Origin of the sequence: Brenneria tiliae, assembly GCF_023347575.1 — a bacterium.
GTDB classification, from domain to species: domain Bacteria; phylum Pseudomonadota; class Gammaproteobacteria; order Enterobacterales; family Enterobacteriaceae; genus Brenneria; species Brenneria corticis.
Genome location: NZ_JAKPCB010000093.1, coordinates 57,672 through 173,014, shown reverse-complemented (window position 1 = coordinate 173,014; position 115,343 = coordinate 57,672). Strand labels below are relative to the sequence as shown.

Annotated in this window: 100 protein-coding genes and 7 pseudogenes (2 of these 107 cut by a window edge); 59 read left to right on the top strand and 48 right to left on the bottom strand. The window is 55.2% G+C overall.

The window, feature by feature from the left end:
• The 8 genes from MFP24_RS07805 to MFP24_RS07770 all read left to right on the top strand — a co-directional run.
• On the top strand, nucleotides 1–1,184 hold the 3' portion of the coding sequence (locus tag MFP24_RS07805) for an acyl-CoA dehydrogenase family protein (protein WP_249232870.1). It extends 31 nt beyond the left edge of the window; 1,184 of the gene's 1,215 nt are visible here — the last part of the coding sequence; the start codon falls outside the window, past its left edge; the stop codon is at nucleotides 1,182–1,184.
• Nucleotides 1,184–2,572: an NtaA/DmoA family FMN-dependent monooxygenase gene (locus MFP24_RS07800; RefSeq protein ID WP_249232869.1), complete on the top strand. Its 1,389-nt coding sequence runs from the start codon at nucleotides 1,184–1,186 to the stop codon at nucleotides 2,570–2,572. The genes MFP24_RS07805 and MFP24_RS07800 overlap by 1 nt, the downstream gene beginning before the upstream one ends.
• A gap of 27 nt (nucleotides 2,573–2,599) precedes the next feature.
• Entirely contained in the window at nucleotides 2,600–3,907 is a 1,308-nt protein-coding gene (locus MFP24_RS07795; RefSeq protein ID WP_249232868.1) for an ABC transporter substrate-binding protein, read from the top strand.
• Nucleotides 3,904–4,815 (top strand): carbohydrate ABC transporter permease, encoded by a 912-nt coding sequence (locus MFP24_RS07790; protein WP_249232867.1) that lies wholly within the window; start codon nucleotides 3,904–3,906, stop codon nucleotides 4,813–4,815. Before MFP24_RS07795 ends, MFP24_RS07790 begins: the two co-directional genes overlap by 4 nt.
• Nucleotides 4,770–5,660: a carbohydrate ABC transporter permease gene (locus MFP24_RS07785; protein ID WP_249232866.1), complete on the top strand. Its 891-nt coding sequence runs from the start codon at nucleotides 4,770–4,772 to the stop codon at nucleotides 5,658–5,660. The genes MFP24_RS07790 and MFP24_RS07785 overlap by 46 nt, the downstream gene beginning before the upstream one ends.
• A gap of 26 nt (nucleotides 5,661–5,686) precedes the next feature.
• Nucleotides 5,687–6,769: an aldo/keto reductase gene (locus MFP24_RS07780; RefSeq protein ID WP_249232865.1), complete on the top strand. Its 1,083-nt coding sequence runs from the start codon at nucleotides 5,687–5,689 to the stop codon at nucleotides 6,767–6,769.
• Between the two features lie 24 nt (nucleotides 6,770–6,793).
• Nucleotides 6,794–7,960 carry an N-methyl-L-tryptophan oxidase gene (gene solA / locus MFP24_RS07775; RefSeq protein ID WP_249232864.1) on the top strand — a complete coding sequence of 389 codons (1,167 nt, stop codon included), beginning with the start codon at nucleotides 6,794–6,796 and terminating at the stop codon, nucleotides 7,958–7,960.
• 108 nt (nucleotides 7,961–8,068) lie between these two features.
• Nucleotides 8,069–9,175, top strand: coding sequence for an ABC transporter ATP-binding protein (locus MFP24_RS07770; RefSeq protein ID WP_249232863.1), 1,107 nt, complete (start codon nucleotides 8,069–8,071; stop codon nucleotides 9,173–9,175).
• Nucleotides 9,176–9,199: 24 nt separating this feature from the next.
• Here MFP24_RS07770 and MFP24_RS07765 read toward each other — a convergent pair whose 3' ends face one another.
• From MFP24_RS07765 to MFP24_RS07745, 5 genes are all read right to left on the bottom strand, one after another.
• On the bottom strand, nucleotides 9,200–9,925 hold the full coding sequence (locus MFP24_RS07765) for an SDR family oxidoreductase (RefSeq protein WP_249232862.1): 726 nt from the start codon (nucleotides 9,923–9,925) through the stop codon (nucleotides 9,200–9,202).
• Between the two features lie 63 nt (nucleotides 9,926–9,988).
• Complete coding sequence (locus tag MFP24_RS07760; protein ID WP_249232861.1) at nucleotides 9,989–10,327, bottom strand: DoxX family protein; 339 nt, start codon at nucleotides 10,325–10,327, stop codon at nucleotides 9,989–9,991.
• Nucleotides 10,320–10,982, bottom strand: coding sequence for a TetR/AcrR family transcriptional regulator (locus MFP24_RS07755; RefSeq protein ID WP_249232860.1), 663 nt, complete (start codon nucleotides 10,980–10,982; stop codon nucleotides 10,320–10,322). The genes MFP24_RS07760 and MFP24_RS07755 overlap by 8 nt, the downstream gene beginning before the upstream one ends.
• Nucleotides 10,983–11,483: 501 nt before the next feature.
• Nucleotides 11,484–11,906 carry a type II toxin-antitoxin system VapC family toxin gene (locus MFP24_RS07750; protein ID WP_249232859.1) on the bottom strand — a complete coding sequence of 141 codons (423 nt, stop codon included), beginning with the start codon at nucleotides 11,904–11,906 and terminating at the stop codon, nucleotides 11,484–11,486.
• Nucleotides 11,903–12,157 (bottom strand): FitA-like ribbon-helix-helix domain-containing protein, encoded by a 255-nt coding sequence (locus MFP24_RS07745; protein WP_249232858.1) that lies wholly within the window; start codon nucleotides 12,155–12,157, stop codon nucleotides 11,903–11,905. The genes MFP24_RS07750 and MFP24_RS07745 overlap by 4 nt, the downstream gene beginning before the upstream one ends.
• 190 nt (nucleotides 12,158–12,347) lie before the next feature.
• Here MFP24_RS07745 and MFP24_RS07740 point away from each other — a divergent pair, with 190 nt between their 5' ends.
• Entirely contained in the window at nucleotides 12,348–12,830 is a 483-nt protein-coding gene (locus MFP24_RS07740; RefSeq protein ID WP_249232857.1) for a YjjA family protein, read from the top strand.
• 331 nt (nucleotides 12,831–13,161) lie between these two features.
• On the opposite strand, the gene MFP24_RS07735 is transcribed toward MFP24_RS07740, so the two are convergent.
• Nucleotides 13,162–14,061 (bottom strand): AEC family transporter, encoded by a 900-nt coding sequence (locus MFP24_RS07735; RefSeq protein ID WP_249232856.1) that lies wholly within the window; start codon nucleotides 14,059–14,061, stop codon nucleotides 13,162–13,164.
• A gap of 175 nt (nucleotides 14,062–14,236) precedes the next feature.
• Between MFP24_RS07735 and MFP24_RS07730 the strand changes: the two genes are divergently transcribed.
• The 9 genes from MFP24_RS07730 (at nucleotide 14,237) to MFP24_RS07690 (ending at nucleotide 23,843) form a co-directional block, all read left to right on the top strand.
• Nucleotides 14,237–15,157 (top strand): LysR substrate-binding domain-containing protein, encoded by a 921-nt coding sequence (locus MFP24_RS07730; protein ID WP_249232855.1) that lies wholly within the window; start codon nucleotides 14,237–14,239, stop codon nucleotides 15,155–15,157.
• Nucleotides 15,158–15,278: 121 nt separating this feature from the next.
• Complete coding sequence (locus MFP24_RS07725) at nucleotides 15,279–16,202, top strand: N-carbamoyl-D-amino-acid hydrolase (RefSeq protein WP_249232854.1); 924 nt, start codon at nucleotides 15,279–15,281, stop codon at nucleotides 16,200–16,202.
• Between the two features lie 171 nt (nucleotides 16,203–16,373).
• Nucleotides 16,374–17,969, top strand: a complete 1,596-nt coding sequence (locus MFP24_RS07720; protein WP_249232853.1) for an ABC transporter substrate-binding protein — start codon at nucleotides 16,374–16,376, stop codon at nucleotides 17,967–17,969.
• A gap of 32 nt (nucleotides 17,970–18,001) precedes the next feature.
• Nucleotides 18,002–18,943: an ABC transporter permease gene (locus tag MFP24_RS07715; RefSeq protein ID WP_009113479.1), complete on the top strand. Its 942-nt coding sequence runs from the start codon at nucleotides 18,002–18,004 to the stop codon at nucleotides 18,941–18,943.
• A gap of 9 nt (nucleotides 18,944–18,952) precedes the next feature.
• Nucleotides 18,953–19,828, top strand: coding sequence for an ABC transporter permease (locus MFP24_RS07710; protein WP_249232852.1), 876 nt, complete (start codon nucleotides 18,953–18,955; stop codon nucleotides 19,826–19,828).
• The gene (locus tag MFP24_RS07705; protein ID WP_249232851.1) at nucleotides 19,825–21,465 is read left to right on the top strand and encodes an ABC transporter ATP-binding protein; all 1,641 of its coding nucleotides are present in this window, start codon (nucleotides 19,825–19,827) and stop codon (nucleotides 21,463–21,465) included. The genes MFP24_RS07710 and MFP24_RS07705 overlap by 4 nt, the downstream gene beginning before the upstream one ends.
• 2 nt (nucleotides 21,466–21,467) lie before the next feature.
• The gene (locus MFP24_RS07700; protein WP_249232850.1) at nucleotides 21,468–22,916 is read left to right on the top strand and encodes an N-acyl-D-amino-acid deacylase family protein; all 1,449 of its coding nucleotides are present in this window, start codon (nucleotides 21,468–21,470) and stop codon (nucleotides 22,914–22,916) included.
• A 373-nt stretch (nucleotides 22,917–23,289) separates the two neighbouring features.
• Nucleotides 23,290–23,526 (top strand): type II toxin-antitoxin system CcdA family antitoxin, encoded by a 237-nt coding sequence (locus tag MFP24_RS07695; RefSeq protein WP_249232849.1) that lies wholly within the window; start codon nucleotides 23,290–23,292, stop codon nucleotides 23,524–23,526.
• Between the two features lie 2 nt (nucleotides 23,527–23,528).
• A complete protein-coding gene (locus MFP24_RS07690; RefSeq protein WP_249232848.1) occupies nucleotides 23,529–23,843 on the top strand; it encodes a CcdB family protein in 315 nt (104 codons plus the stop codon).
• Between the two features lie 18 nt (nucleotides 23,844–23,861).
• Here MFP24_RS07690 and MFP24_RS07685 read toward each other — a convergent pair.
• A pseudogene (locus MFP24_RS07685) lies at nucleotides 23,862–24,182 on the bottom strand (tyrosine-type recombinase/integrase); the annotation flags it as partial.
• Between the two features lie 200 nt (nucleotides 24,183–24,382).
• A complete protein-coding gene (locus MFP24_RS07680) occupies nucleotides 24,383–25,303 on the bottom strand; it encodes a LysR family transcriptional regulator (protein ID WP_249232847.1) in 921 nt (306 codons plus the stop codon).
• A 141-nt stretch (nucleotides 25,304–25,444) separates the two neighbouring features.
• Here MFP24_RS07680 and MFP24_RS07675 point away from each other — a divergent pair, with 141 nt between their 5' ends.
• A complete protein-coding gene (locus MFP24_RS07675; RefSeq protein ID WP_249232846.1) occupies nucleotides 25,445–25,834 on the top strand; it encodes a RidA family protein in 390 nt (129 codons plus the stop codon).
• Nucleotides 25,835–25,905: 71 nt separating this feature from the next.
• A complete protein-coding gene (locus MFP24_RS07670; protein ID WP_249232845.1) occupies nucleotides 25,906–26,865 on the top strand; it encodes a quinone oxidoreductase family protein in 960 nt (319 codons plus the stop codon).
• A 175-nt stretch (nucleotides 26,866–27,040) separates the two neighbouring features.
• Here the strand turns inward: MFP24_RS07670 and MFP24_RS07665 are convergent, their stop codons facing one another.
• Entirely contained in the window at nucleotides 27,041–27,754 is a 714-nt protein-coding gene (locus tag MFP24_RS07665; protein WP_249232844.1) for a 4'-phosphopantetheinyl transferase family protein, read from the bottom strand.
• 407 nt (nucleotides 27,755–28,161) lie between these two features.
• Between MFP24_RS07665 and MFP24_RS07660 the strand changes: the two genes are divergently transcribed.
• From MFP24_RS07660 to MFP24_RS07570, 19 genes and pseudogenes are all read left to right on the top strand, one after another.
• A complete protein-coding gene (locus MFP24_RS07660) occupies nucleotides 28,162–37,740 on the top strand; it encodes a non-ribosomal peptide synthetase (protein WP_249232843.1) in 9,579 nt (3,192 codons plus the stop codon).
• Nucleotides 37,737–43,154: a non-ribosomal peptide synthetase gene (locus tag MFP24_RS24080; protein WP_249232842.1), complete on the top strand. Its 5,418-nt coding sequence runs from the start codon at nucleotides 37,737–37,739 to the stop codon at nucleotides 43,152–43,154. The genes MFP24_RS07660 and MFP24_RS24080 overlap by 4 nt, the downstream gene beginning before the upstream one ends.
• Nucleotides 43,154–44,281 (top strand): saccharopine dehydrogenase NADP-binding domain-containing protein, encoded by a 1,128-nt coding sequence (locus MFP24_RS07650; RefSeq protein ID WP_249232841.1) that lies wholly within the window; start codon nucleotides 43,154–43,156, stop codon nucleotides 44,279–44,281. The genes MFP24_RS24080 and MFP24_RS07650 overlap by 1 nt, the downstream gene beginning before the upstream one ends.
• Complete coding sequence (locus MFP24_RS07645; RefSeq protein ID WP_249232840.1) at nucleotides 44,278–45,369, top strand: Gfo/Idh/MocA family oxidoreductase; 1,092 nt, start codon at nucleotides 44,278–44,280, stop codon at nucleotides 45,367–45,369. The genes MFP24_RS07650 and MFP24_RS07645 overlap by 4 nt, the downstream gene beginning before the upstream one ends.
• On the top strand, nucleotides 45,366–46,130 hold the full coding sequence (locus MFP24_RS07640; protein ID WP_249232839.1) for a thioesterase II family protein: 765 nt from the start codon (nucleotides 45,366–45,368) through the stop codon (nucleotides 46,128–46,130). Before MFP24_RS07645 ends, MFP24_RS07640 begins: the two co-directional genes overlap by 4 nt.
• A gap of 3 nt (nucleotides 46,131–46,133) precedes the next feature.
• Nucleotides 46,134–46,838, top strand: coding sequence for a class I SAM-dependent methyltransferase (locus MFP24_RS07635; protein WP_249232838.1), 705 nt, complete (start codon nucleotides 46,134–46,136; stop codon nucleotides 46,836–46,838).
• Nucleotides 46,831–48,435: a (2,3-dihydroxybenzoyl)adenylate synthase gene (locus MFP24_RS07630; RefSeq protein ID WP_249232837.1), complete on the top strand. Its 1,605-nt coding sequence runs from the start codon at nucleotides 46,831–46,833 to the stop codon at nucleotides 48,433–48,435. Before MFP24_RS07635 ends, MFP24_RS07630 begins: the two co-directional genes overlap by 8 nt.
• A gap of 15 nt (nucleotides 48,436–48,450) precedes the next feature.
• Nucleotides 48,451–49,604, top strand: a pseudogene (locus MFP24_RS07625) (salicylate synthase).
• Nucleotides 49,605–49,882: 278 nt separating this feature from the next.
• Complete coding sequence (locus tag MFP24_RS07620) at nucleotides 49,883–50,836, top strand: helix-turn-helix transcriptional regulator (RefSeq protein WP_095101259.1); 954 nt, start codon at nucleotides 49,883–49,885, stop codon at nucleotides 50,834–50,836.
• Nucleotides 50,837–50,969: 133 nt separating this feature from the next.
• A complete protein-coding gene (locus MFP24_RS07615; protein ID WP_249232836.1) occupies nucleotides 50,970–53,168 on the top strand; it encodes a TonB-dependent receptor in 2,199 nt (732 codons plus the stop codon).
• Nucleotides 53,169–53,227: 59 nt separating this feature from the next.
• Nucleotides 53,228–54,715: an ABC transporter substrate-binding protein gene (locus MFP24_RS07610; RefSeq protein WP_249232835.1), complete on the top strand. Its 1,488-nt coding sequence runs from the start codon at nucleotides 53,228–53,230 to the stop codon at nucleotides 54,713–54,715.
• Nucleotides 54,712–55,659 carry an ABC transporter permease gene (locus MFP24_RS07605; protein WP_249232834.1) on the top strand — a complete coding sequence of 316 codons (948 nt, stop codon included), beginning with the start codon at nucleotides 54,712–54,714 and terminating at the stop codon, nucleotides 55,657–55,659. The genes MFP24_RS07610 and MFP24_RS07605 overlap by 4 nt, the downstream gene beginning before the upstream one ends.
• A complete protein-coding gene (locus MFP24_RS07600) occupies nucleotides 55,656–56,408 on the top strand; it encodes an ABC transporter permease (protein ID WP_249232833.1) in 753 nt (250 codons plus the stop codon). The genes MFP24_RS07605 and MFP24_RS07600 overlap by 4 nt, the downstream gene beginning before the upstream one ends.
• Nucleotides 56,408–57,883: an ABC transporter ATP-binding protein gene (locus MFP24_RS07595; RefSeq protein WP_249232832.1), complete on the top strand. Its 1,476-nt coding sequence runs from the start codon at nucleotides 56,408–56,410 to the stop codon at nucleotides 57,881–57,883. The genes MFP24_RS07600 and MFP24_RS07595 overlap by 1 nt, the downstream gene beginning before the upstream one ends.
• Nucleotides 57,861–59,624 (top strand): ABC transporter ATP-binding protein, encoded by a 1,764-nt coding sequence (locus MFP24_RS07590; protein ID WP_249232831.1) that lies wholly within the window; start codon nucleotides 57,861–57,863, stop codon nucleotides 59,622–59,624. The genes MFP24_RS07595 and MFP24_RS07590 overlap by 23 nt, the downstream gene beginning before the upstream one ends.
• Nucleotides 59,615–61,351 carry an ABC transporter ATP-binding protein gene (locus MFP24_RS07585; RefSeq protein ID WP_249232830.1) on the top strand — a complete coding sequence of 579 codons (1,737 nt, stop codon included), beginning with the start codon at nucleotides 59,615–59,617 and terminating at the stop codon, nucleotides 61,349–61,351. Before MFP24_RS07590 ends, MFP24_RS07585 begins: the two co-directional genes overlap by 10 nt.
• A 15-nt stretch (nucleotides 61,352–61,366) precedes the next feature.
• Nucleotides 61,367–62,647 (top strand): cytochrome P450, encoded by a 1,281-nt coding sequence (locus MFP24_RS07580; protein WP_249232829.1) that lies wholly within the window; start codon nucleotides 61,367–61,369, stop codon nucleotides 62,645–62,647.
• A 116-nt stretch (nucleotides 62,648–62,763) separates the two neighbouring features.
• Nucleotides 62,764–63,021 (top strand): annotated as a pseudogene (locus tag MFP24_RS07575) (transposase); the annotation flags it as partial.
• Nucleotides 63,009–63,608: pseudogene (locus tag MFP24_RS07570) on the top strand (IS630 family transposase); the annotation flags it as partial. The pseudogenes MFP24_RS07575 and MFP24_RS07570, both read left to right, overlap by 13 nt.
• 14 nt (nucleotides 63,609–63,622) lie before the next feature.
• On the opposite strand, the pseudogene MFP24_RS07565 reads toward MFP24_RS07570, so the two are convergent.
• Nucleotides 63,623–64,432: pseudogene (locus MFP24_RS07565) on the bottom strand (tyrosine-type recombinase/integrase); the annotation flags it as partial.
• Nucleotides 64,433–65,219: 787 nt separating this feature from the next.
• On the opposite strand from MFP24_RS07565, the gene MFP24_RS07560 reads away from it, so the two are divergent.
• The 7 genes and pseudogenes from MFP24_RS07560 to MFP24_RS07530 form a co-directional block, all read left to right on the top strand.
• The gene (locus tag MFP24_RS07560; protein ID WP_249232828.1) at nucleotides 65,220–65,996 is read left to right on the top strand and encodes an RNA polymerase sigma factor; all 777 of its coding nucleotides are present in this window, start codon (nucleotides 65,220–65,222) and stop codon (nucleotides 65,994–65,996) included.
• Complete coding sequence (locus MFP24_RS07555) at nucleotides 65,993–66,574, top strand: hypothetical protein (RefSeq protein WP_249232827.1); 582 nt, start codon at nucleotides 65,993–65,995, stop codon at nucleotides 66,572–66,574. Before MFP24_RS07560 ends, MFP24_RS07555 begins: the two co-directional genes overlap by 4 nt.
• A 10-nt stretch (nucleotides 66,575–66,584) precedes the next feature.
• Nucleotides 66,585–69,968: a UvrD-helicase domain-containing protein gene (locus MFP24_RS07550; protein ID WP_249232826.1), complete on the top strand. Its 3,384-nt coding sequence runs from the start codon at nucleotides 66,585–66,587 to the stop codon at nucleotides 69,966–69,968.
• An 83-nt stretch (nucleotides 69,969–70,051) separates the two neighbouring features.
• A complete protein-coding gene (locus MFP24_RS07545) occupies nucleotides 70,052–70,807 on the top strand; it encodes a multiubiquitin domain-containing protein (RefSeq protein ID WP_049264799.1) in 756 nt (251 codons plus the stop codon).
• Nucleotides 70,782–71,957 (top strand): ThiF family adenylyltransferase, encoded by a 1,176-nt coding sequence (locus tag MFP24_RS07540; protein WP_249232825.1) that lies wholly within the window; start codon nucleotides 70,782–70,784, stop codon nucleotides 71,955–71,957. The genes MFP24_RS07545 and MFP24_RS07540 overlap by 26 nt, the downstream gene beginning before the upstream one ends.
• Nucleotides 71,954–72,412, top strand: a complete 459-nt coding sequence (locus MFP24_RS07535; RefSeq protein ID WP_075206659.1) for a ubiquitination-like system serine protease family protein — start codon at nucleotides 71,954–71,956, stop codon at nucleotides 72,410–72,412. Before MFP24_RS07540 ends, MFP24_RS07535 begins: the two co-directional genes overlap by 4 nt.
• A 141-nt stretch (nucleotides 72,413–72,553) precedes the next feature.
• A pseudogene (locus tag MFP24_RS07530) lies at nucleotides 72,554–72,894 on the top strand (zincin-like metallopeptidase domain-containing protein); the annotation flags it as partial.
• 590 nt (nucleotides 72,895–73,484) lie between these two features.
• Here the strand turns inward: MFP24_RS07530 and MFP24_RS07525 are convergent.
• The 6 genes from MFP24_RS07525 to MFP24_RS07500 all read right to left on the bottom strand — a co-directional run bounded on the left by MFP24_RS07525 (nucleotide 73,485) and on the right by MFP24_RS07500 (nucleotide 78,013).
• Nucleotides 73,485–73,814, bottom strand: a complete 330-nt coding sequence (locus tag MFP24_RS07525) for a hypothetical protein (RefSeq protein ID WP_249232824.1) — start codon at nucleotides 73,812–73,814, stop codon at nucleotides 73,485–73,487.
• Nucleotides 73,807–75,642: a MobH family relaxase gene (gene mobH, locus MFP24_RS07520; protein ID WP_249232823.1), complete on the bottom strand. Its 1,836-nt coding sequence runs from the start codon at nucleotides 75,640–75,642 to the stop codon at nucleotides 73,807–73,809. The genes MFP24_RS07525 and mobH overlap by 8 nt, the downstream gene beginning before the upstream one ends.
• A 20-nt stretch (nucleotides 75,643–75,662) precedes the next feature.
• Entirely contained in the window at nucleotides 75,663–75,878 is a 216-nt protein-coding gene (locus tag MFP24_RS07515; RefSeq protein ID WP_121590240.1) for a hypothetical protein, read from the bottom strand.
• A gap of 80 nt (nucleotides 75,879–75,958) precedes the next feature.
• Nucleotides 75,959–76,591, bottom strand: a complete 633-nt coding sequence (locus MFP24_RS07510) for a ParA family protein (protein ID WP_249232822.1) — start codon at nucleotides 76,589–76,591, stop codon at nucleotides 75,959–75,961.
• A gap of 323 nt (nucleotides 76,592–76,914) precedes the next feature.
• Nucleotides 76,915–77,400, bottom strand: a complete 486-nt coding sequence (locus MFP24_RS07505; protein ID WP_249232821.1) for a JAB domain-containing protein — start codon at nucleotides 77,398–77,400, stop codon at nucleotides 76,915–76,917.
• Between the two features lie 412 nt (nucleotides 77,401–77,812).
• Nucleotides 77,813–78,013 carry a hypothetical protein gene (locus tag MFP24_RS07500; RefSeq protein WP_249232820.1) on the bottom strand — a complete coding sequence of 67 codons (201 nt, stop codon included), beginning with the start codon at nucleotides 78,011–78,013 and terminating at the stop codon, nucleotides 77,813–77,815.
• 293 nt (nucleotides 78,014–78,306) lie between these two features.
• Between MFP24_RS07500 and MFP24_RS07495 the strand changes: the two genes are divergently transcribed.
• Both MFP24_RS07495 and MFP24_RS07490 read left to right on the top strand, forming a co-directional pair.
• Complete coding sequence (locus MFP24_RS07495; RefSeq protein ID WP_150437838.1) at nucleotides 78,307–78,498, top strand: YlcI/YnfO family protein; 192 nt, start codon at nucleotides 78,307–78,309, stop codon at nucleotides 78,496–78,498.
• Between the two features lie 75 nt (nucleotides 78,499–78,573).
• On the top strand, nucleotides 78,574–78,858 hold the full coding sequence (locus MFP24_RS07490; RefSeq protein ID WP_249232819.1) for a hypothetical protein: 285 nt from the start codon (nucleotides 78,574–78,576) through the stop codon (nucleotides 78,856–78,858).
• 1 nt (nucleotide 78,859) lies between these two features.
• Here the strand turns inward: MFP24_RS07490 and MFP24_RS07485 are convergent, their stop codons facing one another.
• The 10 genes from MFP24_RS07485 to MFP24_RS07440 form a co-directional block, all read right to left on the bottom strand.
• On the bottom strand, nucleotides 78,860–80,374 hold the full coding sequence (locus tag MFP24_RS07485; RefSeq protein ID WP_249232818.1) for a conjugal transfer protein TraG N-terminal domain-containing protein: 1,515 nt from the start codon (nucleotides 80,372–80,374) through the stop codon (nucleotides 78,860–78,862).
• Complete coding sequence (locus tag MFP24_RS07480; RefSeq protein WP_249232817.1) at nucleotides 80,371–80,697, bottom strand: hypothetical protein; 327 nt, start codon at nucleotides 80,695–80,697, stop codon at nucleotides 80,371–80,373. Before MFP24_RS07480 ends, MFP24_RS07485 begins: the two co-directional genes overlap by 4 nt.
• Entirely contained in the window at nucleotides 80,697–82,088 is a 1,392-nt protein-coding gene (locus MFP24_RS07475; RefSeq protein WP_249232816.1) for an integrating conjugative element protein, read from the bottom strand. The genes MFP24_RS07480 and MFP24_RS07475 overlap by 1 nt, the downstream gene beginning before the upstream one ends.
• Nucleotides 82,030–83,019 (bottom strand): TIGR03756 family integrating conjugative element protein, encoded by a 990-nt coding sequence (locus MFP24_RS07470; RefSeq protein WP_249232815.1) that lies wholly within the window; start codon nucleotides 83,017–83,019, stop codon nucleotides 82,030–82,032. The genes MFP24_RS07475 and MFP24_RS07470 overlap by 59 nt, the downstream gene beginning before the upstream one ends.
• Nucleotides 83,016–83,423, bottom strand: a complete 408-nt coding sequence (locus tag MFP24_RS07465) for a TIGR03757 family integrating conjugative element protein (RefSeq protein WP_249232814.1) — start codon at nucleotides 83,421–83,423, stop codon at nucleotides 83,016–83,018. The genes MFP24_RS07470 and MFP24_RS07465 overlap by 4 nt, the downstream gene beginning before the upstream one ends.
• Before the next feature lie 283 nt (nucleotides 83,424–83,706).
• Nucleotides 83,707–84,441, bottom strand: a complete 735-nt coding sequence (locus MFP24_RS07460) for an SDR family NAD(P)-dependent oxidoreductase (RefSeq protein WP_249232813.1) — start codon at nucleotides 84,439–84,441, stop codon at nucleotides 83,707–83,709.
• Between the two features lies 1 nt (nucleotide 84,442).
• A complete protein-coding gene (locus MFP24_RS07455; protein ID WP_249232812.1) occupies nucleotides 84,443–85,171 on the bottom strand; it encodes a 2OG-Fe dioxygenase family protein in 729 nt (242 codons plus the stop codon).
• 9 nt (nucleotides 85,172–85,180) lie between these two features.
• On the bottom strand, nucleotides 85,181–86,068 hold the full coding sequence (locus MFP24_RS07450; protein ID WP_249232811.1) for a 2OG-Fe(II)-dependent halogenase WelO5 family protein: 888 nt from the start codon (nucleotides 86,066–86,068) through the stop codon (nucleotides 85,181–85,183).
• 34 nt (nucleotides 86,069–86,102) lie between these two features.
• Nucleotides 86,103–86,948 carry a DMT family transporter gene (locus MFP24_RS07445; RefSeq protein WP_249232909.1) on the bottom strand — a complete coding sequence of 282 codons (846 nt, stop codon included), beginning with the start codon at nucleotides 86,946–86,948 and terminating at the stop codon, nucleotides 86,103–86,105.
• A gap of 75 nt (nucleotides 86,949–87,023) precedes the next feature.
• Nucleotides 87,024–87,989, bottom strand: coding sequence for a transporter substrate-binding domain-containing protein (locus MFP24_RS07440; RefSeq protein ID WP_249232810.1), 966 nt, complete (start codon nucleotides 87,987–87,989; stop codon nucleotides 87,024–87,026).
• Nucleotides 87,990–88,111: 122 nt separating this feature from the next.
• On the opposite strand from MFP24_RS07440, the gene MFP24_RS07435 reads away from it, so the two are divergent.
• Nucleotides 88,112–89,032 carry a LysR family transcriptional regulator gene (locus MFP24_RS07435; RefSeq protein ID WP_249232809.1) on the top strand — a complete coding sequence of 307 codons (921 nt, stop codon included), beginning with the start codon at nucleotides 88,112–88,114 and terminating at the stop codon, nucleotides 89,030–89,032.
• A 222-nt stretch (nucleotides 89,033–89,254) separates the two neighbouring features.
• Here MFP24_RS07435 and MFP24_RS07430 read toward each other — a convergent pair whose 3' ends face one another.
• Entirely contained in the window at nucleotides 89,255–89,605 is a 351-nt protein-coding gene (locus MFP24_RS07430; protein ID WP_249232807.1) for a hypothetical protein, read from the bottom strand.
• 129 nt (nucleotides 89,606–89,734) lie between these two features.
• Here MFP24_RS07430 and MFP24_RS07425 point away from each other — a divergent pair, with 129 nt between their 5' ends.
• Complete coding sequence (locus tag MFP24_RS07425) at nucleotides 89,735–89,920, top strand: toxin-antitoxin system HicB family antitoxin (RefSeq protein WP_249232805.1); 186 nt, start codon at nucleotides 89,735–89,737, stop codon at nucleotides 89,918–89,920.
• A gap of 100 nt (nucleotides 89,921–90,020) precedes the next feature.
• On the opposite strand, the gene MFP24_RS07420 is transcribed toward MFP24_RS07425, so the two are convergent.
• From MFP24_RS07420 to MFP24_RS07380, 9 genes are read right to left on the bottom strand one after another with little or no spacing between them, the layout of a single operon-like run.
• Nucleotides 90,021–92,717 (bottom strand): conjugative transfer ATPase, encoded by a 2,697-nt coding sequence (locus MFP24_RS07420; protein WP_249232804.1) that lies wholly within the window; start codon nucleotides 92,715–92,717, stop codon nucleotides 90,021–90,023.
• The gene (locus tag MFP24_RS07415) at nucleotides 92,717–93,112 is read right to left on the bottom strand and encodes a TIGR03751 family conjugal transfer lipoprotein (RefSeq protein ID WP_249232802.1); all 396 of its coding nucleotides are present in this window, start codon (nucleotides 93,110–93,112) and stop codon (nucleotides 92,717–92,719) included. Before MFP24_RS07415 ends, MFP24_RS07420 begins: the two co-directional genes overlap by 1 nt.
• The gene (locus MFP24_RS07410; RefSeq protein WP_249232800.1) at nucleotides 93,112–94,521 is read right to left on the bottom strand and encodes a TIGR03752 family integrating conjugative element protein; all 1,410 of its coding nucleotides are present in this window, start codon (nucleotides 94,519–94,521) and stop codon (nucleotides 93,112–93,114) included. Before MFP24_RS07410 ends, MFP24_RS07415 begins: the two co-directional genes overlap by 1 nt.
• Entirely contained in the window at nucleotides 94,518–95,345 is an 828-nt protein-coding gene (locus MFP24_RS07405) for a TIGR03749 family integrating conjugative element protein (protein ID WP_249232799.1), read from the bottom strand. The genes MFP24_RS07410 and MFP24_RS07405 overlap by 4 nt, the downstream gene beginning before the upstream one ends.
• On the bottom strand, nucleotides 95,342–95,980 hold the full coding sequence (locus tag MFP24_RS07400; RefSeq protein WP_249232798.1) for a PFL_4703 family integrating conjugative element protein: 639 nt from the start codon (nucleotides 95,978–95,980) through the stop codon (nucleotides 95,342–95,344). Before MFP24_RS07400 ends, MFP24_RS07405 begins: the two co-directional genes overlap by 4 nt.
• Complete coding sequence (locus tag MFP24_RS07395; RefSeq protein ID WP_150437847.1) at nucleotides 95,977–96,336, bottom strand: TIGR03750 family conjugal transfer protein; 360 nt, start codon at nucleotides 96,334–96,336, stop codon at nucleotides 95,977–95,979. The genes MFP24_RS07400 and MFP24_RS07395 overlap by 4 nt, the downstream gene beginning before the upstream one ends.
• Nucleotides 96,336–96,680: a TIGR03745 family integrating conjugative element membrane protein gene (locus MFP24_RS07390; RefSeq protein ID WP_249232797.1), complete on the bottom strand. Its 345-nt coding sequence runs from the start codon at nucleotides 96,678–96,680 to the stop codon at nucleotides 96,336–96,338. Before MFP24_RS07390 ends, MFP24_RS07395 begins: the two co-directional genes overlap by 1 nt.
• A gap of 39 nt (nucleotides 96,681–96,719) precedes the next feature.
• Nucleotides 96,720–96,953 (bottom strand): TIGR03758 family integrating conjugative element protein, encoded by a 234-nt coding sequence (locus MFP24_RS07385; protein ID WP_249232796.1) that lies wholly within the window; start codon nucleotides 96,951–96,953, stop codon nucleotides 96,720–96,722.
• On the bottom strand, nucleotides 96,950–97,264 hold the full coding sequence (locus tag MFP24_RS07380) for an integrative conjugative element protein, RAQPRD family (protein ID WP_249232795.1): 315 nt from the start codon (nucleotides 97,262–97,264) through the stop codon (nucleotides 96,950–96,952). Before MFP24_RS07380 ends, MFP24_RS07385 begins: the two co-directional genes overlap by 4 nt.
• Nucleotides 97,265–97,468: 204 nt before the next feature.
• Here MFP24_RS07380 and MFP24_RS07375 point away from each other — a divergent pair, with 204 nt between their 5' ends.
• Together MFP24_RS07375 and MFP24_RS07370 are read left to right on the top strand one after the other, a co-directional pair.
• A complete protein-coding gene (locus MFP24_RS07375) occupies nucleotides 97,469–97,870 on the top strand; it encodes an H-NS family histone-like protein (protein ID WP_249232794.1) in 402 nt (133 codons plus the stop codon).
• Between the two features lie 126 nt (nucleotides 97,871–97,996).
• Nucleotides 97,997–98,314: a helix-turn-helix domain-containing protein gene (locus MFP24_RS07370; RefSeq protein WP_249232793.1), complete on the top strand. Its 318-nt coding sequence runs from the start codon at nucleotides 97,997–97,999 to the stop codon at nucleotides 98,312–98,314.
• 19 nt (nucleotides 98,315–98,333) lie between these two features.
• Here MFP24_RS07370 and MFP24_RS07365 read toward each other — a convergent pair whose 3' ends face one another.
• On the bottom strand, nucleotides 98,334–98,594 hold the full coding sequence (locus tag MFP24_RS07365) for a helix-turn-helix domain-containing protein (RefSeq protein WP_249232792.1): 261 nt from the start codon (nucleotides 98,592–98,594) through the stop codon (nucleotides 98,334–98,336).
• Between the two features lie 100 nt (nucleotides 98,595–98,694).
• On the opposite strand from MFP24_RS07365, the gene MFP24_RS07360 reads away from it, so the two are divergent.
• From MFP24_RS07360 to MFP24_RS07350, 3 genes are all read left to right on the top strand, one after another.
• Nucleotides 98,695–99,027 carry a helix-turn-helix domain-containing protein gene (locus MFP24_RS07360; protein ID WP_249232791.1) on the top strand — a complete coding sequence of 111 codons (333 nt, stop codon included), beginning with the start codon at nucleotides 98,695–98,697 and terminating at the stop codon, nucleotides 99,025–99,027.
• Nucleotides 99,028–99,334: 307 nt separating this feature from the next.
• Nucleotides 99,335–100,912 (top strand): LA2681 family HEPN domain-containing protein, encoded by a 1,578-nt coding sequence (locus MFP24_RS07355; RefSeq protein ID WP_249232790.1) that lies wholly within the window; start codon nucleotides 99,335–99,337, stop codon nucleotides 100,910–100,912.
• Nucleotides 100,913–101,140: 228 nt separating this feature from the next.
• Nucleotides 101,141–102,157 (top strand): pPIWI-associating nuclease domain-containing protein, encoded by a 1,017-nt coding sequence (locus MFP24_RS07350; protein WP_249232789.1) that lies wholly within the window; start codon nucleotides 101,141–101,143, stop codon nucleotides 102,155–102,157.
• A 148-nt stretch (nucleotides 102,158–102,305) separates the two neighbouring features.
• Here the strand turns inward: MFP24_RS07350 and MFP24_RS07345 are convergent, their stop codons facing one another.
• From MFP24_RS07345 to MFP24_RS24385, 3 genes and pseudogenes are all read right to left on the bottom strand, one after another.
• Nucleotides 102,306–102,908: a hypothetical protein gene (locus tag MFP24_RS07345; protein ID WP_249232788.1), complete on the bottom strand. Its 603-nt coding sequence runs from the start codon at nucleotides 102,906–102,908 to the stop codon at nucleotides 102,306–102,308.
• Between the two features lie 25 nt (nucleotides 102,909–102,933).
• Nucleotides 102,934–103,272, bottom strand: coding sequence for a contact-dependent growth inhibition system immunity protein (locus MFP24_RS07340; RefSeq protein WP_249232787.1), 339 nt, complete (start codon nucleotides 103,270–103,272; stop codon nucleotides 102,934–102,936).
• Between the two features lies 1 nt (nucleotide 103,273).
• Nucleotides 103,274–103,369 (bottom strand): annotated as a pseudogene (locus MFP24_RS24385) (RNase A-like domain-containing protein); the annotation flags it as partial.
• A 622-nt stretch (nucleotides 103,370–103,991) separates the two neighbouring features.
• Between MFP24_RS24385 and MFP24_RS07335 the strand changes: the two are divergent.
• Together MFP24_RS07335 and MFP24_RS07330 are read left to right on the top strand one after the other, a co-directional pair.
• Nucleotides 103,992–106,559, top strand: a complete 2,568-nt coding sequence (locus MFP24_RS07335; protein ID WP_249232786.1) for a toll/interleukin-1 receptor domain-containing protein — start codon at nucleotides 103,992–103,994, stop codon at nucleotides 106,557–106,559.
• Nucleotides 106,560–106,916: 357 nt separating this feature from the next.
• Nucleotides 106,917–107,957, top strand: coding sequence for a hypothetical protein (locus MFP24_RS07330; protein ID WP_249232785.1), 1,041 nt, complete (start codon nucleotides 106,917–106,919; stop codon nucleotides 107,955–107,957).
• 296 nt (nucleotides 107,958–108,253) lie between these two features.
• Here the strand turns inward: MFP24_RS07330 and MFP24_RS07325 are convergent, their stop codons facing one another.
• The 6 genes from MFP24_RS07325 to pilL2 are packed head-to-tail and all read right to left on the bottom strand — an operon-like array spanning nucleotide 108,254 to nucleotide 113,271.
• The gene (locus tag MFP24_RS07325; protein ID WP_249232784.1) at nucleotides 108,254–108,952 is read right to left on the bottom strand and encodes a TIGR03747 family integrating conjugative element membrane protein; all 699 of its coding nucleotides are present in this window, start codon (nucleotides 108,950–108,952) and stop codon (nucleotides 108,254–108,256) included.
• Nucleotides 108,945–111,056 carry a type IV conjugative transfer system coupling protein TraD gene (gene traD / locus MFP24_RS07320; protein WP_249232783.1) on the bottom strand — a complete coding sequence of 704 codons (2,112 nt, stop codon included), beginning with the start codon at nucleotides 111,054–111,056 and terminating at the stop codon, nucleotides 108,945–108,947. The genes MFP24_RS07325 and traD overlap by 8 nt, the downstream gene beginning before the upstream one ends.
• Entirely contained in the window at nucleotides 111,053–111,550 is a 498-nt protein-coding gene (locus MFP24_RS07315) for an integrating conjugative element protein (protein WP_249232782.1), read from the bottom strand. Before MFP24_RS07315 ends, traD begins: the two co-directional genes overlap by 4 nt.
• Nucleotides 111,551–111,590: 40 nt before the next feature.
• A complete protein-coding gene (locus MFP24_RS07310; protein ID WP_249232781.1) occupies nucleotides 111,591–112,106 on the bottom strand; it encodes a lysozyme family protein in 516 nt (171 codons plus the stop codon).
• Nucleotides 112,082–112,768 carry a TIGR03759 family integrating conjugative element protein gene (locus MFP24_RS07305; protein WP_249232780.1) on the bottom strand — a complete coding sequence of 229 codons (687 nt, stop codon included), beginning with the start codon at nucleotides 112,766–112,768 and terminating at the stop codon, nucleotides 112,082–112,084. Before MFP24_RS07305 ends, MFP24_RS07310 begins: the two co-directional genes overlap by 25 nt.
• A gap of 11 nt (nucleotides 112,769–112,779) precedes the next feature.
• Entirely contained in the window at nucleotides 112,780–113,271 is a 492-nt protein-coding gene (gene pilL2 / locus MFP24_RS07300) for a PFGI-1 class ICE element type IV pilus protein PilL2 (RefSeq protein ID WP_249232779.1), read from the bottom strand.
• Nucleotides 113,272–113,417: 146 nt separating this feature from the next.
• On the opposite strand from pilL2, the gene MFP24_RS07295 reads away from it, so the two are divergent.
• Nucleotides 113,418–113,663: a type II toxin-antitoxin system Phd/YefM family antitoxin gene (locus MFP24_RS07295; RefSeq protein WP_136168085.1), complete on the top strand. Its 246-nt coding sequence runs from the start codon at nucleotides 113,418–113,420 to the stop codon at nucleotides 113,661–113,663.
• A complete protein-coding gene (locus MFP24_RS07290) occupies nucleotides 113,660–114,046 on the top strand; it encodes a type II toxin-antitoxin system VapC family toxin (RefSeq protein ID WP_112092846.1) in 387 nt (128 codons plus the stop codon). The genes MFP24_RS07295 and MFP24_RS07290 overlap by 4 nt, the downstream gene beginning before the upstream one ends.
• A gap of 111 nt (nucleotides 114,047–114,157) precedes the next feature.
• Here the strand turns inward: MFP24_RS07290 and MFP24_RS07285 are convergent, their stop codons facing one another.
• Both MFP24_RS07285 and MFP24_RS07280 read right to left on the bottom strand, forming a co-directional pair.
• A complete protein-coding gene (locus tag MFP24_RS07285) occupies nucleotides 114,158–114,442 on the bottom strand; it encodes a hypothetical protein (protein ID WP_249232778.1) in 285 nt (94 codons plus the stop codon).
• A 484-nt stretch (nucleotides 114,443–114,926) separates the two neighbouring features.
• A protein-coding gene (locus tag MFP24_RS07280; protein ID WP_249232777.1) for a DNA topoisomerase III crosses the window boundary here: on the bottom strand, nucleotides 114,927–115,343 show its 3' end. Its footprint extends 1,398 nt past the window's final position; 417 of the gene's 1,815 nt are visible here — the last part of the coding sequence; the start codon falls outside the window, past its right edge; its stop codon occupies nucleotides 114,927–114,929.

Below are 115,343 nucleotides of genomic sequence, written 5' to 3'. Positions count from 1 at the left end.
CTATCGCCAGTTTTCAATCGGTTCCATCTTCAGATATTACCGCCAAGGCTCATGCGCTGAGGCGGGAATTGGCCGCGCTGGCGACGGCGTCCGATCTTAAGAGCGAATATCGTCAGGCGCGCGAAAAGTTGCGCCGGTCCGGTCTGCTGTCCCTGCGCGTGCCGCGGGAAGAGGGCGGCGAGAGCGCCAGCCAGACTCAGGTGATTGAAGTATGCCGTATTCTGGCGCATGCCGATCCCGGCATCGCGCAACTGCTCCAGCCGCATTACGGTTTTACCGACGCCATCCGGCTGTTGCTTTCGGCGCAGGCTCGCCGGGTGCTGTACCGGGATGTGCTTAACGGCGAGCGTATCGCCAATGCCGCCAGTGAACGCGGAGGCAGGCACTCAGCCGATTTCGCCACCACCATTATCCGTCAGGGCGACCACTACCGCCTGGACGGGCGCAAGTACTACGCCACCGGGTCGATAGGCGCTCGATGGATCACGGTGATTGGCCGGGGCGAAGATGGCGAAGCGGCGCTGGCCTGGATCCGTACCGACACTCCCGGATTAACGCTGCTGGACGACTGGAACGGCATCGGCCAGCGGGGCAGTTCCAGCGGCACCCTGATTCTGGCCGGGGCGGCGGTTCACGCCGATTATGTTATCCCGCAGTGGGACGAGGCGCATCGCGGCATTGCCTGGCATGAGAGCGGCCGGTTAATCCATGCGGCCATCGATCTGGGCATCGCCGAAGGCGCGCTGGAGTGGGGGACGCATAGCGTCGCGACGGACAATCGCATCCCGTTCGAGTCCCCGTATCTCTCGCTGGCGGAAGATCCGCTGCTGCAATATCAGATTGGTGTGCTAAGCGCGCGCGTCAAGGCGGTGGCGGCGCTGCTGGCGGACACCGCACGTCTGCTGGATGAGGTGCAGCAGCGCGACGGGGAACAACTGCCTGCCCTGCAGTCGGCGCTGGCGGCTGCCAAAGCGCTGGCGGCGGAAATCAGTCTGACCGTCAGCAGCGAGGTGTTCTCCTGGAGCGGCGCGCGGGCGGCGGATCGCGCATTGCGCATCGACCGCTACTGGCGCAACGCGCGTACCCATACCCTGCACGACCCGGTCAGGCTGCGCTATCAGGAGCTTGGCCGCAGCCAGTTGGCACTGTTCGCCCGTACCTCTTCCAATCAGGAGCCCCACTGATGAGCGCGCCGCGTCCGCTGATTTTCAATGCGTTTGAAATGAACGGCATTGGTTATTACGCCCAGGGAAGCTGGACCCACCCGGATTCACAGCGCCATCGCTATAAAGATCTGGACTATTGGGTGGAGCGCGCCCGTTTTTTGGATGAAGCAGGCTTCACCGCGCTGTTTTTTGCCGATGTGCTGGGGGTTTACGATGTTTACCGCCAGTCGCCGGCTCCGGCGATCGCCGGGGCGGTGGATTTTCCGCTGAATGATCCCTTTATGGTTATTCCCGCCATGCTGGCGGCGACGCGCAATCTGTCGTTTGCGGTGACCGCGTCGACCACCTATGAGCATCCGTTCACCTTCGCCCGGCGCTTCGGCACGCTGGATCATCTGTCCAAAGGGCGCATCGCCTGGAATGTGGTGACCTCGTATCTGCCGAACGCCGCGCGCAACTACGGGCTGGCCGACCAGTTGCCCCACGAGGCGCGTTACGCCCGGGCGGAGGAGTTTCTCACGGTGTTCTACAAGCTGCTGGAGGGCAGTTGGGAAGAAGACGCTGTGCTGTACGACAAGGCGGGCAAGCGCTTCGCCGACCCCGATAAGGTGCACCGCATCGATCATCAGGGGGAATATTTCTCCGTGCAGGGGCCGGCGCTGACCGAACCCAGCGTGCAGCGCACGCCGGTGATCTTTCAGGCCGGCGCGTCCAGCCGCGGTCTGGCCTTCGCCGCGCGCCATGCGGAGGTGGTGTTCGTCAACGGCATGAATCCCGCCGCCCTGCGCGATAACGTGGACAAGCTGCGCACCGCGGCCGTTGCCGCCGGACGGGCGCCGGACGCCGTCAAAGTGGTGACGGATCTTTCAGCGGTGATTGGCCGTACCCGGGAAGAAGCGGAACGCAAAGCGAATGAAATTCGCGCCGCCCAGTCACCGGAAGCTCAGTACGCCGCCTTCGGCGGGGCCAGCGGCTTCGACCTTTCCCGCTATCGCGACGACGATAGGCTGTCGTCGGACCCACACAACTTCTCTCGTTCCGAATCGGCGCGTTTTACCAGCGAAAAAGCCCGCCCGGACAGCGTGGGCGCGATCAAGCAGCGGCTGGTGGATTTAAGCCCTTACGCCCGCACGCTGGTGGGTACGCCGGAAAGCATCGCCGATGATATCGATGAGATCGCGCGCATCACCGGCGTGGACGGTTTCAACCTGCATGAGTTCGTCAGCCCGCGCGATTTCAGCGAATTTGCCGAACAGGTGCTGCCGGTGCTGTCGCGGCGCGGTCTGTTCCAGCCGGCCAAACCTGACTCATCGTTGCGCAACCGCCTGTTTGGCGCCGGCGATCGGCTGGCCGCGCCGCATCCGGCGGCGGACTATCGCGCAGCATTTGCGTTTAAAAAACAATAACAATCTTCATCTTTAAGGGGTAATGACATGACTGCAACCACAAAGGTCGCCAGCACGCTGGCAGGGGTGATTTTATCTCTCGGCGCGGCATTCGCTGTTGCCGCCGCCATTCCGGCGGTGGAAACGTTAAAAGCGCCGGAAAAAACCATTACTCTGAATTATTACGGCGGGGCGATACCGGCGGAGCGGGCGAATAAAATTATCGCCGAATTTGAAAAGCGCTATCCGACGATAAAAATCAGCTATCACGCGGTGCCGTTTAACAGCTACAACGAAACCTTGGGGGCGCGCTTCGCGCAGGGGGACGTGGATATTTTCGATATCGACCAGCCGCAAACCGCCAGCTATGCCGTGCGCGGCTGGGAAGCGGATCTGACCGAAGCGTTCGCCGCCAAACGCGGGTTGATCGACCCTCCGGCGCTGCAGGAGTCTACCATTGACGGCAAACTGTTGAACCTGCCGTATCAGATCGGCACTACCTTCCTCTACTACAACAAGAAGGTGCTCAAGCAGGTCGGCGTTGAATTCCCGTCCAACAAGGCCGGAGAAGCGTCCACCTGGGAGTGGGTGGAAGCCACGGCGCGTAAAGCCGTCGAGGCCAAAGCCTCCGCCTACGGCATCACCTTCTCAACGCCGGACATGTATTACTACCTCCAGCCGCTGGCGGAATCGCTGGGCGGCGGCAGCGGCGTGACCGGAGAGAAACAGCTGACGCCGGATATCAACAATGAAGGCTGGGTGAAAGCCCTGAGTTGGTACGGCAAGCTGTACGCCGACGGCCTGGCGCCGCGCGGCGTGCGCGAAACCGCGCTGGCCTTCGCCAACGGCGACAGCGCCTTTTTCTATGGCGGCATCTGGAACTCGCCGACCATTACCAAAAACGCGGATCTGGATTTCGGCATCGCCGCCGCGCCGCGCTTTAGCGACGGTAAAGACGCCACCACCAGCGGCGGCTGGGCGTTAGGCATCAGCGCGCTGGCGAGCGAAGAGAAACAGCAAGCGGCGGCCCTGTTCCTTGACTGGTATCTGTTTGGCGATAACGGCGGCTTTATTTCCGCCGACCCTGAAACCGAAAACGTGCCGACCACCGACGCCACCCGCGCCGTATTCTGGAAAAACCCCACCTACGCCGATCCGCGCCTGGCGGGATTGCAGGAGATTCTGACCTGGCAGGCGCAGCACTCCGCGCGTATTCGTCCGCAGACCGTGGGCGGCGCGGAGTTCACCCAACTGGTCGGTGCCGCTATCGGCGACATCATCAACGGCGCCGACGCGAAAAAGACGCTGGACGCCACTAACGCCAGGCTGAAAGCGGCGTGGAGAAAGTATCAGTGATAACGCGCCCGTTCGGCGGGCTGCGCGCCGGCCGGGCCGCGCGCCATGAAGCGTGCACGGCCTGGCTGTTACTGACGCCGGCGTTGCTGCTGCTGTTGCTGCTGCGCATCATTCCGGCCGGCGTCGCCATCGTGCAGTCGTTTTATACCTCGGTGCCGGGCAGCGTGATCCCGCCGAAATGGGTGGGCTGGCAGAACTATCTCGACCTGTTTGAAGATCCCGATTTCTGGGCGTCGGTGTGGCGCACGCTGTTGTTCGCCGTGCTGGTGAACCCGCTGACCATGCTGTGCGCGCTGTTTCTCGCCTGGCTATTGACGCGCAACCTGGCGCTGACCGGCCTGTGGCGCACGCTGGCCTTTCTGCCTACCGCGCTGCCGCTGATGGGCACCACGGTGGTGTTCGGCGTATTGATGCGCCCGGAAGGGGTGATTAACAACCTGCTGTCGCTGGCGCATCTGCCCACCAGCGGCTGGTTTACCGACGTCGACGGCGCGCTGGCGGCGTTGGTGATCCTCTCCACCTGGACGGCGGTGGGCTACTGGATGATCTTCCTGATCGCCGCCATCCGCGACGTGCCGCGTGATTATTACGATGCGGCGATGCTAGACGGCGCCGGCGAAGTACGGCAGTTTTTCACCGTGACCCTGCCGCTGATCCAGCGCCAGTTGCTGTTCGTGCTGACGGCCAGCACGGTGTGGAATTTCATTATGTACGCGCCGATCAGCGCCCTGACCAAAGGCGGACCGCAGGGTTCCACCAACTTTTTGATGTACGACATCATCACCCGCTATTACGCCCTGAGTTCACCCGGCTCGGCGCTGGCGGAGATGACGGTGCTGTTTGTGCTAATGGGAGCGACGGTATGGCTGCAATTCAGGCTGTTGAACCGAATGAGAAGCGCGCCGTGACCGCGCGGCGCGTAGCGCTGCGTCGTCGCCGGCTGCGTCGTGGCGCGGCGACAACGGCGGCGCTGCTGATTTCGCTGCTGTTCGCCATCCCATTCGTCTGGCTGGCGGCGTCGGCGTTTCGTCCGGTGGCGCAAACCTTCCAGGCCAGCGTCGACCTGTGGACCTTTATTCCGCGCACCTGGACGCTGGAAAATTTTGCGGCGGCATTCAGCCGCGGCTTTGCCGTCAATCTGTTCAATTCGCTGTGGGTGACCGGCGTTTCCGCTCTGGCGGGCACCGTGCTGGCGGTGCTGGCGGCGTTTCCGCTGGCGGTGATGCGTTTCCCCGGCCGCGACTGGCTGTTCGTGGTGGTGGTGTTCGCCTTTATGATCCCATTTGAAGTGGTGGCGCTGCCGCTGACTACCGTCTTCACCCAACTGGGGCTGGCCAACACCCTGACGGCGCTGATTGTGCCCGGCCTGGTGCACGGGCTGGCGATTTTCAATCTGCGCCAGTTCTTCCTCAGCATTCCACGGGAACAGCTGGAAGCGGCGCTGCTGGACGGGGCCGACTGGTGGCGCATCCTGTTCCAGATCTATCTGCCGCTGGTGCGACCGGCGGTGATCGGCTCGGCGATGATTCTGGCGATGGCGCAATGGAACGCCTGGCTGTGGCCGTCGCTGATCATCACCAACAACAGCAAGCAGACCGGCGCGGTGGCGATTGGTTTGCAGGACTCCGCCTACACCCAACACTACGGCCTGGCGTTTGCCGAGGTGTTTATTCTGGCGCTGATCCCGGCGCTGCTGATTTTCTTCGGTCAGCGCACCTTTACCCAGTCGCTGAGCCACACCGGCGGTAAATAGTTTCATTAATTAAGCAGGAGAGAGTTATGAGCCAACATTCCCATCGCGTCGAATTTCTGGACGAACGCCCCGACGCCAATGCCGTCTGGTCGGCGCCGGAAGACCGCTTCAAACGGTTTGCCTACCACCGGGTGGGCAATAGCGGTCTGGTGGTATCGCCCATAGGATTGGGCTTCTGGTATCACTTCGGCGATACCACGCCGTTCCAGCAGCAGCGGGACATTATCCGCTTCGCGTTCGAGAACGGCATCAACCACTTCGACCTCGCCAACCAGTACGGCCCGCCGCTGGGCGCCGCGGAGGAGAACTTCGGCAGGGTGTTGCGCAAGGACTTCAGCCCTTACCGCAACGAACTAGTGGTGACCACCAAGGCGGGATGGCCGCAGTGGCTGGGGCCGAACGGCCGTCTGGGCGGCAAAAAGCACCTGCTGGCCAGCATCGACGAATCCCTGACGCGGCTGGGGCTCGACCACGTGGATATCTTCTATTCCCACCGCTACGATCCGGACACCCCGCTGAGCGAGACCATCGAAGCGCTGGACGCCATTGTCCGTCAGGGCAAGGCGCTGTACGTCGGCATATCGTCCTACTCGGCGGCGCGCACGCGCGAGGCGTTCGCCATCGCGCAGGAACTGGGAACGCCGCTGCTGGTCAGCCAGTCGTCCTACTCGCTGATAAACCGCTGGATAGAAGACGAACTGCTGGACGATCTCGGCCACTTCGGCGGCGCGGCGGTGGCCTTTACCCCGCTGGCGCAGGGGCTGCTGGCCGACCGCTACCTGCAAGGGTTCGACGGCGTGTCGCGCGCCGAGCCGCGAGCGTACCTCACCAAAGAAGCGCAATCCGCGGATAACCTGCGGCGCCTGCGCGGGCTGGCGGAGATTGCCGCCGAGCGCGGGCAGACGCTGTCGCAGCTGGCGGTCGCCTGGACGCTGCGCGATCCGCGCGTCGCCTCGACGCTGGTCGGCGTTTCCAGCACCGAGCAGTTGGCGGAAAACCTGCGCGCGCTGGATAACCTCAGCTTCTCCCAGGAAGAGCTGGCCCGCATCGATCGGTTCGCGGTACACGACGGCGGGGTCAATCCGTGGAAAATTTCATCCGAGCTGTAATGGGCTGGCGGAAGGAACAGGCGCATGACTTCTGATGCGGTGCTGCCGGCCGATGGCTCGGCGCAGTACGACGTGGCGGTGATCGGCCTGGGGGCGTTGGGGGCGGCGGCGCTCTGGCGTCTGGCGGAGCAGGGCGCCAGAGCGATCGGCATCGAGCAGTTTACGCCGCCGCACGCGCTGGGAGCGACGCATGGCAGAACCCGGCTATTCCGCACCTTTTGTCTTGAGCATCCGGCGCTGGGGGAATACGCCCGTTTATCCCGCACGCTGTTCAAAACGCTGGAGCAGGAGGGCGACGCGCCGCTGCTGTCGGTGACCGGCGGCACCATTATCGGTCGTCCGGACTCGCTGGCGGTGAGCGGTACGCTGCGGGCCGCCGAACGGCTGGGGGCGAAGCTGTCGGTGTGGGACGCCGCCGAGCTTGCCGCCCGCCAGCCGCAGCATCTGGGGCTGCGGCCCGATGAGGTGGCGGTGCTGGATCCGGAGGCGGGAATCGCCAACCCGGAGGGATTTATTCACGCCGCCCTGCGGCGGGTCCGGCAGCTGTCGGGGGATATTCTGAGCGATGTCCGGGTGGAATCGCTGCATGACGTCGGGCAGACGGTTCGCATCCTCACCACGGCGGGCGAGGTGAGGGCGTCTCAGGTGGTGGTGGCGGGGGGCGCCTGGCTGAAGCGCTTTGCGCCCCGGCTGCCGCTGGACCCGATTCGCACGGTGATGACCTGGTTTGACGCCGCGGCGCATTATCAGCTGGCCTCCTTTCCGGTATTCGTTCGCGAGATCGGGCCGGAACTGACCCTGTGGGGGCATGGCGCCCTACCGGGCGGCGTGGTGAAGCTCGGCCTAGGCGACATCGGCATGCCGCGCGCCGCGCTCGATCCCGACAATATCGACCGGCGCATCGCCCGCGCCGATACCCGGGAGATTACCCAGGCGGTCGGCCGCTGGCTGGGCGGCATCAATCCCGAGCCGCTGAGCGCTCATCCGTGCATGATCACCCGTACGCCGGACGGGCAGTTCGTCGTCGGCCGCTATCAGGGACGGATACTGGTGGCCGGCGGCGACAGCGGCCACGCCTTTAAGCATGCGCCGGCCATTGGCGAAGCGATCGCCAGACAGGCGTCGGGCGGGAATATCGCGCTGGATACCGCGTTTATCGATCCGCGCCGTTTTTTAGGCCCGCGGCGTTAAAAATTTTTGCAAGGCGTTCAGCCTTTCACCCTGACGGGCCAACGCTGCGCGTTGTTGAAAAACGCTCCTGGCGTTTTTCTCTCCCGGCAATTTTTATAAGAGAGTGATATGGGACGTTTAGTGTTGCAGGGCGTGGGGAAGTCTTTTCACGGTCAGCCGGTAGTACAGGATATCGATCTTGCCGTCAAAGACGGCGAATTCGTGGTGATTGTCGGCCCGTCCGGCAGCGGTAAATCCACGCTATTACGCATGATCGCCGGTCTGGAGGATATTACTACCGGAGAGATGTACCTTGACGGCAGGCTGATAAACGACACACTGCCGCAGGAGCGCAGCATCGGCATGGTGTTCCAGTCTTACGCGCTGTATCCGCACATGACGGTGGCGGAGAATATGTCGTACGGGCTGACGCTGGCGAAGCGTCCGAAAGAGGAGGTCGCGCGCCGGGTGAGCGAGGCGGCGCAGATGTTGCAACTGACGCCGCTGCTGTCGCGTAAGCCGGCGGCGCTGTCCGGCGGGCAGCGGCAGCGGGTGGCCATCGGGCGGGCGCTGATTAAAGAGCCGGCGCTGTTTCTGTTCGATGAGCCGTTGTCCAATCTGGACGCCGCGCTGCGGGTGGAGATGCGCGTGCAGATCGCGCATCTCCATCAGAAACTGCGCGCCACGATGATTTATGTCACGCACGATCAGGTGGAGGCGATGACGCTGGCGGATCGCATCGTGATGATGTCGTCCGGCAATATCGCTCAGGTGGGAACGCCGCTGGAGTTGTATCATTTCCCCGGCACGCTGGAGGTGGCGACGTTTATCGGCTCGCCGCGCATGAATATCCTGTCGGTGGTGATTGAAGAGGGGCTGCCGTCCGCCACGCGGGTGCGTCTGCCGGGCGGCGCGCTATTGACGGTGGCGGTTGACGGCAGCCGCGCGCAGCCCGGCGAAACGGCGCTGCTTGGCGTGCGCCCGGAGGATTTTCAGCTCGCCGAGGACGCGGACGCCCGTCTGCCCGCCACGCTGGTGCTGCGTGAAAATCTGGGACATGAAACCCTGGCCTATTATCAGGTTGCAGGCGTTGCGCAATCGCTCACGCAGCGCCTGCCGGGGACGATAGAGCTGACGCCCGGCAGCTCGGCTGAACTGGGGCTCAGCGGCCTTCGCTGCAATCTGTTTTCCGCCAGCGGACTGGCATATCCGCGTTTAGCCGTTAATAATCGCTAAAGCGCCGGTTTCACGGCGACTTAATTACCATTCAAGCGCGCCTTCGTCATTGGCGAAGGAACCCGTCGGGCCGCTATCGTCCAGCAACGCAAACCTGATCGCGACTTGCGCCGCTTCCTCAGGGGTTCTCTCGCCGTAGTGATTGGTTGCGTCGGTCGCGGTCAAACCGGGGCAGATAGCGTTGACCTTGATATTGCGATCGGCCAGTTGCCTGGCGTAGCTGAGGGTCAGGGAATTGAGCGCCGCTTTCGATGCCTGATAGGTCGGCATATAAACGTCGGCATAAATCCAGTCGGGCTGACTGCGTTTGGTGAAAGAGGCCAGAATCGAAGAGACGTTGACAATCCGCGCCTGCTCAGACTTTTCCAGCAGCGGGATCATCGCGTCCGTCAATGCGGCGGTGCCCACCACGTTGGTTTCGAAGGTGCGCGACAGTTTTTCCCGAATGGGTGGTTCAGGGGAGAAATCCATACTGATGCCGGCGTTGTTGATCAGAATATCCAGACGACCGTATTTCTGCTGAATCAGCGCGGCCAGATTATCGATGGTTGCCTGATTGGTGGTGTCCAGTTCAACCGCCTCTACGGAAACATTCTGCGTACCGATGCTCTCGGCAACCTCACGTCCCGCCTGTAAGTTTCGTGCGCCCAACAGGACTTTTACTCCCCGTTGAGCGAGTCCCTGCGCTATCGCTTTACCAATTCCTCTGGTCGCGCCGCTAACGAGCGCAATCGGCTGAGTATTACTCATGATATCTCCATCTGATTTTTTATGTGGCAAACAGTCAGTACATGTTGATGATCCGCAGGTCCGTCACTTCCTGTGAAGATAAACGGACAGAATCAATAGGGTGAGGACGATCGCTGGGGCAATCGCATGCGTATATTCACCGTGGTAAATAACGGTGGCGGCGGCTGAAAACATGATGCCGATGGCGATAATGCTTCCAACCAGCCGGCTGGCTTTTCTCGCGATAAGGATCGCCGCGACCAACTCGAAAAAACCCGTCACCAGGTGAAACCAATGGGGATAGCCCCACCTGGCGAAATCATCGGCAATAGGCTGGGGCGCGATGATGTTGCCGATTCCGCCGACCACGAAAAAGGCGACTAATGCATAAGCAAGCCACTGCTTTGCGCTAATCTTACTCATTGTCTATATCCTTGATTGTTGCGGCCAGAAAAAGCGTGACGCTTATGGCGACCGTGCTCCGGTCCTGTTCCTCGGTGGTTTCCAATCCGCCGGTTAGCATCTGCATCTGCGTTTCCGCGGTAACCATATGGATGAATGCATATGACAGGGCCGAGGCATCAAGGCTTTGCCGCAATGCGCCCTGAGCCTGTTGGCGCAGAATCCAGGTCTCAAGTATCGACTTGGCATTCTGATGGCCGGCGAGCCAGATGGCGCGCGACAGATGCGGAAAACGTTTACCTTCGGCAATCATAAGGCGGTGTAATTCGAGCGTTCGGGGTTGTTTGATAATGCGCAGAAGTTCCTGGCCGAATTTCTCCAATGTTTGCCTGATACAGGTATCAGACAGCACCAGTGACTCAAGAGGGGCGGCCAGTTTCTTGCACTCTTCAGCGATGACCGCGGTAAAAAGTCCCTCTTTACCACCAAAACGCTCATAAATATTACGCCGCGATCCGCCTACCTGCTGGATGAGCCTATCCATGGAAGCCGCTTCATAACCATGTTCAAGAAAGAGCTCGGTTGCTGAGTTGGTGAGCTTTTTAAGCCGTTCCACTCCTTTGGCCCGCAGCGCTTTTCCTGGCGAACCAGGGCGTGTTGTTTCAATATCCATCATAATTAAACATAACCCTTACATCTATTACGGTACGGCAACGTACCATACCATAATTTTTTTCAAGGTGTTCACTCAGGGCAAGAAAATAACGGGCAATTTTGTTACGGCCTGAGTCTGCTCGGCCTCGACAGTGCGGCGCCGTGCGTTCAGAGAACTGCCGGCCGGCTGGGGGCATACAACGAGGTGCGGCGCAGCAGGTTTTTCGACGCCGTTGATAGAGAAGAACGCGATCCGCGCACTTGCCTGGGCAAGCTAATCATATGTTGGCGCGGACATATCGATACTGGACACGTCTCTCTGATGGCGGCGATCCAGACAGGGTTTGCAGACCGGAGCAACCAAAACCGGCGAGGATAAATCCTCCCCTGTCGGACCGCCATAGACGGGCGTACCAGCCAATTAAGCTGATGGACAATATCTATGGGGCTGCAAATCTCCACCCGATGGCTTTTGCCAAGGGGGAATATCATGCGGCAAGTCTCTGCCCCTACTGGCTGGCCCTTATACATCCTTCCAAGGGTTGATAACGGTCAGGCCGGCGGTCTGGAAAGGGCCGGTGTCACGAGTGGCAACGCTAAATCCGTTGGCGACGGCGACGGCCGCAATGCATGCGTCGGCAGTGTCAATCCCCCGGCCAGCAGCGCGAACCTTGGCCAGCAACTCGGCATAGGCATTGGTGCAGGCCATATCGAACGGCAGCACGCGCCCGACGAACATGGGCAACACTCTTTTTTCCAGGTTCTCATGCAGGATGGAACGGCGCTTGCCAGCCGGCAGCAGCGCCACGCCGGCGCGCAGCTCGGCCACGGTGATTGCGGACAGGTAGAGCGTTTCCAGGGGGGGCTCGTCGATCCAGTCGATGACGCGGACTTCGGGCGCGGGGCGAAGCGGCTCCGACACCAGGTTGGTATTGAGCAGTATCATTCAAAGCTCGCTGCACGGGCCGGTGTTTTGTCGCGTACGCTCTCGAAGATGGCGAACTCTTCATCGGTCAGTTTGACCTTGCGGCCAATCTCGGCCAGCAGCGAACCCAGCTTGATCCGGCCTTGCGGCTTCACCGCAGACTCCAGGATGTCGCGCATTTCGGCCTCGATGCTGCGGCCGTGTTGAGCGGCACGCACGCGGATGGCGCGATGTACCTCATCGGGCACATTTCGAACGGTAATGGATGGCATCTTTCAAAACCTCGAATTGATATATATTCTTGCCATTTAGCAAAATGCAAGCATTGCTGCAATTGTCATCTTCCGTCATCGGCTGCGCCTTTTCTTCCTTTATATGCAAAATGCAGAGCTTTCTGCTTTTTAAGTAACATACTACGCTGTATTTTTCCCGTATATCGGTCAAATAGAGAGTAAGAGAGTGATGAAATCAATCAGAGGCGTAGCGAGTTCCGTTGGTTTGGCGATTTTTATGATGGCAGGCTACGTTCAGGCAGCAAGTTTGCAGGATTCGCTTTCCAGTGCGATTGGTCAATTAGGTCAGAATAGTTCTTCATCGGGAAGCCAGAGCGGATTGGCGGGGCTGCTCAACGGCGGCAATCAGACGCTGAGTGCCGGCAATATGAACAACGCTGCCGGGATTCTGCAATACTGTGTGGAGCAAAAACTGGTTTCAGCAACCAATACCGAAAACGTTAAAACCCAATTGTTGGATAAGCTTGGTCTTGCTTCCCAGCAGGAGAAACAACAACAGACCGACTATACGCAAGGGTTGGCCGGTCTTCTGAATACCAGCGACGGAAAACAGTTGAATCTGAATAGCATCGGGAATACTCCACTGGCCGAAAAGGTTAAAACCAAGGCCTGTGATGTGGTATTAAAGCAAGGCGCAAATTTTATTTCCTGATAAAGATCTTATTTTTAAGGGCCTATTGATTGGCCCTTATTGCGAAGATTAGATCTCAAAACCTTTCAGCGTCCGATCACTTGCATGGGCGGTTGTTATGGTTTTAGGTGTACGGTCCTACCAGTCCAGGTTTTCTCATCGCCATTTTTTTCATGATTATCGATCATTTCTTTATAGTTATCGGACCTACCGTAGCCAGGAAGGTTGATCACCCATGCCTCACGTCCATTTTTACTTACATCTTGAGCCAAAAAGACCGCACGTAAATGAGCTGAGGCAGTAGATTGCCCATGTCCCGAGGCACAGGGGCTGGCGTGGGTATCGCGGTAGATCAAAGCAGGCTATTGATCCATATCCATAGTGGAAGCGTTGCCATCGACAACAACGTCGTCAGACAAATAGCCGAGCTGGTTATCTGGCTGTCTTGCTGCGAGCGCGAAAATCCCAGCACGTTGACGCCGGAGGGATTGGCGGCCATCAGCACCAATACCCCGCGTGGCATGCCGCTAATGTCCAGCAGTATACATACCAGCAGAACCAGCAGCGGCATGGCGGCCAGTTTGGCGACGGTGATGCCGACCACATAGGCGTCAGGGCGAAGTCGATAGCCGGAGAGATTGGCCCCAAGTACGATCAGCGCACAGGGCAACGCCGCTTGCGCCAGCCAGGTTGCCAGTTTCATATTCCAGTCCGGCAGTATCAGTCCCGACAGATTAACTGCCGTTCCCAACAGCAGTCCGACGATCATCGGGTTGGCGAGGCTGGCTACCAGAACACAGGGTTTAAAGGGTACGCTACCGGCGAGGCAGCTATACAGGCTCTGAAAGCTGAACAGCAGCAGGCTGTGCACGGCGAGTACGGTAAATAGCAACACCAGACCGGTGTTGCCGTACAGCCCGCCCACCATTGCCAGGCCGATGAGGGCATTGTTGGAAAAGGAGGCGGTCAGGCCGAAAGGGGTCGGATGTCCCACGCTGCGATGGGCGAACAGGTTGACCACGGCGAAAATAAATAGCGCCGGAACGAAATAGGCCGCCAAGATCCTGATGTTCAGACCATCGTGCAGCGGCGCGTTAACCATCCCCGTAAACAGCACCATCGGCATAAACAGCTTGAAGGCCAGACCGCCCAGCACCTTGTTGGCATGGGGATCGAGCGTCCCCCGGAGGGCCAGAATATAACCCAGGATGATCAACAGAAAGACGGGCAGGATGGTTTGTGAAACGGTCACAGTAAAGGCTCCGATAAAACACGGGTGAATTATATTATTGCTGGACCATTTCCCCGCTGTCAGCGCAATTTTCGCCGCGCTGATGTCCTTGGCATACTAATTGCTATCACCCTATAACCTGGTGTTAAGCATGTGTGGTTATGTGCACGCCGTTCATTCCTTGGAGGTAAATCGAATGCAACTGCTTAATCTGCGTCAGATTGAAGTATTTCGGGCGGTCATGATCACCGGTTCGATCAACGGCGCCGCGCAACTTCTGTATGTGTCTCAGCCAGCGGTCAGTCGGATGCTCTCCCACACCGAGGCGCGTATTGGCTTCCAGTTGTTCGAACGGGTCAAGGGGCGACTATATCCTTCGCCGGAGGCGCGCTGTCTGTTCAATGACGTTGAGTCGGTGTACCGAGATATCCAGCGGGTAAACACTACGCTTCACAACCTGGTGCAGCAGCGCCACGGTGTGCTGCGCATTGCCAGCAGCCCCAGTCTGGGGCATCAATTGGTGCCAGACGCCATCGGTGCTTTCCGGCAGTGCAACGAAGATATCCTCGTCAGCCTGGAGTGTTTACGTCATATGCTGTTACGGGAGCGGTTGCTTGACCAGCAGGCGGATCTTGGCATTTCTCTGTTTCCTATTGATCATCCCAACTTACGCGCCGTTCCGCTGAGCTATATCCGGGGGATGGTGGTGTGTCCGGCGGATCATCCTTTGACCCGGATACCGGCAAACGAATTACCAGATGCGCTGGCGGAGATGCCGTTTATCGGTTATTCCGCCGATACCCCATTCCACAGTTTTATGAAGCAGGCTTTCGAACGGGTGGGATTGCCGTATCGGCCGAGTATTGATGTCGATTCCCCGCACCATGCCTGCGCGCTGGTGAAAAATGGCACCGGTTTTTCGGTGGTTGATGAAATTTCCTTCCGTGCATCGGGCGCAGAGCGTATGGCGGTACTGCCGATACTTAACGAAGAACGCCTGACCATCAGCCTGGTGCATTTGCGGCATGAACCTCTGGCGCAATTTGCGCTGATGTTTGTCGAGCATCTGCGCAGCACGTTGGCTGCGGGCGGCTTTCACCTGTTCAATATGGATTAACTTCAGGTTAAGCAAGGACCACATATTGGTATACGACATAGCGCTCTGAACCTCCCACAATGACCCTAAGCAATGCAAAAAGGGTTGCCGGCATCGGGTCGGCCTGATGGAGGAATAGTGCATGCGCGAAATCGTAATTGGCGGGGCCCAGTTGGGAGCGATCCAAAAAAACGACTCAAGAGAGGGTGTGGTCCAACGGATGCTGGCATTACTGGAACAGGCACGGCAGCAGGGGTGTGAACTGGTCGTGTTCCCTGAGCTGGCCCTGACGACGTTTTTTCCACGTTGGTATATGGAAGATCAGCGCGAAGTCGATAGCTGGTTCGAGCGCGAAATGCCGAGTGGCGTGACGCGTCCATTATTCGATTTTTCCCGCGAGCACAGCATTGCCATAACCTTTGGTTACGCCGAACTGACCCCCGATGGGCATCACTACAACACCTCAATCGTTACCGATCGTCAGGGCAACATCGTTGGCAAATACCGCAAGGTACATCTGCCGGGGCACGTTGAGTTCGACCCGCATCGTGATTTTCAGCATCTGGAAAAACGCTATTTCGAACCTGGCGATCTTGGTTTTCCGACCTGGGAAAACCAGGGGGCGGTGATGGGCATGTGCATCTGTAACGATCGCCGCTGGCCGGAAACCTATCGCGTTATGGGGTTACAGGGCGTAGAGCTGATCACTCTGGGCTACAACACGCCTTCAGTCAATTCACAGCAACGTGAGGAAGGCGAAACGCAACGGTTGTTCCATTCCGAACTCTGCATGCAGGCCGGCGCTTACCAGAACGCTACCTGGGTGGTAGGGGTGGCGAAGGCCGGGGTAGAGGATGGATTCCCACTGATGGGCGGTAGCGTGATCGTTGATCCCAACGGTTTTGTGGTGGCCAGAGCCAGCGGGCGGGGCGATGAGCTGATTTCCCACCGTTGCGACATGGATCTGTGCCGGTTTGGCAAGAGCACCATCTTCAACTTCGCCCGTCACCGACGCATCGAACACTACGGCATTATTACCCGTCAGACCGGCGTTGAACGCCCCTGACCCGGAGATATCGAGCCATGCGCACGTATAGCCGGGTGGTGAATTTATCGCTGAAAATGAGGTGAAAATTACGATCTTCGACTGCGGTTTCGGGCGTCCGGCATTGTCACATTGCATTGCACACACCGCAATTCCCGACACCAGGGTTTGCCATTTACTGGAGTGTTAACAATGAAACCATATCCGTCCTGTTTTTTGATCGCCTGTCTGCTTTCGATCGGCCTGAGCGCCGCCATCACCTCCCCGTCCGCTATGGCGGCGGAGAAAACGTTGCGTGCGGTGATGTCATCTTCATTGCGCGTGCTGGACCCGATCGCGACGACGGCGCAGATCACCCGTAATCACGGCTATATGATTTACGACACCCTGATTGGCATGGACGAAGAGCTGGCGCCTAAGCCGCAAATGGCCGAATGGACCGTTTCGCCGGATGATCTGACTTACACCTTTACCCTGCGTGACGGTCTGCTATGGCATGACGGCAAACCGGTGACCGCTACCGATTGTGTCGCCTCTCTCAAACGCTGGGCGCGCTACGATGTCGGCGGCCAACTGATGATGAAGTACACCGACAGCATTACTGCCACCAATGATAAAACTATCACCCTGAAGCTGGCTAAACCCTTCGGATATGTGCTGCAACTGCTGGCGAAGCCTTCGTCGGTTGCGGCATTTATGATGCCGGAGCGGGTGGCCAACACGCCGGACGGCAAAATGATCGCTGACTACACCGGTTCCGGTCCGTATAAGTTTGTCGCCAGTGAATTTGATCCCGGTAATCGCGTGGTTTACGAAAAATTCCAGCAATACGTGCCGCGCAAAGAGCCTGCCAGCGGCACCGTGGGCGGCAAGGTGGTGAAGGTGGATCGTGTCGAATGGATCAACATGCCGGACCGGATGATGGCAATCAATGCGTTATCATCCGGCGACATCGACTTTATCGAACAGTTGCCGATCGATCTGCTGCCGATGGTGCAGGCCGATCCGAATCTCAAGTTCGGCACCTTGAGCAAACTGGGTTCGATGACCGGTGGACGGATGAACTTTCTTTATCCGCCATTTGACAACCCTGACATCCGCCGCGCCGCTTTGTTGGCGATGAGCCAGAAAGATGTGCTCGATGCGCTGGTGGGCAACCCGCAGTACTTCAAGCTATGCGCGTCGGTATTCGGCTGCGGCACGGCTCTGGAAAGCCAGGCTGGCGGAGAGTCGCTGCTTAGCGGCGGTGATCTTGAAGCGGCCAAAGCACTGCTGAAGAAAACCGGTTACGACGGTACGCCGGTGGTGATCATGCAGCCGACCGACGTGCCGAGCCAGGCGTCGCAACCTGTGGTCGCGGCTCAGGCGCTGCGCAAGGCCGGTTTTAAAGTGGATTTGCAGCCGATGGACTGGCAGACCCTGGTGTCGCGTCGGGCCAATCCGAACCCGCCGTCACAGGGCGGCTGGAACCTGTTCTTCACCTACTGGAATGCTGAAACCATCTGGAACCCGGTGGTCAATCCGATGCTCGATGGCGGTGGGCGCAAGGGTGCATGGTTTGGCTGGCCGACCGACCCACAGATGAATCAACTAAAAGTGGATTTCGCCACCGCGACCGATCCGGCAAGGCAGAAAGAGATTGCCGTCGAGATCCAGAAGCGAGCGATGGATCAGGTCAGCTACATTCCCCTGGGGCAATTCTATGATGTGGCGGTGTGGAGCAGACATATCAGCCACTTACTGACCGGCCCTTCTACGGTGTTCTGGAACGTCGAGAAAAGCGACTAACTGTCGGACAAAGACTACTGCCGGAGGTTCCTGTGTCTGGTTACTTCATTCGCCGCGTGCTGGCGGCCATCCCGGTGATGCTGGTGGTGGCGCTGTTTGTCTTCCTGTTGCTGCGGTTGTCGCCGGGGGATCCGGCGGCGATCATTGCTGGCGACATGGCGACCCCACAGCAGTTGGAAGCGATTCGTGAAAGTCTGGGATTGAACCAGCCGCTGTATCAGCAATTTTTTGTCTGGATCTCGCAGTTGTTGCATGGCGACTTCGGCACTTCCCTTATGGCCCAGACGCCGGTGCTGACCATGATTGGCCAGCGCCTGGAACCGACCCTGAGCCTGGCGCTGGTGGCGATTTCCTTCACTATCCTGATCTCGGTGCCGCTCGGTGTGCTGGCGGCGTGGAAACACGGCAGTTGGATCGACAATCTGGTGATGTCTTCGTCGGTGCTGGGGTTTTCAGTACCGGTGTTTGTGATTGGCTACCTGCTGATTACCCTGTTTGCCATCGAATTGAAATGGTTGCCGGTACAGGGGTTTAGCAGCATCACCAATGGGATCTGGCCGTTCGTTCAGCGCATTATCTTACCGGCATTGACGTTGTCTTCGGTCTATATCGCCCTGGTGGCGCGGATGACCCGCGCCAGCGTGCTGGAAGTGTTAGGCGAAGACTATATTCGCACCGCCCGGGCTAAAGGATTGCCGGAGATCCATGTGCTGTTCCGCCATGCGCTGCGAAATTCGATGATCCCGATCCTGACGGTGATCGGCACCGGTTTCGCGCTGATGATCTCCGGCGTGGTGGTGACCGAAAGCGTATTTAATATCCCGGGGTTGGGGCGGTTGATTGTCGATGCGGTGCTGGCTCGTGACTACCCGGTGATCCAGGGCATGATCCTGCTGACCAGCGGGGTATATGTCATCATCAATCTGCTGATCGATCTGTCGTACGCGCTGAGCGATCCGCGGATTCGTTATTAAGGGTATGGCATGAGCAAACCTGTTTCTGCGATCTTGCCGACACCTCGGCGTCGTTTGGTAAAACCGCCACGCATTCCGCTGATGTCGGCCATTGCGTTGGTCATCCTGACGCTGATCGTTGGCATGGCAATATTTGCGCCCTGGCTCGCCAGCCACGATCCGCTGGCGCTGTCGCCGGCATTTCGCCTCAGGCCTCCTGGTGAGGAGTTTTGGTTAGGTACCGACGCCTATGGTCGCGATCTGTTTTCGCGCATTGTCCATGGCGCGCGTATCTCACTGATTGTCGGCCTGGGAGTCACGGCGATGAGCGTGCTGATTGGCCTGCCGTTGGGGTTGCTGGCGGGATACTTTCGCGGGCTGGATGCCGTGTTGATGCGGGTGATGGATGGCCTGATGGCGATCCCCGGCATCTTACTGGCAATTGCCATCGTCTCGTTGAGCAGCTCGGGCATCTGGACGGTGATGGTGGCGATTATGGTGCCGGAGATACCGCAGGTCGTTCGTTTGGTGCGCTCCCGGGTGCTGTCGGCGCGTGAAGAGCCTTACGTAGAGGCCGCAGTGTTAACGGGGACCTCTACCTTTAAGGTTCTCACCCGACACCTGATGCCTAATACACTGGCGCCATTGATTGTACAGAGTACCTATATCTGTGCATCGGCGATCCTGACCGAAGCGATTCTGTCATTTCTCGGCGCGGGCATCGGTACTGAAATTCCGACCTGGGGAAACATTATTTCCGAAGGCCGCGTCTACTTCCAGCTTAAGCCCTCGCTGGTGCTGTGGCCGGGTCTGGTTCTTTCTCTGTGTATTTTGTCGATTAACCTGTTGGGCGATGTGGTCAGCGATGCCCTCGATCCGCGGCTGAAGAAAAGGGGCGGCGAATGAGCGAACAACAAAACGATATCCTGCGTGTGGATTGCCTGTCTGTGAACACCGCGCAAGGTGCGCCGATTTTGCAGGATATCTCCTTCAGCATTCGCGCCGGGGAGACGCTGTGCCTGGTCGGTGAAAGCGGTTCGGGTAAGTCGGTGACATCGCTGGCGATGCTTGGTCTGCTGCCGAAAGGCGCGCTCAGGGTCGCGAGTGGACGCATTCTGCTGGATGGCGAAGACGTTTTGCGGGTCAGTAATGGACGACTCAAGGCACTGCGTGGCAGTCGCATGGCGATGATTTTCCAGGAACCGATGACCGCCCTTAACCCGGTGCTGACTGTGGGACGACAGATCGATGAAGTGCTGCAAACGCACACTGGTCTCAGCGCAGCGGAACGCTATGCTCGGGTGATGGATGCTCTGGCGCAGACGCATCTGCCGGATATTAACCGCGTCTATGGTGCGTATCCGCATCAGCTTAGCGGCGGCCAGCGCCAGCGTATTATGATCGCGATGGCGCTGGTGCTCGAACCTCGCCTGTTGATTGCCGATGAGCCGACCACTGCGCTTGACGTAACCACGCAGCAACAGATCCTCAAATTGATCCGCGAACTACAGCAAAAGCACGGCACCGCGGTGTTGTTTATCACCCACGATATGGGCGTGGTGGTGGATATCGCCGATCGCGTCTGCGTGATGCGCCAGGGAAATATCGTCGAATGCGGCGCCTTGCAGCAGGTACTGTCGCAACCGCGTGAGGATTATACCAAAGCCCTTCTGGCTGCGGTGCCTAGCTTGGCGCCAAGGCCCGCACGCCAGGCGACCAGCGCGCAGGTCGTCCTTGATGTTGTTGAACTGGGCAAAATCTACCCTCCCAAAGGTGGCGCACTGAGCTGGTTCGGCAAGCGGCGCGAGGGCACGCGTGCGTTGCATGACGTGACATTCAGCCTTAAGCGCGGCCGCACGTTGGGCATTGTCGGCGAAAGCGGTTCCGGCAAGTCGACGATGGCGCGTTGTGTGATGCGCCTGCTGACCCCTGACGAAGGGGCGATACGCATCACCGGTAACGATATTTCCGAACTCTCTACCGCTGGGCTCAAACCTCATCGCAAACGCATCCAGATGGTCTTCCAGGACCCTAACCGTTCGCTCAATCCGCGCATCAGCATTGGCAAGAGCCTAGTGGAAGGCCCGATGAACCATGGCGTCTCTTTTGCTCAGGCCTGGGCACGTGGTCAGCAACTGCTGGAGCTAGTCGGACTGCCGACTGACGCCATTGATCGTTTCCCGCATCAATTTTCCGGTGGACAGCGGCAACGTATCGCCATTGCCCGTGCGCTGGCGATGGAGCCGGACGTGATCGTCGCCGATGAGGCGGTGTCGGCGCTCGACGTCTCGGTGCAGGCTCAAGTGCTGCAATTGCTCGACGACATCCAGCGGCGACTGGGCGTCGCCATTTTATTTATCACCCACGATCTGCGGGTGGCGGCACAGCTGTGTGACGACGTGCTGGTGATGCAGCACGGCGAGGTGATCGAGTACGGAGCGGCAGCCGATGTGCTGGTGTCGCCGCAGCATCCCTATACCCAACAATTGATGGAGGCGGTTCCCGGCAAAGGCTGGGATTTCGCCTCAGGCCGGAGGATCTGACTATGGCGTTTGATTTGCTGTTCCGCGCAGTCACGGTGGTTGATGGCAGCGGCGCCGAGCCGTATGTCTCTGACGTCGCGATTGGTGGCGATCGGATTGCCGCCATCGGCAATCTCGAGGGTCAGGCTGCTCAGCGAGCGATCAACGGCAACGGGCGCTGCCTGATGCCGGGTTTTATCGACGTCCACACCCACGACGACACCAATGTCATTCATCACCCGGAGATGCTCGCCAAAATTTCGCAGGGAGTTACCACGGTGATCGTCGGCAATTGCGGCATCAGCGCTTCACCGGTAAGTTTGCCGGGCACGCCGCCGGATCCGATGAACTTGCTGGGAGCGCAGGAGGCATTTGTCTATCCGACCTTTCAGCATTATGCCTATGCGGTTGAGCTCGCATGCCCGAGTGTCAACGTGGCGGCGTTGATCGGCCATACCGCGCTGCGAGCTAACGTTATGGCACAATTCGATCGCCCGGCGACGAGCGGAGAACTGGAGCAAATGTGCTCGGCGCTGCAAGACGCCCTTGAGTCTGGCGCTATCGGTCTCAGCTCCGGACTGGCTTATACCAACGCTAAACGGGCGCCGCCGTCGGAGATACAGCCTCTGGTGGATATCGTCGGTGAGTACGGAGCGCTGTACACCACCCATATGCGTAATGAGCACGACGGTCTACTGGACTCGTTAGAGGAGTCGTTCACTACCGCGCGCAATGCCGGAGCGGCTCTGGTGATCTCACATCTTAAGTGCGCCGGTGCGGGCAACTGGGGCCGTGCTCCGTTGGCGCTGGCCGCGCTGGAAAAAGCCGCCAGTAAGCAGTCATGCAACTGCGATTGCTATCCGTACTCGGCCAGTTCCACCACGCTTGACGCCTGGCGCGTCGACGGAAAAATGGAGATCTACATCACCTGGTCGGAGCCGCATCCGGAGATGGCCAGACAGACACTGCGGGAGATTGCCGCGCAATGGGGCATAGACCAGTGGCAAGCGACTGAGCGCCTGCGCCCGGCCGGGGCGATTTACCATATGATGAGTGAAGAGGATGTACGCAAGATCCTTGCCCATCCACTTTCGATGATTGGTTCTGACGGTTTGCCTGGCGATCCTAATCCTCACCCGCGGCTATGGGGCACTTTCCCTCGCGTGCTGGCGCACTACTGCCGCGATCTGCAATTGTTCAAGCTCGCCGAAGCGGTGCGCAAGATGACCGGCATGCCGGCTACCCGCTTTCGTTTGCAAGATCGCGGCGTTGTGCGCGAAGGGGCGTTTGCCGATTTAACCTTGGTGGATATGGCGCGGATTGAGGACGTTGCAACCTACAGCGATCCCTGCCGACAAGCTCCGGGCATCGATCTGGTGGTGGTTAACGGTGTGGTGAGTTACGAAGATGGACAGGTACAAGGACGACAGGGGCGATTGCTAAAACGACGGCCGGTGGGGTTGAATGGATAGGTATCTGTGGAAAGCCAGCATTGTACTGCATCTGTACCGCACTCTCTGCGGTATGGATTTCTTTCTCGTTTACCGGCGTTAGCGGTTTTGTTGTGACCTTTTTTTCGTTATTCGTGGCATTTTACGTGTTCGTTTTTTTCCAGAAAAGATCGGGCGGTGATATACATGAGCTGGTTCACTGGAACTGCGCAAAAAGCCCGCCCATCCCGTAAATGGAATGACTTCTATCAGTTATCGCTGTGGACTGCAGAACAGGTATGACGGCTGGTGGTTAAAATTTAAGAGATTGCAAAGGTTTCAGAGCCTGCTTTAGTGTTAATATCGGTGCATAGTGTCGTGTTATTTACACGTATATCATTGCCGGAGATGAACGATGACAGCTAAAGAACGAAACACGCAGAGCGTGACAATGGCGGTGGAGCGTACCTTACTGGCCCGGGCTCGTGAAGCTGGCATTAACTTGAGTGCTACCCTAACTGCCGCCCTGGATTCTGAGCTTCGCCATCATGAAGCGAAAAAATGGCAGGAAGAGAACATGGAAGCGATCGAAGCATTAAATCGTTTTAATGATGAGCAGGGTTGTTTCAGCGATGAATACAGGACGTTTTAGCCATGCAATTCACTGTATATGGTAATACCGGGAAAAGCGTCGTTTACCCTCTGTTGCTCGATGTAACGAGCGATATTATTGGACAGTTAAACCGCCGGATAGTGATCCCATTGTTGCCTGCTGAAAAGTTTCCGGGAGGGCGCCGCCCGGATCGCCTTGTTCCTTTAATCAGACTGACGGACGGAAACGAGTATGCTGTTATGACCCATGAACTGGCAAGTATACCTGTCCGGGCCCTGGGGGCTGTGTTCTGTGATGCTTCGCAGTACCGTACTCAGGTAAAGGCCGCAATAGATTTTCTCATTGACGGAATTTAACATTTCTTTTTGGCTTGATTGGATAGCCTTATTGACCGTATTTTCACACATCGTCTTGTGCGGGTTATGGTCGCCGGGGAACACCAGCTCCTGAAGGCCAAAAATTTCCCTTATCTGTTTAAGGATATAGATAGCCTGTCAGGACAATGGCACAATATACGGCGTACGTATTTTTACTCCACGTCAGGAATAGCGTATATCGCTGATGGCTTCACAGTTGGCGGAAAGGGACCAGGTTTTATTTCTGAAATCAATTTCCGGCTATCGGGCAAAACGCAGTTCGCTGGAGCGGATAAACGGGTGGAGGGTGAGCGATGCCGCCAAACGGGTTAATTTCCGCTCCTACTGATAGCCATCAAATAGAAAGCAAAAAGCCCGCTCAGGTTTCCCTGAGCGGGCTTTTCAAAATCTGGCTCCCCTGACTGGGATCGCCTTTGCCAGTAACTGGCTAACAAATAAGCTAAACCTGCATTCTTATCCTGTCAAGACCACCATAATGACCACCAATCGACGCTGATGAGAGAATGGCTGGGATGTAGTTACTTATTGTTGGAATTCGGGGCATGCTGCGGCATCAATTCAATGATCCAATCAATAAAAACTCGCAGTTTGGCGTTGACATGGCGGTTCGGCGGAAACGCCAGGTGCAGAGGCATTGGACTGATACGCCATTGTGTAAATAACGGAATTAAAGCGCCAACAGCCTGATGTGCTGCCGCCATATAGATTGGCAGCGCAATCACGCCTAACCCGGCTAACCCGGCTTCGAGGTAAGCATTGCCATCATCCACGGCAAGTACATAGCTGCCCGTGATTTCAATATGTTCACTCTCACAGTGCAGCGCCAGAGGCGCAATCTTACCGGTGCGTGAGGACAAGAATCCCACTATGCGATGGTCGGTGTTTTCCAGCTCTCGCGGATGCACAGGGGCGCCAAGGCGTTCCACATAACTCGGCGCGACGTACACGCCGATTTGCAAATCGCCGACATGGCGTGCGATCAGGGACTGGTCGTTGATTTCGCCACCGCGCAGGACGCAATCCACGTTGTCGCCGATCAGATCCACCACCCGGTCGCTCACGCCCATGTCGAACTGGATATCAGGGTAGCGTGCGTGGAAAGCCGGTAGCGCCGGCACCAGGACGAGGCGGGCCAGCGGACTGGGCACATCCACCCGTAGCCGCCCCCTGGGCGTAATCGCCGCGCTGGACAGGCTGTTTTCAGCATCCTCCATGTCCGCCAGCAGGCGGATGACGCGTTGGTAGTAAACCGCGCCATCGGGAGTGACGCCGAGCCTGCGGGTGGTGCGATGGAGCAACCTGACGCGCAGGCGCGCTTCCAACTGCTGAATGAGCTGCGTCACCGTGGTTTTACTCATATGCAGCGTTTGGGCAGCCTTTGTGAAGCTACCGGCCTCCACCACGCGAGCAAAGGCGCGCATCGCATCGAAACGATCCATTCCTTATCCTCTCTTTTCAGCGATTGTTTGGATTTTACAAACAATGGTGGACAAAGTCGCCTGTTTATCCGCCCGATCTGGCTCCTGTAAAGTGTCTTTATGTTCACCGGGTGGATTTCGCCCCATTGCAAAGGTACAAATATGACGGCACGCGAAGCAGTTTTTCCCGTCGGTCGGCAGGCGCTCTATGAGCGCAATCGCTATTCGCCGGCCATCAAATCCAACGGTTTCCTGTTCGTTTCGGGGCAGGTAGGTAGCCGCGAGGATGGTTCGCCTGAGCCCGATCTAAAAGCGCAGATCGGGCTGGCATTTGATAATCTTAATGCCGTTCTCACGGCGGCGGGCTGCACGTTTGATGACGTGGTTGACGTCACCCTCTTCGTCGTCGATCCTGAGTCGAACCTCGACGCTATCTGGAGCGTTCTGCCAGAATATTGGGGGGAGGCGCCTTACCCCACGTTGACCGGGATAGGCGTGACGTGGCTTTACGGATTCCAGTTTGAGATTAAAGTGATTGCCAGGCTGCCGTAAGCGCTACGGAGCCGTGCGGCAGCGAGCGGCGGTTGTGACCGCCGAGCGGTCAGAGAGACGGAGGAATACTTATGAAAGCAGCGGTTTATGACGTACAGGGCGCGCCCGGCGTCCTGAAATATGTCGATATCCCCGATCCGGTTGCAGGACCTGACGACGTCCTGATTTCTGTCGAGGCTATCTCGATTGAAGGGGGGGATCTGATCAACCGCCGTTCAACGCCGCCGCCTCATCCTTCATGGGTCGTCGGCTACGCGGCCGCGGGCACGATTGTCGCTGTCGGATCGAACGTCCGCAGCCGTACGGTTGGGGAGCGGGTCGCTGCTTTTAACATGCAGGGGTCGCATGCGGCGCTGTGGGCTGTGCCCGCGGAACGAACGTGGCTGATACCCGATGGCGTGGGGGCGGCAGAAGCGGCGGTGCTACCGATCTCTTTCGGCACCGCGCATCACTGTCTTTTCACGCGGGGCATGCTTCGCCACGGAGAAACCGTCCTTATTCAGGCGGCAGCCGGCGGCGTGGGTCTCGCCGCCGTGCAGCTTGCCTCACAGGCGGGCGCGACGGTCATCGCCGTGGCAAGCGGAACGCAACGCAGGAGCTGTCTGCTTGAACTGGGTGCCGACCATGTCGTGGATCGCGCCGTGGATAACGTGGTGGACAGCGTCCGACGGTTCACCCACGGCGCCGGTGTTGACCTCGTCATCGATCCCGTGGGGACGACGCTGCCTGCTTCACTTTCTGCACTTGCTGCGGAAGGTCGTCTGGTCTTCGTCGGTAATGCGGATGGCGGCAGCCTGACTGTCGACCTGTGGCCGCCAATGCAGTCTAACCAGACGCTCATGGGGGTATTTATGGGACCTCTTTTTGCAAGGCCCGCAGTTCGCTCAAGCGTGGACGACATGCTGCAGGCCGTAGCGGCAGGGCGCATCAGGGTTGTCATCGACCGCGTATTCCCCCTGGCCAACGCTGCCGAGGCTCACGAATTCGCCGAGACCGCGAAACCGCTGGGCCGCATCGTGATGAAGCCATGAGGCGGGTTTGAGCTGCCTGACGTCAGGCAGGGAGACTGTTAGCATCCCGCTAAAACGAACCATTCACTTTTAGCGATCTTTTGTCATGGTCCTCAGTTTTATTGCTGAAATAAGAATTTTATTATCAACATCTCTCATCGGTATTAAATCGGTTAAGACGATAATAATGACATGGTTAGTAAATAACGGTAATGACTTTGTCTGTATCGAGGTGATAATAACCGGTGCGCTGGAATCCAGCTGGAAGCGCGGGCGTCAGGGCGTGCGTCAGCTGGATACTGAAGGTTTGATTGCGCGTGTTTATATCGGTAATTATAGCGCTTTCAAAACCGAAAACTTTTCTCACCTGGGGATATAGCGCCTTATAGAGACTCTCTTTTGCCGAAAACGCGATGTGTAATGCAGTGTTATAATCTATTTCACTTTTCGCCAGGCGTTTTCGCTCACTTTCTTGAGCGATCGTTTCGGCTATTTCGTCCAGCGCTTCGGGGTTAAAATTCTCAATATCAATACCGAGCAAGTATCCTTTATTTTGCGGGGCGATAACCGCGATTGCACAGCATTCTGTATGAGAAATAGAACCAAGCCATCCCTCTGGCCATATGGGCGCCCCTTCCGCTGATTTGGCGACCTGCGCATAAATTTGCCTTTCGTTTAATAGCGTTTGCGTGGCAAGACGCCCGCACAGATATTCGCAGCGACGCTTTACTACCGCGGCGAAGAGCTTTTCTGGAAACGGTATCGAATGCTCCGTGAATCGCTCATCGCGATAGCTGCTTGTTTGAAACGCTATCTCACAAACACCTATTGAGGGTTGGTGAATAAGATGGCCGGTTTTATGTGAGCGAATGAATTTGCCATCAGGTAGCTTTTTTGTAAACACAAACATGATTAAAGTCAGACCATGGTTGAAGCTGGGGACATATTCTATTTAGGCTATACGGAGCAGCGTGTTTTAGCAATTTTATTGTGGTTTAAGATGTAAGGCGTCGGCTGGGGAAAATCAGCCTGTTTGCCAGACCGGGCATTTGTCGGGGATGCGGCGAACACTTATCCACGTCATTAAAATGGATATCCGGCGCCTGCAGCGCTGAGCGGGACGGTTTTGAATTTCACAACCTTTCTGAGTGAAGAGCACATATTCGGTGCTGTTATTTAGCCCTTCGCATATTCAAATGTCTTAAGGCATAACTTATAACGCATGACGGCAGACAGTGATTAAAACCAACATATCTCCTCATTGGCAAGGAAATAGCCAAAACCTGTTTTCGGCTATTGACAGGAGATATCACCACCATGAGTTCGCCAGAAGCGCTGTTAAAAAGTCTGTTAACCCGGCTGTTAGATGTGCCCTCAGAGCAGTTGCATGACGAAAGTGACTTGATCTGCCACGGCCTGGATTCGATGCGCACCATGCGTGCGGCCAGTGAACTGCGCCGCGCAGGTATCTCCGTCAGGTTTACTGAGCTGATTGGAAAAAGAACGCTGGCGGAATGGATTGCCATTGTGCGGGCGGCCAGTAGCATCACCGTGCCTCCAGCCATGCACGTCAACGCAGGCGAAGCCCCTTTTGAACTGGCGGCGATGCAACATGCCTTCTGGATCGGTCGCCAGGAGCAGCAGCAACTTGGCGGCGTCTCTGCCCATTTTTATGCTGAGCTTGATGGGGCGGAGCTGGAACCTGAGCGTCTTAATCAGGCATTTAAGCAGCTTATCGCCCGCCATCCGATGCTACGGATGCGCATCAATAGCGAAGGGTTACAGCACACCGTCGCGGTTTCAGATTGTCAGTTACAGGTGAATGACTTAATCGATCTCTGCGCAACGGAAGTGACGCTACAGCTGGAAAAATATCGTCAACGCTACACCCACCAGCGGCTGGATATCGAACAGGGCCAGACGATGATGCTGGCACTGACGCGGCTGCCCGGACAGCGCAGCCGGCTGCATCTGGATCTGGATATGATCGCGGGTGACGCCGCCAGTCTGCGCATCCTGCTGCGCGAACTGGCCTCACTCTATGCCCGGCCCGACGCGTCCCTTCCCGAGCTAAATTTCAGCTACCAGAGCTATCTCCGGCAAAAACGTGAAAATCAGCAATCGCAGTGGCAGGAAGATCGCCGCTGGTGGCAGCGGCAATTAGCCGATTTGGCCGGTCCGCCTGCCTTACCGCTGCGCACGTCGAGCGCTGTTCCCCGTACTGAACGCAAACACTTCTGTCTTAATGAAGCTCAAAGTCAGACGCTGTCACAGCTGAGTCAACAGGCCGGGCTGACCGTTCCGGTCGTGTTGGCGACGTTGTTTTCCGAGACAATTGGTTTGTGGAGCGGGGCCGCTCCCTTCGTACTTAACCTGCCCGTATTTTCCCGCCACTCCGACCATCCTCAGGTCGATCTCCTGGTCGGTGATTTCTCCAGCTCGGTGCTGGTGACGATTGAACCTGCCAGCCAGCCTGACTTTATCGCCCAGGCGAGGGGATTCCAGGGGCAACTGCATCAGGCAATGGCGCATTCGGCCTACGGCGGTGTTGAGGTGCTGCGCGATCTGGCCCGGCAGCAAAGTGGGGAACAGGTGCTGGCTCCGGTGGTTTTCACCAGCGCGCTGGCGCTGGGTGAATTGTATGAACCCCAGGTCAAACAGACGCTGGGCGACCCGGTTTGGTCAATCTCGCAGGGGCCGCAGGTGTGGCTGGATGCCCAGGCCACAGAGTATCAGGGGGGGATCCTGCTGAACTGGGATTTCCGCGCCGACCTGTTCTTACCCCAGGTTATTGATGCGATGTTTGACTGGTTCCGTCAGCGTACGCTTCAGCTGCTGCAAGATCCCGTCAGCTGGCGGAAACCGCTTGCCACGCCGGTTCCGCTGGCGTCATTCCCTCAGCCCGAAGCGCCTGTAGCATCGGGTATCCCGCTCCATCAGCGCTTTTTCCACCAGGCTCAACAACGGCCCCAGGCGATTGCGCTGATGTGGGGGGATAAGCAGCAACTGACCTATGGCGAGCTGGCGCATCAGGCGTTATGCGTTGCCGGATATCTGCAGCAGCAGGGCGTGAAGGCAGGCGACTACGTTGCTGTCAGCATGGGGAAAGGCATCGGGCAGGTCATCGCCGCGCTGGGTATTTTGGCCGCCGGCGCAGCCTATGTCCCCTGCGGGATTGATGTGCCGTTACAACGCCGCCAGCAGGTGTATCAGACGGCTGACGTGCGGTGGGTCCTGAGCGACGATCGGCCCGGTTGCCAGCCGTCATGGCCAGAAGGGGTGGCCGTGGTGCCGCTCAGCGCGGCGTTAGCCAGCCCGCCATTGCAATTTTGCCTGCCGGTTTCGCCTCAGCAGGCCATGTACGCGATCTTCACATCCGGATCGACGGGGACGCCAAAAGGCGTGGCCGTTTCACATGGCGCGGTAGCCAATACCATTGATGCCGTCGACGGCTTGTTCCGGTTCACGCCGGCGGATCGCACCATCTCGCTTTCTGAGCTGGATTTTGACCTGTCGGCTTACGATATCTTCGCCAGCCTGAGCCGTGGGGCGGGTCTGGTGGTGGTCGATGAATTCCAGCGCCGGGATGCCCACGCGTGGGTGGCGTTATTACAGCGCTGGCAGGTCACGATCATCAGCTGCGTTCCGGCGCTATTGGATATGATCCTCACCGCCGCGGCCGACAAACCCCTGCCATCGCTGCGTCTGGTGATGATGGGGGGCGATCGCATCCCGGCGGAGATGGCCTCGCGCTGGTGGTCGCTGACCGGGCAGGCTGCATTTGTCGGGCTGGGCGGGATGACGGAAGCGGCTATCCACTCAACGGTTTTTGTCCTGCAACCGGATGATACGCGATGGTCAGCGGTGCCTTTCGGGCAGCCGCTGGCAAATATGCATTGCCGTATCGTCGATGATCGCGGTCGCGATTGCCCGGCCTGGGTCGGCGGCGAGCTGTGGGTTAGCGGACCCGGCCTGGCTTTGGGTTATCTGAAAGATCCTGTCCGTACCGCGGAAAAGTTTGTTGAGGATGCTGGCCGCCGCTGGTATCGCAGCGGTGACCGGGTACGCTACTGGCCTGAAGGCATCATTGAGTACATTGGGCGTACCGACCAGCAGATTAAAATACGCGGCCACCGTATTGAATTGGGTGAGATTGAAACCGCGTTACTCAGCCATCCCCAGGTGCTTCAGGCAAGCGTTGGCATCGTATCGCCGGCTGCCAGACAGCTGTGCGCCAGCCTGGTGACGTTGCAACCCCTGAGTCATGCAACGCTGCGCAGCTGGCTACAGGCGCAGCTGCCAGCCTATGCCGTGCCGGAACACTATCAGTTCCTCGCAGAAATGCCGCTGACGGCGAACGGTAAACTGGATCGTCGCGCGTTGCAGCAGCAGGCAGAGCGGCAGCTGGCGAGCGCTGAACGACAATTTCAGCCTCCCGAAGGGGAGATTGAGCAACGGGTCGCCGCCCTATGGCAGCAGCTGCTGCAGGTCGCGCAGGTGGGACGCGAGGACAATTTCTTCGTGCTGGGGGGCGACAGCCTGATCGCCACGCGCCTAATCGCCAGGATGCATGAACAGAGCCTTACCGCCCCCCTGGCCGAACTCTTCGCCACGCCAACGCTGGCGGCATTTTGCGCCCACGTGCGACGCCAGCATCAGGTACCTGACCAGCCGCTTAGCGCCGATGAAGCCAATCGTTATCAACCGTTCCCGCTCAGCGATATCCAGCGTGCTTTCTGGATAGGTCGCTCCGGGGAAATGACGCTGGGGGCGGTAGGGTCGCACTTCTACATTGAGTTCGACGGCCAGGGGCTGGATGTCGTGCGGCTGGAACAGGCCTGGCGTCAGCTGATGCTGCGTCATGACATGTTGCGCGTTCGCGTAACGGAGGAGGGGCAGCAGCAGGTCGCGGAGCAGCTTCCCGCGTGGGAAATTGAGCAGCACTGGTTGAACGAAGATGCACAGGCTGAACTGGCAACCCTGCGCGAAACATTGTCGCATCAGGTTTACGAACCGTGTCAGTGGCCGTTGTTCGCCATCCATGTCGCCCATTATGCGCAGCGCCAGCGTTTATTCGTCAGCCTGGACAGTATGATGCTGGATGGCCGCAGCATCATGGTGCTGTTTACTGAATGGGATCGGCTGTATCGCGATCCCTGCTCCAGCCTGCCGGAACTGTCCATCCGCTACCGCGACTATGTCTTGCAAAATCGGCCCGCTGCGGAGCGCGAGCGGCAGGCGCAGGCATGGTGGCAGCAGCATCTCTCAACGTTGCCGGAACGTCCCGCGCTGCCGCTGGCGGTCGCGCCTGAAACCCTGCAACAGCCGCGTTTTCGTCGCTGGAGTCACGAGTTATCTCCCGGCCGCTGGCAGCAGTTAAAGGCGGTGGCGAAAAGTTACGGCATTACGCCGAGCGTGGTGCTGGCTGCGGCCTATGGCGAAGTGCTGGCTCGCTGGAGCAACCAGACCGCGCTGGCCATCAACCTGACGATGTTTGATCGTCAGCCGCGCCATCCGCAGATTAATCATGTGGTCGGTGATTTCGCCTCAATTCTGCTGCTGGGTTATCAAAGCAGCGCCGGAGGCGATTTCCTTGCCGCGGCCCGTCGCCTGCAGCAGCAGGAAGGGGCGGCCCTGGCGCAACGCGGAGTGTCCGGGATCTGGGTATTGCGCGAACTGGCCCGCCAGAAAGGTCAGACTATGGCCTCAATGCCGGTGGTGTTCACCAGCGTTATCGGGCTGGATAAAGACGCGTCGCTCGATCTTTCGGATGCCTTCCCCCAACAAATCTACGCCATCACGCAAACGCCGCAGGTGTGGCTGGACGCAAAAATCAGCGAGTCTCGCGGGCGTCTGCTGCTGGAGTGGGATGCGCTGGAGGCGTTATTCCCGGCGGGCATGATCGAGGCGATGTTCAGCAGCTACTGTCAGCTGGTGGCGCAGCTAACCCAATCCGACTGGCGCCAGCCGTTGACGCTGCCATTACCGGAGAGCCAGCAGCAGGTACGCCGGCTCACCAATCAGACCGCGTTCTCCTTCCCGGATTCACGGCCGCTGTACCTGCGCTTCTTTGCCGAGGCCCATCAACATCCGGACGCCACCGCGCTGCTCTGGAGCCGGGAAGGGCGGATGGATTACGGCACCCTGGCGCAACAGGCGCTGGCGGTTGCGGGCTATCTGCAGCAACGAGGGATACAACCCGGCGACAGAGTCGCCATCACTCATGCAAAAGGCCCCCGGCAAATTGTCGCGGTGCTGGGCGTGTTAGCTGCGGGGGGCTGCTATGTCCCTTCCGGCATCGGTTTACCGGAAGCGCGCCGCGCGGTGGTCTATCGCGATGCCGGGGTAAAGCGGGTGCTGTGCGATGAAAACAGTTTGCATCAGCTCAGCTGGCCGCAGGGCGTAGCGGTAACCAGCCTTAGTGAGGCATTACAGGCGACCCCCCTGGCCGCGCCCCGTGTGCAGCCTGCAGAAGCCGCGAAGTACATTATCTTTACCTCCGGTTCAACCGGCACCCCCAAAGGGGTGGTGGTGAGTCATGGCGCGGTGGCGAACACCGTTGATGCCGTCGCGGCGCGGTTCGGCATCAGCGACAACGATCGCTCCATCACCCTGTCGGCCCTCGATTTCGATCTCTCAGCCTACGACATTTTCACCTTCCTCGGGCGTGGCGCCTCGCTGGCGGTGGTGGATGAGGCGGAGCGCCGTGATGCCGCCGCCTGGGTGGGGTTAATTAACCACTGGCAGGTCAGCGTCATCAGCGCCGTACCCGCATTGATCGAGATGATTACCGTTGCTGCTCAAGCGCATGGACTCACTCAGGCGCTGCGTCTGGTGATGGTCGGGGGCGATCGCGTGGTGCGCCAGCTGCCGCAGGATTTATGGCAACTGTCGCCGCAGGCGCGTTTTGTCTCCCTCGGTGGGATGACCGAGGCGGCGATTCACTCGACGTGTTATGAGATCCAGCCTGACGATCCCTGGTGGGCATCGGCGCCGTACGGCGTCCCGCTGGCGAATATGCAGTGCCGGGTGGTGGACCAGCAGGGAGGTGATTGCCCGGACTGGGTCAAGGGCGAGCTGTGGGTCAGCGGGGCCGGCGTGGCGACGGGCTACCACGGTGATGAAAAGCGTAGCGCAGAGAAGTTCGTCGCGTGGCAGCAACGTCGCTGGTATCGCACCGGCGACGTTGCCAGCTATCGTCCCAACGGCGTGCTGGAGTTCTTTGGCCGGGCCGATAATCAGGTCAAGATCCGCGGCCACCGCATTGAGTTGGGCGAGGTGGAAGGCGCGCTCAGTCGTCTGCCGCAGGTGGAGAGCGCCGTGGCGGTGGTGTTAACCGGCACAACGCGGCAGCTGGCGGCGGCGCTGGTGGCCTCCCGGCCGATCGACCTGGCCGCGGTAAAACACGCCGCGCAGGCCAGCCTGCCGGATTATGAGGTGCCTGAGCACCTGATTCAAATCAGCCAGATCCCGCTCACCGCCAATGGCAAAGTCGATCGTGAAGCTATCACCCGACAGATTGCGGAGCGGCTGGAACAGGCAGCGCATGCCGGTGAGCAACAGCCCATCAGCGGCGAGGCGGAGACCCTGCTGGCGCAGCTGTGGTGTGAGCTGCTGGCGGTGCCGCACGTTGCCGCGAGCGATAACTTCTTCAGCCTTGGCGGCGACAGCCTGGTGGCAACCCGCCTGATGAGCCGACTACAACAGGCGGGTTTCCGTGGGGCGCTCTCGTCCCTGTTTAGCACCCCTGAGCTACGCCCGTTTGCTGCCAGCCTGAAACGTGAAGCAACGGCGCAGCAGCCGGTGCTAGCGCATGACGCGACCTGCCGCTACCAACCCTTCCCGCTGACCGATGTGCAGCAGGCGTACTGGCTGGGCCGCCAGGAGGCGTTCACGCTCGGTGATATCGCGGCGCAGTGCTACAACGAATATGAACTGCCGGGTATGGACGTCGCGCGCATGGAGCAGGCATGGCATCAGCTGGTGCTGCGTCATGACATGCTACGTTGTCGCATCACCGCTGACGGCCAGCAGCAGATTATGCAGGAGGTGCCTTTCTACCACTTCCGCCAGCATCACCTGGGCGCCGCTTCTTTGGATGAACTGCGTCAACAGATGGCGCGACAGAAACTCGCCCCCGACAGCGGGCGTCTCTACGACGTCCAGGTCATCCATTACGGCGATCGCCAGCTGCGGCTGGCCGTGCTGCTCGACAACCTGATTGTCGATGGCCTCAGCATGCTGACGCTGTTCACCGAACTGTTCCACTACTACCAGCATCCTGAGCAGCCTTTGCCGCCGCTCGGCGTGGGATTCCGCGATTACCAATGCCTGCGCCAGCGGCAGGGGACGTCCTCTGAATCCCTCCAGTACTGGCAGCAGCGGCTGGCTTCGTTGCCTGCCGCGCCTGCATTACCGACGCAGGTTGAACCGGAGACGTTGACTCAGCCTGTATTCCACCGCCTGCAGGCTCGGCTGGCAACGCCGCAGTGGCAAAAGATCCTGCAACGGGCGCGCCAGGCGCAAATTACCCCCTCGGTGCTGCTGTTGACCTGCTTCTCCGAGGTGTTGAGCCGCTGGAGCGGGCAGCGCTCGCTGGTGGTTAATATGACGCTGTTTGACCGCAAGCCGCTCCATCCTGATATCAACCGGGTCATCGGCGACTTTACCTCGCTGATACTGGCGGAATACCACGCCCGGGCGGATGAGAGCTGGCTTAGTCATGCCCAGCGGATGCAGGCGCAAATCTGGCGCGATTTGGATCATCAGGAGGTCTCCGCTGTCAGCGTGATGCGGCAGCTGGCGCAGCATCATGGCGGTGAAACGCGAGCGGTGCCGGTGGTGTTCACCAGCATGCTCGGCGTGGCCGATGCGCTGGCGAAAGCCGCGCCCTGGCCCGATTTTACGCTGTCTCAGACGCCGCAGGTGTGGCTGGATCATCAGGTGATTGACCTCGAAGATGGCCTGCTGCTGAGCTGGGATTATCTGGAGGATCTGTTCCCGCCGCAGATGGTGGAGCAGATGTTTGCCAGCTATTGCGCGGCCCTGCAGCGGCTGGCCGACGACGACTGGCAGCTGCCGCCGCCGCGCCAGTTGCCGCTCGCTCAGCAGAGCGTTCGCGAGCGGATCAATGCCACCGAAGCACCGCAGCAGGGCCCGGCGCTGCTGCATCAGGGCTTCTTTGAGCAGGCGCGTCGTCACCCGCAGCGGATAGCGCTGTGGGACGGGCAGAGCGGCGGCATCAGCTACGGCGAGCTGCGGGAAAGAGCGCTTGCGGTGGCGGCGGGTCTTCAGCAGCAGGGGGTTAACGAAGGCGACTGCGTGGCGATAGGTCTGCCGCGCGGCGTCGATCAGATAGCGGCGGTGCTGGGCGTACTGGCGGCGGGCGCCGCGTATCTGCCCGTCAATGGCAAACATCCGCCCGCCAGGCAGGCATTGTTATGCCGTAAAGCACAGGCGAAGCGGGCGATTGGCTGCGTGGACGGCGCCATATCTCTTCCTCTGCAGCAGCTACTCAACTGCGCGCCGCTGCCTGAGCCGGTGCTGCCCGATGCGGCCAGCCTGGCTTACATCATCTTTACCTCCGGATCGACCGGTGAACCCAAAGGCGTGGAAGTTGAACACCGCAGCGCCAGTAACACCGTCGACGACATTTGCCAGCGTTATGCCATCCGCAGTCAGGATGTGTTTTTGGCAGTGGCCGCGCTCGATTTTGACCTGTCGGTTTTCGATATCTTCGGCGCATTGAGCCAGGGCGCGCAGCTGGTGCTCAGCGCGGAAGAAGAGCATCGCGATGCCGAGGGGTGGCTGGCGCTAATGCAGCAGCACCGGGTCAGCGTCTGGAACAGCGTCCCCACGCTGATGGAGATGACGATCGAAATCGCGCAGCTGCGCGGCGGTGAATTACCGGCGCTGCGTCTGGCATTGCTGTCAGGCGATTGGGTCAGTCCGGACATTGCCGCCCGGCTGGAACCTATTGCGCCGCAGTGCCGGACCATTGCGCTGGGCGGTGCGACGGAAGCCGCCATCTGGTCCAACGCCTGGGCGGTTCCGTCCCGGCCGCCGCGCGACTGGACATCGGTCCCTTACGGTTTACCGCTGCGCAATCAGCAGTTCAGGGTGGTGGATGAACTGGGCTGCGATCTGCCGGACTGGGTGGCAGGTGAGCTGTGGATTGGCGGGATGGGGGTGGCGCGCGGGTACTGTGGCGATCGGAATCTGACCCAGGCCAGTTTTAGCGGCGACTACCCGCAGCGCTGGTATCGCACGGGCGACATGGGACGTTACCGCCCCGACGGCGTCCTCGAATTCCTCGGGCGACGCGATGGTCAGGTGAAGTTACGCGGCCACCGCATTGAACTGGGCGAAATTGAACAGCAGCTGCAGCGTTGTCCGGGGGTACGCCGCGCGGTGGTGTTACTCAAGGGGAGCGGCGTCAGCGCCAGCCTGCACGCCTTCTATGAGGGCGGGACAGCGATCGACGAGGTGCAGCGCGGGCTGCGTAGCGTGTTGCCTGGCTGGGCGATCCCTGCGGCCATCACTTCTCTCAGCAACTGGCCGCTCACTGCTAACGGCAAAATCGACCGCAAGGCGCTGGCGCAGCTCACCGCTCAGGCTGCGGAAACCGCGCTGTCCCTGGACGGCCCTCACCAGCAGGCGCTGGCGGACATCTGGCAGCAGGTGCTGGGCGCGCAGCCGGGCCATGCCAGCGAAAGCTTCTTCAGCGCTGGCGGTAATTCGCTACTGGGCACCCGCCTGGTAGCGCAAATCTGCAAACACTTCGGTATCTGTCTGACACTACGAGACTTTTTTGCTGACGCTACCCTCTCGGGCCTTTGCGCATCCGTCGAAAGGCATTTGGCTGACAAAAACAGTATGGAAGAAGGTTTATTGTGAAAATTTCTGACGTTATCGTACGACTGGAAACTCAGGGCATTGAACTGTGGCAGGAGGAGAACAATCTGCGCTTTCGCGCGCCTGCGGGAGTGATGACCGAAGCCATTATGCAGGAATTGCGCGACCATAAACCGGCCATCCTCGACTGGCTCAGGCAGCAGGAAAGCGGGGCAGTGCTGCAAGCCGATCCCGATGCGCGTTTTACGCCTTTCCCCTTAACGGAGGCGCAGCAGGCCTATTTTGTCGGGCGTCATAGCGCGTTCGCGTTCGGCGGCGTCGCCTGTCGGGGATATCTGGAGATTTGTTTTGATCGGCCCGTCACGCCTGCGCAGCTCAGCCGGGCGCTTAATCAGCTGATTGCTCGCCACGACATGTTGCGGGTGGTGATTGAGGAAGAGGGATTCCAGCGCGTTCTGCCGCAGGTGCCGCTATTCCAGCCGCAACAACACGAATGGCCAGACCTGCCAACCACAGAAATCGGGGCGCGTATCGCTGAGTTGCGCGAAGCGATGCTGGCTGCCCCGGCGGATTACCAGCGCTGGCCGCTTTTTGCCGCGGCCACTATCTTCGCGGCAGGACAAACCCGCCTGCTGTTGTCGATTGAGCTGATCCTGGTGGATTCCGCCAGCCTTTATCTGCTGGTGGATGAACTGGATCAACTGCTGTTTGCGCCAGGGACGCTGCTGCCCGCGCCCTCGTTGGGTTTCCGTGACTACGTGATTGCCCGGCGCGCAGCGCGCCAGGGCGCACGCTACCGTAAGGCGCAGCAATACTGGCGGGAGCGCATCCCTGAGCTCCCCAATGCTCCGGCCTTGCCAGCTAGCGCCGCCGCTGAGAAAGCCACATTTGTCCGTCGCCATCTGCGCTTGTCCCATCAACAGCGTCAGCGGCTGAACCAGCTGGCCGCGAAGGCGCAGGTGACGCTGAACGCGCTGCTGCTGGGGGCGTTCTCACAGGTGATGGGGTTCTACAGCGACAGTCGCCACTTCACGCTTAACCTGCCCATTTTCCGCCGTGAGGGGCAGCATCGTGACCTTGAACGAGTGGTCGGGGATTTCACCTCTGTCACGCTGCTGGAGGTCGATCTGCGTGGGGATGAGGTGTTTGCCAGGCAGCTGCTGACCCTCAATCAGCGCCTGTTTGCCGATCTCGACCATAGCGCCTTCTCAGGCCTTGAAGCGTTGAGTGAACTGTCACGCCATCATGGTGAGGCGGTGCTGATGCCCGTGGTGTTTACCAGCACGCTCGGCCAGGGGGAGCGGCAGGAGGCCCCGGCGCGCTATCGTATCGAGCAGGGTTTAACCCAAACCCCGCAGGTGTTGATTGACTGCCAGGTTACCGCCCAGCCCGATGGCATGATGCTGGCGTGGGACTCGCGCGAGGGGCTATTCCCCGAGCAGTTTATTGAACACGCGTTTAATGCCTTCAGCGGTTTAATCCAGCGGCTGCTGGAGGACGGCGAGTCTTGCCTTAACCAGCGTCAGCTGCTGACTCTGCCTGCGGCACAAGCCGCCGTTCGCCAACGGACTAACGCGGATAGCCAGCCAGATTTCGCCCGGCTGCTACAGCAGGGATTCCTGGATAAGGCGGAACGGCAGCCGGATGCCATTGCGCTGTGGGACGATGAAGGGAGCCTGACTTACGGCGAACTGGCCGCCCGGGCTTACGGACTGGCGGCGGATTTACAGCGGGCGGGGCACTGTCCAGGCGAAGCCGTCGCGGTGATGTGCGGGAAAGGGCGCGCCCATGCGCTCGCCCCTCTTGCCATCCTGCTGAATGGCGGGTGCTATGTACCGGTTGATGCGCAACAGCCTGCCCGCCGCCGGGAGGCAATTTTGCGTAACGCCGGGGTGCGCCGGGCAATCTGTGACGATCCTGAACAATTACCTGAGGACGTAGATCCGATCGCCTGGCGTACGGAGACGTCCGCTGGTGATTTCCAGCCACTCAGAATCGGTCTCCATCAGCCTGCCTATATTATCTATACCTCCGGGTCGACCGGTGAACCGAAAGGCGTGGTCATCAACCATCATGCCGCCTGGAATACGATTGCCGATATCAACCGTCGCTTTGCGGTGAGCGCCCGGGATAGGGTCCTGGCGGTCGCTAACCTGAGTTTCGATCTGTCAGTGTACGATCTGTTTGGCGTGCTGGCGGCGGGAGGCGCTCTGGTCTATCCGCAGGAAGCGAGAAAAGCGGATCCTTCACACTGGGCTGAATGCATCACTCAATATGGCGTCACGCTATGGAACAGCGTGCCGGCCCAGCTGCAGATGCTGGCCGATACGCAACAGCCCCTGCCGACGCTACGCCTGGCGCTGGTATCGGGAGACTGGGTTCCACTTAATCTGCTGGAACAACTGCAGGCCATCTCAGCCGATGGTCAACTGATAGCGCTGGGAGGCGCGACTGAAGCGGCAATCTGGTCGGTATTCCATCCGGTCACGCACGTCGCGCCGTCCTGGCAGAGCATTCCGTATGGTAAGCCGTTGGTCAATCAGCAACTGCATATTGTTGATGAGAGCCTGCACGATCGCCCTGACTGGGTCAGCGGCGAGATCGCCATCAGCGGTGACGGGCTGGCGGATTGTTACTGGATGGACAGAGAGAAGACCGCCGCGCGTTTTGTGACCCGCGATGACGGGCGGCGCCTGTACCTGACCGGAGATCGGGGGCGGTACTGGCCGGATGGCAACATCGAGTTTCTGGGGCGGGTCGATAACCAGGTCAAAATCCGCGGGCACCGCGTTGAGCTGGGTGAAATCGCCGCGGCGATGCGCCAACACCCGGCTGTCGCCGATGCTGCCGTATGCCTGACGGAAGGTCATGGCACCGCCAGTAATCTGCTGGGATTCGCGGAACTGGCGGCGGGCGAGCAGCCCAGCAGTCGGCCGGCGATGGAAAACGCCCGGCAGCGTGCGCGACATATTGAACAGCAGATTGATGGTGAAGCTTTCGAGGCGTTAATGGCGGGAGCGGATCGCGTGGCGATTCTCGCGATGTCCGATCGCCTGCGTCAGGATGGCCTGTTCGCCACGACCACTTCCCGTCACTCGCTGGAGGAGATCTATCATGCGACCGGGGTGGCGGAGGTTCATCAGCGACTGTTGCGCCGCTGGCTGGCCGGATTGGTCAGCGCCGGTGCGCTCACCCAGGACGCGCAGGGACGCTACGCAGACCTGATCCCCTGCGATGCGACCACGTTGCAGCAGTGCTGGCACGTGGTGGAACAGCTTGAGCAGCGTGCCGGTTATGGCAGCCAGACGTTGCACTATATCCGCGTTTGCAGCGATTGCCTGAGCGGGCTGCTGCGTGGCGAAACCGATGTCCGCGGTATTCTGTTCCCGGAAGGCGAGCTGTCGACCGCCCACGCGGCCTACCGGGATAACCTGGTCAGTCAGAGCATGAACGCGATCGTGATTGCGGCGATCTCGGCGCTGGCGGCTTCCAGCGCCCGCCCGTTACGGGTGCTGGAAGTGGGGGCCGGCGTGGCGGGGACCGCCAGCGATTTGGTGCCTGCTCTGGCGCCCTGGCAGCCTGAATACTGGTTTACCGATCTGTCAGAGTTCTTCCTCGTTGAAGCGCGTAAGCTTTTCGCCCCTTATCCGTGGATGCACTACGGCATTTTTGACATGAACGAAGATGCCGGGCGGCAGGGGATGGCGGCGAATAGCTTTGATGTGATCCTGTGCGCCAACGTGCTGCATAACGCCCGCAACGCCGGTGACGTGCTGGCGCAATTCTCCTCATTGCTGGCGCCCGGCGGTACGCTGGTGTTTATCGAACCTTTCCGTCGTCATAACTACCCGCTGCTGGTTTCGATGGAGTTCTTCCCGGAACTGACGGGCTTTACGGACCTGCGCGCCAACACCGATCAAACGTTCTTCACCCGCGAGCAGTGGCTTGACCTGCTGGCGCAGGCGGGGGCGACGATATCCGATTGCGCCCCGCCGGCGGAAAGCGCGCTGTCCAGCTCCGGGCAGGGGGTATTTATCGCCCAGTTCAAAACGGACCGCGCCAGCCTCCGCCGCGATGAGCTGCGGGATTTTCTGCGCGATCGGCTGCCGGGCTATATGGTGCCTGCACATCTACATCTGCTGGATCGTCTGCCGCGTACGGCTAACGGTAAAACCGATCGTCAGCGGCTGCTGAGCGCCGCGCCGCAGCAGTTGACCAGGGCGGAGCAGGCAGGCAGCGGTAACGCTCCGCGCGATGCGCTGGAACAGCAGATTGCCGCCGTCTGGGCGGAAGTATTGGGAGTGGCGGACGTGCAGCGCGATGCTGACTTCTATGCGCTGGGCGGCGATTCCCTGCTGTTATCACGCATGATCGGACGTCTGCGCGCCCGGGTCGCGGCGGCGGCTCATTTCGAATGGGAAACCCTGCTGCGCCATCTGCTGCGGGAATCCACGGTGATGGCGCTGGCGGATTTGCTACGCAGCAGCGCGACGCAGAGTGAGCAGCAACAGCAGGCTCGCGCCGTGCTGGTTCCATTGTGGGGCCCGCAGGATTATCACCGCCACTGCTGCGTGCTGCTTCACGCCGGTACGGGCAATCTCCAGCCGTATCAGCATCTGCTGGCGAGCCTGGACAAGTCGCTATTTGCCCGCGGCGTTGGTCTCGAACTGCCCAGCCAGCAGGCGTTTATGGCGCTGGCGCCGCATGAGGCGTTGGTTACGCTGGCCGGCCACTATGCCGATGCGTTGTCAGCGCAGGGGGAAAGCTTCACTTTGCTGGGATATTGCCTCGGTGGCTTGCTGGCCGCGGAAATCGCCCGTCAGCTCAGCGAACGCGGCAAAAACGTGCGCGAGCTGGTGGTCATCAGCGCGTATCAGCCGCCGCAGGTGGATGACGCGCGGCTGGTGGATTACGTGTTTGCCCGCGCGATCGGGGCCGACCTGGAGAAACTGGGGCTGCCGCAGGAGCCGGCGCTGGCCGCCGCCGTGAGCGCTATCCTGCAACGGACCCCGCAGCGTATCGCCGAAGACGCATTTGATTGCCTCGACGACCATTCGCAGGTCGCGCAGGCGCTGACGCGCTGGTTCCAGCAGCCGCAGTCCGTTCGCCTGCAAGCATTGCAGACGGCCGGCATGGCCCAGGGAGCCTACCATCAGGAGGATGAAGCCAGCGCGTTGTTTGCGAGTCGTTACGCCCTGTTCGGACACAGCATGGCGTCAGTGGGGCAATATCGCCCCGATCCCTGGTTTGGTAAAACCATCCTGGTGCGTAACAGCGAAAGCGATCCTCTCTTGCCCGGTACGCCCGGCGATGTCCACGACTACTGGCGCCGGCTGTGCCTGGGTGAACTCATTGTTGAAGATACGCCCGGCGACCATTTTAGCTGCCTGGCTCGTCAGCATGCGCCCGCCCTGGCTGCGCTGATCGCGCGCCACACCGCGCCGGGAGAAGCCTGATGAACGACAACATCATCGCGGTACTCGGCGCCACCGGCGGCGCAGGGCGCTATGTCAGCCGCTGGCTGGCTCAGGCAGGATTTGCATTGCGGCTCGGCGGTCGCCGTCGCGATCCCTTACGGCAGCTGGCGACACGGCTGGATGCGGAAGCTCAGCCGGTGGATCTATGGCAGGAGGCGGCGCTTCGCGAGTTTTGCCGGGGTTGCGTCGCGGTGGTGAACTGCGCCGGTCCCTCCTATCAGGTGCTCGATCGGGTGGCGCGTGCTGCCGCCTCGGCGCATGCGCATTATGTGGATGTCTCAGGTGATGGCCCGGCGTGGCATCTGTTACAGCGGCAACCTGCCAGCGATAAGCGCTGGACTGCGGTGCTCTCCGCCGGGATGTTGCCCGGGCTGGCGAATCTGGTCCCGGGCTGGATGAGCCAGCGTGCTGGCGGCGATCTGACGGTCTACAGCGGCGGTATTGAGCGGGTGAGCGGCGCGGCTGCCGCCGATCTGGTGCTGTCGTTAAATGAACAATGCAATGCGTTGCAGGGCAGCGATTACTGGTACGGCGAGGCCGGTGCCGGCTGGCGGCTCGGGCGTCGCGCACGCCACGTTCTGTCAACGCAGCAGACGGATACGCTGGCGCATTTCACCGGCCACGTTACGTTACTGCCCTGGCTGAGCGCCGACGCCGAACGGCTGGCGCTGCGCCATCATCTCTCCGCTCTGAGCTGGTACAACGTTTTCAGCGGTCAATGCCTGCGGGAAACCCTGACCGGGCTGCGCGGCAAGGTGGATGGCTCATCGCAGAGTCTCGCGCTTGCCCGTGCAGCGGTGGAGAAGGCCAGTGAAATTGATCTGGCGGGCTACGCCCCTTATTACCAGATGGTGTTTGACTGGCAGCAGGAGGGGGAGCGGCGTCGGCGCGTCGTGGTGCGCACGGACAGCAGCCTGGCGCTCACCGCCGCCACCGCCGTCAGTACCGTTCTGAGCCTGATGCGCGGCGAGATTGCGCCGGGCGTGTATTTTGCCGATTGTGTACTGCACCCGGCGACCGTGCTGGCTGATATCACGCGGCTGCATGCGGGCACCCACATCAGCCAGTATCTGCCGGATATGCAGCCAGAGCAGGGGGTGATATGACTCCAGCTTCGACACCCCGCCGCCGCGCGATTGTCTGTGGTACCAGCTTTGGACGCTTTTATCTGCGCGCGCTGGTCAACAATCCGATGATTGAACTGGTCGGGATTCTTTCCAGCGGCTCTGCCGCGTCCGCGGGCTACGCGCGTGAGCTGAATATCGCTCACTACACCTCGGCGGCAAGTCTGCCGGCCGATATAGACCTTGCCTGCGTAGTGGTGAGGGCGGCCGTCTCCGGCGGCAAGGGCGCGGAAATCGCCTGCCAGCTGTTAACGCGGGGCATTCATGTATTGCAGGAGCATCCGCTTCATCCTGACGAGCTGGCCGATTGCCTGCGCACGGCGCACCAGCATCGCGTCCGTTTTGGCATCAATGCCTTCTACCCCTTTGTTGCCCCCATCCGTCGCTTTCTCGAGGCGGCCGCGATTCTGCGTCAGCGCCAGCCGGTGCAATACATTGAAGGCGTGTGCGGCGCGCAGGTTCTCTACCCGCTGCTGGATGTGATTGCGCGTGCGCTGGGAAAACTGCGCCCGGCGCAGTTGGAGCTGATGCAGCCCCGCCAGGTGGGACCTTATACCTGCCTGCACGGCAGTATCGGCGGCGTACCGCTGACGCTGCGTGTTCAGAACCAAATCCATCCGGCAGACGCCGACAACCACGCGCTGTTGCTGCACCGCCTGACCATCACCGCCGAAAGCGGCGTACTGGCACTCGCGGATACCCACGGCCCGGCGATCTGGAGCCCCAGATTACATACCCATCGTGATGAAACCCATCGCCTGGTGCTGGAGGGCGAGGGGACAGAACGTTTATCGGCAGCCAGCAGCACCCTTTTGCCTGGCAGCGAAGCCGTCAGCTTCAGCGAGATTTTCGAACAGATGTGGCCGCAGGCCATTAATTGCGCGGTGGCGGATTTTCAGCGCTCCATCGACGCCCCTGCGCTGGCGCAGCAGCAGGTGCAATGGGCGCTGGGCGTGACCGGATTCTGGCATCGGGTGTCATCGGTGCTGGGGCCGCCAGAACTGATTTATCCCGACACGCCGGCCATCCTGCCGCTTATTGATCGGTTAACTGGGGAGACCCCGCGATGAGTCAGCATTTTTTACGCTTTTACCAGCCCGCACCCGCTGCGCCGCTGTTGCTGGTTTGCTTACCCCATGCCGGCGGGGCGGCCAGTACGTTTCGCCCGTGGCCTTACTTGTTCGATGCGTCTGAGGCGGAGCTGGCAGTGGTGCAGTATCCGGGACGCGAGGACCGCTTCGCTGAGCCTTTCATCGACAATATGCCCGAGCTGCTGACCGCCTTGCAGGAGGAGCTGTTGCCGCATCTGGCGGGACGCCGTTTTGCCCTGCTCGGACACAGTATGGGCGGTGCCATCGCCCATGAGCTGGCGCAGTCGCTGGCCGCCCACGGCCGGCATCCAGAACTGCTGATCGTCTCAGGCCGCCAGCCGCCGGATTTTCATCCGCTGGACAGCGGCATTCATCTGGGTAGCAATCGGCAAATTATCGAGGAACTGCTGCGCCTCAGCGACGATAACCAGACGCTGCGTGAACAACCAGAGCTGGCGGAGCTGCTGCTACCGGCGATCCGCAATGATTACCGACTGATTGAGAATTACCGCCCGCAGCCTGCGCGTTTGCTCACCTGCCCGATAGTGGTGTTGAGCGGCGAAGGCGACAGTGAACTGCCTCTGTCGCAAGCCGAGGCCTGGGCGGCATACACCTCAGCTGAAAGTATCGTGCATCGTTTTCCTGGCGATCACTTTTTCATTGCCAGCCAGCGTGCCGCCGTGGTGGCTTGCGTGCGGCAGGCATTACGGCAGTTCTCACCCTTGTTCAGTGAAGGATAATCTATGGAAGACTTCTACTCGCCGGTCGCTGAGTTTTACGATCTGGTTGGTCGCGCGCACTCCGCGGGTGAAACCGCGCTGCGTGAGCGGCTGTCGGCATTCACCGATATTCACGACCCGGTGCTGGATATCGGCGCTGGCACCGGACGAACGGTGCTGGCGATAGCCGAAACCGTGCCGCTGGTGGATATTCTGGCGGTGGAGCCAGCCCCGGCCATGCGCGCGGTGCTGACCCATTGCGTGGCGCAAAGGCCGGAACTGCGGCGGCGCGTCACGATTATCCCGGACACGGTGGACAAGCTGCAGCTACCCGAGCGGCTGGGCGCGGTCGTGGCCTTCGGGGTGCTGGGACACCTGACGACGGAGGCGCGTCAGGCGCTGTGGTCAATATTGCTGCCGCGGCTCGCACCCGGCGCGCCGGTGTTCGTGGAGCTGCTGCCGGTCGAAAAACCGATGGTATTGCCGACGATGACGTTGGCCAGTGAAACGATCGGTCAGCGTCACTATCACGCGACCCTTGAGGGTGAGCCTGGACCCAACGACACCATGCTGCTGACTTCATGCTGGACGGTTAGCGGCGGCCCCTGCGCCACGCAGGTGATCCGTAACCGGAGCGTCTGGCATACCTTTGGTCTGGACGATCTCGCCCGCGAAACCGGGCTGCATGCTGAACGTCTGACTGCGCAGGCGGGGGTGCTGTATGTCTGAACCGATTGCCTCCCCCGATCGTCGTATCCTGCCGGAGGAGATGCGCTGGCCGGTGGCGTTGGCCGAGCGCTATACGCAACGCGGCTACTGGCGGCCGGAAACGCTCGGTCAGTTGATTCTGCAATGGCGGCAGTATGGTGACCGCACCGCCCTGATCGAACCGGGCCGCAGTTGGAGTTATCACCAGTTAATCAACCAGGCATGCCGTTTCGCCGGTGAACTCAGGCGGCGAGGGATGCAAAGCGGGGAAACGGTCGTTATTCAGTTGCCCAACGGGGCCGATTTCGTGGTGGCCTTGTTCGCGGCGATCCTCAACGGGGCGGTGCCCGTGCTGATGTTACCGGCTCACCGCCAGCGTGAAATCCTGCACGTGGTGGAGCTGGCGCAGGCGCGCTGGTTCCTGAGTGACGCCGAACAGGCGGGAATTGAGGCGCAGAGCCTGCGCGCTAAGGCACCTGACTGTCATAGCCTGCTCTCAACGGCGGAGCAGCGTTTTGCCGCCAGCCAGGCTCCGGCGATGGAGGAATTGCCCCCCGGCGATGCGCCCCAGCATATTGCTTTGCTGCTGCTTTCCGGCGGTACAACCGGCTTACCCAAGCTGATCCCCCGCACCCATGCCGATTATCACTACAACTTCCGCGCCAGCGCCGCGCTTTGCCACGTCCAGCCGGATGACCGTTACCTGGCCGTGCTTTCAATGGCGCATAACTTTCCCCTCGCCTGTCCGGGCATCCTCGGGATCTTTTCCCGCGGAGGCTGCGTGGTGGTCCCGGCCACCGTCGCCGCTGAGGATGCGTTTGACGCGATTCATCAGCACCGCGTGACGCTCACGGCGCTGGTCCCTTCGCTGGCAACGTTATGGCTGGAAGCGGCGGAGTGGGAACAACCCGACCTTAGCTCACTGAGGCTGGTTCAGGTGGGGGGCGCGAGGCTGAGAGCCGATGCCGCCCGCCACCTGCTGGCCCAGTGGGGATGCCAGCTGCAGCAGGTGTTTGGCATGGCGGAAGGGCTGCTGAACTACACGCGACTGGATGACTCACCTGAGCTGATTACCACCACGCAGGGCCGACCACTATGCGACGATGATGAGATCCGGGTGGTTGACGAGCAGGGCCTGCCGGTGATTAGCGGGCAGGCTGGGGAATTGCTGGTTCGCGGGCCTTACACCATCCGTGGCTACTATCGCGCGCCTGAACACAATCGTCGGGCGTTTGCCGCCGGGGGGTTCTACCGCAGCGGCGACCGGGTACGGCAGTTGCCCGGCGGCGAGCTGCTGGTGGAGGGGCGAACCCGCGACACGATCAACCGCCACGGGGAGTCGGTCGCCGCCGATGAAATCGAGGAGTGCCTGCGGGCGCATCCGCTGGTACGCGACGTGACGGTGCTGGCGGATGCGGTCGGAGAGCAGCAGGAAGCGATCCATGCGGTCGTCATCGCCCATTCCCCTCTCACGCTGGCCGAGATGCGGGCGTTTCTTGAACAGCAGCAGGTCGCGCCATTTAAATGGCCGGATCGGCTGACGCTGGTTGATGCTTTCCCGCTGACTCCGATTGGCAAAATCAATAAACAAGCGCTGGCAGCCCGGCTGGCGGTTTAACTTTCAGGAGTCAACATGACGGATACACGCACCGAACTTCGACTCAACCTGCCCGCAGATCGGACGCTGGCCGCGATTGTCAGCCTTATCCGGCAGAATCCGACGGAGGATTTCTATGTCTATGAGCGGCCACCATGCTGGTATGTGGGCCTTGGTAAACGGGCGAGTTTAACCCTTTCAACCGATGGCTCGCAGGTCATAACCGAAAGCGAAGAGGGCTGTCGGACAGCGCCCGTCACCTCATCGCTGGCGGATTACGCCCGTCAGTTCCGTGCGCAACATGCCAGCGCCTCGCCCGGCAATTACAGGACATCTTACCGGCACCGGCTGGCGGCGCGCTGCTGGCCGACCTGACCGCGCAGGGCAAAGATTATCAGCACCAGGTGACACGCGCGCTTGAAGAGATCGCCGCCGGCGAATACACCAAGGTGATTGTGTCGCGCGCTCTGGCGCTTGCCGAGCGCATCGACATGCCCGCTACCCTCTGGCGCGGGAGAATGTCCAATACCCCGGCACGCAGTTTCCTGCTGCAGCAGGGGGCGTTTGCCGCGACCGGTTTTAGCCCGGAGATGGTGGTGACGGTGGAGCAGGATATCGTCACCAGCGAACCTCTGGCTGGCACCCGCGCGCTATCGGGTTCGGCGGGTGAAGATGCTTACAATCGGGCTGAGCTGCAAAGCGATAGCAAAGAGATTGTGGAACACGTTATCTCGGTCAAAGCGGCGATTGGGGAGCTGGAAACGCTGTGCGTGCGTGACTCCGTGGCGGTCACCGACCTGATGTCGGTACGCGAAAGGGGGAGTGTGCAACATCTGGGATCTCAGGTGTGCGGCAAACTGGCGTCGGGGCGCGATGCCTGGGACGCTTTTGATGTGCTGTTCCCGGCGATCACCGCATCCGGTATTCCCAAGCTCCCGGCACTGGCTGCCATCCTCCGCCTGGAAGCGATGCCGCGTGAGCTTTACTCCGGCGCGATACTGATGCTGGAAGGCGATCGCTCGTTCGAGGCGGCACTGGTTCTGCGTAGCGCATTTCAGGATGCGCAGAGAAGCTGGATCCAGGCCGGAGCTGGAGTGATTGCTCAGTCGAACGCATTACGTGAGCTGACGGAGACCTGCGAAAAACTTTCCAGCGTGGCGCCTTACCTGGTGGTTTCGCAGGCGAAATGACGGATGACGCCTGACTCAACTGGCACGAGATCTATTGGTATTTTCTGGTTAATTAACCTGTTGCGGATGCGCCCTCTTCGGCTGAGGAGGGCGCGGCTATCATAGCGTCTGACCGGTTTGTTTGTTGCATGGGGAGAGTGTCAGGAAAGCGTCATCAATTGATAATGATTATTATTTACATATTTATAAACCCCAGTATGATGATTCCCTGAGTTTCGTTTCGGGAACTAAGCACCTGGCGAGTTCGCCAGCCGGGTACTTACAAAAGAGGGTTTTTTATGCAATCCACTCACCAGTTACATTCTCTGCAGCAGTTAACCGATATGGCGCACAAATGGGGCTACGACTACGAGCTGGCAAATACCAACTGCTCGGTTCGTCAGTCTGGCGAGTTTGAAGGGACAATCAAAACGGTCACGCTGCCCTACGGCGTCAACCTCTGTCTCAATGAGCTGACCGCCAACGGTGACGACCATCGCAGCGGCACGCTTCACCATTGTTTGACTATTTTACTGACGCTCGGCGGCGATGAACCCAACTATCATCTTGATGACGGCAGTCCGTTGCCGGCGGAAAGGGGCATGGCGAAGGTGATTGCCACCAAAGATCGTATGCGCCTGTGGTGCCGCAATCCGCGTGGACATCATTGCCGCAGCCTGGTGATTCAGGCGGCGCCGGATCGTATCAGCGATAAAGAGCTGGCGGATCAGGTCGAACGTATTTTGCAACGTAATCATGTCTTCAGCTTAATCATCCCGCAGTACACTATCGATCGGGCCAATGAGCTGTTTGGCTTTTGCGATAACTGCGTGATTGGTCGGCTACAGACCCATAGCTGCGTACTGGATCTGATGGCCCAGGTGCTGCGCGCGGCGAATCCGGATTTACCTCAAGTGGGGGTGATGGCGCCGCATCGCGATGTGACGCGGATGCTGAAAGTGCGGGATAAGCTGGTCACGGAACTGGACTGCAACCATTGCCTGTGTGACCTGGCGCGTGATGTTGGCATCAGCGTCAGCGCCCTGAAAAGTAAGTTCCAGGCGGTCATGGGGCAGTCGGTTTTCGCCTTCCTGCGCGACCAGCGCCTGACCCGTGCCCGCCAGGGATTAGAGTCAGAAGGGTGGACGGTAAAGCAGGCCGCCTACTATGTTGGTTATCAGCATCCCAGTAACTTTTCAACGGCCTATCGGCGCAAATTTGGTATGCCCCCGCGCGACTCTCTCAGCCTCTGACTGGCTGAAAACATAACTCATTTGGCTTTGCTCATAGCTGAGTTAACTAGGGTGTCGTATGACCACCCCCATATAATTGTGACAGATATAAAACGATTTTTTTTGTTTCTGTTTCAGCACCATGGGGATGGTCATGCGCACCAGTTCACACCAGCTTCGCTTAAAACAAAATCTACCTGCCACCATTAAACCGCTCTGCCTGCTGTGCGGTCTGGCGATTTCAGCCCCGGCTTTTACCGCGGAACAAACCACCGATAGCAAAAAAGAAGAAACCCTGGTGGTGACGGCCCGTAAGGTGAAAGAGGATCCGTTGAAAGTCCCGGTCAGCATGACCTTGTTCGATCGCCAGACGCTGGGCGATCGCCGCATTGATGATGTGGAGCACTTAATCCGTGACGTGCCAAACATCAGCTTCAGCTCGCTGGGGGATATGCGCTCAACCTATATGTCGATCCGTGGGGTCGGGCCGATGGCCCAGCCGCTCGGCTTTGATGATACGTCGGTCGTGACCTATATCGATGGCGTGCCGCAACCGGCCTTCGGTTCGGATCTGCGTTTCCTGGATGTTGAACGGATTGAAGTCTTGCGCGGCCCGCAGGGCACGGTGTTTGGACGCAATGCGCAGGCGGGGGCGATTAACATCACCACGCGCCAGCCTGGCGATACCTTTGAAGGCACATTGCGTGCGGAAGCGGGCCTGAACAGCGAATCCGAGAACGTGGGCCAGCTGACGGTTTCCGGGCCACTGATTGAGGACCGCCTGGGCGGGCGCTTCTCCGCCGCCTATTCCAACCTGGGCGCCGATGTGGATAACAATGCGCCGGGTGGCAAGCTGGGCAAGGTGGAAACCGGGGTGTTCCGTGGTTCGCTGGTCTTCACCCCCGACGACCGTACCCGCTTCGTGCTGACCGGCAACTACGAGCGGGACAACAACACGCCGTCAAACTTCATTCTCAAAAATGGCCCGAACTTCCCCACGGTAGAGCTGGCTCCTAAAGGCTGGGTCGATCGCGAGATTTCCGGTCTGTCATTAACCGCCAGCCGTCAGCTTGATCGGATGCAGTTCACCTCCGTATCCGCGGTGAACCATTACGATTTTAAAAACCTGACCAATAACTCCGAGGCGCTGACGTATAGCAAAGTGTTCGGTATGCCGACGTCGGCATTTATTCCAGCCACCGACTGGAGTACTTATGACGAAAGCCAGAACAGCCTGTACCAGGAGCTGCGCCTGAGTAGCCTCGATGACGCGGATATTGTCTGGGTCGGCGGCATCAACTATCTGCATGACAGCTACAAGCTGACCACCAAATATGATTCCGCGTTCTTCGCTTCCACCAACGGTACGCGTAACGGGGATTACACCACCAACAGCTATGCCGCTTTTGGCGAGGTGATGGTACCGCTGTTTGGCTCCGAGAAACTGAAAGGGACGTTAGGCGGTCGCTACACCCACGACCGTAAAAGCTATGAATCGCTGTATCGTTCCAACGGTTTCCCCGGGACGGTGGCCTCCTTCAATCAAAGCGGGGTGCTGAATTACGACATGGTGACAGGCCGCGCGGCGCTGAGTTATGACCTGACCGATGACTCGACGATCTATACCAGCGTCGCACGCGGCGCGAAAAGCGGCGGTTTCCCTAATTTTACCAACAACGCACCCAGCGGCTTGAAGGATGAGCCTTATAAGGATTCCTCCTCCTGGAGCTACGAGATCGGCAGCAAAAACCGTTTCCTGGACGGGCGTGCCGAACTGAACGCCTCGTTGTTCTATAACATCGTAAAAGATGAAAACCTGTTCGCGCTGGATTCCGCGTCATTCACCTTTGTGCCGAAGCCGATGGATACCCGTAACTATGGCGTGGAGCTGGAGGGCTCGCTGCAGCTGGCTGAGCACTGGAAGGTCAGCGGCGGGGCGGGTTACACCCATACGGAACTACGTAATGTTTCGGATGATGTCGCGGCCTCATCCGGCGCACGCGATGGCAACCGGGTACCGGCTGTACCGAAATTCAACACCAACCTGACGCTGCAATACTATGATTCTGCCGCCTGGCTGGGGCTGCCGGAAGCCAATATCTTCGCCCTGGCGCAGCATCAGTATGTCGGCAGTCGTGAAGCGGATGTCGGCAGCCACTTCAAGCTTGATGCCTACCAACTCTACAACGCCAAAGTGGGTCTGGAATTCTCCTCCTTTGATGTCTATGTCTTTGGTCAAAACCTGACGGATGAACGTCCGCAGTACATTGGTCTGTACTACGGCCCAGGCAGCGAGGCGGTCACCGTTGGACATGGACGTGTGTTGGGCGTCGGCACGCAAATAAAATTCTGATTACGCGCTGCGCCCGGATTGGTATCCGGGCGCGTCATTCAGTTTTCCCGGATGCAAATATGATGAAATTACGCCTGTCAGGGTGGCTGTTCCTGGGTGTGACAATGGCTCTGCCCGCCGCGCAGGCTGCCGCTGAGCGTACTCTCCGGGTGGTGATGTTGGGCAGCCAGAGCGAAACGCTCGATTACGGGCGCGCGCAAACCTATTACCCCTGGGTGGTGACCGGCAATGTCTGCGATGTGCTGGTGGCGGATAGGCAGGGCAGTCCCGACTATCAGTTGAGTCGTGACATTACCCCCAATCAGGATGCCACGCGCTGGACCGTCTCACTGCGTTCCGGGGTGCACTTTTCCGATGGATCGCCGCTGACCGCTGATGATGCGCTGGCGAGCCTGCGCTTTCTGGCCGCCTCTCCCGGTTTTGCCGGATTCTTCAGCGATGTCGATATGCAGGCCAGCCATGTTGTTAATGCCGAAGCGCTGGAGCTGGTTCTTACCCGGCCACGTGCCGATCTGGTCACCACCGTGCTGACCGCCGCCAGTATGGTATGGAAACAGGGGCGGGGCGATGCAGCGATCCCGGTATGCAGCGGCCCGTATCAGGTCACCTCCTTCAATGCACAGAACGGGGCGTTGCTCAGCCGCAACCCTTATGCATGGCATCCTGCGGCGTGGTTTGATCGCATTGAAATTCGCCCGCTGGCCGATGCCACGGCGCGGGTGAACGCGCTGCTGAGCGGCGCGGCAGACTATGCCTTTGATATACCGGTCAGCAGCGCCCGCAGCGTAGACGGACGCCAGGGCTGGCAAATCATCCGCAGCGGTGTGGCGAATGCCAGCGGTTATTACTTTGCCATGAATACCAGGGTAAAACCGTTTGACGACGTTGAGGTCCGGCAGGCGCTGAAAACGCTGGTGAACCGTCAGCAGCTGCTTGATGTGGTCCTCGGCGGCTATGGCTATCGCGGGAATGACGTTTTCGGCCAGGGGCTCAGTGGTTTTGACAACCAGCTCCCTCAGCGCCAGACCGATGCTGCCGAGGCGCAGGCGCTGCTGCGCAAAAAAGGTATCACGCAGCTGACCTTGCTGACCGCCGATCTGACCCCAGGGCTGAACGACGCGGCAGAACTATTACGCCAGCAGTTGGCCGACGTGGGCATTACCCTCAGGGTTGAGACGGTGGCTGCGGCTGATTATCTGGGGGATATTTCACGTCTCCATCAGGCGCAGATGTTGTCGATGTATGCGTTAAATCGCCCCTTCCTGGCGGCGATCCCGATGCTGTTCGGTGATGACAACCCCTATAACTATGGCGGGTGGTATCCGGACGATTTTGCGGCAGGGGTTGAGCAGGCGCGTAAAACGCTCGATCCGCAGCGCCAACAGCAGCAACTCGACCAGTTACAACAACAGTTGTGGCAACAGGGGCCGTATTTGCTCTGGGGGTATCGCGATCAGCTTTCGGCGGCGGTGACGGCTTTGCAGGGCGTTGAGCTCAACCAGGGGATCCCCCTGTTCCGCAGCGCCCGGATGGCGGCCGGCCAATGATGGCCAGATTTGTCCTCTGGCGTCTGCTCAGCACTCTGCTGCTGCTGTGGCTGGCGAGCATGTTGATCTTCTTCACCCTGGCGCTGGCGCCCGGAGATGCCGCAGTGCAGGCATTGGGCGAACGCGCCACCCCGCAGGCGTTGCAGACGCTGCGGCATCAGTTCGGCCTCGATCGGCCCGTCGCCGCAAGGTACTGGCAGTGGCTTAGCGGTATTCTGCGCGGCGATCCCGGCATCTCTTTGACCAGCCAACAACCGGTAGCCGATATTATCGCTCCCGCCGCACGGCGGAGCGGGCTGCTGGCGCTGCTGGCCGCCTGCGGGATGCTGCTGCTGGGAGGCACCGGCGGTGTGCTGGCGGCGATGCATCGCGATCGCTGGCAGGACCGGCTGCTGTCATTCATCGCGATGAGTGGATTAAGCACCCCGGAATTTATTGTTGCCACGCTGATGATCCTGCTGTTGGCGGTTGGGGCGGGGTGGTTCCCGGCGGTCTCCCTGCTGCCGGCTTCCGGCAACATCAGCGACCAGTGGTCGATTCTGGTTCTCCCCGCGTTGACTCTGGCACTGATCGGCGGCTGTTATTTGCTGCGTATGATACGCGCCTCGTTGATAAGGCTGACTGCCGCGCCCAACATTCTTAGCGCCCGCCTTAACGGCGTGCGCGGGCTGACGCTGGTGGCCCGCCATTTGCTGCCTCAGGCCGCGGGGCCGCTGGCCCAGTTATTTGCCGCCAGTTTACCCTACCTGATTGGCGGCGCCGTGGTGGTGGAACGCGTATTTGGCTTTCCCGGCCTCGGCGAGCTGCTGCTGACGGCGCTGAATACCCGTGATGCCATTTTGCTTCAGGGGGTGGCGATGCTGCTGGCGCTGATTACCGCCCTGTGTTGGTTCGCGGCGGATATTCTGGTGGTCTGGCTCGATCCCTGGCGGAGGCGCTCGTGAGAATCGTCGCTTTATTGATGATTGCCCTGATTATCTGCGGCCCGTGGCTGGCCCCCTATAACCCACAGCGTAGCCTCGGTCTGGCCTGGCAACTGCCGGATGAAACACTGTGGCTGGGCAGCGATGGCCTGGGGCGGGATGTCTTGAGCCGTCTGCTGAGCGGCGGTCGCAATATTCTGCTGTTCCCCCTGTTGTGCGCACTGTGTTCCTCATTTTTAGGCAGCCTGTGTGCGCTGCTGCTGGTGGCTTTGCCCGATCGCGGCAGAAGGCTGGTGGTGTTACTGGATCCGCTGCTGTACATGCCCCCGCTGCTGGTACTGATTGGGGTGATCTACGCCTTTGGCAACGGGCAGGTCGCGCTGTTGATCGGAATGACGTTACTCAATATCCCTTTTACCCTGCGCTACGTACGTTCGCTGGCGGATCCCGTCCTCGATACCGGTTACGTTGAGGTCGCGCGTGCGGCAGGCGATGCGCTGCCGTTACTGCTATGGCGCGAAGTCCTGCCGGTCATTGTGCCCGGTATCCTGGCCGATGGGACAACCCGTTTAGTCGCGGCGATTTACCTGCTCGCCTCGGCCAGTTTTCTCGGTATCGCCACTCCCGGCGGGATCGACTGGGCGTCAATGGTGCGCGACGGATTACCCGGACTGATGCTAAACCCATGGGCGGCGCTGCTACCTGCGCTTGGTATCGCGCTGGTGGTGGTGGCCATCAGTTTGCAGACTGACCGCTGGAGCAGGAGCTGATGCGCTGGGTGGTGCAGGTATCCGGCCTGACGATCCGCAACCCGCAGGGCGATGCGGTGTTGCAGGAGATTAACTTTGAGCTGGCCGCGGGTGGTTCGCTGGCGCTGATTGGCGGCAGCGGGGCGGGGAAAAGCACCCTTGGGCGCGCGCTGCTGGGTGACCTGACCTCCGGGCAGCGCCACGCCGGCGGGCAGATTATCTGCTGCGGATGCGAGGTATTGCAGGCGACGCCTCGCCAGCTCCGGCAGCTCAGATTCAGGCATACCGCCTGGCTTGGCCAGGACCCGGCACAGGAGCTGACGCCGGGTATGTCGGTGCGGCGTCAGCTGAATGAATTTCATCATGGTGATGCCAGCGCCATTCGCGAGATGCTGGCTTCGCTCGGATTACCTCAGGATGACGCTTTCCTGCAGCGTTTCCCCCACCAGCTTTCCGGCGGGCAGCGTCGGCGGGTCGCACTGGCCCGGGTGTTATTGAAGCGCCCGCAGATCCTCATTCTCGATGAGCCCTTCGCCGGGTTAGATCGGCGACATCGTGAGCAGATGATGGCGGAACTGCGTCAGCTACAGCGGCAATATCGCTTTGCCCTGCTGCTGATCGGTCACCAGCTCAACGCCGTGGCGGAGATAGCGCAACGGATGCTGGTACTACATAACGGGCAGCAGCTGGAATATGGCGACACCCGGCAGCTTTTCGCCGCCCCCAAAAGTCCGCTGCTGCAGGCGTGGTTGTCTCCTGTGACCTGCTCGCGGCCGGTAACCACTGAGGGTGAGCCGCTGCTGCGGGCTGCGCACTGGCATCCGGGGGATTCGCGACGGACCGCGTTGCCAGCACTGAGTTTCGCGCTGCATCCGGGGCAGTGCCTTGCGGTCACCGGGCCATCCGGCATTGGCAAAAGCACCCTCGCGCGCTCGCTGGCGGGGCTAAATCCCCCTCATCAGGGCGCTATCACCCTTGGCGATCGACCGCTGGCGAGCGATGTGCGCCGGCGCTCCCGCGAACAGCAGCGCGCCATCGCGCTGGTGCCTCAGGACCCAGCCCATTCGCTGCACCCGCTGCGCAGCGTTGGGCAGCAGCTGCAGCAGGCGCTCGATCGGTATCGATTATCCCACCCAGGCAGCGTGGCCGCGCTGCTGCGCCAGGTCGGACTGCCCGGCGATTACGCCCGTCGCCTGCCGCGAGAGCTCTCCGGCGGCGAACAGCAGCGCGTGGCGCTGGCGCGGGCGCTGGCGGGTCAGCCCAGCGTGCTTATCTGCGATGAAGTGACCTCGGCGCTGGATGTGCTCAGCGCCCGCACGATTCTGCAACTGCTGAGTCAGCTACTGGCGCAGGGCCTGGCAGTGCTTTTTATTACCCATGATTTACCGGCAGCCAGACAGATTTGCACCGCAGGTCTGCATCTCAGCTGCGGTGACGCTGATCCGGGCGCGGTGTTTGACAAGGAGATTTGTGATGACTTCAACATGCGAGACTGAACCGCAGCAGGCCGGGCTATTACGGCCGGTTCGCGGCTGGATTGCGCTGGCGGTAGTGCTTCAGGTGGGTTCATCGGCGCTGTTGCTGGCCCCGCTGATTGGTCTGACTGAACTGGCGCGGGTGCTGATGAGCGCGCAGGCAGATCGCGCGGCCCTCGCCTGGCATATCGTGAAAATATCCGCTTTCTGCCTGGGCGGAGGATTGGCGTTGCGCGGGCTGGCCGATCTCACGACGCACCTCGCTGACAACGCGTTCTCCCTGTGGCTGCGCCGCCAGCTAGCGCGTCGTATGGCGCACGCGCCGCTCAGCTGGTTCAGCGCCAACAGCAGCGGCAGAATTAAGCAGGGTATGCAGGATGACGTGACCGCCATTCATCATCTGGTGGCGCACTCCTATCTGAACCTGGCAAACGCCGCCGCCACCCTGCTGTGCGTCTACGGCTACCTGCTGTTCATCGATTGGCGGATGACGCTGATCGCCTTGATTCCGCTACCGTTCTTTTTTCTGCTCTATCGCCGGATTATGCGTGCCAGCCAGGCCAAAATGGCGGAGTACGGCCAGCAGCTGGAGCAGGTCAATCTCTCGGTGGTGGAGTTTGTCCAGGGCATACCGGTGGTGAAAACCTTCGGCCAGCATGGCGTTGCTCATCAGGCGTATCGCCGGGCGGTAGACAGCTTTCGCGATTTCTTCCTCGACTGGGTGCGCCCGCTGATCAAGCCGGAAAGCCTCTCTGGGGTGATCATCGCGCCGATCACCTTGTTGCTGTTGGTGCTGGTTGGCGGCGTCACCTTTATTCATTTCGGCTGGATGGATATCTGGCAACTCCTGCCGTTTGCGGTGCTGGGGCTGGGGATCTCGGTGCCAATTGGCACGTTAAGCAGCAGCGCACAGTCGCTGCAGATGGCGAAGGGGGCTTTTACTCGCCTGGCCGGGTTACTGGCGATCCCTCAACAAAAGGAGCCGGAGCGGGTGATGCTCAATGCGGGCAGCCAGGTGCGTTTTGATCGCGTCAGCTTCAGCTACGGGCCCGAACGCCAGATTCTGCATGACATATCGCTGAGGCTGGAACCCGGTACGGTAACGGCGCTGGTTGGCGCATCCGGGGCGGGCAAATCAACGCTGGCGAGGTTACTCCTGCGCTTTGCCGAACCCGACGCTGGGCGGATTATGCTGGGGGGTGTCGATCTGGCGAATATCGCGACCGACCATCTCTATCGCCAGATTGGCTGTGTCTTTCAGGAGGTACGACTGCTGCGACTCAGCATCAGAGACAACATTGCCCTGGGTCATCCGCAGGCAACCGATCGGCAAGTGATTGCCGCGGCGCAGGCAGCCAATATCCATCAACGCATTCTGCAATTGCCGCGCGGCTATCAGTCGGTCTATGGCGAAGATGCCCGCCTGTCGGGCGGGGAAGCGCAGCGCCTGAGTATTGCCAGAGCGCTACTCAAGGAGCCGCAGCTGCTGGTGCTGGATGAAGCCACGGCACAGGCTGATGCCGAATCAGAAGCCGCCATTCAGGACACGCTCTCCCGGCTCATTTCTCAACAGGGTAACCGCTCGCTGCTGGTGGTGGCTCACCGCCTCGCGACGGTGGTTAACGCCGATAATATCGTGGTGCTGGCGCAGGGACGTATTGCGGAACAGGGAACGCATAGCCAGCTGCTGGCTAACAAGGGGGAATACGCGCGTCTGTGGCAGGCGCAGTTCTCACCATCAAAGGAGGAGGTATGCTGCTGACCCGTCTCTCGTCACTGCTGGGCAAAGATAACGCCAGGGTTCTGCGACGTTACCTGATCCTGATGGTGCTTTTCTGCCTGGTGCAGGGGATCGCTTTTGCGATGGTCGTGCCGATCGTCCAGGCGCTATTGCAGGCTGATATCACGCGGGCGACATTGTGGTTATTGCCGCTCACGCTGGGTACGCTGCTCGCCTGGTATCTTAACTACGTTGCCTCGTTGGGCGGCTTCAAGGTGGCCATCGCGCTACTGAATACCTTACGTCACCGCATTGGCGACCATGTGGTGACTCTGCCGCTGGGCTGGTTCAGTCCCGCCAATACCAGCCAGCTTGGCGTGCTGCTCAGTCAGGGGGTGATGGAAATCCTGGGGCTGCCCGCCCATCAATTAAGCCCGTTAATGCGCGCCACCTTGACGCCGCTGGTGGTGGTGGCGATTACCTTTTTCTTCGACTGGCGTATCGCGCTGATCGCGCTGGTGATTTTCCCGCTGGTGGCGCTGGTTTACTGGTGGGCGGGCAGGCTGGGTCGCGCCGCGGACGAAGCCGTTCACCATGCCACGGCAGAAGCCAGCGAACGTATGCTTGAGTTTGCGCAGAACCAAATGGTGTTGCGAACTCACGGCTGCGGCGAACAGGGACATGCCAATTTTGATGCGGCCTTAGTGGCGCAAAATCGGGCCAGTAAACGCCAGCTGTGGCTGGTGCTGCCGCCGTTACTGGCGAACTCCTGGCTGGCGCAGCTCAGTTTCCTGACGTTGATGGCCAGCGTCACCTGGCTGGGGCTGGCCGATAACGATCCGCAGCAGCTGGTCACGCTGCTGGCGCTGCTGGTGCTGATTAACCGGGTGATTGATCCCCTTACCGAAGTGGCCGCCTATGGTTCCGGGATCCGTATGGCTTCTGCCCAAATGGATGCGGTGGAACGGGTACTGGCCGAGCAACCGTTGCCGCAGGCCGACGATCCGCAGCCATACAGCGGCGAGGCCAGCATTCAGCTGCATAACGTGACCTTTGGCTATCAACCCGAGCGGCCGATCCTGAAAAATGTGTCGGTTACGCTGCCCGCCAACACCACCACGGCGCTGGTGGGCCTCTCTGGCGCCGGTAAAACCACCCTTATGCGTTTGATCGCGCGTTTCTTTGATCCCGACGGCGGCAGCATTACGCTGGGAGGCACCGATCTGCGCCAGTTAAGCAGTCGCGAGCACATGTCACTGATCGCGCCAGTCTTTCAGGACAATTATCTGTTCAGCGGCACCCTGCGGGAAAACGTATTGATTGGCAATCCGCACGCCGATGCGCAGGAAATTGCGCAGGTGGTCAGGCTGGCGCGGCTGGACGAGCTGCTGCAACGTCTGCCGGATGGCTGGCAAAGTCAGGTTGGCGAGGGCGGCGGCCTGCTTTCTGGCGGTGAACGCCAGCGTGTCGCCATCGCTCGCGCATTGTTGAAAAACGCGCCGATATTGCTGCTGGATGAGGCCACCGGCGCTCTTGACGCAGAGAATCAGTCCGCGATCGCCGCCGGATTACAGTCTCTGCACCATCGTTGTACGTTGCTGGTCATTGCCCATCAGCTCTCGACCATCCAAAACGCTGACCAGATTCTAGTGCTGGATCGGCAGCACATTATCGAACAGGGCAACCATCAGCAATTACTGGCCGCAGGCGGTCGCTATGCCGATTTCTGGCAGGCGCGTAACCGTGCTGAAGGCTGGCGTCTGCAATAAACCGGGGAGGTAACGATGTCCGAAGCGATTATCAACAGTGAACAGGCCGCGCAGTATTGGCCGCTGCCTGACGTGGATCTGACCAATCTGGACCTGTTCAGCCGCGGGTTTCCACATCAGGTATTCACCGACCTGCGTCGCCACCACGGGGCATTGTTCCATCCCCGGACGGCGCTAACGCCCGATGGCGAAGGATTTTGGGTGTTTACGCGCTATCACGACATTGCGGCCATCGCGAAAGATAACGACACCTTCTCCTCCGCCGGCGGCGGCGATCGGCAGGGCGGGGGCACCATGATTGAGGATTTGCCGCGTGAAATGGGGCCGGGATCGGTAATCAATATGATGGACGATCCGCGCCATAAGGCGCTACGCAGATTGATTGCTCCGGCCATCACCAATGCCCGCGTGGCGGCGATGGAGGATGTTCTGTTTGCCGCTGCAGGGGCTGCCGTACAGGCCGCGCTCCAGCAGGAACGTGTCGATTTCGTCTCGGCCATCGCGGCAGAGCTGCCGCTGTTTGCTATCGCCAGTTTAGTCGGTATCCCACACGACGATCGCCATCAGATTTTTGCGTGGATTAACGCCGTGCTGGACTATTCGGACCGTCAGTTGGGGGAAACCAGCATCAGTAGCCAGCAGGGGATGAAGAACTTTATGGCCTACGGGCATAAGTTCGTCGAAGAGAAACGCCAGAACCCAGGCAGCGATATTGTGTCGCTGGCCGTGACAGGCGAGCTACCCAAAGGGCTGGGAAAACTGACGCCGCTGGAGCAGTTGATGGTGTTCAGCGTGGTCATGGTGGCGGGGCTGGAAACCACGCGTAACGCCATTGCCGGCGGTATTCTGGCATTTATTCACCATCCAGAGCAGTGGCTGCGCCTGCAACAGGACCGGGGGCTGATGAATTCGGCGCTCGACGAAATACTGCGTTGGACTTCACCGACCCCCTATAACCGCCGCACGGCAACGCGCGATGTGATTATCGGCGACCGGCTGATTCGCCGGGGGGAGAAAGTCACGTTATGGTGGGCGTCGGCCAACCGGGATGATGCTTATTACGAGCAACCTTTTGCGTTCGACATTGGCCGCCAGAAAAATCTGCATATGGCATTTGGCGGCGGGGGACATAGCTGTCTTGGCGCTCAGCTGGCGAGGCTGGAAATGCGCGTTATTTTGCACCACCTGCTGCAACAGGTGGATGGCTTCAGGCTGGATGGCGATGTTAATTGGGTGCGCAGCAATAAGCACACCGGGATTCGCAGTATGCCGGTGCGGTTTGTTAAGCGTTACTGAGAAATATTACTGCGGAAAGAGTATCCCTTATTGAGGAAAACATCGATCTTGCTGTACGGATCGGTGATACAGGTAAATCTGCCGCCAGTCGCCATTTCCCCTTATGCCGAAACCGCCTGTATGATGCCGATGTCTCGTCGGCGCTAGTCTCAAAGGTCACCTACGCCGTCATGGAGCAGGTTATCGAATGGCAAAACAGGCCACTGGATGCGGTTTATCCTATTGTTTATCTTGACTGTATCGTCCTGAAAGTCCGACAAAATAATCGCGTCATCAACAAGTCAGTGTTCCTAGCGTTGGGCATCAACATCGAAGGTCAGAAAGAACTACTAATATCCCAAATCACCAACCGGACTGAGCGATGCCGATCATAGCACCAATACCCCGCGACGAACGATGCCTGATGCAGAAAGCGATCCATAAAACGCGTGACAAGAACTATGCCCGTAGGTTGACCGCCATGCTGATGCTGCACCGGGGTGACCGTGTCAGTGACATAGCCAGAACACTCTGCTGCGCCCGTTCGTCAATAGGCCGCTGGATTAACTGGTTTACGCTTTCGGGTGTCGAAGGCCTGAAATCGTTGCCTGCCGGACGCTCCCGACGCTGGCCCTTTGAACACATCTGCACATTGTTACGTGAACTGATAAAGCACTCTCCCGGCGATTTTGGTTATCAGCGTTCACGCTGGTGCACAGAGTTACTGGCAATAAAAATCAAAGATATAACAGGATGCCAGTTACACGCGGGGACCGTCCGTCGCTGGCTGCTAGTAGCCGGACTGGTATGGCGCAGGGCTGCACCGACTCTGCGCATCCGGGACCCACATAAAGATGAAAAGATGGCAGCAATCCACAAAGCGCTGGACGAATGCAGTGCAGAACACCCGGTCTTTTATGAGGATGAAGTCGATATCCATCTCAATCCTAAAATCGGTGCAGACTGGCAACTGCGCGGACAGTAAAAACGCGTGGTCACACCGGGGATGGCTTCACGAGTAGCCGGAATGGTCCAGATTTTGTTTCTAATATCGATCTCAGGCCAACGGGCAAAGCGCAACTCGCTGGAACGGATGAACAGGTGCAGAGTAAGTGATACTGCCAAACGGGTTAATTCTCGCCCTTGCTTGTAGTCCTCAATGCGAGTCAACAGTTCCGGTAGTTTCTCCAGCGGAAGGGCAGGGTAGTGGCGTTTAACGGGCGGGGCGATGATACCGTCCAGATTGGCCGCCGGATTATGCTCTATCAACTCCTGATGCACGGCATGACGCATGATGTTGTGCATATGCTGCCGAGTTCGTGCCGCCGCTTCCAGCAGACCTTTTTTCTCAATATCTTTCAGCAGGCCAATGAAGTGACGAGTTTTCAGTTCTGTTATCGGCAGGTGTCCAATTATCGGGAAGATATGATTGTTCATGCTGGCAAGCAGACGGGCGGCATGGTTCTCTGACCAGGCTCTGTTGTTTTTATGCCAGCTTAGTGCCACTGATTTGAAGGTTTACGCTGGCGAGGCAGTGGTTCTTTCTGCAGAACGTTGTTGTGCTGGATTGATATTCTGCGCCAGCAATTTACGAATACCGTCACGTTGTTGACGAGCATCGGCCAAAGATACACCGGGATAGGCACCTAAGCTGAGGCGGGATTCTTTTCTATTGATGCGATATTTGAGATACCAGAGACGTGAACCGCCTGGATTAACCAAAAGGTATAGACCGTGTGAATCGGAAACTTTGAAGGGATTAGCGGATGATTTTAAGTTGCGGATTTTTGAGTCGTTAAGAGACATTTGGGGGTCACTCCATTATCGAACCAACCTGACCCCAAATCTGACCACCATTTTTTCCCGATGCGGAGGGAAAACTAGAAACGCATCGGGAAAGTTTTTCACGCTAACCTGTTGAATCAATGTACAAATAGGGATTCGCAAGGATGCATGAAAACAAGTAAATGGCTCCTCTGACTGGGATCGCCTTTGCCAGTAACTGGCTAATAAGTAAGCTAAACCTGAATTCCCTTTCTGTCAAGACCACCAGAATGACCATCAATAGTTGCGGATTCCATAAATCTGGTATGAGCGTTCCGCAGCATGGGTGAACATTACTATTTTACTCTCTGAAAATGAAGCGTAGTTAGAGGTAACGTCGAAGGCGTTTATCCTATGTGAAACTGTGTGCAAAGAGGTTTAACTGTCGGCTGAGTGCCAAAAGCAGACATTGATAACATTGAGATATGTTAATTTATGGGGAGCAGGTCAACGCTGTAAAACCTGTCACCAAATTAATAATGCACAAAAGCCCATTGGATCGAGTACATTCAGCAGAACCAACACCATGTAGGCTTCATAGCATGTGGCTGATGCGATTCGTTAACTCAACCCTCTCAGAAGCTGAGAAGTGAAACTGAAGTGGTTTACTGATGTGGACCTTACTAGACCAGTAAACATGAGCAGATTGCTGGATATGAATTGATAAATAACACCGGCAAATTAATCATTGTGCTTCTTTAACCTTGCGCACTCTTTTCTAGAGCAGAAAGTACTTTTCCGACACACAAGCATTATGATGGAGGTTGCATTGATCATTCCTCTTCAAAAACAAACTGAGGGTGGAACACTCTACACACGCTTACCTGAGACCGAAGTTAGGCTGGCAGAATTAGCCACCCTCACGGATGAAAATCTGATTCAGTTGTGTAAGCAGAGCAAGACACATCCGCAATATGTGCCCAGTGAATGTCTTCTTTACTTCGTCCGGCGCAGCGCATTGACTAACCAAACTCTTTTTGATCCCCTCTTCAGGATCCTCTCAGAACGCATTTTCAGGAAGCTTCCTCGAGCCGTTAATCATGGTGGAAACTCTGTATCAATGCTGAAAAGCGACATTCAGGAGAGTGTTTTTGACCGTATCGTTGAGATGCTTATGCTTGATAAAGCAGGGTATGAAGAACGGTTGGACATTTTTGAAATCCGTTTTGATTTGGCCTTTTCAAATTTAAAAAAAGATGCTCAGGAGAAGTCTTATCGGTCGGAAAATAGGAATACTGAGTTGGAGTACGATGATTCAGAGGACGTAACTATAGAGGTTGAAACTGCTTCTGAAGGTTTTAATCCTTTTGAAGAAACAGATCTCAATGATTTTCATTACCGTCGTGAGCTTGATGCGGCGATTGAGACTTTACCTGATCTACAGAAGCGAATCATTGAAATGCTCCGATTAGATTTTCCAATAGACTCCATCGACCCACAAGAGATAACGATTTCCAAAGCTCTAAACAAGTCTGAAAAGACCATCCATAATCATAAAAATAAGGCGTTTGCACGTCTTCGTTCACTGTTTGAAGGGGGCATATGATGACCGGACTTTCACCTCAGGCATCCCTGGAAGAGGTACTGGAGTCATTTTCCATAGAGCATGATGTGGGAAAAGCGACTCTGCAAAAGTACCTTGCAGCCTTCCCGGAATATGCCAATGACCTCATAGATTTATCTCGAGAGATAGCCAGAATATCAATCGAAGATGAAGCGCCACTCTCTGAGTCCCAGCGCCGCTTAATCAATTCTGCTACCACTCGCATCCAAAATTCACCGGGCAAAACAGCGGTGGACCCCTTCGCTAGACTCTCGGCACAAGAAATGCGGGCTCTCTCTAAATCGCTAGAGATACCTCGACAGGTCGTCATGGCATTCAAAGAGCGAAACGTAGTCGCCAAATCTGTTCCCAGGGGTTTTCTGGTCAGGTTTGCTGAACAACTTCAGATCAGCGTACAACAGTTATTTACCTCACTCGAGCAGCCGCACATGGAGGTTGCAGGGAGTTATAAGTCCGAATCTAAACCGGGTGAAGCAGAGAAGATTACTTTCGAACGACTGCTTCGGGATGCCGGGTTGTCTGAGGAAGAAATCAGAAACTTAATGGAAGAGGATAGATAACGTGCAAGCAGTGGAACTGGCTCGTAAGGCCGCTGCTGCTCTACATGATCAGGCCGTTGATTCAGGACAAAATCCATGGACTCCCTATGAGTTTGCTGTTGCTGAAGCCAACAGACGAGGCCTTGATGTAGAGAGCACAAGAAAAGGATCGCCTAACCTGAGAGGCGCGCGCGCTCGTTTTATTCCAGAGGAGATGTTTATTCTCCACGAAAAATGCGCAACTCTTTTTGAACAAGCATTCCTCGTCGCTCATGAAATTGGTCACGCTGAACTTGGAGATGATGTCGAAGAGGATGAACAGAGTTATACGATAGATCCCACAAGGACGTCGGAGAGCTCCCCACTGGGAGTTGAGCGAGTCGTAGATTACAGTCGCAGACAGCGAAGAGAGGTCCAGATGGATCTTTTTGCGCGCGAGTTTTTGCTACCTAGACATTTTGTTAGAACGCTTTATCTGGAGGGCCAAAGTGCTTCAAGTATTGCCGAAAAGCTTGGAGCGCCATTTGACGTCGTTGCTCAACAACTTTTTGATGCACTACTGTTGCCCCCGACTTTGCCTGAAAATCCAGAGTCAGCAATTGAATTTCCTTTAAACGATGAGCAGGCTAAAGCCGCAGCCCATCGTGGTGTTGCCTTTTTGCTTGAAGCCGGACCAGGCACAGGAAAAACACAGACATTGGTAGGCCGTGTAAAAGGACTGCTTAATGAAGGGGTTGATCCCCGGGAAATTCTCTTGCTGACTTTTTCAAATAAAGCGGCAGGAGAAATGGCTGAAAGAATTGCGCGTGTCGATAGCAGTGCTGCAGCTGCAATGTGGATCGGTACCTTCCACTCATTCGGCCTCGATTTGGTTCGCCGGTTTCACGATAAGTTGAATCTGCCACAATCCCCCCGGATATTGGATCGTACAGAAGCAGTAGAATTGCTGGAGCATGAGTTCCCAAAATTAGGACTTGTTCATTACCGCAATCTTTATGATCCAAGCCGGATTATTGCGGACTTTCTCGCCGGCATTTCACGTGCTAAAGACGAGGTAGTTGATGCAAGCACTTACCTGAGACTGGCGCAGGCCATGCGCGATAGCGCTGTTGAGAGTGATGCTATTACCGATGCAGAGAAAGCGATTGAAGTCGCCAAGGTATACGCAGCTTATGAGAATCTTAAGCAACAGTCTGAATGTATAGACTTTGGGGATTTGGTTTCATTACCTGTAAAGCTACTTGAAGAAAATGATGCTATTCGCTCCCATATCCAGTCTACCTATGAACACGTTTTGGTGGACGAATACCAGGACGTCAACCACAGCAGCGTGCGACTGTTGAAAGCTATATGTGGTAATGGTGAAAATTTGTGGGCAGTTGGGGATGCTAAGCAGTCAATCTATCGTTTTAGAGGTGCCTCTTCATTTAACATGACGCGCTTAGGAAATGAAGATTTTCCAGGCGGGGTGCGATATCGGTTAAAAATGAACTACCGATCGGTGCCTGAAATAGTTTCAACATTTTCGAGATTTGCGGTGGGTATGGCTGTGGGGGATGCTTATAGCGGGCTACGCCCCAATCGGGGCAGTAATGCCTGCAAACCCGAACTTCGCTTTGTGGGACAAGGCGTTCAACAGTCACCAGCTCTTGCGGACGCTATACAGAAAATGCGAGGTGCCGGTTACCCATATCGTGATCAGGCCGTTCTCTGTACAGGCAACGAAAAACTCTCAGAAATTGGGCAACAACTCGAGCGTTTAGGAATCCCTGTCCTTTTCTTGGGCAGTGTTTTCGAGCGTCCAGAGATAAAGGATTGGCTGTCACTGCTTTCCCTTTTAGTGGATCGCCGCGCAATGGGCCTGGTGAGGATGGCTTGCCTGCCAGAATTTACGATGTCGCTGGAAGATGTCGGAAATATTCTTGCATGCCTGCGTGAAGAAGATGACAGGGGGGATTGGAGAGATAAAGTAGATCAGTTCCAAATCTCTGCAAATGGCCGTACTGCCTTAAAGCGGCTGATTAAAACACTGGACGGTTTTAGCGGCGATACTTCACCCTGGACTGTGCTGGCCACTGTACTTTTAGACAGGACTCGTATTGTAGCTCGCCTGGCAACTTCTTCAGGTCGCAGTGACCGCTCCCAATGTATTGCAACCTGGCAGTTACTTAATTTCTTGCGAGTCCAGCCTTCAACTGGCGAAGGATTATTTATCACTCGCACATTAGATCGCATCCGCCGTTTAGTCCGACTAGGGGACGATCGTGACCTCAGGCAACTCCCGGTAGCGGCACAAAGCATTGACGCGGTTCGCCTCATGACTATACATGGCTCAAAAGGGCTTGAATTTCCTGTAGTCCATGTCCCGGGGATGAATGCGGATACCCTTCCTGGTTATACGCAAAAGCAAGCCTGCCCACCACCCGATGGGATGATAGTCGATAGTAAGGCGAATGCCAGGGAGCAGTTTAGTATGGAGCACAAGGCGGAAAGAGAATGCTTATTCTATGTTGCATTGTCGAGAGCCAGGGACCAGTTATTCCTCTATGCTGCACTACGAAACGCTGCAGGTAGTACCCGAAAGAAATCCGAGTATCTGGATCGTATTGAGCCCAATCTGATTCAAAGAAACATAGAGCCTCATCATCCGGTCATTGAGCCTCCCGAATCTTTACCTATAGACTGGGTTGCGGATGGAGAATTCAAACTTAGTGGCGATCAGGTCTCCCTCTATGAATCTTGTCCTCGACGATTTTTCTATACTCACGTCCTTCAAATCGGGGGGCGACGATCACCAACCCCATTCTCAAAAATGCACGATGCTGTCCGAAAAGTGTTCAAGGATATGATCGAGGCAGAGTCTACAATAATTACGAATATAGAAGTCAGCGTTGAGCAAGCCCTCAAAGTTGAAGGTCTGGCTGAGCACGGATATGCCCTTGAGTTTAAGTCTCTGGCACTTGACATGGTTAGATATTTTAATTCAATTCGCGAAGGTCACGCTCCTGAAACACCCAGTGTACTCACGATGAAGTTCGGGGATATCCCTATCACCGTAGAACCTGACGATGTGTTGATTTACTCAAATGGGCGACGTACGTTTCGCCGGGTTAGAACCGGACATAAAAGAGATAAAGAAGAATCGGACCTTGGCGCAGCCGCTTTTATACTGGCAGCACGGAGAGCCTTTCCTGACGCGATAGTGGAGTTAGTTCATCTTTCTGATAAGACTGTAACGCCGATTGATCTGAGCACTAAGATGCTACATAACCGGCAGGAAAAGCTTCATGTTGCCTTAGACTCTATAAGTCGGGGTGTATTTCCCGCCGAATCATCATCCCGGGTCTGTCCCTCCTGCCCGGCATTTTTCGTCTGCGGATTGACCCCTCCAGGCGCGCTCCAAAAAAAATTCTAAAATAATTTACCGCTTTGGTATAGCTGCATCGATTGAGTATTAGAGCCAGACATCGTCTGGCCAAACTCAAGGATATGCAAAACATGAACAGCCAAAATATTAACAATATCGACGATGTCGGAGAAGCTATTCGCGAAGGCCGCGAACTGCGTCCGGCAAATGCCTACCGCATCCTGTTTGCGCAGGAAAACCTGGATTTTCACGCAATTGTAGTCAATGACCCAGTTCCACTGGGTCGACAAATTCTGATTGCTGCGGGTCTGCGTGCAAATGATGACTATAGCCTCTTCGCCATTCTTCAGACGGGAGACTTTGAAGATCTTCGCCTTGATGAACCTTTCGATTTACGCGGTCATGGCGCTGAACGTTTCGTGGCCTTCCAGACCGATCGTGATTTCAAACTTACTGTAAACGACAGTCAAGTATCATGGGGTAAACCTGCAATTTCAGGGGCAGCACTTTATGAACTGGCAAAACCAGGCGACGGCGATGCCGTATTTATGGTTGTCCGTGGCGGTGATGATCGCCAGATTGAACCGAATGAGGCGGTGGATCTTACGACTCCGGGAATTGAACACTTTGTAACGGCGCCAAAGCGTAAACCAAAGATTGATATCGTCGTTAATGGACGTGAAGTTCAGGTCAGCGATAGTCATCAAACTTTCGAGCAATTTGTGGCTATCGCATATCCAGGTGAAGCTCCAACTGCTGAGATCGTATATTCAATTACATATCGTGGAGCGAGCTCAAAACCACACAGTGGTGAGTTAGCTGCAGGTGCCTTTATCGAAGTGAAAAATGGGAGCGTAATCAATGTCGGCCGCACCATTCAATCTTAATAGCGATCTGAAGCGCTTGCGCGAAGAAGGTTACCACGTAAACATTGTAGGTGCTTTCCTGGTCATGCGTGACGTGCCGTATGTTAACGCGCAACGGGAAGTTAAAACCGGCACGCTTATATCGAGCCTTTGCATGTCTGGCGACGTTACTCAAAAACCAGAACCACACACAATTCACTTTGATGGAGAATTTCCATGCACTTCCCAGGGGGTGCGCATTCAGGCTATTTTTCATCAGAGTGAAGAGGTAAATCTTGGGCATGGACTGTCTGCTCAGCACTTATTCTCCAGTAAGCCAGGGCCTGAAGGTTACAGTGACTACCATCAGAAGATGTCCACCTATGCGACGATCATTTCTGGCCACGCCGCCACCCTCAAACCTGGCGTTAGTCCACGTGTTTTTAAAACCCCTGATGAGGAGGAAGGGGGCGTATTTAACTATCTTGAAACCGCATCTGACCGGGTCGGGATCGGGGCATTAACTGCACGACTTGAAGGTCAGCACATTGCCATCATTGGAGTCGGAGGTACAGGTTCCTACATACTGGACCAGATAGCCAAAACGCCGGTTAGTGAGATACGTCTCATCGATGGTGATGATTTTCTTCAGCACAACGCTTTTCGCGCACCTGGCGCCCCGTCCATTAACACTCTCAGGGAAGTGCCGAAGAAAGTAGATTACCTGGCGGGAATTTACGGTCAGATGCACCGTCATATCGTTACGCATGCAGTACAGATAAGCCTGGATAATCTTAATCTCTTGGATGGAATCACCTTTGCCTTCCTTTGCATGGACGCAGGCGAGCCAAAACGTTTAGCGATGCAGAAGCTGGAATATATGGGGGTGTCATTCATAGACGTGGGAATGGGGCTCGAGTTGGTGGACGGATCGCTTGGTGGCATCCTGAGGGTGACGACCAGCACTCCAGAGAAGCGTGAACATATTCGCACCCGTGTGTCTTTCAAGGAGAGTGGCGCAGAAAACGTTTACGCTTCAAATATTCAAGTCGCCGAGTTAAACATGTTGAATGCGGCACTTGCCGTCATCAAATGGAAGAAACTACTCGGGTTTTATCGTGATCTTGAAAATGAACATCACTGTTCATATACGACTGACGGGAATATGTTACTGAATGGTGACTTACTATGATACGCCATTACCAATTGACCCCGTGTTTCGTTAAAGGGATTCCACGAGAACTTGAAGCCGGCACTCTGTACGTTTCCATGGAGTATGGCACGGTTATCCACAGTTGCTGTTGTGGTTGCGGACATGAAGTAGTAACCCCTCTAACCCCAACTGACTGGAAGTTAACCTTCGATGGTGAGACCATTTCGCTTTGGCCATCCGTAGGAAATTGGAATTTACCCTGTCGATCGCACTATGTAATTAAGTGTAACCGCGTACTGGAAGCAGCTCCTTGGGATAAAGCCAAAATCGATGCGGAGATGCGTCGAGATAAAGCGGCTAAGAAGCGTTATTACGCGCAGACTAATGCGACCGAAACTTCTGAAGATTTTAAACAGGAGCCAACTGAGGAGTCTTCTGGGATGAGAACTGAGCCTCTATCCATTTGGAGTAAGTTAAGGAAGTGGTTGAGTTAGGGCAATGACTTTAACAGTGCTCAAAACTATCAGACCTGAAAAGCATGACTCTGGGCAGGTTACATTCAGCTTGTTCTACAGGCGAGTTCATCGGTCTGGCTATGGACCGGTATGCTGGAATGTCATAAAAGCATACCGGTACCCTCTACCGATGAAATCTGGCTGCCGGAACGGTACCTTTTTTCTGATGCCGCCAATTTCTGCGCCACCGGTCTGCATGAGCTGATTCACTGGAGCGGGGCATCAAGTCGGCTGAACCGTGAAATGAAAGGGAAGTTTGGCAGTGAGGATTATGCTTTTGAGGAGTTGATCGCCGAGCTGGGAAGCGCGTTCCTGATGGCGGTCTGGGTATCGCTGGAGAGGTTCAGCATGAAAGTTATATTGCTTCCTAGCTGAAAGCACTGAAGAACGACAAACGCTATATTTTCAAGGCCGCCAGCGCGGCATCAAAAGCTCATCGTTATTTGATGGATAAGCTTTGAGCGGGAATGCACTGCAAAGGAATGCGGCTTTGCGTGTAGGGGCCGTTTAAAACAGTAACGCTGTAGGGACATGAGTGAGGCGGAGCGCAGACAGGGCGAGCACCGAACAGTCATGTTCCTGCAGTGGAATTAAGACAACCCCAAGGAGGGATTGATGTGTAGTTACTCCATGTGATTAACTGCATTAGCTCATATCGCCGTACGGCTTTCTCGTACAGCACACAACCATATATGGCAGTCAGTTAAGAGCGGAAGTTCATAATTTTTTACTTTCTAACAGGCATTAACATCCGAGTTGAAGATAATATTGGCGTTCATATTCTAAATGTCCACAGTTCCGGTGGACATATCCAGAACCATTATCATGTACATGAGCCGAAAGTGCTAACGTCCGTTTCACGCCCTGAGACATTCGACAAGCTTTTTATGCCTTCAGTAAGGGCGATTTTCGCGCTTCAAGAGCCAGCAAATATTTTGCTTCGTCGTAACAGGTTCTAGTCTTCCAACAACGGTAAATGATCCTTATCCATTTAAACGCTAGGGTCGTTCAGAGTTTGCATTACCAGAGAGGCGCAGAAATGGGCAAAAAATTATGATTTACACTGAACGGCAATCTCGTCCAACGCCTCTTCCAGCGAGGTAAAAGGGTCAGTGTGAATCGCCGGTGCATTTTTCTCTTCAATACGCACGGCAACGTAATAGCCCGAATCTTCAATGACGGCATAGGAACCTATCGCGCAGTTGGTCAGCATGTCGTCATCATCCAGTATGTTGACGGTCGTGCCTTGATAGTTGATTTTTCTCATTTTAGTGATTTCTCCGTTTATAGATACTGGGGGAATATTCTGGGCTGGCAATGCCGCACCCTTCATACATACCGGCCTGTCTAATAATAGCGCCTCACGATTAAAATCATTCACTACTTTGAATGGTCCTAACAACTGACAAATAAGGATTATCTTCCGGCACAGCTTCATCAAAGATATCTTCCGGCCTGTTTAGCAGATACCCCTTCACCCGACGCGTTTTACGCGGGCCTTGCACTTCACAAACGAAAATGTTGATGCCATCGTTGCCGCGCTGATGGAGTTTCAGTTTCTGGAATGCTTTCTGCACCTGTTTCCATTCATCACCGGTTGCGCCGGTAGTGGTTCTGACATACAGCTTAAAGATCTCCGGCGATACCAGAAACGCTTTTCCTTCCACCATATGCACTCTTGCAAGCGTATCGTTGACTGCAATTTTATGGGTTCGTATGCCCTCCTTGAGCCAGTCGATAAAACCGGCATCCTTAACCTGATCGGCTTCCGGTACGGCAACGGGACGTGGCGTCTCTGGTTGCAGACTGACGTTTTCCCTGCCGCCTGTCTCTGCTTCTACCTGTCCGGGCTGAACTTCCGGTAATTCATCCACTATATCCGTTGATTCGGGCAGGATGTATTTATCAGTTTCCTGTTCCGGTAGTGCAAACAGAGAAAAAGCCAACTCACTGAGTTCGTTTTCAGGTGTGGTAATGTCGGGCGCGCTTTGGCTGTCAGCATCTTTTTTTTCAGGGGAAGTCGTCGCCGTACTGCCTGGTATCACTTTTCCGGTAAATGGCGCGGGCCGTTCTTCTGCATTCGACCAGATCAGTGATGGCGCCAGGCGCAACAATGTTAGTGGGCGGCCCGGCGTCCAGCCACTGTCAGCGGTGACGGTACATGACCAGACCGCCTTTCCTTCCGGTGTGGGAACAATCAGGCCGTGCGCCTGCATTTCATCAAATAGGCGGACATTGCTGTCAGGTACGCTGGTTACGCCCTGTTGCAGCAGCCATGCCCGCGCTCTGTCGGCCGTGGTTTTGCTGATAAGCCAAAGGGCGTCGTCTGTTAGCCAGCCATCGGAGCCTGAACTTGGGTTACTTAGCTTGAATTCCGCTCTCACCAGTTCCCGCAGGGCAGAGATGAGTTGTTCCGGCAGCGAGGATGCCGGGCGGGTCAGCGTCTGGCTGGCATTGCCCCCCATAAACTGTGCCACCGACGCGCGATCCGCTTCCTGAACCAGTTCACCCAGTACACCCGCGTTGTCATAATGGCCGCTGATACAGTACAGAAAGGATTCGTTCAGTTCCCGGTATTGTGCCAGCCAGTTGAGCGCCGAAACCGGCAGGATCTGTAAGGCCATCAGGCTTCCGATCATCGGGTGGAGCCGGTGATCGCGGTTTTTTTGGTATCTCAGGCGATAAGGTTTCGTCAGCGGCCCCATCCACGGCAACCAGCGCTGGTTATCGTCGGTCATGACTTCAATATCCGTCACTATTTTTCCGACATCATGCAGCAGTGCGGCGTACAGTATTCCCGCCGTCCAGACTTCGGCTTCTCTGGCCTGATCTTCCGGGGCCGCACCAGCGGGAAGGAGATGACGCTGGCGCAGCTTTGCCGTAAATGCCATGACCTCCAGCGTGTGATCCAGCAGCCCTCCCGGATGCGAGTGATGATGGTATTCAGAGGCCGGAAACTGTTGTACCAGTTCGGCAAAATGTGCAACCGGGCGTTGATACAGTTCCTTGAATAATGCGACGGGTAGCGATGTTCTCTGCCAGATGATTTTCATCAGTTGTCGGCGTAACGGAGTAACGAGCAGCGCTTCTGCTTTCTGCGGATATAACCAGCCGGTAGTAATTTCCTGAGAGACAGGGGCGGTTGCCGGTTCGGATATTGGCTTTTTGCCGGTGAGCCATTTTAGTTTTGCATGAATGCCGGTTTTCATGATGGTGACCTGTCATGATGTTATTTGTTCATCTGGCGGTAAAACTGGTAGCACTCCAGTAAAAATGCCGTGATGGTTTTTCCCTGCTCGGCGGCAAACGCCTTGATTTCTCGGTGCATCAGGGGATCGATGCGGATCTGAATGGGTTTTGTATTGTCGGTCTGGTGCTCGGTGCTCGTTACCTCCAGTGGACGGGGTGCAAGGGGCGTCAACTTGAGTACGGATTTTTTTGCCATATCAGAAGTCCTGAATGCCGAAAGTATCTGAAATCATGAATACCGATTTTTCTTCTTTCCTGTTTTCATGCAGGAAGAGATCAAGGCAGGGGACGGGCCGCGCGACCGCAAATTTCGTGGATCACGTTTTTGGCGCGCTGGTTCAGCGTTTCCCACGGCGTTTCCGTGATGGAAAGCCCTGCATCCAGTGCAATGCTGTAACCCGGTTTAAACGTGAGGAAGGTGTGCGCGCAGGCAAACTGCCAGGCGGTGATGGTCTGACAGGCGGAACGGCCTTCGGCCTGGCTGGGCGCTTTACTGACCACATAGAACAACCGGTTGTGGGGGATACCTCTATGCACCAGTTCATGGCCCAACAGTAGTGAGGGCTCCAGATCATCCAGCGAGGTGCCGGTGGCGATCACGACGAGGTTTGACTGACGGGCGATATCGAGAGAAGAGATATCGACAAACGGACGGGTATCGATGATAAGGCACTGATAACTGTTTGCGACTTTTAGCGCCACGTCGTGACGGCGATAAACGCCGGTTTCCACCGCGGGAGAAATACCGGCGTTATCGCGGCGCTCCGCCCATTTGGCGGACGTTTGTTGCCGGCTGTCCAGGTCTGCGAGATGTACTTTTTTGCCTGAGTGAATGAGTTCAACGGCAGTGGCGCGGGCGAGCGTTGAACGGCTGACGCCGCCTTTCTGGCTGATAAAACTGATGATCATAGGATCTCCTGAATTCATGAAATACTGAAAAGCCAAAAGAATGAATGCAGGAGAAACTCTGACGGAAAATCACTAATTGGTCGGTAATTAATTAAAAACAGAGCCAGCATGTTTTATTAAAGACTGAATGCATGAAAACAGGATTTCCTGTTCAGGGAAATGACCTTTTGCCTCAGGCCCTTTCGGTAATGCCTGTTACCCTTAAAAACCTTTATCCCTTGCCGTTGGCCTTTTTCCTTTTTAGTCCGTCAAAGATAATAATGAAATCCATTTTTCATGAATGCATAATTAAAAAGCACCCTTCAGTGAAGGGTACTTTCAGATTATATTTCGCCATGTTGGGAAAAGGCATAATACGCATCGCCGGGCGTGATAATAATATGGTCCAGAATATTAATGTCGAAGAGGGAAAGGCACTGCACCATATTACGGGTGAGTGCGCGATCCGCTTGGCTGGGAGAGGGATTTCCCGAAGGATGATTATGCGCCAGAATCAGGCTGCTGGCGTTATGTACAAGCGCCTTGCGGGCAATAATTCGGGGATGAACTTCCACGCGAGCCAAATCACCACTGAAAAGTTTCTCTGCGGCAATGAGTTGGTTTTGTGAATTAAGAAACAGCACCATAAAATGTTCTCTGTCATGTTCGCTGAGTTGTAAACGCAGATAATCAATAACCATCAGACTGCTGGTAAAAACGGGCGTATTTTCGCAAGCATGGAAAAATTGTTTCTCGATTGCCTGGATAGCTCGGGCAATCAGCATTTTGTCCGTAGGCGAAAAAGGACCATATTGGATTAATTCAGACATGTTGGTTCTCCGATATCAGGAATAATGTGGAGGGTATGCACCAGCGCGTAAGGCGTCGCTCGTTTTCAGGTGTATGAGCATTCGGGGGCGTGAACGGCGTTCACCGGGTGCTGCGACAGCAGCGACTTGCCGGGGGAATGGTGGATTACGGAGTGGCGTGGATATACGGAAAACTGAATATCTGAAATGATGTTTTTTAACGGGTTACTGTGTTGGAGAAGGGGAAGCGGGTATTAGGACTCACTCGCGCCATCTGCAAAATGGCCTGGTCGCCGCTATTCATACTTCCCGGCAGACGGTTCTTCTCTGGTTGTATGTAAGCAAAAAGCCTGTTTTTTCGTTATAGGTGACGAAAAACAGGCTATGATTTTATTGAAATGAATGATGATCGGAAACGGCAATCAGGCGTTGACTACCCGTTAGTCGCATTCGCCTCAGCCAGTTCTTCTTCGATTTGCTTCTGGCAAGTATTATGCAGACATTCAATCCGTTCCTGCAAAACGAACAGCAGAACTTCACGAACACCCTCTCGTTCAATTCTCACAGCGGCATAAACCAGCGCCCGGCACTGATCGATCAGTTCGTCCAGTTCCAATGGCGTGTCATCGTACATAGTCCGCCTCCTGAACCAACAGGCGAGCAGTAGCCTTTCGCAGAATGGGAAGAAGTTGTAAAAGGTACTGATATTTAAGACGAGCTTGGGTAGACTGGGCATCAGCCATAGCGTTACTCCTATAACGTTGTGGTCAGAGGCCCGGTTAGTGTTGGCGCACTGCCGGGCTTCGCTATTCACCATAGAGTATTTTGGTGCACATACACCATAGCGCTAGGTGCATATACACGTCAATATTTTTAAAAACTCTTTTCCTCTGTATAGTGTTCCTTCACCGACAAAGGAAAAACGGTATGCCTACAGGTTTTAAAAACAATCGTTCTACAACAAAGGGGGTTCGTTTCCCTCATGAACTTATCGACGAAATCAATACCAGCGTAGAGCAGGAAAAAACGGATAACCCTAACGCCAATTTCTCCGCCTGGGTACTGGATGCCTGCCACAGAAAACTGGATGCGATACGACGCAAGAACCAGCAAAAATGAACAAATATTGTGCGTTTTTTGTGCAAGGTGGTAAACTTTCATCATGCTGGCGGACACGGATAAGGGAATGCAACCATGAAAAACAGCCTCAAAAACTGGCTGAAAAGCGCCCCGGATAACGAATGGACCAATGAAGATAAATGCCGGGAAGCGATGCAGCAAATGCAGCAGAGCCATGATCAATCGCCCGCGTCGGAGTCGCAGGATCAGGCTGTACCGGTCGGTGAATTGATTATGGACTTTCTGGCGCTTGTACCTGACATGTCCGACGATGAAAATATAAGCGGTTATCATGCTGATGGCCCCGAAGGGCCTGGTTATTATTATAAAGGTGCATTGTGTCGGCGTGTTGATGACTGAATTACTTTCTTTTCCGTCCTGCTGATACCAGCATATTGCCTCCTGAACCTCCGGCTGCTGTAGCATCTTTGGTCCCTGTTGTTGCTGCCATTTCCAGCGTTCCTCCTACTTTGATGCCCGCCCATCCCAGCGCCCCCATCCAGAAAGCCGGCAGCACCAGAAACATGGTACCCATCACAATGTTGACGATGATGTCGTCGCTGCTGTTCTGGAATCCGTAATTCAGCGTATTCAGCGAAACGCTGCTATGGGTACTGCTGTCGTACAGCGCAATCAGCAGCCAGCTATCGAGCCAGCGGGCGAGTTCCCACCAGAAGGTGACGAAGAACAGGGCGAACTGTACAGCCGTCAGTGTGATCACCGTTTTCAGCGCATAGGCGGAGAACAGAATGACCATGGGAAGGCAGATCACCAGCGCCATCTGTAGAATAGTCTGTACCATCGGCAGCGCCTGGCGCAGGCTGTCGAATGCCGGAAACATCGCCAGACTGGATACGGCAGTGCCCGTCAGACTGCTTAGTCTCGTCAGCGCCTGCGTTGTCGAGATCATGCCGGCATTGCCGCCATACCCGCCATAAACGGAGCCGCTTTGTGATGACTGCATGTTTCGCTGACTGACCAGAGAACGCAGTACGGACGCTTCGTAAACGCTTTTCGGTTGCCCCAGCGCTTTGAGCTGCTGCCAGACGGTAGGCTGAACCAGCGCCAGCAGGCGATCTTTCAGGCCGATGCTACCGTCCTGCCACCACTGCTTGCAGGTGGGATAGCCGCCGGTGCCTGCATCAAATAATCCAGCGTCCCGGGTGCCGTCATACGGCCATTGGCTTCGCGGCGAACGTGCGTGATCGGTATCGTAGTAGCCGGGCGTCGTCAGGAAGTGAGAAGAGCCGAGCCAGGCCACGTCATCGCTGATATCCAGCGCCAGACCGGCTTCTTGTCTTTTTAGGCGGGCGCGGGAAGGCGCATAACACTCCTCCACAAAATCCTGGAGCTCCTGCGCCAGCGTCGGATCGCTGATGCGGGTATGCTGTACCTCGAAGCGGATCTGTCGCAGGTCGGGAGAGCAGGGGAGTGTGGAGACCGCGGCGTTAGTGACGCCTTTGGATACGGCATGAATAAAATACCACCATACCGGAACCGCTGCGGTTTGGCCGCCCAGTTCGTTGGTCAGCGAGGCGTAACCCGAATCAGCCGGCTGCACGACGGTGCGGCCACACTGCGAGATACGAGAGGCATCATAGCGGAGAGTGGACAGATCGACATCCAGCAGAGGAACGCAGGTAAACATGATGACCACCAGCGCGGTATAGACCGTGTGCTCCATCCAGGCTAACGCCAGTCCTCCCTGATTTCCCTCGTCAGCCCCCTGACTGCGGGCTTTTAGCCAGATTTCAATGAGCTTCGCCAGCAGCGGGAAGGCGAACAGGCCGGTCGCGGTGATGACCGACCAGATGCCGTTATTGGCGAGCCAGCCCAGCAGAGTGAGGAAGTATTCCAGATAGGTATTGGCCGTCATGCGTCACCTCCCCTGAGATATGCCAGATTGCTGTATTCAGCGGCTGCGACCAGCAGAAAGAACAGGAAGGCGGTACGCAGCGACAGGCGCTGGCAGGCGGGATAACGTTGTAGAAGCGTTTTGCGTAGCGACAGCCAGAAGCCAGCCAGACAGAGGTACAACGCCAGACGCCAGCAAAGCAGTCCGAAGCGTGCCTGATACAGCCAATGGCGCCAGTCAGATTCACTGCCGGTTAGCTGTATTCCCAGCCAGATCGTCAGCGCGGCAACCAGTATCAGCGCCACAACATACAGCAGTATTTTACCGGTTCGGGAGAATGTCATCAGTGGCTCTCCTGTTCCAGGTTATTCAGTTTGTTGATGCGATTATCCATGTCATCATGCGTATCAATAGTCCGGCCCTGCGTCAGATTGCGATAGGACTGACGTTCCAGAATGACGCTGCTGGCGTTATCCGCCAGCGCACGGCGAATCTCCATTTCGAGGCGTAACTGGTTCAGTTCCTGCTCGAGTTGCAGGGCGGTCTGTCCCAGTTGTGACTGCGCTTCTTTTTCACTGGCGATATTAGGCTCGCGCATCCCGGCCAGCAGGGTGCGGCGGGCCATTAGCGCCTGTTCCATCACCCTGGCAAGCGCCATTTCTCCCGATAATCGCTGTACCAGCACCAGGGCGTCGGGATCGTCTTTCAGTGCCTCTATCACGCCGCGTGTGAGCAACAGCTTGCCGCCGCTGGCTTTGGACAAATTCTCGTGCGTGGGCCGAAGCGAACCGTTAACCAGTTCGGCCAGTACCTGCGCGATTTTCTCCTGCTCTTCTTCTATCAGCGGGGAAAGTCCCACGCCCGCCTGTGCGCCGGTTTTATTCTCGCTGTTGCCGGCGGCATCATTATCGGGAGCGACATTAATCGTCTGTTCACCGACAACGCGCGTTGTCCATGCGGCGGCCTCTTCCGGGTTTTCCCAGACCTGACAAAGCTCGCCTTTGCACCAGGAGCCCGAGACGCTGCTGGTATCCGTTACGTCACGCTGGTTCAGGAGGTTGTAGCCCGCTTTGACGGTATCGCCGATAAGTTTGATGGGGCGCTGACCCGCACCGCCGCGTTTTTGCCCGCCCACCCAGGTTTTTCCTTTTTTAGCCGCTTCCCGGCTGGCTTGCTGCTCCGCGCGTATCGCATCGGTTTCACTGGCGGCGACGGTCTGGTAATTTTCGGCTTTTGCACTTTGCGTCCATGTCGAGCCGGAAGCAAAGTCGGTCATTTTCTCCGCCATCCTGCGGCAACTCAGCATGGATTTATCAAAATCGTGACGCCCCTGTAGAATGCCGTTGGTGAGTAAATCATAAAGCTGAGGGTTCGCTCGCTGGATGAGCATCGCAGGCAGACTGGCCACGGCGCCTGTGGCGTTCTGGATAACCTGTCCCATTAGGTCCTGAAACCCGCTTGTGACGCCGTTAAGCTGGTTTTTGACCGTGGTGCTGATATCAAAATTGCCGCACATCAGATCGGCATTCCAGCCCAGTTGCATATTCAGTAGCTGCGTGTTGCGGCGCGTCAGGGCGGGGGTGATCACCGAACCGCCGCCAATCTGATAATACAGCGCATCGGCAATGGCGCCCTGCTGGTTCAAACCATAGCTGTAGTCAGCCGCCAGCGCGATGTTACAGAAGGGGCCAGTCAGCAGGCAGGTCAGGACGAATGTCAATGTCGGTATTTTCATTTTCTCCTCCGGTACTGCCGAGAAATATCTGACCGCGACGTTTGCAGCAGGAATAAGGACGCCAGAGCGTCCAGGCGTAGTTGCCATCAATGGCAAGCCGGTCGGCGTAGGTGTCGTTGATGCTGCGGTCGGGAAAGGTGATGCACTGGTTGCTGGTTTGGGGAACGAGCATCTGCCAGCCGTGATTGTTGGAGCGGTTTTCCTGCACCGGGGACGGCGGCCAGTAACCGGGACGGGATGAGGCGGTCAGCGGCATATAGACGTGCAACTGGCCGGAACGGGTAACGATATCCGCTGCGCGTTGCGCCATGACCGCCGCGGCTTTGTGATCGTGGGTTTGTCCCAACGCGCCGGCGCGGGGATAGACGTTGCCCCATAAATCGCCGGTCTGTCCCACTTCACGCAGACCGGGAGTTAACGCTTCGGGATAAAGCATCTCCGGCACGCCGCCGCGCCAGGCCAGCGTATCGAGGGTACTGAGAAAGTAGGGCTGGAAAGGGACGACATTGCTGCTGCAACTGTAACCGAATGCGCCCAGAAAACGATTGAAGACCTCGCCGCCGGGGTGGCCGATGGCGTCGGTGTTTTTAAAACGAATTTTGGTTTTGATGTTTTCCGGACGTGGGTTGGTGTCGCCGCCGCCTTCGGCGCCAGTGACCGCAGTCCCCATAAAGGCCATCTCCCGCCACGGGTTATCGCCGGGAGTGACATAAGCCGACACCACCAGCTCGGGCAGATTGTGTTTGACCTTGATGGAGACTTTTACGCTACAGCCCCAGGGCGTGCATAATAGCCAATAGCAAAGTCCCACTACCCGATATTGCAGGCAGTCCGGCGACAGTGAGGAAGCGATAATCTGCGGCGTGGTGATGGCGGCGGCGGGCAGCGTCACGGCCAGCAGGGCGTATGAGAGGGAACGGCGCAGTTTCATGGCTGCTGCTCCCGCCAGGTTTCCAGCTTTTGCCGCGCCAGCCCGATATCCGTGGTGCCGTAGACAACGTATTTATCTTCAAACACCACTGCCGGAACTTTGGCAATGCCCAGCGACCAGGCATCCATCAGTGCCTGATAAGCGCGAGTTAACCGTGCTTCCTGTTCCTGCCAGTCTGGCTGTTGCATACGCAGCAGCGCCTGCCGTTCAGCCTGTTCCGGGCTGGCGTACAGATTGGGGAATAGCGTCTGTTCCCGTTTTTGTACATCCTCCAGCATTTGCACCACAGTTCCGGGTTCAGGGCTAATTACCGGCCACTTCTCCGTGGTGTAGATGATAGTCTGCGCGGCGGCGGATTGCGCGGCGAGCGCGGTCAACAGCGCTAAAAAACAACGGATTTGCATTTTTTCCCCCTGATCGATGAATCTGTTAGGAGGATTAAACTGGAGACATGGGGAATGTGGCAGCAAACAACTAAATATGGTGGTGAGCGGAAAGTTTGTCAGATGAACGTAACGGTAACATTCAGGTGTATTAGGTTGGACTAAATAGCTGTTCCTGGTTCGATGCTAAGCCTTGCCATCTCCGGGTTTAATGAGCCCGGTCTGTACCCCAGAAACTGTAGCTGTGGTGGTATTCGGAACAGTTATTTAGAAATAAAAGAATCGAACGTTTTCATTATGAGATTTATATTACCTTCCCTGCCGACCACCCGCCATCAATTACCAGCGTTGAGCCGGTCATAAATTTTGATTGGTCAGAGGTGAGGAAATAAACCGCGTCAGCAATATCGTCGGGAGTTCCATATTCTTTGATGAACTGACCAGTATCAATTTTTCCCATTTGTTCGCGATCATTGAAGTAAGCCTCAGTGAGTTGAGTGCGGATCACGCCAGGAGCAATTGCGTTGACTCTGATGCCATATTTACCGTATTCAATAGCCAGTTGTTTGGTAAGTCCTAAAACCGCGTGCTTGGAGGAAACGTAGGCTGTACGGTTAGGTTCCCCAAGAAGCCCTGAGACGGAAGCAATATTAATGATGACGCCATTTCTTTCCTGAACGATTAGTTTTTGGCTGAATGCTTGTGAAGTGACAAACGAGGCCGTGACATTAACATCAAAAACCTCTTCCCACAAACTCAAGGTTAAATTTTTTATGGAACAAATTTCCCGAATTCCCGCGCAGTTTACCAACGTATATTTTTCTGCGTTTTCCGAAAGAATATTTTCAATAGTGCTGGATAAACAGGAAAAATCTCGTATGTCCATAATATGATGTTTATAGTTATGTGATTCCAATTCTATCGGCGATGGGCAGACATCAATACCATGCACAATAAAATTTTTTCCTAAAAGATTCTCTGCAACAGCTTTACCGATTCCTCCGGATGAACCAGTTATAATTGCCAGATTTTGAAGCATCTTATTTTCTCCTTTGGAATGTCACTAATATAATATCACGGGTGCATTGAGTTTCTTTGTTAGCGGTTTCTTTACACCATATTGGGGTTACCGCATGGAGTTTGGCGTGGTTCACAACAAATGTATCTAAAGGTTTTTCCAGTCTCATAACTCGTTCCATGTGGCGACCATCAGTGGCGATAATATTGTCGCCACCCATAGCGTTTTCAGATAAAGAAAGTAGATGGACGAAAACAATATCTTCGTCATCCCGGTGTAACCAGGCAGGCGAACTAAAGGCCGGGGCTTCTGGTGTCGCAAGATATCTGAAAAGGTGAATTCCAATAATAGTTTTACTTGGATCGCCAATTTCGCCATATGTTTTGACAAAGTGTATATCGTGAGTGATTAATAAACGGAACAGCCTGTTCTCTAAAACCTCCGACGGAATTAAAGGATAGGTTCGAACAATGCCGCCTGTATCAGGGTTGTAGGTTTTGGTCTGAAGATAAGGTTCAAAATGCCCAAATACTAAGTTGTCATAATCATTCATTTGGCACTGAGAGTACGCTCTGAAACGGCTTCCCGGCGAATAAGGATCTAGAACGAGTTTTTCGTAATGCTGAATAATTTTTTTTGTTTCTTCATTAATACTTTCATTTATGTATGGACTTTTCATATAAAGCTTTTCATACCATGCGCCGGGAATAAAAGCATATCCATTTTGATGGAGTTTTTTTTCGTAATTCATGATCACTCCTCAGGTCCAGTAAATTACTTTTCGTGAAGAAATTGAACTAATGAATCGGCCTGCTGTTAACCGCTGTCCATTTTTTACTGTCTGTACGCCATGGAGGAAGCCTGCATTCAGAAAGTAAATATCACCTGGATTCAGGCGTACTGAAATGGACTCGATGTTACCAAGATATTGAGGCGGATACGGATAGCCTGTTTTTTCGACACCGAAGCTATGGCGGCAGGTTTCGTCCGGCTCAAGATTCCATACGGTCAGTTCTCCTCCTTCCCCAATGGCCTGGACGCAGGCGTTAAATGCTATTACATGTTTCGCGTTTTCAATCTCAAAGCTATCTTCCTGAGCGAATGCTGTTTGAGCCTTATCTTCATGTGGCATCAAAGACATTGCGCCATTATCGAGCCAGCGGCGGAAAGTGGAAAAATTGGAATAACCATTTTTATAACGAGCTGGACCGAAATGAATCCCATAATCAAGAAAGTTATTCTCCTGAAAGTAGTTAAGGAAAATATCTTCAACTACATGATGTGGTATATCTTTGAGTAGTTCGCTAACACCGCCAGCCAGTTTTCTGGCTTCCTCCGTATAGGTCGCGCCATTCTTGGAAAATTGAGAGGCACCTATCTGTTTGGTTGAAACGTAAGTATCGCCTTCCCTGTTCCCACCAATTTCAGTGATGTATCTTTCAAATTCATCGGTTATTAATTCACACCATTTTTTTTCAACTTTACTCCGTATCACATAAAGAATTTTTCCATGGTAATTTCCTTCCAATATAAGCGAACGGATAATTTCAAAATCGAGCTTTTCTCCTGTTGTTTCGAGATAACCAAAACCAGAAGAAATGATATTACCTGATATGTTGAATTTATTTTCAGAAATTTTATTTTCCATTTTTCACCTCATCATTTATTTGTAACGAATTGAATCATTGTGCTTTCTTAAAAACAAATGGATTCAGATTCAGCGTCCCGCAAAGACCGGCGGCAAGGATCATGATCCCTCCAGAGATCTGTAAGGCAGAGAACACATGATCAAAAGCTAAGTAATCAACAATGACTGCGGCAACTGGATAGATATAGGAAAGAATGGCAATGGTCGCTGTCTGTAACTTCCTATACGAAGCATAAATCAGAATATACATGAAAGCGCTGTGGACGATGCCGAGTATAATAAGACAATTCCATTGCCATAGTGTGCCAGGAAGTTGTCGGAAATCTGCTAATGGCAATAATACTACGACGCCAATTAACATCTGAGACAGTGCCATAACATGTGGAGGAATATCCTTGATAAATTTACTGGCGAGCGTTGCTATTGCATATAATGCCGCAGCGATAAGAGCCAGTCCACATCCCAGAAGATATGAGCTGCCGACGGCGATAGTTTGATTTTCTGGATCGCCAATCAGAATAACGCCCAGAAATGCGACGAGTAGCCATATAAGCCTGGATTTACTCACTCCCTCTTTAAAAAGAAACGCACCAGCGAAAAAAACAATGAATGGAGCCATATGGTATATCGTCGTTGTTACACCTATAGACGCATATTTATATGAACTGAATAGTGCAATCCAGTTAAGGACGATCGATAACCCTACGATAATCATCAGTCCTATATTCTTTGCAGTAAGATAAGATATATTAAATAATCTCGCATAAAAGCAATAAATAACCAGGAAAATACTCCCTATCACACATCGAGCGAATACAACGTTAATAGGGGACTGACCGGATTCTATAACGAAATACCCGATAGTACCGGATAGAATCATGGCAACGGATAACTGAATAGTACCATATTGTTTGTCTGTCATGTTCACGAGAGTATTTCCTTGCCGTTTGTTTCGTTAAATAAAATTTGGACACCAGAGCATGCCGCCTTGTTGCCAGGGCCGATTTTCTCTTCTGGGTGCATTGATGTTTGAACGCGAGCCGAGCGTATTTTCAAAAATATTTTCGTAATTACCAACGGTTCTTATTATTGCTTTTACATAATGACGATTAAGCCCTAGGTGTTTACAAATAAATTCGGGTGGGTTAAGGAATCGATATTCATAAGAGTCTTTGTTTTCATTAAATTCATCTATATTTTGGCTATCAATCCCGAGAGATTCTGCTTCGATTAACGTTCTCATGATCCATGTCGTAGTTGACCGCCATTGTGGGTCTGAATCACTGATAAAAGGCGCCATCGCTTCCCGGGAAATAATATAGGGAAGGATCTCGTGTTCGGATGGCGTCCTGAGAACAGTCTGTACCCCAGCAAGAAGATAACGATCCAGACAGAACATATCACATTCGCCATCATCATAAGCCTGAAGGGCCTCTTTGGGAGACTTATATAAAGCAACATCGAAATTGTAATTGTGGGGCTGAAAAAAACGGATCAGATTTTCATGAGTCGTAGATCCTATGAGTGCCGCAATACGTGGATGACGAGATAATAAATTTACCCACGTTGAGGCGTTTTCATCTCTTTTCGTTTTTCTTGCGAGTAATCCTTCCCCGTCATATAACATGGGATGGGTAAAATGGACCTGGGAAATTATTTCACGGCTTAGTGTAATACTGGCATTATATGTTCCAATATCTATCTGATTATTTTGTAACGTGTCAAAACGATCAGATGAAGATAAAGGTATAAATTCGATGCTTTCTTTATCGCCTAGCACCGCGGCTGATACGGCCCGGGCGAGTTCAATATCGAACCCCTGCCACTGATTTGTGGCCGGATTTAGCCAGGAGAATCCCTGAAATCCCAGGCTAACCCCGGCCCGGAGAAATCCTCGCTTTCGTATGCTTTCAATAATCATATATGATTCTCCCTATCAGGGGTGTTCCTATGTCATCGAAGGAGCCGGATTAACCGTCAGATGTAGTGTTGAAGATATTTCGACATCTGTGAATAGACATATTTAAAAAGGAGTTTTGCACCGTGCGCATAAATAACATTGAGGGACTGCTGCCTAATTTGGTTACTTTTACCCACGTAGTAAACGGGGGCAGTTTTTCTGCGGCGGGAAGAGCCATGTCACTAAGTCCTTCATCCGTCGCCAGACAGATAGACCGTCTGGAGAAGGATCTGAATGTTGTTCTGCTGCAAAGGTCGACGAGATACTTACAGGTGACGGAAGCCGGGCGGGAAATTTATGAGATGGCCTGTGCAATTATTGGGAAGGCGGATGAGCTGTTAGCGAGAGCGCAAACTTACCGTGAGATCCCTCAGGGATTTCTTCGTATTACGGCACCCACTACGCTGGGTAAAATGGTTCTTTCGCCACTGCTTCCACACTTTCTGGCGCAGTATCCGGATGTACATGTGGATATGGATCTTTCGGATAATCTTGCTGACCTGCTTCGGGAGCGTTATGACCTTGCGGTTAGAATTACCAATCGCCCTCCCGAAGATTGGGTCGCCAGGGTACTGATGCCCGTGAATTATGTTCTGGTATGCGCAAGAAAATACGAAAGAGAGCGACCGGATACGCTTGATGAGCTTAAACAGCACGCTGTCTTTATGCCTAAAGATAGAGGATTTGGAACAACATGTTGTTTTGCAATGGATAGTCAGGAATATCAAATTTCAATACAACCCCGGTTGATCACGAATAACGGTGATGCGATGCTGGATGCTGTGCTAGAAGGCCGTGGTATCGGTATCCTGCCAAATTTTGTAGCGCAGAAACTGCTTGGATCTGGCGAACTGGTCGTGGTCCTGCCTGCATATGAAATCATTCCTCCACAAAAAGATATCGCTTACATCATATCTCCTCCTAATTATCTGACTCCCCCCAAAGCCAGGGTGTTTATTGATTTTTTGATGAAAAATGTCAGGCTGATGGTTCCTCATTCCTGAAAGTTGAGGATGTAACGACTAAGTGAACAGAGATGTGTTGGCTTTGATGCGAGAGCTTTAATTTTTTCTAATACTCTGTAACACATCGTCGTTAACTGGAATTCGGATGACAGGACAGTAAACAACGGAACAGGGGAGTGAGGCGCAATTTTTCGCTGGTCGAAAAGAATAAAGCTTCACTGCCCTCTACAGACAGTGGAGCTTTAGTTTAATTTTATTAATTCAGTCCGTAGTCCGGCGGGCTGGCGCTTCTGCGCGTTGCTGTAAATCCGTAAGGGCGGGGATAAGCAAACTTACCGATATCAGGCTATGACCTAATTGACACAGACTTGCTGGCGTGAATTCGTGTACTTGGTTATCGGCAAAGGTCACGAGCGTGTCGCCAATAAAATTCAGGCAGTGGCAGAGCCCGGCGCGGGTGCCTTCGCAATAATCCGCCGCCAGCAGCCGTGAGTCATCGTCCATAGCGGAAAAATCCAGATCGGCCAGTGCGCCGCGCATGGTGGAATAAAGGCAATCGGTATTCGGCAGTGAGTCATGGTACGTGTTCGTGTTACTATCAGCGTTAGCCATAGCATTAGGCTCCTTAATGTTGTGGTTAGACGCTCCGGCGGTGTGTCCGCACTTCCGGGGCGTTGTCTTGTCCGGTGTCGCCATGATAAGGTGTACACCTATAAGGCAACTTATTCTATAGGTGTACACATGTCAACAAGAGACAGCCAATCACGGGGAACAGGAAAGTCCCCGCCGTTTCATATGCGCATTAATCCAGAGTTAAAGGCGCAGTTTGAGGCAGCCGCCGCTGCCGCAGGAATGAGTCTGAGCAATTGGTTAAAGACGCTGGGCAGGGAAGAATTGAAGCGTCTTGGCATTGATCCTCAGGGGTAGACGGTTTTCACGACCCAATAGACGGCATTATTGCAAAGGGCAACGGCGTCGGGTACGCCGTTGCAGACTTAATGCCGGTGATGTCGCCGGGTTTGGTTGATTATGCCGTCGTCAGCCCCCGTTTTTCATCCAGTTCACGCGCCACCAGAATGGCGGCATCGAGTTCGCTGATCCCCTGTTCTCGTATCAGTTGCGCCCGTTGTGCTTTTTCGTGTTTTTCCGTCATCCCCAATGCCAGAAACAGGCTGGGCGGGACTACGCGAAACAGCGCTTCCACTTTACTGGCCAGCACCACGCCTTCGGTGTATTTGCCGGGTGCTTTCTGCGCGGACAACAGCAGCAGGCGCTGTTCTTCGGTCAGGGCTTTGAAGCGCTCCAGTTGTTCCACTTCTTCGGGCGGTATGACCAGCAACTCCCACCACTCAATCATGTTCAGCAGCTTTTTCGCGTCATCCGGAAAGTCGGCCAGGTTTTGCGTCGCCAGCCACAGCCAGATACCGAGTTTGCGCCACATTTTTGAGCCTTTGGTCAGAAAGCGCGCCAGCAGCGGGTTGACGGTGATGATATGGCTTTCATCGGTAATATTGACGATGGCACGGGACAGGTGCTGATCGCGTTCGCCGATATTGTTAATGTGATTAATCAATGAGATATAGGCGATGGCAAGCTGGGCCTCGTAGCCTTCGCGGGCGAACGTAGCCAGATCGACCAATGTGATGTCGGCATCGGGCCAGGGCTGTCCTTCCCGGTTAAACAACTCACCCTCGAAGCCGGAGCAGAACATGTTCATGGATTCCGCCATTTCATAGGCCCGGTTGCGGCGGGGTTCCGGCAGCGTGGCGTCGCGGGAGAGGTCGAACAGCGCATCGCGCACATCCTGCGTCAGCGTCTGACGCCCGCCCGGGTGGCACGTCGTGGCGGCATTGATGATCGCCTGGCGGATCATGGCGCGGTCAGGGCGGGTGAGACGCGCATCTTCCCGCGCTTCGCCACCGGTAATCATCAGTCTGGCGGTAATCTCCATCTCGCCCAGGATATCGCGCTGGTCGTCATCGTCCTGTTTTTCCTCCTCGTCGCTATCCGGCAGGTCGGCGCTGATATCCTGCTCTGACAGCCGCCATGCGTCGGCGAAGACCGGCAGGGTGATCCCGCTGCCGGGCCTCAGACTGATTTTGTTGACCGTCAGCCCGTGCCGTCTGGCGTAATCGGCCATGAGTCCGAAAGAATTTCCCGCCTCGACGATAAACAGGCGGGGACGGTGCAGCGCCATCAACTGGGCGATCTTGCCGTTCAGCGTGGCCGATTTGCCAGCGCCGGTCGGTCCCAGCAGCAACAGATGCGCGTTTTTGGCTCGATCGGCCGGGTTCAGGGGATCGAAGTCGAGCGGCGCGCCGCCCCGGTTGAAATAGCTGATGCCGGGATGCCCGGTACCGGTTTCGCGTCCGAAGACCGGCAGCAGATTGGCGATATGCTGCACGAAATTAAACCGGGTATGCAGATGACGCTTGTCGCGGCCCGGATCGAAACACATCGGCAACCAGCGCAGGTAGCTGCTTAACGGCGCCACTTCATCACCGTTCTGTACCGGCACCAGTCCGGCGTTGAGCAATACGCTGTTCAGTTCCCGGCTTTGCCGGTTCAGCGCCGCAACGTCCGGGGCCGACAGATAGAATGCCAGCGTACTGCGATACATTTTATGGCCTGTTTTTAGCCATTGTCTGACGTCCCGGCAATCTTTTTTCGTGTATTCCGAATCGATATTTTCGCCGATGGCGCGGTCTGCCAGGCGGTTCAGGTGCGCTTCCAGCCGGTCCTGCGGATACACCACCATCGTCAGCGCCATGATGGCGGATTCGGGCAACAGGTCGAACAGGGCGTTGATGCCGTCGCCCTTGCGGTTTTCCCCGGTCAGATGGCCGATGCGCGGCGGTTTGCGCAAACGATCGACCGTCACAATCTTGTGAGGCAGCCGGTCAAAGCACCAAATCCCATGCCGCGCGTCGGAAATAGGTTCGCTGAACAGCAGTGACTCGGCAAAATCAGTCATGACCGGCGGTGTAGCCTCGTCGGGGGGATCTTGTTCCGGGGCCATGCCGTAAAATGCCTGGCGGTCGTCGTACGGCGGGGCCGGATTAAACCAGCGCGTCAGCCAGCGCTGAACGTCGGCGCCGGTCTGACGTTGTGCGCAAAGCCCGGCGCCCGCTAGCGCGGATACCAGCCTGTCGCCTGCATTGTTCAGCGCCAGCTCTGGCGACAGGTCGCCGGGCGGCGTTTTAGCTGGTGAATAGCGGTAAATCACCAGCCGGGTGCGACGAATCTGCCCCCGCCATGGTGTGCGCGTCACCACATCATCAAAAAACAGACCGCCGGTGCGAGTGATGCCGTTCAGGTGCTTTTCCATTTCGCTCAGCCAGGCTTCGCTGAATGGCGACCCTATTGCCGCCGGCGTCACATAGTCGCGTAGCTGTTGCAGATAGCCGCTGAAATCGTCTTCGTTCTGACAAAAAAACTGCGCCACCCACGGACAGCTATCCAGCTCTTCAAAGGTGTCCTGAAGCGCGTCTTTGACGATATCCCGGATCTCGGATAAATGCTGCTGCGAGCGGCCTTCGGTGCCGACAGGGGTGATATCGTAAACAGCGCCCACCGAGCGGCCGTCGTCAAGCAGCAACGTCTGGCTGTCGTGCTGGTATTCTACCCACGGCAGCAAATCGACAAAGGAGGGGCCTTTCTGATACGCGGCGTTCGCCGCCTGTTGCGTGAGTTTCCCGGTACGGGGTTGTGCGGTCTGTATCATTACAGCGCCTCCGCACGTTCGCCGGGCATCGCGTACTGTACCCGCGTGTAGAAGGGGAACACGGTGGAATAGCCCGGCACCGGCGTGGGTTCGCCGTCCGTCAGGTGCGGGTAGACATACATCAACATATCGGGGTTGGGCAGGCGTCGGAACTGCGCCCGGATTTCGTTTCCGGCGGTGCGGGTATAGGACTGCTGCTCTTGCGTCAGGGGCTGTTCCAGCGGGCGGTGCAGCAGGCTGCGCTGGTCATACAGCGTGCGGTTGTCGCCGGTTTGACGTCCCCACAGGCTCAGCATGGTGGTGTTTTCATCCACCGGCAGCAGGGTTTCCTGCGAGGTGCTGCATCCTGTAGCTGCCAGCGTCAGCAGCAGAAGAGAAAGAAAGTGGTGTTTCATCAGTCCAGTCCTCCTTTATTGCCGGTGACCGGCGCGTATTTCACTTTGCGGCCCTGTTTCTCATAATCGATAGAGAGTTGCTGCGTGATATGTAAGGCGACCGGGTGGCCGGGTTGGACGTAAACGGCATCGAACATCTGACCGTAGCGCTGTTTGAACCAGTCGGCGGATTCTTTCAGGCCGCCGCCCAGCGCCTGTCCCAGGACATACTGGCCGCTGTTGCCGGTGACGGCGGATGTGATCGAACCGTCTTCCACGGTGGAGGTAGTCTGTCCGTTGGCGAACGCACTGGCGGCGGCGGACGATCCCGACAGTAGAAATTGCGACGACAGATACGCTGCGGCGTTGGATTTACGCTCGCCGGGAATGCAGGGCAGACCGTGCGGATCGGACAGCCAGCCGATCCCGCTGCCGCTGTTCTGTGAACTGTTGCCGTCACGGCCTGATTGACCGGCGGCCTGCGGAACGGTACGCACGGTGCCGTCGCGGAAGACGAAGGTGATGCTGTGAAGCGTGCCGCGCACGCAGGAGAGCGTCCAGTCGCCGGATGCCGTACCGGAAACGATCGCGCCTTCGACGTCGGGCAGTTCGATGCCGTTGGCGGTCAGGTTATCGCGGCCGATCAATATCTTGAAGGGGTATGGGTCGCTGACCGTGCCGTTAATCGGGATCCGCCCCAGCAGCGCGGTCATGGCGACCGACCCCGTCAGGGTGCTGTTTTCCGGCAGCGTGTAAACCGGCACAACCTCTGTAGCCGCGCGTTTGCCTGACGTTTCCTCACCCCGAGCCTCCTTCTGCTGACCGTTCGCGCTATCTCCGGCTAAGCCGAACGGCGTCGGGAACTGCACGCCGGAAACGGCGGGTTGACCTCGTTTGTCCACGGGCATGGCATCGGCAGGCTCTATCCAGCGCAGGGCGCCGGCGGGGACCCCCTGATTTTCCAGCCCCAGTCCGAGAGGAATATCGTCCGCGGCGGCGGGCTTCTGCGTCAGCTGGCTGAGTTTCTCCTGAACGCTGTCCAGCAGGGTGCTCTGCTGCTTTTGCAGCGCTGAACTGAACGTCTCGCGCTCCCGGCTGATGGCGTTATTGATGCGGCTTTCCACATTCTGGTCGCGTTCACGTAGCCGCCGGTTTTCCTGAACCAGCGAGGCGCTGTTCTCACGCATTTCCGCCATTTCCTGACGGTACTGCTTCATCTGGCCGACCAGCGTGGCGACGGTATCCCGGGGCGTATCGCCATCGATGCCCAGCGCGGTGAGCTCGTCGCCGCTTAAATCAGCCACGGCATGTTCGTCCTGTTCGTTTTTCTCACTGTCGGAGGGCTGGCAGGATTTCAGTCCGATAAATCCCGCGCCCAGCAGCAGGCAGGGGAGCAGCAGTTTCAACAGGTTGTTGGCCTGTAATTTCATCGTGTCGCCCCCTTGTTCCCTTTTTCGACAGCGGGCGGCTCCGGCAGTATGGCGCGATCCGCGCCGCCGTCTGTGACCAGATACGCCACGGTGGTGTCTTCCGGCGTGCCCTGTGCGCCGATCCAGTCGTGCTGAAAGGTGGCGGCGACAAAGGCGCCCTGTAACGCGCGTGGATCGAGGTGAATACGGCCCGGACTGTGGTTTCGCAGCCTGATGGCCGTGACCGTAAAGCCGTCGAGTTGCCAGGCCGCCAGGGGCGTGGCGGTTACCGGCTCAGTCGGCAGCAACGTGGTGACGGTAGCGGGCAGACGCGCGGGTGCCTGGCGAATGCCCGCGACCGGCTCGACGGTGCGCAACGGCGCATAGAGCATTTGCGCCGCATAGCGGGTGAGCGCGACCGGGACGGGGAAAGACGTTTTCGCGACGCTATCGGCCGGGGCCTCGGTATCCGGCCTGTCGGGGATATCGTTACGGTAAACCGCTTCGTCGTAGCGCAGTTCCAGCGGCTCCAGCGCATCGCCGTCAGCGGCGCGGATATCCAGTAAAATCAGCTCGCCGCTCTCCACGTCATGGAGCTGAAGACGGGTATCGGCAAACGGTTTGCTGGCCCGCAGGTAGACCGTTCCGCCACTGCTCTGGATCCGCAGTTTGTCGCCGAGCTCGGCAGGGTAGCCGACGCGAACGTTTTTGTTGATAAACAGCACGCGTTCATGGCCGACATGCAGTTCAACCGGCAGAGGGATGCGTTGCCATTGCACCAGTTCTGTTGCCGTAGCGAAGAAAGGGCAGAACAAAAGCAGGAGAGGCTGGATGACCTTTTTCATTTTTCCTCCGTTGCGCTCGTCGCTTCCAGTTTTTGCGGGGGGCGGGCAAAACAGTCGAGTGCGAGTCCCCAGGGATTTTTTTCAGCGTCCACGTCATAGCGCACGACGCTTAACGGGTAGCGCGCCAGCGCACGCTTGACGGGCTCTGCGCGATAATATTCATCCACGGTAAGATCGAGCGTGACCGTCCAGCGATCGCGATCCAGCACCTCCACGCGTTTGTGGTGAAAACCGCGTCCGGGGATTTCATAGACGCCGCGCACCCGGTCGCGCAGTTCTCCGGCGTCCCGGCGCTGACGGTAGTCCAGCTCCAGTTGCGCCCGGCAGGCTGGCGTCAGATAGGCGCTCAGTGCGGAAAGATTGCGCGGATAATCCCGATCGCCATCAACGGGCCAGCGGTTAATTTGCTGAAAAATATAAAATGCGAAAGCGTAGACATTGCCCGGCGGCACCTCCCACCACGGACGGGTACTACCGGCGCGCAGATCGGGCGGATTATGAATGGTCAGGTGGCGTGGCGCGCTTTGCCAGCCGTACCAGAGCGCGGCGATAATCACCAGCAGCAGACCCAGCGCCAGACGCAGCGTGATGATATGCGCATCGCGGGCGGCCAGCGCGTGTTTGAACTGGCTCATGATTTCACGCTCCTGCGGGTAGACCAGACTGCATTGCTCTGCACCAGACGGGGATCGCCGAAACCCTGACGGGCCAGCCAGGCGTCCGCCGAGCGGTACAGCCAGGTATCCGGTCGCCCCCGTTTCAGGCGCGCCAGATAGCGTCCGCCGACCAGAATGGCGAGCGCGGCGCCTGCCAGTCCGCCGGTGGGGATCAGCGCCCAGACGCCGAGTAACAGCGCGGGCGGTATTCCGCCGGTTAGTCCCGACAGGAAGCCTGCGGCCAGCGAGATAAAAAGCTCGGAAGCCGTCATCCCTCGAAACACGACCGGTTCGCGATTGAGGCGGTCCGGCAGGAAATCGATCGTCAATGTCATCACAGCACCTCGCTGGCCTGCGTCAGCAACCAGATGGTCACGACCAGCAGGATGGCGCCGACGCCCGCCATAGCGCCCAGATCCTTCCACTGTTTTTTACCGTTTTGGATCTCCGAATAGGTGGCGATGCAACTGTTGGCGACAACCAGAAAACCCACGGCGCAGACGCCCAGCGACAGCAGGATCACGATGTCGTAGCCGTAATTTTTTAGCGTATCCATGATGCCGTTGCCCTTGCCGCGAGAGGGATCTTCCATCGTGGGTAAATCGGCATAGGTGGAAAATGAACAGGTGGACAGGAGGGCGGCGAAATAAAAACGACGGATCAGGTGTTTTGTAGACATGGCATTCTCCGGATGAACGGCATTAAAGAAGACGGGGTATTAGCTGAGAACCAGCCAGAAGCAGACCAGAAGCAATAGCGTGGTGCGGGCGGCGATCCCGCCGAACTGGCGTAGCGTTAGCGCGTTGCCGGAATAAGCCTGCCAAGAGCGCAGCAGCACCCAGGCGGCCCACACGAACAGCGCGGCGCACAGTAATCCCAGCACCATCACGTTGACTTCGGTCGGCTGTGCGGAGCTTCCCGCCTGAAACGCGGTGATTTGTTCAGGCGTCATTGCGCGGCATCCTCAAGCCGGTAACGGCCTGAAAGCGGGATGATGTGGCGAGGCTGCGACCGTACCGGCGTCAGATAGTGCTCAATACCGGTACGGATAGTCCCGATATCCGCGTAGGCCTGCGTGTAATCGAAAAAGAAGCGTTCTGCGGGGGCCTGGGCGGCTTGCGCCTGCGCACGTTGCAGGGTGGACTCGATATGATTGAGTTGCGTTAGCATCAGGGCAAGACTGGCTTGCTCCGTCGTCGGCGCGGCATAAACCGGACCGGCCAGCATCATGGCGGATAAACACAGTCGCGAAAGAAAAGTCATTCTGGCCTCCAGAGACAATTGAGGGGAGGCTTGCAGCGTGCCAGAGCGGTTAAACGGTTTCCGCAATCAACCGTTTACCGGAAAAAAAGAAAATTCTTGGGGAAGGCATTTGGAGCATCAGACTCTATTGTGCTGAACAGGTAGTTCCGGATCCTGTCTCTCCTGTAAGATAGCGCTGATTGATAACCATCAGGATGACGATAAATGAGTGAAACCCTTAAGGTCTTAAATAACATACGCTCCCTGCGCGCTCAGGCACGCGAAACCGATTTGGCAACGCTGGAAGAGATGCTGGAGAAACTGACGGTCATTGTTGAAGAGCGCCGCGAGGAAGACTCCCGAAATCAGCAGGAACAGACTGAACGGCAGGCTAAAATAGACGCTTTGCGCGCCAGATTGCTGGAAGACGGTATTGATCCGGCTGAATTGCTTGGCAATATAAAAAACCGGCCAGCCAAAGCCAAACGCGCGCCTCGTCCCGCCAGATATCAATACACGGATGAAAATGGTAACGCGCGGACATGGACCGGGCAAGGCCGGACCCCTGCCGTCATCCGTGAAGCCATTGAAAAGGACGGCAAGACACTGGAAGATTTTGCCATCTGAAGTCTGGCTCAGATGTTCCCGGACATGAGTGATATCGATTACCACGCCAAATACATTGCCGAATCATTCACCCGGCTACGATACTCGTAGTATCGGTAATTCTTCATAACTACGATTATCGTAGTTATGAATGCTCATCGACCACACCGTGATATTTTTAGTAAACGTTTAAAGGATGCCCGGCAGCTTCGCGGGCTGTCCCAGAAAGGACTGGGTATCGCTGCCGGGATTGACGAATTTGTTGCCAGCACGCGTATCAACCGGTATGAGAAAGGCGTTCACGAAGCCAATATCGTGACCGCTGGTCGTCTGGCGCAAGCGTTACATGTCCCGCTGGCGTACTTCTATGCAAACGACGATAATCTGGCGAAGATGATCCTGAAATTTTCCGAACTGTCGGCAGCACAACAAAACGCGCTGCTTGCCTCGCTGGAAAATAAATGAGTCAGGTAATGCGATCGCGTTACTTAGCCCGCTTCCCTCTGATTTTTATCTTACGATCGATTAATTTTCCCTCAGAATCATAGTAGCGACTTGGCCAGATCTCGGCAGGATGAATTCCCAATGCCTCGGCAACTATCCATTCTGCTTTCGGCCAGGGACGGGAAATTACATTGGCCAGTGTCGACGAACTCAATCCGACAGAACGGGAAAGCGCGGCCATTGTTGTACCCTGTTTGTGTAAGGCGGCGAAAATATCCGCCTGATGCCAGTCGTTTTTCATAAGAGCCCCCTAACTCGTTTTCATAAAAGAAACATGTACAACTTAAATACTACGTTATTCGTAGTATTCAGTTCAAGTAAAAACTACGATTCTCGTAGTCATGAAAACAAGACCCCATTATCATGACATCTTCTGTCAGCGGCTTAAGCAGGCGCGCCTGGCGAAAGGGCTATCGCAAAAACAGCTCGGTATTGATGCAGGGATCGATGAATTTGTCGCCAGTACACGTATTAATCGCTATGAAAAGGGCGTGCATGAGGCCGACACCGAGACGATTCAACGGCTGGCGGATGTGCTGGACGTGCCGTTAGCCTATTTTTATGCCGCTGATGATGAACTGGCTGACCTGATCCTGGCATTTCAGGTATTGCCGCCAGAGGACAAAACGGAAATTCTTGCGCGGGTAAAGAATAGGGTTGTACTACATTGCTGATGGTGGGGTGTTTTATCGCATAGTGGGTTGAAAGTGCTGTACGGGAGTCTTTTCCCAGAAAACTGATCGGTTTGGTTGGGTGATATATTCGTTTTTGCTATTCCGGCTTCAAGTTGATCTGACTGTCAGGTCAGGGCCAGGAGGGGAAGTTGCTAAGTTCGCACTGCATTAATTAGAGGGGAGTGGGTCAGGTGTGGTGTAGTGCGATGTTTGTCATAATGAAAAATTTTTGGTCAGAAGTGGCATGTTTTCGATTGACCACTCTCATATAATGATAGGCATCATTGGCTTAGCTTTAGAGGTTTGAATGGATATCAACTACGTAGTTTCAAAAATGAGAAATATTAATGATCTCATAAATGCAGGGGCATTTGATTCTGCCTATAAAAATGCAAAGAAGATACTGAAGGGTATTGATGCTTTAAATACCATCAATGCAAATAGAATTATCATATTGTCTAATTTAGCTGGGAATCTTATTGATATTGGAAGTCTTAGTAACAAAAGAAGTATAGCAGAAGAAGGTTTGAGTATATTTATAAATAATAAAGATGATATTCTGACTATAACAACAAAATCATCATATTATTATAACTTAGCAAACGGCATGGGCGCAATTCTTGATTTTAACCCTCATAACGATGCAGACATTGATAGTTTTATTAAACTGAATGAAGTTAAAAATAACTACTGGAAATCGTATAAACATTCCCGAGAGGAGGGTGGTATTCATCCTGAGTTAATGGTCAACTTGGCTAATGCATTAAAAAGACAGTATCGTATATCTGAATCAATGGATTATTATGAACAAGCTATATCTATTGATGATTCAATTCCTCAAGCATGGGTCAACAGGTCTGAAGCATTAGAGTTACTTAATGAACTATCTACCATATATACATATAAAATGGTTAGGGAAGTTATTAGAGGTTATGAATGTGCAATAAATACAGGAAAATGTATCCCTTCATGGGTTGCAACTTATCAAAGAAAAATAAAGTACAACGAAGATATATTGGAGGAGTCATGTATAGATATCTTTGAGGATGTAGGTACAGATGAAAGGCTCACGAGCGAGGAGTATGATGCTTTATCACACTATCAGAGGTTTTGCGTAGATAATAATCTAATGTTGTCTGATCATTCTCTATATTGCAATTGTTATGCATCATCTAAAGATAACATTACTATTGCGCCCCCCGAAAAGGGCGTTTTTGGGGATTTTATTGTGCCAATGGAAATGGTGTTGAACAGGCTTAAAGCTGAGTACTCATTAGCAAGGAAAATGTTTTTTGAATATAAGGTTGGTAGTGAGTTTTTTGATGAGTATTCTGAAGTTTGTTATTCTGAATTGTATAATGGTGAGATATTATATGAAAATGTTGAGAAGTTAAGAATAGCATTTAGATCATGCTTTGGTATTTTAGATAAAATAGCAGTTGCTCTATGTAGGTTGTTTGATTTAAGGCCAGACAAAGGTCATATATACTTTCACAACTTCTGGCAGGTTCGTGATGAAAAAAGAAAGGATAAAATAAACAAAATAAATAATAAAGGGCTATTCGGTTTATTTAGTATTGCAATGGATTTGAACGATAAAAATGGTGAGCTTGCATTTTTTAGAGATTGGAGGAATGATCTAGAACATAAATTATTAGTTATTCACGAAAAAGGCATGTTCGCAGACTTATATAACTCTTATGGTTTTTTTGATGAAGTGAAATTTATTGAGAAAGAAGAGTTTGAGCTGCATCTGTTACAACTCATGAAAATTGTGAAATCAGCGATTATTCTGTTTGTTTTCACAGTACGTATCCAGGGAAACCGAAATATCCCAGATGACGTATTGACCATTACAAACACCATAGAGAGAAAAATTTTATAGCCTACTCTTCCAGGACGATAGTAAGGTCGGTATTTCTTTTTACCCCACAAATGTGTTTTAGTACTTAGGGGGCATTTGTGGGGGCATATTTGTTCGATAAAAGAAAGACCGGATACTTCAGTTTAGACTGGTACTGTTTTCAGGGAAGAGATCAGTTGATAGTGGCTGGACATAAGGTTATAACTGGCATTAAAGTTTTATAGAAAATTTTAATAAAAGGTTTTAAAAATGAAACTAAAAAGAATGCTTCAGATGGACTTTATTAAGGAGTTTCATGAACACCTGGATACTGATTTCGAGGAGCAGCTCTTCATTGCTTGCCTCAGAAATTATTGTTCTCACGGCAATCCGTTGAGGTTTAGCAATTTCGCTTATGCCATACGTGAGCTTATAAACCACGTCCTGTCCCGAATGGCTCCAGATGAAAGAGTGATGGCAGCCCCATGGTTCACCGCCAACAGAAACAATGCGACAGTAACTCGTAAACAACAGGCTAAGTACATTGCTCAAAAACATATACCTGATGGACTCTTAGATGCTACAGCACTTCAGGAGCTGGATGACGGTATTGGCTGGTTTAACAAAAATTATCAGTCATTGAATTACTACACCCATATTACTGAAGAGTCGCTTGAAAGCCAGCCAAAGGATTTTTTTGAAAAAGCGAAACTGCTGATTGAGCTTTGCAACAAGATATTTGTTAACTTTGGTGATCTGGAACGCATACTGACTGATTCCATTATTGAAGAGGTCAGCGACCATATAAACGAGGTTACGAGAGATAACACTCCTGATGAAGTTGATATACTATCGTCACAGACGATTGTAGACGGTTGCATTGTTGAATCTATAGAACCTCTCAGACTTACAGAAGATTATGTTTACCTATTAGTTAGGGGAACACTTGAAATTACGCGTCAATACGGACGAGGTGATGATTACTTAGCTCAAGGGGACTCTTATCCCTTTAAATTCGCTGTGTCTGTACGTGCTAGCAATTTTGAAGATATTAGACCTCTTGTTAGAACCGCTATTGTTGATACAGGTTCATGGTATGACGATGGTAATGGCTCAGCAATGGCTGATAAAATTTACAGTACACGGCGGTTTCTTGAAATGATCGCACAAGTTCACATAAAACCGGCAAGATTACGAAGCCTCTTCCCAGAGCTGAGTTATGTAATACCTGATGATGAACCAGATGAAATTGTTCAGGACCTCAATTACACCGAAATTGATTTTTGATATTCAATAACATTTTCTGGGTGTCAGAACCTTGCTCACCCAGTCATTTCGTTATGATGATTATTGGGGGTATCCAAAGTACGTGTAAAGGAATCTAATCCAATAGCTAAGTTCATAAAAACGCAGATTTTAGTTTCCTTTAGACATATCACTCCCACATTGAAGTTCCGGTCACTCCGAAAGCCTGTAAAAAAATAGGTGCATATTCACGATCGGCTTCTTCTATACCGGGATGGCGAGCATTATCACATATGAATTCATCAATGCGTTTAGCGGCCTCAATTCCCTTTCTGAGTATTTGAGGTGAAATGTCACGAAATTGCTCTGACTGAACCGCAAGGATTTCTATTGTCTGCAATGTAGTGCCTGATGGGTGTTTTGAAGGATGCTCAAACGAGGATTCGTATGTGTCGCCGTGTGCAATGCCGTCGCGTATTTTGAGGCATTTTGCGCAGGTTTGGTAATCAGCGGACCCTAGGAACTTGTCAAATCCGCACATCGAAAGTGTTTTCTTGTGGAAATCCTTTCGTGACATCCTGTCATTGTTTTTGTCGTAACCTGGCTCAACCTGGCGACGATAGAAGATGAACATCGCTTCGATCGCAAATGCCAGAAAGATAAACCCCGTATTGCAGTGATACTGTACCCAATCTTTTTGCGCCGCCATAGACGCGTCATCTGCCAGAATGCAGGCAGTCTCTGCGATGCTCATGCACTCGTAAGACGGTTTGTTCTGTTTGGTGACTTTCATCTGTACGGACCCTCCCAGTTAATCGTTAAGAATGCACCGGCATTGAGATTTCTTTTTGTTGTCCCTGCAGAGCAAGGCTGATCCGTGTTGTGACTAATCTGAGAAATTTAGCAGGCGTTGTTCCCCTGTTTTCAGGAATGAACGTCCGCTGGTAATGAGCTCTGAAGTCAGCCTTAATGTCGTCACACTCAGCAAGGAGCAGATCGATGTCAAGAATAACAGCATGCTGCATCCCTTTGTGTGAAGCACTAAGGGATGCATCGATTTTAGGCTCAATGTCATTACTGTCGTCGAAGAGGTCGTAGTCCTGGACGAAATAAATGGCGATCAGGTCGTCAAGCGAGATTATATTGATTCTTTCCATGTTATGGATCCGGAAATGCTGTCAGAACGAAATAGGGTTTGCCATGATAAGGCCGGAATTCCAGAGTTACCCTGACACAATAGCAGGACATCACCTGTGAAGATTCACGCTAAACCGCAATGCGATTGACTGTAAAAATACACGCTTCAGTGTCATACGAGCGGGTAAACTGGGCGGGACGTTTTTAACCCACATTTCAATCTGGAGTCGGTTACCGCGCACTACTGCAGAGATAAGCCTTTCGACATCATCTACGGTTCTAAAGCTACTTGTATGGTCAACGCTTAAGCCTCGCTTTAAACTCTTCAGGGGTTTTACCTGCGTAATTGAATCTGACTTAAGTACCCATTTGCATTTTATTTGGTGACCGTTTTCACATCACTTGACCATCCCCGACTAAAATTGGCGCATAACTCTCGTCTTATGACGAGGTTCGGTATGAACGGCTGCTGTGTGCCAAGAGCAGAAGTTCATAGCACCTCAAGAAATTAATCAAAGGCGGGGCCGATTTTCTTATAACAGTACTGCAATTAAGTTGAAAGAATACTAAAAGCAAATAGTTTCTTTTTATGTGATGGTGTCACATTAAAAAATTCATTTTTCAAATTAATTAAACGCCTTTAAAATAAACCGCAACCTCATAAAGTACCATGTTATGGTTGACATTGGTTAAAAAAGGCGCTAGTAATTTAGCTCGATTTTAAAAAAGGACTGCACACATGTCATCTTTATTTCTTTCACTCTCTTTCGTTGATGCTGATTTTGTTAGCAACGTTTATAAGCGTCTACCACATGGTTTAGCTAGATACTATGAAAAAAGCTTTGATCGAGGAGAAGACTTAATATCAGCAATGGAAAGATCTCTTGATAATTCTGATATATTTGTGCTATTTGCATCTCGGAGTTCATTATCTTCTTATGCAGTGAACTTTGAAATAGAGGAAGCTAGAAGAAGAATAATTTTTAATAAGTTAAAAAAACTATATATTTTCCCTCTAGATCCAAGCCTTAATTTTCAAGATCTTCCTGAATGGATGCATAACTATTGGGTGCCGAATTCTGGAGATTCCCCTTCTGATATTGCACGCTATTTAACTACTATTTTACTTGAGCCAGGCTCAGATAATAATACCAATATACCTGATGTTATCGGGAGGGGGGTGTTAATTGATAATGTGAGAAGGCTTTCAGCATTACATTTTTCATCACATAAAGAAATGCCAAAAATATACATCTTCCCAGGTATAACTGGTATTGGGAGAAGAACTTTTTCAAATTATTATCAAAGAAATGCCCTTAGCTCTTTAGCTAATTTAAGATATGGACCAACGATCGCTCTATCGGCACAAGCTGAATTGGTAGATCTCTACCGTGCTCTAAGGGTAGAAATAGACTCAAATATTAAACCATCTAAAATTTTAGAAGAACAAGAGCATTTTATAGAACTAAGTGAAGACGATAAAATAGACGAGGTAATTAGAATTACGAATCACTTCACAAAACTTGGGCAGTCAATAACTATAATTTCTACAGCAGGTTTTTTTGATGATCATGCGATACCAAAAAAATGGGTAAAACCTTTATTTCAAAGAATGCCTCAACAACAATTAATTTTTATAATTAGTAACATACAATTTAAAAGTGAATTTATTGATGAAGTTGGTGTGGCCGTACAATGCAGAGTTAATGAACTAGCTGATGAAGACATCAAAACATTGATGATTTTAACAGCAGACTTACTAAAAATCAGTGATTTTAAAATATCAGATGAGTTTATCAGAGCTATAGGTGGGCATCCTGATGTTGCTAACGCAGGAGTGCGCTTAGCAAAACAAAAAGGAACAGCTATTTTAGAAAAAGATCCAAGTCAATTGTTTAATATACAAAAATTAATAATTAACGAATCAATTCGCGCTGAATCATTATTAGAACAAGAAAGGATAATTCTAGATGTTCTAAGCTGGTTACCAAATCTTAGTGCTGATTTATTAGAAGAAATATTGGTACATGAATTACATTTTACAGTTGATAACTTCAATACATCTATTGAAAGTTTGATTTTAGGATGTTTGATTTACGCCTCTGGATGGAAGTATTCTATAGCTTCATCCGTAAGGTATTTATATAGACGTCATAATATCACTGATAAAAAAACCTTAACTGCTATGGGGAAAGTTTTTGAAAAGGCATGGAATGAAAGTAAAGAAAGTGGTTTTCGCGATGATCTATTTTCCGCTTTTATATTCATGCAGGTCTTAGAGGGCAAATCTTTACCGGATGAACTGCGTAGACTAATGACTGCAAGTAATATTTATGAGATGGTAAAAAACACATATGCTCAAGGAAAATCCACTGAGAATGATACTGTTATTGAGCAGGCTATCAAGTGGGGGAAAATTGCATTCAATATGCAAATGGAAGGACGGCTACATGAAGAAATATTATCTATTGTTGCCAGAGCTCAAATAAGGCTCGAACATTATTCAGATGCACATATAACCATTTCTCATATGAAAGAGAAAGGTTATAGGCAATATGGTTTTCTCGAAGGGCATTATTTAAGGAAACGAAGAGAGTTTACTAAAGCAATTCCTATTTTAAAATTCTATCTTTCGAGTAATTCAAAAAGCAGATCTGCCGTTCACGAACTAGCCATTTGTTATAGACGAGAACGACAAATGGTAGAACTTGAAACATTACTTGAAAAACACAAAAGTCTAATTTCAGAAAGTGCTGAGTTATTAGATTTCAACATTGCATTGCATATTTCTCGTGGGAAAACAGAAAATATTTTACATCTTATTGAACAATTAAGAGACTTAGATTTTAACTCAAATAGAGCAGATTTACGTTATACACAATATCTAGCTAAAACCCAAAGTGACCAATCAGCTCTCGATTACTTATCAGATATTTTAAAAAATAATGATAGAGACTCTAAAAGACTACGCTCAGCCAGGGCCGTATATGCAGCGAGAAGTGGTAATGTAAAGTTAGCTCGTGAAGATCTTGCAATGATTAGAAGCATAAGGAAAAATGATTTAAAAAATGAATCAATTGAATGTGAAATACTAATTGCGGAGAATAAATCATTTGATGCCTATAATTTACACAATAGGCATAGTTTAAAAGATGCTGGCGATTGGGCTCTTAGGGCTAAGATATTGGACTCTATTATAGAGAATTCTGACATCGGTATTTTAGAATTAAAACCATACAGAGAGGAACGAAGAAAAATAAGATCAAAATATGACGAAAATGACTCCGGGTTATTATTTGATGAGTAGTCATTAAAACGTAAAAGGTTCTGTGTTATTCCATTTACATAAGGAGTAACATATGAACCAATCAGATTTAAATATAATAAATTAACCTCTTCAATCATTAATGCATATCTCATAGACATTAATGATTGAATGCCTTTGTGTCCGCTGTTCGCTCAAAACTGTCAGTGAGCAGTACCTTGCCGTACAGTGCTAAAAGCAGTCATTCAATAATTATTCTTTGACTCTAATCACGAAATTCTTAGGTTTATCTAAAATGTTTGATTGCTCACGCATAATAAATGTGGATGGATTATTCTTTATAAGAATGGGAGCATTTTTGCCTACTATCTAAATATTGTTAGGTTATTAGGAGTGGATATGAGTTCTGAAAAAGCAAATCAATACGAACACCTTATGAAGAACAGGCCACATGTCGTTATCCTGGGTGCTGGCGCGACAATGGCGGCGATTCCTAACGGGGACAAAAACGGCAGGAAATCATCTGCCATGAACGGATTCATAAAATCGCTAGGAATGACTGAAATCCTCAAGGAAGTCAGTCTTCAAACTAGCAGCAACAACCTAGAAGACATTTACTCCGAGCTTCACGATCGCCCTGAATGTGATGCCATAAGGGAAGACCTAGACAGACGAATACGCGAGTATTTTTCAGAACTGGAGATCCCAGATGAACCGAATATTTATGACTTGCTGCTCTTGGCACTGAGAAAGAAGGACCTTGTCGCAACTTTCAATTGGGATCCGCTGTTGTTACAGGCGTATCAACGCGCTTCCCAGATCACTAAGGATTTACCCGATCTTGCATTCCTGCATGGAAACGTACTTGTAGGCTATTGCCGCAAACACAAGTGCGGTGGAATTCTCACGGCATGCTGTCGGGAATGCGGTGAACCTTTTGATCCCGCTCCGCTGCTCTATCCTGTTACACATAAGAATTACGCTGCCGATCCTTACATTCAGGACAACTGGAAGGCTATTCAAAACAAGCTGAAACGCGCATATTTAGTAACTGTCTTCGGCTATAGCGCTCCAAAGACTGATGTTGAGGCTATTGCTCTTTTGAAGGAGGCTTGGGGGACAGTTAACGAGCGCAATCTTGAAGATTTTGAGTTCATTGACATCTGCGACGAAGACACCCTTATTTCAAGTTGGCAAGAATTTATTCATTCGCACCATTACCAAGTGCATAAAAATTTCTTCTCGTCGAGTTTGGCACAGCATCCGCGTCGAACGACTGTAGAACTCTTCGATCGCACCATGAATTGCATGTTTACTAAAGCAGTTCGAAAGTTTACTCCCGGTATGCGATGGGAAAACATCAATTCCCTTGTAACCGAGCTTGTTATTGAAGAGAACAAGCTTTCGGCTGAGGGCTTTTTGGTCACACACAAGGCCTAGCATGATATGCGAAAGGGGCGAGCCAAAAGCAGCGCGCTCCTCAACTTTACTTTAGTGGTTGGGATGTCCGCTCTTCGCTCATAGCCGACCCGACAGCTGGCTGCTTAGTGCCAGAAACAGACATTACAGCGGCGCAGTAGTAAATGGGGGCAGGACCGCCCAAGTGTGGTGGCTGTTCCAGTACATTCTGGGCTAACATCCCTCTGTAAATGTACAACTTGATGATATTAGCAGGGAAGCTGCTAACTAATATTTTTATCAAAAGTGCATATTTAATTAATTGGAGGCATCACCAATTACATATACTTCTTAAACGCCCCCACAGTAATTGAAACCGTCACGCCCAGCAGAAATGCCGCCGGCAATAAAATCACGCAGGGATTGATGGAGAACGGCAATGAAAGATAAACCATCCACGCCAGAAAAAACGTCGGAATAACGGTTCTTTTGGCATGGTGATAGATAAAACCGGACTCATATCCGCAGCCGAAACGGCGAATATCACGCCGTACCAGCCCGTCAACGATCCCGGTCAGCGCTGCGAGGATAAAGAGCGGAGAGGTTAGTAACAGGATAAACACTCTCAGTACAAAGGTCAGCATGATATAAACCGTTGCTTTGATATAAATATCTAACCAGTGAAACCAGTCGCTGTCTTGTTTATGGCGTAGCTGTTCCAACCAGGGAATAAATCCGGTATCCATAAATACCCACCGCCATGTTTTACCCAGAATAATATTCAGTTGGTTCACCGGATCAGTCATCAGTAAACTCCGGGTGACATTTTCCGCAAACCAGTTTAATTCCGTATCCATCATCATACGACTGTGTTCCGCACCCAGTTCGGGCCAGATAAAAGCGATCCCCAGCCATTCGATGATCAGGCTGAAAAACAACGAACCGATAAGCGCTGCGCAGATCTTTCCCAAACTCGACAGCAGCGTGGAAATCAATCCCTTTGGACGGGTAATTGGCTGGTTCGGGGTCTCACTCATCCAGCCCCTCCTGTAATGTGGACAGCAAATCTGCGTGATGGGGCGTAGTATGGGGGAGCGTTGCGCTGTTCCACCATTGTTCCCCGGTACGGTAACTGGCTTTCATATATTCCGTCAGTTGCAGGATGCTGTTCGGCATAAACGCGTCATTGATGGCGGCGGGTAGCGGCATTCTGATTTTCCACAGTTGCCCTCCCTCCAACAAAGCGAAAGCTTGTCCTTTCGGAAGCTGGATCAATGCAGCCGGGTCGATAAGCGGCACGCTGACAGCACTGACGCGATCCTGGGTATTGCTGATAAAATCCGATTCATGATCGGGATTGGAGGAATCGGTGACACCGGAGATGACCGTGTTGGTCAGCACGTCCACATTGTGTAACTGCCCGGTCATCAGCTCTGCGGTGGCGGTTTCGCGCACGCGCAGCATAAGCAGATTGTTGAAGTTGCCGATAATCTGCCGGGATTTTGCCGCATTGCCGAGACGGGCTTCAATATCACTCAGCGTTTGGGTGTAAGCAGTGATCTGAACATTCGCTCCGCCGCCTTTGTTAACCAACGGAATGAATTCATCGCCCATCAATTCGCTGAATTCGTCGCAATGCAGATTAATCGGGACTTTTGTCTGGCTTTCATCCGCAGGCAGGCCATCATTGACGCCGAATTTATAAATATATCCGGCAACGCTGACCAGATCGGCGAACATACTGTTTCCCACGGCAGCGGCTACGTCGGTATCGGATAATGCGTCCAGCCCCACGTACACCACGCCGCGCTTGCGGATGATCTGCTGCCAGTCGAATATTGGGCGGGGATCGTCCAAATCGCTATACGAAGGCGCCAGTAATTGCGCCGTTTTTCCTGTGGTCAGTTTTTCTAATAGCGGCAGTAATGAAGCCACGATTTTATCAAAATACGTCTTATCATAACGCACTGCTGAGCGCAGACCGTCCAGAATAGGATCATAGAGCCGGGTTGCCGCCAGATACTGCTCCAGCGCCACGACATAGTTATCCCGCCCCTGTAGATTACGCGGCGTATTTCTGTCGGTCACTTTCCCGGCTATCTGCGCAATAACATCCCAGGCTTTAGGTTCATGTTTTGGCAGGTAATACTGCGCATAGCGGATAAACAGATCGTCGATATTGATAACGTGACGGGAGATTTGCAGGTAGTCCGGTCGATGACCCAGTTCAATCAGTGCGCGGGCGATAATATTCACAAATCGCCATGCAAACTCTTTAAATGCGGCGCTATCCCCCTCGCTGGAAAGCTGTCCGGCGATACGCCCGGCCACTTCTGATATCCGGCCAAATCGTCCGATGGCGTTATAGCGCGCGCTGATGTCCGGCCAGCCGAGATGGAAGACGTAAAATTCATCTTCGCGACCGGCGCGTTTCGCTTCGGCGTAAGCCCGGCGCAGCAAATCCGCGTCGCCCTTCGGATCAAAAATGATCACGACCTCGCCTCGGCGGATATCTTGCGTAATAAACAGCTCCGCCAGCCGGGTTTTGCCTACGCGCGTGGTGCCCATGACCAGCGTATGGCCGACACGCTCGCCCAGCGGCAGAGTGACGTCGGTTTCATGCAGTTCGATACCGTGCAGCAGGGGGCTGCCGCCAACCGGGGGCAGCGGGCGTACCGGGTTCAGCCAGTGGTTGTGGGAGAGGCAGCGTCGGACAATCGGAAACGACGTATCGCAGGTTTTTTCCAGTTTCCGCGCCTGTTGATACAACCAGTGGGGATGCACGTATTTGGCGACTTCCGGTCGCCGGCAGGTATGCAGGCGCTGGGTGTGTTTTTGCTCCCAGCGAAATCCGCGTCCGATAAACAGCAGGTGGCGGCTGACCGGCACCCGATCGCTGGACATCACATAATGCGGCAGCCGGCGAATATTGCGGCGATAGCGCAAAATAGTCAGCCCTTGCCGCCCTCTGAATCCGGCAAACAGCAGAAATCCCCCGGCCAGCGGATAGCTGACGGAAGGCGACAGCATCAGCGACCACGGCGCGACCAGACAGATTGCGCCCGCCGTCAGGCCAACTGCGGCGCTGTAGAGTTCCACTGCCGGACGCAACAGGGTTTCGATGACGTGACGGTCGCTCATTGCGACAGCCCGGACGCCGTGATGAGCACCGGATACGCAGCCAGTTGCAGACGCTGCGCCAGATCGTCGCCGTTGATGGGGAACAACGTAAGATCGCCGGCTTGTTCACGCAGTGCGAGTAAACGTTCTGCGGATGCGACGCTGACGACCAGTCCGGTGGCGTTCAGTGATGTCAGCTTCGTTTTGTTTTTACCCAGCCATTGCACAGAAAGGGGGTCGTCGCCGATTAAAAACAGCGGCGTCATGCCCGGCAGCGACAATCGGCGCGGTGTGACGGGGCCGGGATGCAGACGTGAGGAAAGAACGGGGAAAATGGCTTCCGGTAAAGGAACAGGAATTGCGGAAGAAAAGGCCGAGGCGTCCGGTTCAGGCGCAATGGCGCTGAATAGCGGGGCGGTGGATTCGCCGCCAAGATCGGCGATGACGATCGGTGACGCGCCAGCCTGAAATGCGGTAGCAAGTAGAACGATGGTTGGGGAAAAGGCTTTCAGCATGGCATGAATTCCTTATTTTTTGATTTCATGACGGGGTGAGCTACAGGTGGCGGAAAACCTGCTGGCGATAGCGTTGCGCCGGTTTGCCGCCTGCCGGGCGGTGGTAGCGTCCGACTGCTTCGGGCCAGCTCTGCCATTTGTCGTAGTGGCGGCGCAGCAACGTAGCGGCGAGATGCAGATTGGGATACGGCGCAAGCGCCTCACAGGGATGGGTAAAATGGTGGCCGTTCCAGCCGAGATTGATTTGCCCCAGTCCGGCATCGATGCGCTTCGGGCTGGTGGTGCGCAGGAATCGGTGCAGGGCGGCGCAGGCTTGCCGCCGGGTGGCATAGCGGTAACCTTTTCCGGCCACGTTGAGCGTCCACGGCCACGGTCTGACGTCCTGCGCCAGACGGGTGCCGCTTTCCGTCAGCGCGATGGCGTAGAGCAGATCCGCCGGAACCTTGTTCAGCCGGGCGACCTGCCGGTAGCCATAGGGAATATCCTGCGTCGCATGAACGGACAGCGCGAACGGCAGCAAAAGCAGGGATATCAGGGCGTGGTAACGGGCAGCCATGCGTCCCCCCGGCGTTCGAGTACCGCGGGCATTTTCCCCTGTCCATTTTGCAGCCAGCGCCCGCCGTCATGGTTGAGGGTAATTTCCCGGCGCTTCACCCGCGTAATATCAATGCGTTTGCTGACGGCCCAGCGCCGCAGGCGGGCATCATCGTTATTGCTGTCGACCAGATAGAGATCGAGCGGATGGCCGGATTGAAGCAGGATGCTGAGCCGGGTATCGCAGGCCGGACAGTTTTCCGACACAAAAACCGCCAGGCGGCTGTCTTCATGCGCAGTCGGGAGCGAGGCTGCGGCTACCGGCAGCACATCCGGGAAGCGGCGTTTCCACGCAGCGTCGTAGGCGCGTTGAAACGCCAGCTCTTTTTCCACCCGCTGAAACTCTTTTTCGACCAACAGGTCGGCGTATTTACGGCGCTCGGCATCGGTGGCGGCCTCCACGCCGAGCGTGGTGAGCGGATCGAGATCCGGCGACCAGATGCCGCGTTCGCCGCGCTTGAGTTGTTCGTAGCGCGTCCATTCTTCCGGCGTCAGTCCCCAGTGTTGTGCGCTTGATAATTCGGACAACGGTTTTTCAGCGATGTGGGTAGTATCTGTGACAGTTTCGGTGGCGGCCTGCGCCAGTGGTATGGCGCAGGCGAACAACAAGGGCAGGATTTTCATGTCGCCTCCCGTCAGCTCAGCAACCGGTCGGCGGATGCACGCTGAAAACAGACGGTGCGGGTCACTTCATCCGTGTTCATAACCCACGCTGCTCCGGTAATCACCCGAAGCGCATCTTCTATTCGCAGCGGTCCCATTGAACGCTGGATATCGGGCAGGGGGCCGGCAAACAGTTGCCGCGCGTCGCTGGTCACGGGCAGACACAGTCCGTAGCCGGTGCCGGAAAGCCAGGCGCGCAGCGCATCGCCACGGGTGGTGGTCGGCCGGTTTTTCTTTGGTGCGGGAAGGGTATGGCTTGTTACCTGGCGTAGCGGAAATGTCAGTGTTTCATCCGGCGTCAGACTGACCAGCGTGTATCGGGCGGTATGGACGACTTCAATGGGCGCGGGTGTGGCGGAGACATTCCGGGGCTGGGTTTCGGAAGCCGTAACTGTGGCCGTCTTTGCTGTACAGGCGGACAGGATAAGGGTTACGGCGACGGGCCATAAACGGGATTTCTTCATAATATGCTCCGGCAGTGGTAAGGGCCGAAACAGAATGAAAAAAAGTGCGGGGAAAAGCGGTAAAAAACCAAAATCCTGAAGGTAGACATTTTATCTTAATGAACTAAACTAATAAAACTTAGTCCATAATTTTGTTTGGAGGCGTTATGCAAACCGTGAACATTCATGAGGCGAAAACCCATTTATCCCGGCTGGTTGAGATGGCCGCGAAAGGGGAGTCCTTTATCATCGCCAAAGCCGGTAAGCCGTTGGTCAAAGTCACGGCATTAAGTGCGCCGGAGCCTCAACAGGAAAGGCGGTTAGGGTTTATGGCGGGCAACATCAACGTGCCTGATGATTTTGACCGGATGGGCGAAGGGGAGATTGAGCAGCTTTTCGGCGGTGACAAATGAAATTTTTACTCGATACCCATGTGTTGCTCTGGGCGGCAGGCATGCCGGAAAAACTGTCTTCATCAACGGCGAAGTTGCTGGGTTCGCCGGAAAACGAGCTTTTTTTCAGCGTGGTCAGTCTTTGGGAAGTTGTCATTAAGCGCGGGCTGGGACGTGACGATTTTCAGGTTGATGCGCGATTGCTGCGCAGGGGGCTGCTGGATAATGGTTATAGCGAATTGCCTATCGCCAGCGAACATGTTGTTTCGGTCGAGAGTCTGCCTGCCGTTCACAAGGATCCGTTTGATCGTCTGCTGGTGGCGCAGGCGACAGTGGAGGGCATTACGCTGTTGACCGCCGATGCGCTGGTTGCGCAGTATCCCGGCCCGATACAAAGAATTTAACGCCCTTCGTCTGTAATAGATAAATATCTCTGCAACGGTGCCATGATTAATTTCCACGCGCAACGCCCATCATAAAAATGACGCCGGGGCAGGCGTCACGTAGTGGCAAATTTACTGATACCACCATGTATCAAATTGTTCGGCAAAATTTGCCGCCTGCTGGAGATCTGCACCGAAATGTTGTGTGAAATAACCTTCGGGCGTGGCGTAATTCACCAGACAGCCATTGTTATGGCACTCCATTACGGCGGCGCTTGTCTGGTACTTTTGGGCTAAACGAGTAAGGTCATCAAGCTGGAAACCGTGTTGCAGCGCGGTGATCAGCATGGTCTGTACCGCCTGCATTTCAATATTGTACAGGCACTGGGTCAGGTTCTGGATGTTGGCGTCGGTCATGGGTGCTCCCGCAGGGATAATGAAAAGAGGATTTCCGGCTTGCGCTCTCTGTTTGCAGGAAATGGCAGAGATAGGGGCGCTGTCTGCGACAGCGAGTAACCGGGGCAGTAAAGCGTGGTGAAGAAATAAAACGAACCGAAAACCCGATTTCCCGGAAAGACAAAAAAGGAACAGCGCCACAAGGGCGCTGGTGGGAATAAATCCGAATGAAAAGGATGAAAAATGGAGTGAAGGCGTCCCCGAATACTGCCGTCATGGCAGTACCGATCCGCATGCGGGGAGACGGATCGACAGCATGGCGCTTTCGCACAAACGGCTCCGTTTGGTTGCCGGTCGGCCCCGGCACAAGGCAGATGCAGCCATTCAGCCATGTCGCAGATCCTCACAGGCAGGGTAAAGATCTGCGACAAGGGAGAGTAAGCGTATAAGCGTGAGTTTACCCGCACGGTCAGCCTGTTTCGCGGGCAAACTCACTCCGGCCGGCTCAGGTTGATTTTGTTGCTACAGCCTGCTCTATCATTCTGGTGATCCAGATGGACTGTTTTTGTAAAAACAGCGCCAGCGGCAGTTTTCCGGCGGCGATGTCATCCAGTGCCTGTTCCCATAATGCGGTCATGCCCGGATCTTTCACGATATCCGGCAGCATCGCCATCAGCGTTACGGCGCTGTCGGTGGCGAGCAGGTGACGCTTTTGCTTTTTGATGTAGCCGCGTTTGAGTAGGGTTTCGATGATACCGGCGCGGGTAGCTTCGGTTCCCAGTCCGGCGCTCTCTTTCAGCCGCTGTTTCAGCCGCTCGTCAGTGACGAAGCGGGCCGCGTTTTTCATGGCGGCGATCAGCGTTCCTTCCGTGTAATGCTCGGGTGGGCGGGTTTTCTGCGCGTTGATGTCGATGCCTTTCAC

Coding starts and splice junctions, on each gene's coding strand:
- MFP24_RS07800 (WP_249232869.1), top strand. CDS start 1,184: ATGAGCGCGCCGCGTCCGCTGATTTTCAATGCGTTTGAAATGAACGGC.
- MFP24_RS07795 (WP_249232868.1), top strand. CDS start 2,600: ATGACTGCAACCACAAAGGTCGCCAGCACGCTGGCAGGGGTGATTTTA.
- MFP24_RS07785 (WP_249232866.1), top strand. CDS start 4,770: ATGGCTGCAATTCAGGCTGTTGAACCGAATGAGAAGCGCGCCGTGACC.
- MFP24_RS07780 (WP_249232865.1), top strand. CDS start 5,687: ATGAGCCAACATTCCCATCGCGTCGAATTTCTGGACGAACGCCCCGAC.
- solA (WP_249232864.1), top strand. CDS start 6,794: ATGACTTCTGATGCGGTGCTGCCGGCCGATGGCTCGGCGCAGTACGAC.
- MFP24_RS07770 (WP_249232863.1), top strand. CDS start 8,069: ATGGGACGTTTAGTGTTGCAGGGCGTGGGGAAGTCTTTTCACGGTCAG.
- MFP24_RS07765 (WP_249232862.1), bottom strand. CDS start 9,925: ATGAGTAATACTCAGCCGATTGCGCTCGTTAGCGGCGCGACCAGAGGA.
- MFP24_RS07760 (WP_249232861.1), bottom strand. CDS start 10,327: ATGAGTAAGATTAGCGCAAAGCAGTGGCTTGCTTATGCATTAGTCGCC.
- MFP24_RS07755 (WP_249232860.1), bottom strand. CDS start 10,982: ATGATGGATATTGAAACAACACGCCCTGGTTCGCCAGGAAAAGCGCTG.
- MFP24_RS07750 (WP_249232859.1), bottom strand. CDS start 11,906: ATGATACTGCTCAATACCAACCTGGTGTCGGAGCCGCTTCGCCCCGCG.
- MFP24_RS07745 (WP_249232858.1), bottom strand. CDS start 12,157: ATGCCATCCATTACCGTTCGAAATGTGCCCGATGAGGTACATCGCGCC.
- MFP24_RS07740 (WP_249232857.1), top strand. CDS start 12,348: ATGAAATCAATCAGAGGCGTAGCGAGTTCCGTTGGTTTGGCGATTTTT.
- MFP24_RS07730 (WP_249232855.1), top strand. CDS start 14,237: ATGCAACTGCTTAATCTGCGTCAGATTGAAGTATTTCGGGCGGTCATG.
- MFP24_RS07725 (WP_249232854.1), top strand. CDS start 15,279: ATGCGCGAAATCGTAATTGGCGGGGCCCAGTTGGGAGCGATCCAAAAA.
- MFP24_RS07720 (WP_249232853.1), top strand. CDS start 16,374: ATGAAACCATATCCGTCCTGTTTTTTGATCGCCTGTCTGCTTTCGATC.
- MFP24_RS07710 (WP_249232852.1), top strand. CDS start 18,953: ATGAGCAAACCTGTTTCTGCGATCTTGCCGACACCTCGGCGTCGTTTG.
- MFP24_RS07705 (WP_249232851.1), top strand. CDS start 19,825: ATGAGCGAACAACAAAACGATATCCTGCGTGTGGATTGCCTGTCTGTG.
- MFP24_RS07700 (WP_249232850.1), top strand. CDS start 21,468: ATGGCGTTTGATTTGCTGTTCCGCGCAGTCACGGTGGTTGATGGCAGC.
- MFP24_RS07695 (WP_249232849.1), top strand. CDS start 23,290: ATGACAGCTAAAGAACGAAACACGCAGAGCGTGACAATGGCGGTGGAG.
- MFP24_RS07690 (WP_249232848.1), top strand. CDS start 23,529: ATGCAATTCACTGTATATGGTAATACCGGGAAAAGCGTCGTTTACCCT.
- MFP24_RS07680 (WP_249232847.1), bottom strand. CDS start 25,303: ATGGATCGTTTCGATGCGATGCGCGCCTTTGCTCGCGTGGTGGAGGCC.
- MFP24_RS07675 (WP_249232846.1), top strand. CDS start 25,445: ATGACGGCACGCGAAGCAGTTTTTCCCGTCGGTCGGCAGGCGCTCTAT.
- MFP24_RS07670 (WP_249232845.1), top strand. CDS start 25,906: ATGAAAGCAGCGGTTTATGACGTACAGGGCGCGCCCGGCGTCCTGAAA.
- MFP24_RS07665 (WP_249232844.1), bottom strand. CDS start 27,754: ATGTTTGTGTTTACAAAAAAGCTACCTGATGGCAAATTCATTCGCTCA.
- MFP24_RS07660 (WP_249232843.1), top strand. CDS start 28,162: ATGAGTTCGCCAGAAGCGCTGTTAAAAAGTCTGTTAACCCGGCTGTTA.
- MFP24_RS07650 (WP_249232841.1), top strand. CDS start 43,154: ATGAACGACAACATCATCGCGGTACTCGGCGCCACCGGCGGCGCAGGG.
- MFP24_RS07645 (WP_249232840.1), top strand. CDS start 44,278: ATGACTCCAGCTTCGACACCCCGCCGCCGCGCGATTGTCTGTGGTACC.
- MFP24_RS07640 (WP_249232839.1), top strand. CDS start 45,366: ATGAGTCAGCATTTTTTACGCTTTTACCAGCCCGCACCCGCTGCGCCG.
- MFP24_RS07635 (WP_249232838.1), top strand. CDS start 46,134: ATGGAAGACTTCTACTCGCCGGTCGCTGAGTTTTACGATCTGGTTGGT.
- MFP24_RS07630 (WP_249232837.1), top strand. CDS start 46,831: ATGTCTGAACCGATTGCCTCCCCCGATCGTCGTATCCTGCCGGAGGAG.
- MFP24_RS07620 (WP_095101259.1), top strand. CDS start 49,883: ATGCAATCCACTCACCAGTTACATTCTCTGCAGCAGTTAACCGATATG.
- MFP24_RS07615 (WP_249232836.1), top strand. CDS start 50,970: ATGCGCACCAGTTCACACCAGCTTCGCTTAAAACAAAATCTACCTGCC.
- MFP24_RS07610 (WP_249232835.1), top strand. CDS start 53,228: ATGATGAAATTACGCCTGTCAGGGTGGCTGTTCCTGGGTGTGACAATG.
- MFP24_RS07605 (WP_249232834.1), top strand. CDS start 54,712: ATGATGGCCAGATTTGTCCTCTGGCGTCTGCTCAGCACTCTGCTGCTG.
- MFP24_RS07595 (WP_249232832.1), top strand. CDS start 56,408: ATGCGCTGGGTGGTGCAGGTATCCGGCCTGACGATCCGCAACCCGCAG.
- MFP24_RS07590 (WP_249232831.1), top strand. CDS start 57,861: ATGACTTCAACATGCGAGACTGAACCGCAGCAGGCCGGGCTATTACGG.
- MFP24_RS07585 (WP_249232830.1), top strand. CDS start 59,615: ATGCTGCTGACCCGTCTCTCGTCACTGCTGGGCAAAGATAACGCCAGG.
- MFP24_RS07580 (WP_249232829.1), top strand. CDS start 61,367: ATGTCCGAAGCGATTATCAACAGTGAACAGGCCGCGCAGTATTGGCCG.
- MFP24_RS07555 (WP_249232827.1), top strand. CDS start 65,993: ATGATGACCGGACTTTCACCTCAGGCATCCCTGGAAGAGGTACTGGAG.
- MFP24_RS07545 (WP_049264799.1), top strand. CDS start 70,052: ATGAACAGCCAAAATATTAACAATATCGACGATGTCGGAGAAGCTATT.
- MFP24_RS07540 (WP_249232825.1), top strand. CDS start 70,782: ATGTCGGCCGCACCATTCAATCTTAATAGCGATCTGAAGCGCTTGCGC.
- MFP24_RS07535 (WP_075206659.1), top strand. CDS start 71,954: ATGATACGCCATTACCAATTGACCCCGTGTTTCGTTAAAGGGATTCCA.
- mobH (WP_249232823.1), bottom strand. CDS start 75,642: ATGAAAACCGGCATTCATGCAAAACTAAAATGGCTCACCGGCAAAAAG.
- MFP24_RS07515 (WP_121590240.1), bottom strand. CDS start 75,878: ATGGCAAAAAAATCCGTACTCAAGTTGACGCCCCTTGCACCCCGTCCA.
- MFP24_RS07510 (WP_249232822.1), bottom strand. CDS start 76,591: ATGATCATCAGTTTTATCAGCCAGAAAGGCGGCGTCAGCCGTTCAACG.
- MFP24_RS07505 (WP_249232821.1), bottom strand. CDS start 77,400: ATGTCTGAATTAATCCAATATGGTCCTTTTTCGCCTACGGACAAAATG.
- MFP24_RS07500 (WP_249232820.1), bottom strand. CDS start 78,013: ATGTACGATGACACGCCATTGGAACTGGACGAACTGATCGATCAGTGC.
- MFP24_RS07495 (WP_150437838.1), top strand. CDS start 78,307: ATGCCTACAGGTTTTAAAAACAATCGTTCTACAACAAAGGGGGTTCGT.
- MFP24_RS07490 (WP_249232819.1), top strand. CDS start 78,574: ATGAAAAACAGCCTCAAAAACTGGCTGAAAAGCGCCCCGGATAACGAA.
- MFP24_RS07485 (WP_249232818.1), bottom strand. CDS start 80,374: ATGACGGCCAATACCTATCTGGAATACTTCCTCACTCTGCTGGGCTGG.
- MFP24_RS07480 (WP_249232817.1), bottom strand. CDS start 80,697: ATGACATTCTCCCGAACCGGTAAAATACTGCTGTATGTTGTGGCGCTG.
- MFP24_RS07475 (WP_249232816.1), bottom strand. CDS start 82,088: ATGAAAATACCGACATTGACATTCGTCCTGACCTGCCTGCTGACTGGC.
- MFP24_RS07470 (WP_249232815.1), bottom strand. CDS start 83,019: ATGAAACTGCGCCGTTCCCTCTCATACGCCCTGCTGGCCGTGACGCTG.
- MFP24_RS07465 (WP_249232814.1), bottom strand. CDS start 83,423: ATGCAAATCCGTTGTTTTTTAGCGCTGTTGACCGCGCTCGCCGCGCAA.
- MFP24_RS07460 (WP_249232813.1), bottom strand. CDS start 84,441: ATGCTTCAAAATCTGGCAATTATAACTGGTTCATCCGGAGGAATCGGT.
- MFP24_RS07455 (WP_249232812.1), bottom strand. CDS start 85,171: ATGAATTACGAAAAAAAACTCCATCAAAATGGATATGCTTTTATTCCC.
- MFP24_RS07450 (WP_249232811.1), bottom strand. CDS start 86,068: ATGGAAAATAAAATTTCTGAAAATAAATTCAACATATCAGGTAATATC.
- MFP24_RS07445 (WP_249232909.1), bottom strand. CDS start 86,948: ATGATTCTATCCGGTACTATCGGGTATTTCGTTATAGAATCCGGTCAG.
- MFP24_RS07440 (WP_249232810.1), bottom strand. CDS start 87,989: ATGATTATTGAAAGCATACGAAAGCGAGGATTTCTCCGGGCCGGGGTT.
- MFP24_RS07430 (WP_249232807.1), bottom strand. CDS start 89,605: ATGGCTAACGCTGATAGTAACACGAACACGTACCATGACTCACTGCCG.
- MFP24_RS07425 (WP_249232805.1), top strand. CDS start 89,735: ATGTCAACAAGAGACAGCCAATCACGGGGAACAGGAAAGTCCCCGCCG.
- MFP24_RS07420 (WP_249232804.1), bottom strand. CDS start 92,717: ATGATACAGACCGCACAACCCCGTACCGGGAAACTCACGCAACAGGCG.
- MFP24_RS07415 (WP_249232802.1), bottom strand. CDS start 93,112: ATGAAACACCACTTTCTTTCTCTTCTGCTGCTGACGCTGGCAGCTACA.
- MFP24_RS07410 (WP_249232800.1), bottom strand. CDS start 94,521: ATGAAATTACAGGCCAACAACCTGTTGAAACTGCTGCTCCCCTGCCTG.
- MFP24_RS07405 (WP_249232799.1), bottom strand. CDS start 95,345: ATGAAAAAGGTCATCCAGCCTCTCCTGCTTTTGTTCTGCCCTTTCTTC.
- MFP24_RS07400 (WP_249232798.1), bottom strand. CDS start 95,980: ATGAGCCAGTTCAAACACGCGCTGGCCGCCCGCGATGCGCATATCATC.
- MFP24_RS07395 (WP_150437847.1), bottom strand. CDS start 96,336: ATGACATTGACGATCGATTTCCTGCCGGACCGCCTCAATCGCGAACCG.
- MFP24_RS07390 (WP_249232797.1), bottom strand. CDS start 96,680: ATGTCTACAAAACACCTGATCCGTCGTTTTTATTTCGCCGCCCTCCTG.
- MFP24_RS07385 (WP_249232796.1), bottom strand. CDS start 96,953: ATGACGCCTGAACAAATCACCGCGTTTCAGGCGGGAAGCTCCGCACAG.
- MFP24_RS07380 (WP_249232795.1), bottom strand. CDS start 97,264: ATGACTTTTCTTTCGCGACTGTGTTTATCCGCCATGATGCTGGCCGGT.
- MFP24_RS07375 (WP_249232794.1), top strand. CDS start 97,469: ATGAGTGAAACCCTTAAGGTCTTAAATAACATACGCTCCCTGCGCGCT.
- MFP24_RS07370 (WP_249232793.1), top strand. CDS start 97,997: ATGAATGCTCATCGACCACACCGTGATATTTTTAGTAAACGTTTAAAG.
- MFP24_RS07365 (WP_249232792.1), bottom strand. CDS start 98,594: ATGAAAAACGACTGGCATCAGGCGGATATTTTCGCCGCCTTACACAAA.
- MFP24_RS07360 (WP_249232791.1), top strand. CDS start 98,695: ATGAAAACAAGACCCCATTATCATGACATCTTCTGTCAGCGGCTTAAG.
- MFP24_RS07355 (WP_249232790.1), top strand. CDS start 99,335: ATGGATATCAACTACGTAGTTTCAAAAATGAGAAATATTAATGATCTC.
- MFP24_RS07350 (WP_249232789.1), top strand. CDS start 101,141: ATGAAACTAAAAAGAATGCTTCAGATGGACTTTATTAAGGAGTTTCAT.
- MFP24_RS07345 (WP_249232788.1), bottom strand. CDS start 102,908: ATGAAAGTCACCAAACAGAACAAACCGTCTTACGAGTGCATGAGCATC.
- MFP24_RS07340 (WP_249232787.1), bottom strand. CDS start 103,272: ATGGAAAGAATCAATATAATCTCGCTTGACGACCTGATCGCCATTTAT.
- MFP24_RS07335 (WP_249232786.1), top strand. CDS start 103,992: ATGTCATCTTTATTTCTTTCACTCTCTTTCGTTGATGCTGATTTTGTT.
- MFP24_RS07330 (WP_249232785.1), top strand. CDS start 106,917: ATGAGTTCTGAAAAAGCAAATCAATACGAACACCTTATGAAGAACAGG.
- MFP24_RS07325 (WP_249232784.1), bottom strand. CDS start 108,952: ATGAGTGAGACCCCGAACCAGCCAATTACCCGTCCAAAGGGATTGATT.
- traD (WP_249232783.1), bottom strand. CDS start 111,056: ATGAGCGACCGTCACGTCATCGAAACCCTGTTGCGTCCGGCAGTGGAA.
- MFP24_RS07315 (WP_249232782.1), bottom strand. CDS start 111,550: ATGCTGAAAGCCTTTTCCCCAACCATCGTTCTACTTGCTACCGCATTT.
- MFP24_RS07310 (WP_249232781.1), bottom strand. CDS start 112,106: ATGGCTGCCCGTTACCACGCCCTGATATCCCTGCTTTTGCTGCCGTTC.
- MFP24_RS07305 (WP_249232780.1), bottom strand. CDS start 112,768: ATGAAAATCCTGCCCTTGTTGTTCGCCTGCGCCATACCACTGGCGCAG.
- pilL2 (WP_249232779.1), bottom strand. CDS start 113,271: ATGAAGAAATCCCGTTTATGGCCCGTCGCCGTAACCCTTATCCTGTCC.
- MFP24_RS07295 (WP_136168085.1), top strand. CDS start 113,418: ATGCAAACCGTGAACATTCATGAGGCGAAAACCCATTTATCCCGGCTG.
- MFP24_RS07290 (WP_112092846.1), top strand. CDS start 113,660: ATGAAATTTTTACTCGATACCCATGTGTTGCTCTGGGCGGCAGGCATG.
- MFP24_RS07285 (WP_249232778.1), bottom strand. CDS start 114,442: ATGACCGACGCCAACATCCAGAACCTGACCCAGTGCCTGTACAATATT.